Genomic DNA, 115343 nt, shown 5'->3' with positions numbered 1-115343 from the left:
TCGACCGCCGATTTGCCGGTGCCTTTGGCGGTGGCGCTGACTACCGAACCGAGTTGCATGCCCGGCGGCAGTTTGTCGAGGGTGACTTTGACTTGCACGGTACCGGACTGCGCAGACACCGCTGGGGTGATTTCGCGCACGGTGCCGGTGGTTTTGATGTTGGGGTTGTCGAGCAGGCTGACCACAATCGAGCGATCTGACGGCCGCTCGGCCAGCAGCGATTCGTACACGTTGAACACCGCATCACGGTCGCCGTCACGGGCCAGACTGAAAATCGGTGCGGTGGCCTGTACCACCTGGCCGACCTCGGCCTGACGCTCGGTGATGATCCCTGGGGCATCGGCAATCAGCGAGGTGTAGCTGAGCTGATCCTTAGCATTGGCCAGTTGCGCCTGAGCGGCGCTCAATGCGCTTTGGCTACTGCGCAACGCCGCCTGGGCGGAATCGTATTCGCTCTGGCTGGTGTAACCCTTAGGCAACAGTTTTTGCTGGCGCACGAATGCCGCCGCAGTCTGCTTGACCCGCGCCTGTTCGGCGACGACTTGAGCTTGAGCCGAGTCGACGTTGGTCTGCAAATCCTTGGGATCGAGTTTGGCCAGCACTTGCCTGGCCGTGACACGGTCACCGACATCGACCATGCGCTGAATGATCTTGCCGCCGACGCGGAACGACAATTCCGTCTGCACGCGGGCCTGCACGTCACCGGTGAGGGTCACGGCAGCCGCGTAATCCGCGGGCTTGACCTCTTGCACAAAGACCCGTGGCAGGTACTCCTGCGGGGCTTTTTCCTCGCCACAGGCGGCGAGCAAAGTGAACAGGCCCAGCATGACCACTGTTTTCAATCCGGGACTCGCCATGCAGACTCCTTCCTTTGTACGAACGTGCAAGTGACGATACGACTGTGAGCTTAGAACAGGGTTCAACGTTCGCTCGCGCGATCAGCACATTTCCCCTGTAGGCGCTGTCGCTGGCTGCGATCTTTGCTTTTAAAGCTCAAGATCAAAAGATCGCAGCCTGCGGCAGCTCCTACAATGGTCGCCTCAAGAGAAGGATTTTCATGCTCAAGACCCTCGCGGTGGCCAATTACCGCTCGATCAATAAATTGGTAATCCCGTTGGGCCGGCTGAACCTGATCACCGGCCCCAACGGCAGCGGCAAGTCCAACCTCTATCGGGCACTGCGTCTGCTGGCGGAGACCGCACAGGGCGGCGTGGTCAATGCGCTGGCCCGTGAGGGCGGGCTGGACTCGACCTTCTGGGCCGGGCCGGAAACCATCAGTCGACGCATGCGCAACGGTGAGGTGGCGATCGAGCCGACGGTGCGCCAGGGTGTGAAGCGTTTGCGCCTGGGGTTTGCCGGGGAGGATTTCAGTTATTCGATCAGCCTGGGGTTGCCCGACTCCAACGGCCATTTCATGTTGCCCGAGCACGCACAGCCGATACCCTCGCTTTTCAGCCTTGATCCGCAAGTCAAACGCGAATGCATCTGGGCCGGGCCGCTCTATCGCCCGGCCAGCCTGCTGGTGGATCGCGACGGGCCGATGATCCGCGCTCGCGCCGAGCGTAAATGGGATGTGCTGGCGCAACACACGCCGAACTTTGACAGCCTGTTCGATCAGGTCGGCAGCTTGCGCAGTTCACCGGAAGTGTTTCAGATGCGCGAATTCATCCGCCGCTGGCGCTTCTACGATCACTTTCGCAGCGACGCCGACGCCCCGGTGCGCCAGCCGCAGCTGGGCACGCGCACACCAGTGTTGCATCACGATGGGCGGGATCTGGCGGCAGCGTTGCAAACCATCATTGAAATCGGTGACCCCGAAGCGTTGCATACGGCGATCAGCGATGCGTTCCCGGGCGCACGACTGCGCATCGAACCGCAATCCGGCGGACGCTTTGCCATCGAGTTTTATCAGGAAGGTTTGCTGCGACCGCTTTCGGCGGCAGAGCTGTCGGATGGCACGTTGCGCTATCTGCTGCTGATCGCCGCACTGCTGACGCCACGACCGCCGTCGCTGATGGTGCTGAACGAACCGGAAACCAGTCTGCACCCGGATCTGTTACCGGCATTGGCGCGGTTGATCATTCGCGCCTCGCAGGAGTGTCAGGTGTGGGTGGTGTCCCATGCGCGGCGGTTGATTTCGGCATTGCAGGAGGATCCGGAGTGCAATTGCATCGTGCTGGAGAAAACGCTGGGGCAGACCGGGATTGTCGGGCAGCGGGTGCTGGATGAGCCGGCGTGGAATTGGCCTGACTGAGTGAGGCGTCCGGCCAAAAGCCCCTCACCCTAACCCTCTCCCGGGGGGAGAGGGGACTGATTGGGGGATGCCTCAGAGATACGCCGACCTGATCATGCTGTACCGGATCCATAATCGACTCGGTATTTCAGGTCGATGTTCGACGCAAGACAACTCGGTCGGCCCCCTCTCCCTCCGGGAGAGGGCTGGGGTGAGGGGAAAGTCTCACCGCCGATCTACCAGGCACTCACCCCTGCCACTTCCCACCCTCAACAATCACGCTCTCAGGCTGGGTGTCATCACTCAATTCTTTACGCACATATTGGTCGTACAGTTTGAGCAGATATTTCTCTTCACCCAGTTTGGCCAATTCGGTATTCACCCAGTCACGCAACTCGATGTTGCCCTTCTTCACCGCCGGCGCAATCGGCGCTTCGGCCCCGAGCTTTTCCTCCAGCACGCGATAGCCGGGGTTCTGCTTGGCCCAGCTGAACAGCACCAGATTGTCCTGCGCATAGGCGTCGCCACGGCCATTGGCCAGGGCTTGCAGCGACTCGGAGTTTTTCTCGAACTTCAGCAGCTTCCAGTCCGGGTGATTCTTGGTCAGCCAGATATCCGCCGTCGTACCCGTGGTAACGATGGTGGTGCGAGTCGCCAGGTCATCGAGGTTTTTCACTGAGCTGTTCTGCGGCACCAATGCCTGCACCGCTACCTTGAGGTTCGGGTTGGTGAATTCCACCGCTTCCTTGCGCTCCGGAGTGACAGTCATGTTGGCGAGGATCAGGTCGACCTTGTCGCTTTGCAGGAACGGAATGCGGCTCGCCGGTTCCACCGCGACGAACTCGACCTTGTTCTCGTCGCCGAGCAGATCCTTGGCAAATCGGCGGCCGATGTCGGTATCAAAACCCACATAACGCCCGGCCTCATCTACGAAGCCGAACGGCGGCTTGTCGGTAAAGACGCCGACGATCAATTTGTCGCGGGCTTTGATTTTGTCCAGATAACCGGCCGGCGCGGTGCTTTCGCTGGCGACTTTGGGCTTTGGCGGTTCTTCGGTTTTATTGCAGCCGGCGAGCAATGCGAGGCTGAGGAGAGGCAGTAAAAAAGCGGCAGTTTTCATAGCAGTTCCAGTTCCTTTGTCGGATTCGTTTTGGGCAGTGTTGCAACGAAGGAGAACTTCTCCAGGAACTGCTGCGCGCGTGCGGTTTGCGGGTTCGTAAAGAAAATCTCGGGCGGGGTCTGTTCAAGGATGCGCCCGGCATCCATGAACACGATGCGGTCGGCCACCGCGCGGGCGAAGGCCATTTCATGGGTGACGATCAACAGGGTCATGCCCTCGCGGGCCAGGCCCTGAATCACTTGCAGCACCTCCTTGACCATCTCTGGATCGAGTGCGGCGGTGACCTCGTCGAAGAGCATCACCCGTGGGTTCATGCACAGCGAACGGATGATGGCGATGCGTTGTTGCTGGCCACCGGAGAGCTGTCTTGGATAAGCATCACGCTTGTCCGCCAGACCGACGCGATCAAGCAAGGCTTCGGCTTGTTGCTGCGCTTCACGGCGCTGACGCTTCTGCACTTTGAGCGGGCCGAGCAGCACGTTGTCGAGCACGCTCATGTGCGGGAACAGGTGATAACTCTGGAACACCATGCCGATCTGCTGACGCACTTCGCGCCAGTCGGTGGTCTTGTCCAGCAGTTCGCGCCCGGCAAATTTCAGGCTGCCGCTGTGAGCGCTTTCCAGACCGTTGAGGCAACGCAGCAAAGTGCTTTTGCCGCAACCGCTGGGGCCGAGGATGACGATCACTTCGCCTGACTGCACGTGCAGGTCGACGCCGTTGAGCACCTGTTGCTCGCCGTAGAATTTGTTGAAACCGTGAAACTCGATCAATGCACTCATGCTTGCGTCCAGCGCCGCTCCAGCACGCGTGAGGCGGCCGAGAGCGGGTAGCAGATGAAAAAGAAAAACAGGAACAGCGCGCCGTAGATCAGCACCGATTCGTAGGTGCGCTCGATGATCTGCTGGCCGACCTTGATCACGTCGACCACGCCGATCAGCACCGCCAGCGAACTGGTCTTGATGATTCGCGTGTAGACGTTGATGGTCGGCGGCGTCATGCGTTTCAGCGCTTGCGGCAGCAGCACGTAACCGAAGAGCTGCGGGGCGCTCAAGCCAATCGACAACCCCGCCTCACGCTGCCCGCGCGGCAACGAATGCAATGCGCCGCGCGCCACTTCACCCACTTCGCTGGCGCCCCACAGCGACAACACCAGCACCGCGCACCAGAAGCTCGGCAGGCTCACGCCAAAGAAAATCGGCAGACCAAAAAACAGCAAGTACAGCCAGACCAGCACCGGAATCGCCCGGAACAGCTCCAGATACACCCGCAGAATCGCGTTCAGCCACGTCACATTGAGTGTGCGCAATACGCCGTAGAGCACACCGCCAACGGTGCTGATAGCGATACTCAAGAAAGAGATCGACAAGGTTTGCCCGGCGCCTTTTGCCAGTTGCGGCAACGACACCCAGAGCAATTCAAGACCCGAACTGGCCATGCTGGAGCCTCCTTTCCAGACGGCTGAGCAACAGCGACAGCGGCAAAAACAGCAGCACGCAAATCAGTGTCAGCACGGCGAGCATTTCGTAGGTTTTGTAGTAGAGCGCGATATAGCTCTTGGTGGTGTAGAGGATTTCCGGCACCGCCACCGCCGAGACGATCGTGGTTTCCTTCAGCAGGAAAATGAAATTGGCGAACAGCGACGGCAGGCTGAGGATCCCCGCTTGCGGCAGGATCACGTAGCGCAACAACTGGCCGTGGGAAAGGCCGATGGAGCGGCCCGATTCCAGTTGCGCCTGCGGCACCGCATCGACGCCCGCACGCAGCACTTCGGTGAGATAGGCGCCACCGAGGAAGGTCATGGTGATGATCGCGGCGGTGAAGCCGGAGACTTTGATCCCCAGCGCCGGCAAGGCGAAATAAACGAAGAACAACTGGATCAGCAACGGCGTGTTGCGCGCCAGCTCCACATACAGGCCGACGGCGCGCTGCAAGTAAGGCGTGCGGAACACCAGAATCGTCGCATTGAGCAGCGCCACCAGCAGCGAGGTGCCAATGGCGATCAAACCGACCTGCAGCGTCACGCCCACGGCTTTGAGAAACGCCGGCAGGGTGCTGAGCATAAAAGCGTAATCGAAGGTCATGAAACGTCCTGTACGCCGCTCGGTAAGCGACGGTGGTGCAGTCCATGGACAGCGGATAACTGCCCGGCAGGAAGCGACTTTATAGGTATAAAAACGAGAATTTAAATACCGTTAAAGCATATTGATATCACCCAAAAAACTATCCTGTGGGTTTGCCGGGAAGGAATAAGAAGGCTATTTTTCCTTTCGCTGTAGGAAGGATCTTTTTTTCATGAAAGCCCTCCAAGGACGAACAGCTTTTGGCCAGACTCCCCCGGCCGAACCATTACAAGGAAGAGAACATGGACGTAAAAGTGCCGCAGCGACTGGATCCGCAGGACATTGTGAAATTGCTTATGGCGTTGCGCCGCGCGTTGAAAGCGCAAACGGCCTGAGCCGTTAACCTGCTCATTCCCACGCTCTGCGTGGGAACGATCATGAATCGAGCACACACAAAAACGCCGATGACTATCACTAGCCATCGGCGTTTTTACATCTTGAAGGGTTCACTCAAGCGTCAGATCAGAACGCCGGCAGTACCGCGCCGTTGTACTTCTTCTCGATGAACGCTTTGACTTCCGGGCTGGTCAGGGCTTTGGCCAGTTTCTGGATGGCGTCGCTGTTCTTGTTGTCCTCACGGGCAACGAGGAAGTTCACGTAAGGCGAATCAGCACCTTCGATCACCAGCGCATCCTTGGTCGGGTTCAAACCGGCTTCCAGCGCGTAGTTGGTGTTGATCATGTCCAGATCAACTTCCTTCAGAACGCGTGGCAGCAGAGCCGATTCAAGTTCCTTGAACTTGAAGTTGTGCGGGTTCTTGGCGATGTCTTTCGGCGTTGCCAGGGCGTTTTTCGGGTCTTTCAACTCGATCAGACCAGCCTTCTGCAGCAGGATCAGAGCGCGGCCGCTGTTGCTGCCTTCGTTCGGGATGGCGATGGTTGCGCCGTCCGGCAGTTCAGCCAGCGTCTTGTACTTGCTCGAGTAGCCACCGAACGGTTCAACGTGTACGCCTTGCACAGTCACCAGGTACTTGGACTTGTCGTCCTTGTATTTGCCCTGGTTGAAGCTGTTCAGGTACGGCAGGGTCTGGAAGTAGTTGGCATCCAGACGCTTTTCGCCCACCTGTACGTTCGGCTGCACGTAGTCGGTGAAGACTTTGATTTGCAGATCCACGCCTTCTTTGGCGAGGGTCGGCTTGATCAGCTCAAGAATTTCAGCGTGCGGCACCGGGGTCGCCGCGACGACAAGTTTCTCGCCGGCCTGGGCCAGGGAAGCCGTCAGAGCAGCCGCCAATGCGGTAAACAACAGAACCTTTTTCATGCAGTGTCCTTATCGAAAATCACGGTCGCTGATGGCGACGGCATCTAATACGTGTGCCAGTGAAGTGATATCGCTGGCGTAAGGCGGACAATACCGGGATTTTTTATTCCCGGACAATAACGTTTATTCAGCTTCATATTCCATTTTGTTCATGTTGAACGAAATGGTTACAAACGCTCGCTCAAACTAATCAGCAACTCTTTCAACGCCTTACGTTCGCCAACGCTGCCACCGATGTTGATTTGCGTAACCAGCCGTTCGATTTGAACCTGCGGGCCAGACGCGTCGGGCAGGTTCAGGTGCTCCGGCAAGATCTCGTCGCCGGTGCTCACCAGCAAGGCAAAGTGAATGACGTTTTCCAGCTCACGGGTGTTGCCCGGCCAGCTATGTTGCTCCAACAGATGCTGCGCCGCCTCACTGATCAGCGGCACCGGCAGGTCCAGACGCTGGCTGTAGATGCCGAGGAAATACTCGGCCAGCGAGAGGATGTCGCCGATTCGCGCGCGCAGCGCCGGCAACTCCAGTTGCCCTTCACTGAGGTAATGGTAGAGCCGCTCGTGGAATTTCCCGGCGTCCACCGCTTGCGCCAGATCAATGCTGGTCGCCGCCACCAGCCGCACATCCACCGGGCTCGGCTGAGGCGCACCGACGCGGGTGACTTCGTGGTTTTCCAGCGCCGCGAGCAATTTGATCTGGATCGGCAGCGGCAGGTCGCCGATTTCATCAAGGTATAAGGTGCCGCCATTGGCCGAGCCGAACCAGCCCGCACGACTGCTGGCCGAACCGCTGTAACTGCCGGCGGCATAACCGAACAGCTCGGCATCGGCGTAGGTCGGGCTGATCGCGCCGCAATTGACGGAAACGAACAGACCACTGCGATCACTGGCGCGGTGTATGTGCCGGGCGAGCAGTTCCTTACCGGTGCCGGTCTCGCCGCGAATCAACACCGAAATCGAGCGTGGCGCCAGTTGCTCAAGCTCTTCGCGCAACTGGCGCGAACGCGGATCGACGAACACCAGCGCTTTGGCGCGAATGCTCAGGGGGCTTTTTTCCGCATCGGGAAAGGTCAGCAACGGCTGACCGAAAGTATCGAAACTCATGGCAGACTCCCGCCCACAACCGCCGGCAGACGGGGGCGCTTAAAGAAACAGGAAAATCAGGCGCGACGTCGAGCGTTATGTTCCATGCGGTTTTGCAGGCGATAGAGATAGGCAAAACCCTGCTCCCAACGCTGATGCCCGGACTTCACATTGATGTGTCCGGCACCGGCCAGAATCCCCGCCTCTGCGCCCCAGTTACGCGCCAGCTCCAGAGCACGCGGCGCGCTGACGGCGGCGTCGTTGTCGGAGCTGACGACCTGGCTGGGGAACGGCAAAAGATCGCTCGGGATCGGCGCGAAATTGCGCAGCGCCGGCGCGCAGGTCGGGCGCTCGACATCCGCTGGCGCGACCAGCAAGGCACCGCGTACCTGACGCAGGTATTGCAGCGGCGCGGTCGCCGCCCAATGGGCAACGGTGACGCAGCCCAGGCTGTGCGCGATGAGGATGACCGGGGTGCTGTCGGCGGCAATCGCCTCGGCCAGCGCGGCGACCCAGTCTTCACGGCGCGGGGTCAGCCAGTCGGCCTGTTCCACCCGCGCACTGTTCGGCAGGCTGTTCTGCCAGTGGGTTTGCCAATGATCTTCTGGCGATCCTTGCCAGCCCGGCACAATCAGGTAGCGAATTGATTCGTTGCGCATGGGGAGCTCTCCTGCGTGTCTGTTCCTGGTCGAGTATAGGGAGGGGATTTATATTCGTTAAGGAATAAGAAGCTATTTATTAAGACCTGAAAGGCATATTAATGTTTTGTGTAGGGGGGAATGGAGGAAAAAAATCGGAGATAAAAAAAGGGCCGCACCCTGCCAAGGAGACGGCCCCGGAAAATCGAAAATTCTTCTACCGCGCCGTGATCACCGACAACTTGGTAATCCCCGCCCGCTCAATCGAGGCCATGGCCCGCGCCACTTCCCCGTAATTCACTCCGTCATCCGCCTGCAACTGCACGCGCACTTCCGGGTCTTTGGCCTTGGCCGACTTGAGGTTGAACTCCAGCAAGTCCGGCTTAATCTCGTCCTTGTTGATAAACAGTTTGCCGGCGCCGTCGATGCTCACCACCAGCGGGTCTTTCTGTTCAACCGGCGCGACCGCTTCGGTCTTCGGCAGGTTGATCGGTATCGCGTTGGTCAGCAGTGGCGCGGTGACGATAAACACCACCAGCAGTACCAGCATTACGTCCACCAGCGGCGTCACGTTGATCTCGCTGAGTACCTCATCACTGTCTTGCGTGGAGAAGGCCATATCAGGACGCCTCCTTCACTTTTGCTGTATCCCCGTGCGTGGCAACCTTGTGCGCCGTCGGGTGGATCAGCACGCGGAATGCACTCTTCTGCGCCAGGCTGTAGAAGTCGTGGGCGAAGTCATCCAGATCGGCAGCAGTCAGTTTCAAACGCCGCAAAAAGTAGTTGTAAACCAGCACTGCCGGGACTGCGACGGCGATCCCCACACCCGTTGCAACCAACGCCGCACCGATCGGACCCGCCACTGTTTCCAGGCTCGCCGAGCCAGCCGCGCTGATGCCTTTCAACGCCTCCATGATTCCCCACACCGTGCCGAACAAACCAATGAACGGCGACGTACTACCAATACTCGCGACCACCGCCAGACCGGTCTCCAGCGAACGTCGTTCGCGGACGATCTGCTGACGCAGCGCTCGCTCCAGACGATCCTGATGGTTGATCGCATGGCTCAAATCATTGGCCTGCGGCGCCTCGCCCACCTGAATCGCCGCGTAACCGGCCTGTGCCACCCGCGCGGCGGCGCCGGGTTGGGTTTCGCTCAACTCGGCGGCGGCATCCAGACTCGACGCCGCCCAGAAGCGTTTGTGAAATTTGCGATCCTGCGCTTTCAGACGGCCGAACTGCACAGCCTTTAGCAGCGCCAGCCCCCAAGTCGCGACGGAAAAAACCACCAGCAGCCAGATCACCGCGCTTTCGATGGATTCCAGTGGAGATGCCAGTAACGTCATGATGTGTTCCCTCGTGTAAACATTTCGCGCGAATTAGGTTTCGGTTTAATGAATCTTGAAATCAATGGGCACGCTGACCCAGCCGTCCTGGGCGACATCACCCTGCTTGGCCGGAACAAAACTCCAACGCTTGACCGCGTTTAATGCGGCGTCGTCGAGTTGCTGCCGGCCACTGCTTTGCTGAATCTGGATCTCACCCGGTTTACCGCTCGCCAGCACATGCACGCGCAGCAACACCGTGCCTTCCCAACCGCGTCGCTGAGCCAGCGACGGATATTCCGGCGCCGGGTTCTTCAGGTATGCGGCGTTGGCCGAGGCCGGCGTTACCGGCGCCGGCGCGGGTGGTGCAGGTGGCGCCGGGGCAGCGGCTGGAGCTGTCGGTTGTGGCGGTGCGGGTGGCTGTTGAACGGCTTTGGGGGCCGGTTTCTCGACTGGTTTCACCACGGGTTTCGGTTTGGGTTTCGGGATCGGTTTCGGTGGCGGGGGTTTTACCGCCAGTTCGTCCTCCACCGGCGGCGGCTCGACTACAGGCGCGGGAGGTGGCGGCTCGACCACCGGAGGCGCTGGCGGTGCCGGGCGCGAAAACTCGATGGTCATCGGTGGAATTTCCGGCGGCACAATCGGCAGCGCCGGGGTTGGATGCTGATTGATCCAGTAGATCACCGCGCCGTGCACCACCAAGGCCAGCACACCGAGCAGGATCGTTTCGCGCCGGCTCAGAATGCCTTTGGGCGCACGCTGCAAACGCAGCTGCCCCAACGGCACGCGATGGAGCCGGCCAAGATCGACCAATTCGCCACTCGGCGTCTGACGCCACAGCAATTCCTGTGCGCTGGCGGCGGTCTGGACATTGCCCATTGATACACTCCCTGCGGTCTTTTTTACGTTCTCTGCAAAAACTGCCGATTCACCGTTTGTTGAATCCCCCACGGCGAATCGCTGGGTGAATCATTGGGCTAGACGCTTATCTCCGAAAGTAATCTTTAACGTTATGGATAGGCGTTTATGGAATATTAGTTCTGATAAATTCCGCCAAAGCCACGCGCCACAAGGGCTGTAGAGATGGACTGAAAAACACATGCTTTTCAGGCATTGAAAGTATTCACACAGCGCATTGATTTCGCCTGTCGGGGCAGCATCACGCAGCCCCTTGAAGGATCAATCAGAAGTCGTAGCGACCGGTGACGCCGAGGGTGCGCGGTGTGCCGAGCAGGCCTTCATAACCGCCGTTGCCGCCGGTCCACAGGGTCGTGTAGTAGGTTTTGTCGAAGGCGTTTTTCAGCCACAGCGAGACGTCCCACTGACCCTGATTGAAATCGCCGCGAAGGCCGGTGGAGAAGTTGACCACCGCGTAACTCGGGATCTGGCCGTAGTCGGAGTCCTCGACCGTGCCCACCGCTTTTGAGCGGAACGCATAGCTGGCGGTGACGTAGGGTTCGAAGCCGTTATCCAGATTCCATTTGTATTCGCCGTTGGCGTTGCCGATCCATTTCGAGGCGCCGACCACTTGATGGCCGCTGAGGTCGCAAGAGGCCGGCGCGCCCGGCGCCTGGCTGACTTCCGGAGGGCACGGAGCATCTTTGTACGAGAGGTAGCTGACGTCGTTATAGGAGCCGTTGATGTTCAGGGTCAGTCCACGTAGCGGGATCACCGTGCTTTCGAACTCGACGCCGCGCGAACGCACGGAACCGGCGTTGGTCAGGTATTGCACACGGTTTTCGGCGTCGTAAGCGTTGGTCTGGTAGGCGTTGACCTGCGTCCAGAACACATTGGCGTTGAGTTGCAGCCGGTGATCCCACAGCGTGCTTTTGAAACCGAGTTCGGCGTTGTTGGCGCGCTCGGTGCCGATCAGCAACGAGTCGGCGCCGGCCACCGGAGCCGAACCCACCGCAAGGTTGACCCCGCCGGACTTCTCGCCGTGGGACAGCGTGGCATAGGTGAGTACGTCATCGGTGATGCGGTAGCTAAGGTTGAGCAGCCCGGACGGGCTGGAGCTGTACTGGTTCAAGTCGCCGGAATCGTAGGCGCCCGCCCGCCCGCGTCGCGCCGTTGCGGCAGCACCGATGACCGTCGCGCCACCGACCGGGGCATTGCGCGTGACCCAGGCGCTTTTTTCTTCATAGGTGCCGCGCACCCCGGCGGTGAAATCCAGGCGCTCGGTGAGGTGCCATGTGCCTTGGGCGAACAGGGCAAAACTGTCGGTCTTGATGTGGCCGTTACCGACGCTGGTCACATTGGCCAAAGCACCGGCCGGCGTGCCGTTCCAGATATCCGCTTGCGGGCCGTAATAAGCGAAGGACTTGTTGTCCAGATTGTTGCCGAAATAGTACGCACCCACGACGTAATCAAAGAACTCGCCCTTGGGCGAGGCCAGACGAAATTCCTGCGAATACTGTTTGTCTTCCACCGACACCCCGGCGTTGTAGCTCGCCGGCACATTCAGACCATCGTCGTTTTTCGGGGTGAAATTCCAGAAACGATAGGAACTGACCGAGGTCAGGGTGAAGTCGCTCGGCAGCGTCCAATTGGCCTCAACCGACGTGCCGCCCTGATGCACGGTGACGTGCTGGTCGTTGTCCAGATTGACCTTGCGGTGCGAGCCATTGACCAGCGTCGCGCCGGCCGCATTGGCTCGTGACTCGTAGAGATTAACGCCGTTGATGGTCGGCCCGGTGTTGTACAGCACGCGAGTGCCGGCGCTGGAGTCCTCTTCGTTGTAGTCGCCAATCCAGCGTAAATTGAAGTCTTCGTTGGGCTTGAACAGCAGTTGCGCACGGAAGCCGTCGCGTGAACCGCCGTTGAGATCATGGCCGTCGTATTCGTTTTTGATGTCGCCATCGCTGCGCGTGCGATAGGCCGAAAAACGTCCGGCGAGTTGGTCGTTGAGCGGCCCGGAAATCGTGCCCTTGGTCTGGAAATAACCGTCCTCGCCGACCGAGGTTTCGATACTGCGCTCTGGCGTGAAGGTCGGCGCGCGGGTATTGATGTTGATCACCCCGGCCGTGGTGTTTTTACCGAACAGCGTGCCTTGCGGCCCTCGCAAAACCTCAAGCTGTTCGATGTCCATCAGATCGAAAACCGCCATCCCCGGGCGGCCCAGATAGACGTTGTCGATGTACAGACCGACGCTGCCTTCCAGGCCATCGCTGGCCGGGTTGTTGCCCAATCCGCGAATCGACACGCTGGACTGGCGCGCATGCATGTAGGCGACGTTGACGCTGGGCACCAGTTGCTGCAAATCCTGAATCCGGTAGACCCGTTGCGTCTCCAGGTTCTGCCCGCTGACCACGCTCATCGGCGTCGGCACATCCTGCGAACTTTCTTCGCGGCGGCGGGTGGTGACGGTCACCGTTTCCAGTTGTGAGCTGTTAGCCACAGGTTTGTCTGCTGGAACCGGCGCCGGGGTTTCGGTATCGGCGGCGTAGCTGTGAGTCCAACTGGCGCTCCCCGCCAGCAGCAGGGCCAGAGGCAGGCGTTTGAGCCGTCGTGGTGTGAGGGGTGACGCAAGGTTCAACGGACTCATGGCGCGGCTCCTGGTCAAAAAACACACAGACATCTTCAGCACTGCATATTCTTTTAAGTTATTTATTTATGTTTTTACAAAGATTTACTGCATAAGAGATTGCCTTTATAAGGAGTCGACCTAATGCATATCCAATGCATTTCCCGGATATTTTTTATGTGAAAAATGCATATCGACTTGCGTCAACTTCGTCACTTCATCGCCCTGGCTGAACAACGCAGCTTCGTCGCCGGCGCGCAGGCGGTGAACCTGTCGCAGTCGGCGTTCAGTCGCAGCATTCAGGCGCTGGAGCACAGCGTTGGCTGTCAGTTGGTCGATCGCGGGCGCAAGGAATTGCCACCGACCAAACAAGGCCAGGTACTGCTCGAACATGCGCGGCGGCTGGTCAGCGGTGCGCAGCAGATGGCCAACGAGATCAGCCAGTTCAATGGCCTTGAGGCGGGGGAGTTACGTTTCGGTTGTGGCCCTGCGCCAGCGGCGGGATTGGTCCCGCGGGCGATCGGCAGTTTCATCGGGCGTTACCCGAAAGCGCGGGTGCAGTTTCAGGTCGATGACTGGCAGAGCTTGAGCAAGCGCCTGCTCAGTGAGGAGTTCGAATTCTTTGTCGCTGACACGCGGCACTTCGAGGCTGATCCGGATTACCTGACGCATCGGCTGCGCCCGCGCAAATGGCATTTCTGCTGCCGCGCCGGGCATCCGCTGAGCGGTTTTGATCGGGTCTCGGCCGAGCAATTGATGAGCTACCCGCTGGCGGTGAGCATCCGTCCGCCGAACCTGCGCAAGGTCATCGTCGACCTCAGCGGCCGGCCGGATTTCACGCCGAATGTGGAGTGTGAAAACAGTTCCAGCCTGTTGAGTGTGGTGCTGCGTTCGGACGCAATCGGGATTGTCGGCGCGTATTCCGATGCGCAGCATCAGGCCAAGGGAGATCTGGTGTGTTTAAAGATCGAAGGTCTGGCCGATGATCTGGAAGAGTTGTACACCCGCTATGGGATTGTCAGTCGGGCGGGGTATCGGCTGTCGCCGCTGGCTGAGGCGATGATTGAGCAGATCAAGGCAATTGATGCGGTGGATGAAGAGGTGTGTTCACTGGATGGGCTCGCTGTCTGATCGGTCGCCGATGCATCCACTGCATAAAACCCATTCCCCAAATGCACTTGCCGAACACCCCCATCCAAAGCGAAAACCCTCGCCTGTCTCTCTGACCGGTGAACCCCATGTCCCTGCCTGAAAAACCCGTGCGCAACGTGCTGTACATCATGTGCGACCAACTGCGCCGCGATTACCTGTCCTGCTACGGCCACCCGCATTTGCACACGCCGAACATCGATCGCCTGGCCGAAGCCGGGGTGCGTTTCAGCCGCGCTTACACACAAGGCACGATCTGCGGCCCGTCGCGGATGTCGGCCTACACCGGCCGCTATGTCAGCAGCCATCAAGTGGCTTGGAACGCCGTGCCGCTGCCGCTGGAAGAGCTGACCATCGGCGATTACCTGCGCCCCCACGGCATTCGTACTGCGCTGGTCGGCAAGACCCACGCCACAGCTAATGTCGACGCCCTGCAGCGACTGGCGATCAACCCCGCAAGCGCACAGGCCGAAGTGCTCAACGAGGTCGGCTTCGAACCGTACTTTCGCCACGACGGGATCTTCCCCGATGACCCGCTGTTCGACGACAAACGCGAATCCGCGCCCTACACCCATTACCTGCGCGAGCAGGGCTTCGACGGGCGAAATCCCTGGCACGACTGGGCCAACGCTGCCGAAGGCGAGAACGGCGAAATCCTCAGCGGCTGGAAAATGCGTAATGCACATTTGCCAGCACGAATTCCCGAGCAACACTCAGAGACTGTCTACACTACAAATCGAGCCATCGACTTCATCGTCGAGCAAGGTGAGAAACCATGGTGTTTGCACCTCTCGTACATCAAACCGCACTGGCCCTATATCGTACCGGCACCATACCACGCCTTGTACAGTACGAAATCGATTCTCGAACCGGTCCGCGCGACGCCCTCCGAAGCCAGTAAACACCCCGTATACGCTGCCTTTCGCCAGCATGAAGAAAGCCTCAACTTCTCCCGCGATTCAGTACGATTGAATGTAATCCCGACCTACATGGGCCTGATCAAGCAAGTGGATGATCAGCTCGGACGGCTGTTCGATTTTCTGCAAAGTAATGGCCGCTGGGATGACACGCTGATCGTGTTCACCAGTGATCACGGCGACTTTCTGGGCGATCACTGGCTGGGCGAGAAGGAGTTTTTGCTTGAGCAAGCGGTGGGCGTGCCGCTGATCGTGCGTGATCCTCGGGCGGCAGCGGATGTCACTCGCGGAACAGTCGATGATCGACTGGCGGAAACCATCGACGCGTTGCCGACGTTTCTTCAGGCGTTGGGACTGCCGCAGGCGGAACATCGACTGGAGGGCCGCTCGCTGATACCGCTTTTACACGGCGAGAATCCGGATTGGCGCCGCTATGCAATCAGCGAATATGACTACGCGTTTCAAGCGCCGGCGCGGGAGCGACTGGGTCAACCGATTGACCGTTGCCGCATGACCATGGTGCGTAGCGAGCGCTGGAAATACCTGGCGTACGACGGCTTCAGGCCACAGCTGTTTGATCTGCTGAATGATCCGCAGGAATTGCGTGATTTGGGTGAAGACCCGGCTTACGCGGCGGTGCGCGAGGAGCATGCGGGGTATTTGTTCGAGTGGGTGCGGGGGTTGAAGCGGAGGACGACGATCAGCCATCAGGAGATTGATTGGCGTGGGCAGCGGTTTCGCTACGGAGAGCCGGAAACCGAGAAGGTTGTTCAGATTGGTGTCTGGTAGCGGGAAGAACCCCTCACCCTAACCCTCTCCCGGAGGGAGAGGGGACTGAATGGGGGATATTTCAGAGGTACACCGACCTGATCGTGCTTCACCGAATCCATAATCGATAAGGTCTTTCAGGTCGATGCATAACGCGAGACAACTCGGTCGGCTCCCTCTCCCTCTGGGAGAGGGCTGGGGTGAGGGGCTTTTGATCTTCAGTCACGACCTTTGATCGTCTGACTACGCTGCCCCGAAGCCCCCACAGGCACTTCCCCCTTCAACGTCACCCGACGCACCACCCGATCCTGGGTGCCGTAATCATCAATCGCGTAATGCTGGGTCGAGCGGTTATCCCAGATCGCCACATCACCAGCCTTCCAGCGCCAGCGCACGGTGTTTTCCTGACGAATCACATGGCTCTGCAACAGCCCGAACAGATGCGCCGAATCCGCTTGCGAATAACCCTTGATGCGTTTGACGAAATGCCCCAGCAGCAAGCTCTTCTCGCCGCTGATCGGGTGGACGCGCACCACGGGGTGCTCAGTCTCGTAAACGGTCGACGTGAAGATTTTGCGATAGCGCTCAAGCTTCTCCGCCGAGACGTCCGGCTTGGCGCTGGCGTAGTCGTATTCGTTGCTGTGCACGGCGACCAGTTTGTCGGCCAGTTCACGCAGTTCGGACGGCAGTTCGTTGTAGGCGGTGGCGGTGTTGGCCCACAGGGTGTCGCCGCCGAACGCCGGAGCGACTACCGAGCGCAGGATCGAGGCTTTCGGGTAGGCATCGACGAAAGTCACGTCGGTGTGCCACGAGTTGGCGCGCTGACCCTCGGCACCGTCCAGTTCCAGCAGATAACGAGTGCCCTCACGCGACGGCACGGTCGGATGCGCCACCGGCTCACCGAGCAAATGGGCGAAGGCTTCCTGACGCTGATCGTCGAGTTGGGTCTGCTCGCGGAAGAACACGACCTTGTAGTCAATCAGTGCCTGTTGAATGGCTTCAACGGTGGCGGCGTCCAGCTCACCAGACAAGTGCACGCCACGAATCTCGGCGCCGATACGACCGGCCACCGGATGAATTTCCAGCGCGTGGACAGCGGGTTTTACAGCGAGTGCGGCATTGCTCATGGGTAGACCCTCATCGACTGCTTGCGGTTGGACGGCAGCGAAACATCGCTCTATCTATATTCCTTTTACATCTAATAGATATTCATATGCTTCGTTGACGGAATAAGAGCTTGCATTTAAAACCTCTAGCAACCCTCGTCGCAAATGCCTTTGAGCTATTTTTAGGATGCCGGAAAAGCATATGGATCTTCGCCAGTTGCGCTACTTCATCGCCCTCAATGAACATCGCAGTTTTGTCCGCGCGGCGGACGCGATGGGCATCACCCAACCGGCGTTCAGTCGCAGCATTCAAGGGCTGGAGCAAGAGCTCGGCTGCGTGCTGGTGGATCGCGGCAACAAGGATTTGCGCCCCACGCCCGAGGGCCAGGTGGTGCTGCAACACGCCCTGACGCTGGTGCAGGGCGCGGCGTTGCTGAGCGCCGAAGTGACGCAGATGACCAAGCTCGATGCCGGCGAAGTTCACTTCGGCTGCGGGCCGGCGCCCGCGGTGAAACTGGTGCCAGACGCGGTGGCGCAGTTCATCAACGCGCATCCGAAAGTACGCACCTGCTTTCAGGTGGATAACTGGGAAAAACTCAGCCGCGCCCTGAGCCGCGAGGAGATCGAATTCTTCATTGCCGACATCCGCCATTTCGAGGCCGACCCGAACTTCCAGACCCAGCCACTGACGCCCAAGCGCGGGGTATTTTTCTGCCGGCCGGGGCATCCGCTTTTGGCCAAAGAAAGCCTGTCGACCAACGACATGTTCGACTATCCGCTGGCGGCCACGCTGATCCCGCCGGGCATTCGCAAACTGCTGGCGAACCTCAGCGGCCGGATCGATTTTTCACCGACCATCGAGACCGAGCATTTCCCGGCGCTGGTGAAAGTGGTGCTGCAATCGAATGCGATCGGCATCGGCACGGAAGAGGCGTTCTGCGAGGACATCGCCCAGGGTTCGCTGGTGCTGCTGCACTGGCGCAATCTGCCGCAGAACCTGGAGAGCATGAATGCGCGGTGCGGCATTGTCAGTCGTACCGGGTTTCGGCTGTCGCCGGCGGCGCGGGCGATGATCGAAACGTTGGTGGCGGTGGACAAGCAGAAAGTCAGCGTCGCTGTTTAGGGCCCTTTCGCGAGCAGGCTCGCTCCCACAGTGATTCGGTGGCGAATGCAGAATTGGTATTCACCCAAGATCCCTGTGGGAGCGAGCCTGCTCGCGAAGAGGCCTGACCAGACACCAGAGTTTTAGAGCTTGGCTGCAGCGAGTTCAGGCGCCACCCAATCGCTGACCTTGAACGGCTTGCGAATCAGCCGTTGCTGCGCTGCCAGATCCACCTTGTCCTGCAAGCTGCCAAGGAACACCGGGTCCAGCGTCGACGGAAATATATCGCTCAACTTCTGATCCTGCAGATCCTGGGTCAGGATCAACGGCGGATAACTCGCCAGACCCGACACCAATTGCACGTAAGCGTCCTTGTTGCTGTCCTGAGTCAGCCACTCCACCGCTTGCTGCTGAGCCTTGAGCAGTTTCGCCACGGCCTCCGGGTGGGCATCGACGAATTTGCCTGTCCCGACCAGCACCGACTGCACACTCCCCGCGCCACCGAGATCCTTGGTGTTCAGCGGCAGTTCGGCCAAGCCTTTGGCTTGCAGAGCGGCCAAGCCTGAACTGCCCCACGACGCATCAATCTGCTTCGCTGCCAGCGCCGCGACCGCCGCACTGAAATCAAGGTTGATGACCTTCAGGTCTTTTTCGCTCAGGCCTTGGCTGGCCAACGCCGCATCGAATGACAACTGCGTCGCTGTACCACGAAAGATCGCCACGCGCTTGCCCTTGAGATCCTGCAGGGTCTTGATCCCCGAACCCGGCACCACGCCCAGATACTGCTTCACGCCACGAGCGCTGGCGCTGAGCAACCGCGTATCGAGGCCATTGGACTTGCCGATGATTGCCGCCAGATCGCCCAGATACGCCAGATCGACCTGACCATTGGCGAACGCCTCGTTGATCACCGGCCCCGCCCCCTTGAAAAAGCTCCACTGAATCTTGATGCCCTGCTCGGCGAAGGCCTTTTCGAAGATTTGCTGATCGCGCAGCACATCGACCACACCGCCGCCACTGTGCTGGGTGCCCGCACTCAGATCGGGCACAGCGATCCTGATTTCCTTGAGGTCGTCGGCGTGGGCGGTAAACGCCAGAAAACCCGCCAGCGCCGGAGCGAAAAACAGACTGATGACACGTTTGAAGGGAAGGTTCATGGGTGCGGCTCCTTGATCACGACGGGCGTTGAGGAGCCGAAAGTAGGCTGAAGGAGCACCTTCGCTTAAATACTATAAATTCACATTTTTATAGCTTTTCGCGCTAAGCAAGCAGCGATAAGGCCTGCAGCGGCGTATGCATTGACAGCATCGAAAATATTCTTCGAATGCATTGGATGCGTGTGGGCCAGAAGCCTTAAATGGTCTGGCTTATCTCCCAATAGCATTGATTTGAATTTTGTTAGATCAATTTTGCATACAGGTCTGTCTGCAACCCGACAACGGAGGTCACCCCATGGCCCGTGATTCCTTGCTCAGCCTGCCGCTGCCGGCGCCACCGCTCAAAACGCGCCGCACGGGGCCAAGCCTCAATCAACGCCTGTTGCCGTGGCTGCTGCCGCTCAGTCTGTTCGCGCTGTGGTGGCTGGCCGCGCGCAACCAATGGATGAGCGAACAGATTCTGCCGGCGCCGTCATTGGTGTGGAACAGCGCGGTCGAACTGTCTCAGGGCGAGTTGTGGGGTCATCTGTGGATCAGTCTGCAACGGCTGTTCTGGGGACTGCTCGCCGGGATTTCGGCGGGCGCCGTGCTCGGTGCCGCGCTGGGCTTCAGCCGTCGCCTCGAACGTTTGATCTTCCCTACTTTCGCCGGTCTCGCGCAGGTGCCGACGCTGGCGTGGATTCCCCTGTTCATGGTGTTTTTCGGCATAGGCGAAGTACTGAAACTGGTGGTGCTGATCAAAGCCATCGTGGTTCCGGTGACGCTGCACACCTTGGTCGGCGTACGCGATGCCCAACCGAAACTGCGCGAAGCCGCCGCCGTGCTGCGCCTGCCGTCGCTTTTGCTGATCCGTCGTCTGGTCCTGCCCGCCGCCCTTCCCGCGTTCATGGCCGGTGTGCGCCTGGCGCTGGCCGCCGGTTGGACATCGTTGCTGGCGGTTGAACTGCTGGCCTCCAGTGAAGGCATCGGGTACCTGATGGTCTGGGCGCGCCAGCTGTTCATGCTCGACATCGTTTTCGTCTGCATCGTGGTCATCGGCTTAATCGGCATGGCGATGGATCGCGGCATCGGTCTGCTGGACAAAAAACTGCTGCACTGGCCACACCCGGCCACCGCCGAAATTCGTCGCGGCCCACGCTATGAAGGCTGGCAGCGGGTGCAACCGTGGCTGCTACCGCTGGGCTTGTTCGCGCTGTGGCAATTGGCGAGCGATCAGCAGTGGGTCGACGCGAACATTCTGGTGAGCCCGCTGGCCGTATTGAGTACAACATGGGACGGCTTGCTCGATGGCACGCTGATCAGCGGCATGGGACTCAGCCTGGGCCGCACCCTCGGTGGTTTGCTGTTGGGCGGTGGGCTCGGTTTTGCCCTGGGCTTGCTGTTGGGCCTGTCGCACATCAGCGAACGCCTGCTCGGCCCGACGCTCGCATCGATCCGCCAGATCGCGATTTTCGCCTGGGTGCCGCTGCTCACCGCGTGGTTCGGTCTGGGCGAATTGGCCAAGTGGGTGTTCGTCGCCCTCGCCGCATTCTTTCCGCTGTTTATCGCCACCCAACGCAGCGTCACCAACCTCTCGCCGCAACTCAATGAAGCGGCGCAAGTACTGCGCCTGAACCTTGGCCAGCGTTTGCGTCGACTGGTGCTTCCGGGCGCCGCACCGGGGATCTTCGCCGGGCTTCGCCTGAGCCTGATCTACGCCTGGCTCGGCACCATCGGCGCCGAATATTTCATGCCATCCAACGGCGGCATCGGCAGCCAGATGATCGGCGCGCAACAACTGCTGCGCATGGACCTGATCATGGCCGGCATGCTCCTCGTCGGCCTGACCGGCGCCCTGCTCAACCTCATTGGCCAACGCCTGGAAATTCGCGCGACCCGCTGGAGACACGCATGAACGCACCGATTGTCAGCTTCAACCATGTAGGCAAATCCTTCGACGTCGACGGTTTCGAACTGGAGGCGATTCGCGAATTCAACCTGGACATCGCCGAGGGCGAATTCGTCGCCATCGTCGGCTCCAGCGGCTGTGGCAAATCCACGTTGCTGCGCTTGCTGGTGGGCCTCGATACGCAATTTCGCGGGCAGATCACCGTCGATGGCAAAGCCGTCAGCGGCATCGGTGGCGAGCGCGGCATTGTCTTTCAGGAACACCGTTTGTTCCCGTGGCTGACGGTGGCCGACAACATCGGCCTCGGCTTGGTCAACGAACCGCTGAGCGCTGCGCAAAAGCAGCAACGTATCAACGATTTCATCGATCTGGTCGGCCTGCGCGACTTCACTCGCGCCTATCCGCACCAGCTCTCCGGCGGCATGGCGCAGCGCGTGGCGATCGCTCGCGGTTTGGTCGCCAGCCCACGCATTCTGTTGCTCGACGAGCCTTTCGGAGCCCTCGACGCACTGACCCGTCAACAGATGCAGGACGAACTGTTGGCGATCCGCAACCGAGCAAAAATCACCACGATCCTCGTCACCCACGACGTCGAAGAAGCGATCTTCCTGGCCGATCGTGTGGTGGTGATGGAGCCGCGCCCGGGGCGGATCAAGCAAGTAGTCGACGTCGCCCTGCCCCATCCGCGTCAGCGCAGCAGTTTCGACTTCCATCAGTTGCGCGAAGAGCTGCTCCACGAGCTGACCAGCGACGATCATTACCAACCGACCCCGCCAGCACAGATCCGCGATCTGCCGCTGTCGTTCATTGCCTGCTGAACAGGAGTTTTCGATGCCGCAACGTCCCAATTTTCTGGTGATTCTGGCCGATGATCTCGGCTTCTCCGACCTCGGTGCGTTCGGCGGTGAAATCGCCACGCCGCACCTTGATGCCCTGGCCAACAACGGCCTGCGCCTGACCGATTTCCACACCGCGCCAACCTGCTCGCCGACCCGTTCGATGCTGCTGACAGGCACCGATCACCACATCGCCGGCATTGGCACCATGGCCGAAGCACTGACGCCGGACCTGATCGGCAAACCGGGTTATGAGGGCTACCTCAACGACCGCGTCGTCGCGCTGCCCGAACTGCTCCGGGAGGCTGGTTATCAGACATTGATGAGCGGCAAATGGCACCTGGGCCTGACCGCTGAACTGGCGCCACATGCACGCGGTTTCGAGCGTTCGTTCTCGCTGTTGCCGGGCGCGGCCAACCATTACGGTTTCGAGCCGACCTACGATGAACACACGCCCGGCCTGCTGAAGTCCACCCCGGCGCTGTACATCGAGGAAGACACGTTCGTCGACGAACTGCCCAAGGATTTCTACTCGTCCGATGCCTTCGGGGACAAGTTGCTGCAATACCTCAAGGAGCGCGATCAGACCCGCCCGTTCTTCGCTTACTTGCCGTTTTCCGCACCGCACTGGCCGTTGCAGGCGCCAGCCGACATTGTCGAGAAATACCGCGGCCGCTACGACGCCGGCCCGGAAGTCTTGCGCCTCGAACGCCTGGAAAAACTCAAGGCACTGGGGCTGATCGAGCCAGACGTCGAGCCGCATCCACTGATCGAGTTGACCGCGCAGTGGGACGCCCTAAGCGTCGAGCAAAAGCAGATTTCCGCGCGGGCAATGGAGGTCTACGCGGCGATGGTTGAGCGCATGGACTGGAACATCGGCCGAGTCGTCGATTACCTGCGCCAGCAAGGGCAACTCGACAACACGTTCATCCTGTTCATGTCCGACAACGGTGCCGAAGGCGCGCTGCTTGAAGCGTTTCCGAAATTCGGCCCGGAGTTGATGACGTATCTGAATCAGCATTACGACAACAGCCTCGACAACATTGGCCGGGCCAATTCCTACGTCTGGTACGGGCCGAGCTGGGCGCAAGTCGCCACCGCGCCGTCGCGGTTGTTCAAGGCATTCACCACTGAGGGTGGGATTCGCGTCCCGGCGCTGCTGCACTATCCGCAATTGCCTTTGAAGGGGCAGATCAGCCATGGCTTCGGCACGGTGATGGACATCACCCCGACCATTCTTGATCTGGCTGGCGTGCGTCATCCGGGCAAACACTGGCGCGGCAAACCGGTCGCGCCGTTGCGCGGTAAATCGTGGCTGGGCTTTTTGTCCGGCGAAACGGCGCAGGTGCATGACGAGCACACGGTGACAGGGTGGGAATTGTTCGGGCGCCGGGCGATTCGCCAAGGGTCGTGGAAAGCGGTTTGGATCCCGGGGCCGGTGGGGCCGGCGACGTGGCAGCTTTATGATCTGGCCAGTGATCCGGGGGAGATTCATGATCTGGCGCTGAAGCAGCCTGACAAGCTCAGCACGTTGATCGGGCATTGGCAGCAGTATGTGGAAGAAACCGGGGTGATTTTGAGTGCTTCGCCGTTTCAGCCGGATTAGATGTTGCCTGACAGATTGCATTCGCGAGCAGGCTCACTCCCACATGTGGATTTGTTAACCCGATCCAATGTGGGAGCGAGCCTGCTCGCGAAGAGGACGTTGAAAATCACCCATCAAGCCCGGACTGTACGTACCCCTTCATTCGTAACCTCATCCCGTCGAACAAACCGGTTCGCCCGCCCGAACGTCCCGAAATCATTAAATCGAACCCCCATCTCCCGCATCACCCTGTGCGCCACCGGCACGGTCATCTGGCGGATGTAAAACGGCTCCTTCACCACAAAATGATGAATTCCGTGACTGCTGCCAAAGTTGAAGCAGAACGCCTGCAACGGCCACAGCCACCACGGGTTCAATACCTGACATTGCTGCAGCACATTGCCCGGCTCGACATCCCCGTAGTAATGCATGTTCGAACTGATGAAGTGCAGGCAAAACGTGCGAAACACGTTCGGGCCGATGATCACCACGGTGGAGATATCGATCACCTGCATCACCGCCAGCGTGGTCGCCGACCATTCGATCGGCGAACCCAGCAGATAGGCGATGCCATTGGCCGCATGAAAGCCCAAAAACACATACCACGCGCCCCAATGCACCAGCGCCAGCGGCGCGTAGACCTTGAACACCCGCTTGAGAATGCTCCACTTGTGCGCCCAGGTTGGCGCCCGCAGCAAACGGATGAAGGCCGACATCATGTTGTCGCCGACCATCAGCAGACGCGCAAAGCCCCATGGTTCGCCGTTGGTGATCGCGCGCTCTTCCATGTCGGCTTCAGTGCCGGAGACCTTGTGGTGATTAAGGTGCAGATGACGGCGAATCCACGGGTTGATCGTACTCGGCCGCGCCAGCCAGACCAGGCCCATCATCAGGTTGTGCGGCACGCGCTGTTTGCGGAAATACATGCTGTGAATCAGGTCGTGCTCAAGTTCATGGGTCAACGACGCGAAAAACGCGTTGAGCAGCAGGCATACCCACCAAGCCATGTGGCCAGTGATGTACAGCGCTGCCGAACCGATCATCCCGGCCAACGCGAAGGCCAGAATCCCCGCGCCTAGCGCATCCTGATGCTTGAGAATCGGGTAACGCTCACGCAGTTCGATGCCCTTGGCCAGCACCACTTCGCGAATATGCGCTGATCGCTGGGCAGCATTGTGTCGTGGGGGACTTGCAGAAGTACCGTCCATGCTTCCATCCTCTGGGTATTGATGTTCGCATCCTGCCTTGCATGGGTGCGAAATGCGGTAGCCGAGAACGCCAACCTGTTGACCGGAAGCGCCAATCAGCATGAAGGAACCGACCTCCCTCGCCAGTTGGACCCGTGCCTTGCGCAAGCAACTCGATGCGCTGGGGCTGGACAGTATTGACCTGTGCCAAAAGGCCGGGCTTGATCCACAGCTGATGGACGATCCCAACGCCCGCTATCCGCTGTCCGGCACCACGCGCCTGTGGGAGATTGCCGTGCAGGTCAGCGGCGATCCGGCAATCGGTTTGCGCGTGTCACGATTCGTCAGCCCGACTACGTTCCACGCGCTCGGTTATGCGCTGGTGGCCAGCGGCAGTTTGCGTGAGGTGTTCGAGCGCATCGTGCGTTATCACCCGGTGGTCAGCGATGCGCTGGAACTGGATCTGAGTCGCAGCGACGACCGCTATCTGTTCCGTCTGAAGATACCGTCAGGCAATCCTGCGCCAGCCTTCGAAGCGATCGATGCCTTTGCCGCGATCTACGTGCGCACCTGCCGCAATCGCCTCGGCCGTGATTACGCGCCGCTGGCGGTATACCTGCGCCGCACAGAACCTGTCGATGCGCATCAGTGGCACAAAGTCTTTCGTGCACCGGTGCATTTCGCCTCCAGCGAAGATCGCCTGGAATTCGCCATCGAGGACTTCGACAGCCACCTCGACGACGCCAACCCGGAACTGGCCGAACACAATGAGGCTGTGCTCGAACGCACCAGGGCACAGCTCAAACCGCTGACCTGGGAGCGCAAGGTGCGCGACGCCATCGAAGAACAACTGCCCGAAGGTGAGCCCAGCGCCGAACGCATAGCCCAGGCCTTGCACCTGAGCCTGCGCAGCCTGCAACGGCATCTGGCCGATGAAGGTTGTCGTTTCGATACGCTGCTCAACGAGAGCCGCGAGAACCTCGCGCTGCTGCACCTGCGCGATCCGCAGTGTTCGTTGAGTGAGGTGAGCTATTTGCTGGGCTTTGCCGACACCAGCAGCTTCAGCCGCGCGTTCAAGCGCTGGACGGGGATGACGCCGGGGCAGTTTCGCGATCAGTTGCGCTGAACGTCAGCCTTTAATCAGGCTGCGCTCCATACCGGATGACCATTGTTCGACCATTGCAGTACCCACATTGGCGAATGCAGGATGAGTGACGCTGTACTCAGACATTTCATCCATTGCCACTCGCATGCCGTCAGCAACTTGCTGCAGTAATTCATTGCAACGAGCCTCAGTCAAATTGCAGGCCGTACGACCAAATCGCATCAGCATTTTGTGCTTTGGCCAAGCTTTCGAGCCGCCTAACAGCAACGCCATACTGTCATTATTAATGTAAACCGAGGTGGTGATGATGTCGTAAGCCGGCGCAAGCCTGACTGCAGACTCCTCGCCACAATTTTCGTACAACACACCGAAATTTTTCAGATGCGCGTCGCCATTTTTCAGCCCTGCAGACAAAGCTACAATTTTGAAAAACGCTTCCAGTGCCTGATTGAGCAATGCAGGTGAAACAAACGCTTTGATCTGCCGGGCCGCACCTTCGTAAGAGCCGTCGTATTTGGCTTTCGACGGCCAGCCGTTGAGCACGCAGAAGTCTTCAAAACCGAGGTAGCCCGTAGCGCTCAAGTCAAAGCGCTCGATAACCAGAAACTTGCCATGCTCGCTGAGCTCGAACTTCGGCACTTCAAGCCCGCTGTGTTGCGCGGCACGCATGCAAAAGTATTCGTTGGTTGCCAACTGCGGATATTCATCGGCACGAAAAGCTTTGACCAAGTGGGTAGACCCTCGATGAGTCAGGCGATCAATGGCGGCCGCACTGTCACGTACCAGCACTTTGGGCTGCACACCTGATACTCCGGAATAATGACCATAGGTTTGCAACAAATCCTCGAACAGGTCTTGCGCACCATCGTGCACCAGCAGATCAGCCAGCGACGTTTCGGGTGGGCGATCCGTCGTCGATGCGCTGGCAATGGATAACCGACCGAGCTGATAGGGGCCGACAATGGCCAGCAATGCAAAATCATCGAATCCGCGAACCGCTTTACTGAAGCGCCGAACCAGTTCATCACGTAGCGCACCTTCCGGCAGATTCATCTCGAAAACCGGATGGATGCCATGCTCCCAACCATAACTTTCCAGCCGGGACGGCATTGTCAGTGACACGGCGTTTTCGGCACTGGTTTCTTCGCGGTAACTGAACACGCTATCAACTCGCGCTTGCCCGCGCCCCAGAGTGCCTGCCGCTTGCCCGCCGACACAGACGTTCAATCGATCCGTCGACTCAGTCATGGAAATTTACCTTTTGCAGCGTATCGAGTGTCGGGCGCCGGGACTGACGCGGAACCGCCATCAACTCATAGCCGAACCCGTTCAGGATCGCTTCTACTTTGCGCAATCCGATTTCGGAGACCGTGTTGTTTTCGATTCCCGAGATCGTCGCGCGACTCATACCGTATTGCTGAGCCAACGCCTGTTGAGACATGTTGTTCGCCTTGCGCAGGGCTCTAATCAATTCACCAAGCTGTTCCATTGCCATTTCCTGCATTACTTACGATGCAAATAGAATTATTTAATTAACTTTGCATCGTATTTGATGCACTCATTGAACAAGGTTAGCCTAATTCCGAGTGATCAAGAAGTAATCACTGGCTCACCACAAACCCCAGCTCAAAAACAGTGCCCGCCGCATCACTGCTCACCCGCACCTGCCCGCCATGCAGTTGCATGATCGATTGCACAATCGCCAGCCCTAATCCGCCCGAATCACCCGGCTCGGCGCGGGCCGGGTCGACGCGGTAGAAGCGGTCGAACAGTTTGCCCAGATGCTCGGCGGCAATGGCCGGGCCGTGGTTGTGTACCTGCAACCAGCAAACGCCCGGCTCATCGCAGCGACGCAGGCAGATCGAGGTGCCTGGATCGGCATGCCGCACCGCGTTGGCGAGCAGATTGCCGAGGGCACGTTGCAGCAGTTGCTGGTCGGCGCGGAGCTCGCCGTGCAACTGGTTTTGCAGACGCAGGTCGCGGTCGTCGGCCAGCGCTTCGAAGTAATCACAGAGTTCGCCACCCACTTCCTGCAGATCCAGGCTGCGCAGGTCGAGCGCACGCTCGGCCTGTTCGGCGCGGGCGAGGAACATCAGATTTTCCGCCATGCGCTTGAGTCGCTCGAACTCTTCCATGTTCGACGCCAGCACTTCCTGATATTCCGCCGTGCTGCGCGGGTGATTGAGTGCCTGGCCGTTGCTGGCGAGCAAGGTGTGCAGCGGCGTGCGGATCTCGTGAGCGAGGTCGGCAGAGAACTGCGACAGGCGCTGCACGCTGTCCTCCAGACGCGCCAGCATGCCGTTCAAGGCTTGCACCGGTTCGAGCAATTCGGCGGGTGTATTAGTGGCGGGCAAACGCTGATCGAGACTGCGCAGATCGATGCCGCGCACCGCTTCGCTTAACTGGCGCAACGGTTGCAGACCACGGCGCAGCAACAGCAACCCCAACGCAAAAGCGAGCAGCGCGCCGAGCCCGATCGCCAGGTACAGCCGCATGCGATAACTGGCGAGCATCTGCTCGCGTTCGCTCAACACCTTGCCGGCGATCACGGTCAGCGACTCGCCGCTCGGCCCTTGGGCTTCGCCGGACAACAAGGCCACCTCTGCACCGTCCGGCGCCTGCCAGGTCAGCACGTCACGGCGCTGCGGCGCTTGATCGCGAGGGATGGCGTTGAGCGCCGGTAATTCGCGCTGGCGCGGGTTGATGCTGATCACGCTGGAGCCGTCGGCGCGTCGCACCAGCAACAGGCTGTCGAGATTGCCCAGCATGTTCTGGTACAGCCGTGGCCGCGCCTGCAAGGCGTCGAGGCTGTCGCTGTCGGCGAGCAAGGCGCGTACCTGCTCCAGTCGACCGAGCAAGGCCAGATCGTCGCGCCATGCGATTTCCGCAGCGAGCGAGCGGTAAAGGAACACGCCGATCGCGCTCAGTACCAAGGCGCAGACGACGGCGAACGCCAGCGCCAGGCGCCAGGCGATCGACCTAGAGCGCATCGTCAGGCGCTTCCAGTTGATAACCGACGCCGCGCACGGTGTGGATAAGTTTCGGCATGTACGGATCGTCAACCTTGGAGCGCAAACGACGCACCGCGACTTCGACCATGTTGGTGTCGCTGTCGAAATTCAGGTTCCACACTTGCGAGGCAATCAGCGTGCGCGACAACACTTCGCCCTGACGACTGGCGAGCAAATGCAGCAGCGCGAATTCCTTGTTGGTCAAGGAAATGCGCTGGCCGCCACGACTGACCCGGCGGCGCAGCACGTCGATTTCCAGATCGGCGATGCTGTACGACTCGGCCTCTCGCATCGGCCCGCGCCGCAGCAATGTGCGCACGCGCGCGAGCAATTCGGCGAAGGCGAAGGGTTTGAGCAAGTAATCGTCGGCGCCCAGTTCGAGGCCGCGCACGCGGTCTTCGATGGCGTCCTTGGCGGTCAGGAACAGCACCGGCGTGGCGCCGCGCTGGCGGATCAGTTGCAGCAATTGCCAGCCGTTGAGGCCCGGCAACATCACGTCGAGGATGATCAGGTCGTATTCCTGCTGCTCGATGAAATAGCGCCCGTCGAGGCCATTGAGCGCCACATCCACGGCGAATCCGGACTCGCCCAGCCCTTTGGCAAGGAAATTGGCGGTTTTGGCTTCATCTTCTACGACCAGCAAACGCATGGCACACCTCGATTGATCAGGCACACAGGCTAGGCGCCTTCGGCGGCGTTGCCCATTACAAACTTGTAATCCGACTGACGAGGTTCTGACGAAGTCCGGCGGCTAAGGTGGCGACCTTCGCTTTCGGAGCCTGCTCATGACCGTCAAATACCTTGTTGCCAGCTTGGCCATCGGCCTCAGCGCCGGCGTTTTCGCCGCCCCTGAACTGCCGCGCCACGCTGATCTCGACCTGAAAACCGCACGCCTGCTGGCCGATAGCGCAATGGGCAATTGCACTGGCACGGTGTCGGTGCTCGACCGTGGCGGCAACTTGCTGGTGACGATGCGTGGCGACGGTGTCGGCCCGCACAACACCGCTGCCAGCCAGCGCAAGGCCTACACGGCGCTGTCGACGAAAACCCCAACCCGCTTGTTCGCCGAGCGCGCTCGCAGCAACCCGGAAACCGCCAACCTCAACACCCTCGACGAATTGCTGCTGCTTGGCGGCGGCATTCCGCTGTTCGCTGGCAATGAATTGGTCGGCGCCATGGGCGTGGCCGGTTCCGGTGGCGGCGAGCAAGACGAAACCTGTGCCACCCGCGCCGCCGACAAGGCCGGCCTGTCCATCACCCGTTCCCAATAAGGAGTTTCATCATGACGACCCTGCGCATGACCTTCGCCGCACTCGGCCTGAGTGCTTTCTCAAGCCTGGCCCTGGCCGCCGGCAACCCGCTGAGCGTCCACGTGCTCAACCTGGAAAATGGCCTGCCTTCGCCGGGCGTCAACGTGACGCTGGAAAAACACGTCGGCCAGAACTGGCAGCCGTTGGCCGAAGGCACCACCAACGAACAAGGGCGCATCGCCGAACTGTTCCCGGCCAAACAGCCGTTCGAAGCAGGTGAATACCGGGTGGTGTTCAAGACCGGTGAATACTTCAAAAAGACCCAACACGAAACGTTCTTTCCGGAGATTCCGGTGATTTTCGAAGTGAAACAGACGGATCAGCACTATCACATCCCGTTGCTGCTGAGCCCATATGGCTTCTCGACCTATCGCGGTTCCTGAGCCACACACCTTGTCCGTGTAAGAGTGAGCTCTGTGGTGAGGGGATTTATCCCCGACCGACTGCGTAGCAGTCGCCGAACTTTTCATTGCAGGTTTGGGGGCGGCTGCGCCACCCATCGGGGATAAATCCCCTCACCACAAAGGCTCACTCCTACATTGATCGATGTGAATTATTAGATTGTGGCCAGCGCACGTAATCGCACCGCATCAAGAATTTCGATCTCACCGTAAGCCAAGCCAATAATCCCCTGCCCCTGCAACTCCTTGAGAATCTGATTGGTGGTTTGCCGTGACAGCGACAGCATCGACGCCAACTGCTCCTGCGGCAGTTGCAGCACCCGACGGGGCGCATCAATCTCGCCATAGCCCTCGGCGATCATCAGCAAGCGATGCGCCAGCCGCGCCGGCGCTGGCAGCAGACTCAACTGTTCGAGATTGATAAACGTCAGGCGCAGCTTATGGCTCATCAACAGCGCCAGGTGCCGCCAGTACACCGGTTGCTCGTCGAGCAATTTCAGCATTGTATTCTGCGGAATATTCAGCAACGTGCACGGCCCGACGGCAAAGGCGTCATGGGTGCGTGGCTGACCGTCGAACAGACAAATTTCGCCGAACCAGTGCGGCGCCTCCACCAGACTCAACAACGCTTCCTTGCCCTGCTCACTCACCGCGCTGATACGCACGGCGCCATCGAGCACGGCGTACAAACCGCACGGTGGATCGCCACGCTGAAACAGGCGCTGCCCCGCCGTCAGCCGCCGCTCCCGGGCCGCCGCCAGCAGACTATCCTGAAAGGACGCAGGCAAATGACTGAACCACTGCCCGGTCAGCAGCCGTGAACGCATATCCATGAAAACTCCTGATTGTCGGCTGCCTGACAGAACGAACGCTCAACCCGGGGCATGCTGCAATCACCCTACAGGAGGAACAACAATGAAAAGCCTCGTCGATCACTTGAGTCAATACGCCGCCTACCACCGTGACCCGCGCAACATTGCCAGCCACTTTATCGGCATTCCGCTGATTGTGGTGGCGGTGGCGGTTTTGCTGTCGCGTCCGGAATGGTCGTTGGGCGGGTTGTGGATTTCACCGGCCGTGATCGTGGCGCTCGCTTCGGCGTGGTTTTACCTGCGCCTGGAAGTGAAGCTCGGTGTGCTGATGACAGTGCTGATGGGGCTTTCGGTGTGGGCCGGGCATGTTCTGGCGCAGCAGAGCACCATGGTCTGGCTGAGCAGTGGTCTGGCAATGTTTGTGATTGGCTGGGTGATTCAGTTTGTCGGGCACCACTATGAAGGGCGCAAACCGGCGTTTGTCGATGATGTGAGCGGGCTGATTGTCGGGCCGCTGTTTGTTGTGGCCGAGTTGGCGTTCCTGCTCGGGATGCGCCAGCAGTTGAAAGAGCAGATCGAGTCTCGGGCGGGGGCGGTGCGGGTCAATCCGAATCGGGCCGCTGTCTAGATAGCTTTCGCGAGCAGGCTCGCTCCCACACGGAAATGCATTCCAAATGTGGGAGCGAGCCTGCTCGCGAAGCTTTTGATCTTAAATGCTGGCGACTTTCTGCCAGACCTTTGGCTTGAAGAACAGGGTCTCACCCTTGGCCAGGCCCGTCAGGCTGTCGTGATCCTTCACCACTTCGGCCTCGATCAAATCAGTCTGCCCTTCCACCTTCAACGTCACCCGCGTGGTCGCGCCCAGCGGCCGGATATCGCGGACTTCGGCGGCATGGTGATCCTCCAGCTCATGCCGCGACAGCGACACTTCATGCGGACGGAACAGCACGTGTTTGTCATCGCCCAGGTGCAGACGGTTCGAATCACCGAGGAAGTGATAAACGAAATCACTGGCCGGGTTTTCGTAGACGTCGCCCGGTGAGCCGATCTGCTCGATCACACCTTTGTTCATCACCACGATACGGTCGGCAACTTCCATCGCTTCTTCCTGGTCGTGGGTCACGAAAACCGAGGTCAGGTTGATGTCTTCGTGCAGCCGCGCGAGCCAGCGGCGCAGTTCTTTACGCACCTTGGCGTCGAGGGCGCCGAAGGGTTCGTCGAGCAACAGCACTTTCGGCTCCACCGCCAAGGCACGAGCCAGCGCGATCCGCTGACGCTGACCACCGGACAGTTGCTCCGGGTAACGATCCGACAGCCAGTCCAGTTGCACCATGTTCAGCAGTTCATGAACCTTGGTTGCGATCTGGCTTTCAGTCGGGCGCTGGTTTTTCGGTTTCATGCGCAGGCCGAACGCGACGTTGTCAAACACCGTCATGTGCCGGAACAAGGCGTAGTGCTGGAACACGAAGCCGACGTTGCGATCCCGCACGTCGTGGCCGGACACGTCTTCACCGTGAAACACGATGTTGCCCTGATCCGGGGTTTCCAGACCGGCAATAATGCGCAGCAAGGTGGTTTTGCCGCAGCCCGACGGGCCGAGCAGCGCGACCAGCTCACCGCTGTGGATGTCCAGGCTGATGTTGTCCAGCGCCTTGAACGCATTGAAATTCTTGCTGACGTTACGCACTTCGATCGACATGAATTATTCCTCCGCGGCGCTGGCGCGCAGGCGGTTGATACGGTTTTCGCTCCACTGCTTGGCCAGCAGGATAAAGAGCGCCAGGATCAGCAACAGGCTCGCCACGGCGAACGCGGCCACGTGGTTGTATTCGTTGTAGAGGATCTCGACGTGCAGCGGCAAGGTGTTGGTCACCCCGCGAATGTGCCCGGAAACCACCGACACCGCACCGAACTCACCCATGGCCCGCGCGGTACACAGCACCACGCCATAGATCAGGCCCCACTTGATGTTGGGGACGGTGACGTACCAGAACATCTGCCAGCCATTGGCGCCGAGCAGACGCGCGGCTTCCTCTTCCTGAGTGCCTTGCTCCTGCATCAGCGGGATCAGTTCACGGGCCACGAACGGCACGGTGACGAAAATCGTCGCCAGCACGATGCCCGGCAGCGCAAAGACGATCTGAATGTCGTGATCCTGCAACCACGGCCCGAACAGACCCTGAGCGCCGAACATCAGCACGTAGACCAGACCTGCGATCACCGGCGACACCGAAAACGGCAAGTCGATCAGCGTCACCAGCATGCTCTTGCCGCGGAACGAGTATTTGCTCACGCACCACGCGGCGCTGACGCCGAACACCAGGTTCAGCGGCACCGAAATCAGCACGGCGAACACGGTGAGCTTCAGTGCCGAAAGAGCATCCGGTTCAAAGATCGCGGTAAAGAACGCGCCGAGACCGTTCTTCAAGCCCTGCGACACCACGATGAACAGCGGCAGCAGCAAAAACAGGAAAAAGATCAGCCAGCCGAGACCGATCAGAATGCGCCGCGACGTGGCACTGCCGCGGCGCGCAGCGTTGGCCGAGGAAGCGGCCGCAATAGACGATTGGGACATGTTCGCGCCTCCTTATGGGGTTTCGATGCGCCGCTGCAGCAAGTTGATCAGCAGCAACAGGACGAAGGAAACCACCAGCATCAACACGCCGATGGCAGTGGCGCCGGTGTAATCATATTGGTCAAGTTTGACCATGATCAGCAGCGGCAGAATCTCGGTTTTCATCGGCATGTTGCCGGCGATGAAAATCACCGAACCGTACTCGCCAACACCACGAGCAAACGCCAGGGCAAAACCGGTCAGCCACGCGGGCAGCAGCGCCGGCACCAGAATGTGGCGGAACACTTGCCACGGTTTGGCACCGAGGCAGGCGGCGGCTTCTTCGACTTCACGGGGGATATCGGCCAGCACCGGTTGCACCGTGCGTACCACGAACGGCAGGGTCACGAAGGTCAGTGCGAGGGTGATACCCAACGGGGTGTAGGCGATCTTGAAGCCGAGGTCGGCGGCAAACTGGCCGACCAGGCCGGCCGGCGCGTACAGCGCGGTCAGCGCGATACCGGCCACTGCCGTCGGCAGGGCGAACGGCAGATCGATCATCGCGTCGATGACCTTGCGCCCCGGGAAGGTGTAGCGCACCAGCACCCAGGCCAACAGTGTGCCGATGATGCCGTTGATGATCGCGGCACACAGCGCGGTGCCGAAGCTCAGCTTCAGTGCAGCCAGTACGCGCGGCGCAGAGATGATCGTCCAGAACTGATCCCAGGTGAGCTGCGAGGCGTGAATGAACATCGCCGCCAGCGGGATTAGCACAATCAGGCTGAGGTACACCAAGGTGTAACCCAGCGTCAGCCCGAAGCCGGGTATGACGGGGGAGATACGACGCGACATAAAAGTCCCTGGTTAAAAAACGCGCGAAGCCCCGAAGGTAAATCCGGGGCTTGTTTATGGCTATGAAAACTTACTGCGCCTGATAGATCTGGTCGAACACGCCACCGTCATTGAAGAATTTCGGTTGCGCGGTTTTCCAGCCGCCGAAGTCCTTGTCGATGGTCACCAGTTCCAGTTTCGGGAACTGCTGGGCGTATTTGGCGGCCACGTCCTTGTCACGCGGACGGTAGAAATTCTTCGCCGCGATTTCCTGACCGGCCGGGCTGTAGAGATGCTTTAGATAGGCTTCGGCGATCTGCTCGTTACCCTTCTTCGCTGCGTTCTTGTCGACCACGGCCACCGGTGGTTCGGCGAGGATCGACAGTGAAGGCACGACGATGTCGAACTTGTCCGCGCCGCCATCTTCTTTCAGCGCCAGGAATGCTTCGTTCTCCCAAGCCAGCAACACGTCACCCTGACCGTTGTTGACGAAGGTGATGGTCGAGCCGCGAGCGCCGGTGTCGAGAATCGGCACGTGCTTGAACAGCGTCTGCACGTACTCTTTGGCTTTTTCTTCGCTGCCGCCGTTGGCTTTCAGGCCGTAGGCCCAAGCGGCGAGGAAGTTCCAGCGCGCACCGCCGGAGGTTTTCGGGTTCGGCGTGATCACCGAGACGTCGTTCTTGACCAGATCGCCCCAATCCTTGATGCCTTTCGGGTTGCCCTTGCGCACCAGGAACACAATGGTCGAGGTGTACGGCGTGCTCGCTTCCGGCAGACGCTTCTGCCAGTCGGCCGGCAGGGTCTTGCCGAGTTTGGCGATTTCGTCGATGTCACCGGCCAGGGCCAGGGTCACCACGTCGGCACGCAGGCCATCGATCACCGCACGGCCCTGCTTGCCCGAGCCGCCATGGGACTGCTGGATTTTCACGGTGTCGCCGGCATGGTCCTTCTGCCAGAACTTGATGAATTCGGCGTTGTAGTCCTGATACAGCTCGCGCGTCGGGTCATACGACACGTTGAGCAGCTCGTAATCCTTGGCAACCGCGGAACCGGCAAACACAGCGCTGGCCAGGGCGGCCAAAGCGTAACGGCGAATCGACGACATGGTGAAAGCTCCTGGAATTCTGGGTGGTGGCTTTTTCTTATGTACTGCTGGAATCGGGTCCCGCTGAAAGATCGCCGCCTTCGCCAGCTCGTGCACACAGCCCCCTGTAGGAGCTGCCGAAGGCTCGGGCCGCGATCGGACGATCTTTTTAGCTCGGCTTGTTGCCCGGCTGCTGCAAACGGAATTTCTCTTTGCGTTCGATCTGGACGACTTGAGCGTTGTGCACAGTGATCTCCACCGCGCCGAACCGCAGATCGCGCAGGGCACTCTGGATTTCACGCAAGATGGTGGCTTCGTCCTGACCGTCAACGCTGCGAAGGGATGCGCTCATGGTGCTGCTCCTTTGAATGGGATTTGCCTGGCAGTGGGCGGCACTGCGTTCGGCGTGGGAGCAATATAAGAGAGGCATAGATATTCTTAAAAAGACTATTTAAGAATGTTTATATAACTAGAAAACATTATGAGAGAGGGCAAGGGTCTGCACGGTGTTCATCGCGTTTGAAACCTGCATGAAACCTAGTGGTGAGGGGATTTATCCCCGATGGACTGCGCAGCAGTCCCATTTTTTGGGATCGCTGCGCGACCCATCGGGGATAAATCCCCTCGCCACAATAATTTCCTTCAGCCACAGAGGGGTTCAGCCAATCACCGGGGCGCGTGCCCAATCTATATCCAACGCCGACACCGGCCGCCCAAACCAGTAGCCCTGCCCCAAATCGCATTCCTGTCCCAACAAAAATGCCGCCTGCTCAGCCTGCTCGATCCCCTCGGCATGCACCTGCATGCCCATGCTCTTGGCCAGCGCGATGATCACCCGGACAATTGCAGCGTCATCCTCGTCCCAAGGCAATCCGGCGACGAAACCCTGATCGATCTTGAGCTTCTGCACTGGCAAGCGCTTGAGTCGCAGCAACGACGAATACCCCGTGCCGAAATCATCGATGGCCAGACGAATGCCCAATTCGCGCAAGCGATGCATCTGCTCAAGCGCCACTTCCGGATCGTCCATCACCGCGCTTTCGGTCACTTCCAGTTCGAGATACGCCGGATCCAGCCCGGTATCGCGCAGCACCTGTGCCACCTGCTGATACAGCTCGCGCCGGGCGAAAAGCCGCGACGACACATTCACCGCGACAAACGCCAGTACCACCCCGGCCTGCTGCCATTGGCACATCTGCCGACACGCCTGCTGCATCACCCAAGCGTCGATTTCGGCGATCAACCCGGTGCGTTCGGCAATTGGAATGAATTCCGCCGGCGACACCAGACCGCGCTGTGGATGCTGCCAGCGCACCAACGCTTCAACACCGATCAGGCGACCGGTGTTGAGGTCATGCACCGGTTGGTAGAAAACCCGCAGTTCCTGCTGCTCCAGCGCTCGGCGCAATTCGAAGGCAATCTCAACCCGCTGTTGGGCATGGGCGGTGAGTTCTTCGGTGTATAGCGCGTAACCGTTACGCCCGCTGCCCTTGGCCTTGAACAATGCCGCATCGGCATTACGCAACAGTTGATCGGCACTCAACGCATCACTGGGAAACAGGCTGATGCCGATGCTGGCATTGATGAACAGTTCGTGGCCGTCGATGCAAAACGACTCCTTGAGCGCGTCGAGAATGCGCTGGCCCAGCGCCGCTGCCTGACCGGGCTGTGGACAACTTTCCGCCAGCACCGCGAACTCGTCGCCGCCGAGTCGCGCCAGCGTGATGCCGGTGCCGAACAGCACCTGCAAACGCGCCGCCACAGCTTTGAGCAAGCGGTCGCCGACGTTATGCCCGAGGCTATCGTTGATCATCTTGAAGTGATCCAGATCGAGCAACAGCAGCGCACAGCCACGCTTATGGGTCTGCGCCGAAGCCAGTGCCTGCTCGGCGCGGTCGCCGAACAGCAGGCGATTGGGCAGGTCGGTCAGCGGATCGTGGTGGGCAAGGTGCTTGAGTTCGTGCTCGGAATGCTTGATCGCACTGATGTCGGAAAACACCGCGACGTAATGACTGACCTGGCTCTTTTGATCATCGTGGATGACGCGGATGGTTTGCCACTGCGGATAGATTTCGCCGCTTTTGCGACGGTTCCAGATCTCGCCACTCCACTCGCCCTGGCTTTCCAGCGTCGCGAACATCGCCTGATAGAAACCCGGCGGATGGTGGCCTGACTTGAACAGACTGGGTTGCTGGCCGAGGACTTCATCGCGCTGATAACCGGTGATCTCGATGAACGCGCGGTTGACGTGCACGATCAGGCCCCGGCGGTCAGTGACCAACACGCCTTCGCGGGTGCAGTCGAACACCGCAGCCGCTTGACGCAAGCGTTCGCGATCAGCGTGACGCTCACGCAGACGCGCACCAATGCCGAGAAATTCGCATAACCGCGCCCGCGCCAGGAAGATCAGCCCGGCGCTGAACGCCGCAAAGACATAACCGTTGATCAGTTGCCATCGCGCCAGATCAACGGAGTTATCGAAGAAACTGTTTAATAAATAACCAGTACCTTGCAGCCAGACCGCCGCAAGTACGAGATAGAGCAGCGATGCACGCAAGGCATCGCGATAAGTGGCATACATTCGGCCGTCCATGTCCCTACAAAAAGGTTGGAATTATAGGTCAAGAAACATCCAGCGACTCTTATCTGAAAGGGCGACTGGTTTTATCTGTGTGCTTGGTGATAATGCAACGGCTGTTTTTATCTTTATCGAGGGCCCTATAGCCTATGTGGTACGAAGGTTTTCTTGGCTTGTCGGCCTGGTCACTGGTCGCAGTCACCCTGCTGATGACCCATGTGACAATTGTCGCCGTCACGGTCTATCTGCACCGTTACTCGGCCCATCGCTCACTGGAGCTGAATGCTGGCCTGAAACACTTTTTCCGCTTCTGGCTGTGGTTGACCACGGCGCAGAACACCCGCGAGTGGACCGCCATCCACCGTAAACACCATGCCAAATGCGAAACCGAAGATGACCCGCACAGTCCGGTCGTCAAGGGTTTGTCCACCGTTCTGCGCAAAGGCGCCGAACTGTATCGCGCCGAGGCCGAAAACCCGGAAACCCTGCGCATCTACGGCAAGAATTGCCCGGAAGACTGGATCGAGCGCAACGTCTACAGCCGCTATCCGCTGCTGGGCGTGGCGATCATGGGCGTTATCGACCTGCTGCTGTTCGGCACCATCGGCATCACCATCTGGGCGATCCAGATGATGTGGATCCCGGTATGGGCTGCCGGCGTGGTCAATGGTCTGGGCCATGCCATCGGTTACCGCAATTTCGAATGCCGTGACGCGGCGACCAATCTGGTGCCGTGGGGCATCCTGATCGGCGGCGAAGAACTGCATAACAACCATCACACCTACCCTAACTCGGCCAAGCTGTCGGTGAAGAAGTGGGAGTTCGACCTCGGTTGGGCGTGGATCAAAGTCTTCAGCTTCCTGCGTCTGGCCAAGGTGCAACGTGTAGCGCCGATTGCCCATCGCGTCGAAGGCAAGGGCAATCTGGACATGGACACCGCCATGGCGATCCTCAACAACCGCTTCCAGATCATGGCCCAATACCGCAAGTTGGTCATCGGCCCGCTGGTCAAGCAGGAACTGGCCAAGGTGGATCATTCGGTGCGTCACCAGTTCCACCGGGCCAAACGCCTGTTGTCGCGGGAAACCAGCCTGTTGGAAGATCGTCATCACGCACGCATCCAGAACATGCTCGAGCACAGCCAGTCGTTGAAAGTAATTTACGAAAAACGCCTGGCCCTGCAGCAGATCTGGGTCAAGACCAGCGCAAATGGCCACGACATGCTCGCCGCCATCAAAGAATGGATTCACGAGGCCGAAGCCAGTGGCATCCAGTCCCTGCGCGAATTTGCCGACCAGTTGAAAACCTACTCGCTGCGTCCTGCGGCAGTCTGAGACCGTTGATCGGTGCGCCCGAACTCCCGGGCGCACCCTTCGGAACTTCACCCTAAATCCCCTATCTCAAAGACTTCGCCATTCCGGCGGGTTTAGGCGTGGCCGTTGTTGTCGACACGGCACGCTCTCTGAGATCTGTGCCGATGGTCAATAACAACCAAAAAGACTCATCCCTCCCGCAGTGGCCCGAGGCCGCGCAAACCTTGATGGCGCTGATGCACGCCCAAGGCGAAGTCGCCCGCCTCAGTGAGCGCGAACAACTGTTCAGCTCGCTTCTGGTCAGCGTCAACGCCGTGCTATGGGCCTTCAACTGGGAAACCCGTCAGGTGCTGTACGTCAGCCCGGCCTATGAGCGGATTTTCGGCCGCTCAGCGGGGCTCTTGCTCGCCGACTACAACCAGTGGCGCGACAGCATCTACCCTGATGATCTGGACTACGCCGAACGCAGCCTCGCCGAAGTGCTGCACCAAGGCGCCGTGGAAGATCGCGAGTACCGCATCATCGCCGCCGACGGCCAGGTGCGCTGGCTCAGCGACAAATGCTTTATCAATCGTCAGGACGAACCCGGGCAACCGGTGATTATCGTCGGCATTGCCGAGGACATCACCGACAAAAAGCAGATGGAAACCGAACTGCAACGCCTGGCCACCACCGACGTGCTGACTCAAAGCAGCAACCGCCGACACTTCTTCGAATGCGCCCATCACGAATTCGAACAGGCACGCCTGCAAGGCGCGCAGCTGGCCTTTCTGCTGCTGGATATCGATGACTTCAAAGTGATCAACGACAGTTACGGTCATCCGCAGGGCGACAACGTGTTGCAACAGATCGCCGAGTGCGGCCGTGGCTCGCTACGCCGGGGAGATCTTTTCGGGCGCATTGGTGGCGAAGAGTTTGCGGCGGTGTTTCCCGGTTGCGCGCCAGACATGGCCATGCAGGTAGCCGAGCGGCTACAACAGCAGATTCAGCGTTTGAACTTCAGCCATGAAGGCCAGACCTTTGGCATCACCGTGAGCCAGGGCCTGACCAGTCTCACGGTAGAGGACGAGAGCCTCGACAGCCTGTTCGCCCGCGCGGATGCGGCGATGTATGAAGCCAAGCGCCAGGGCAAGAACCGGATCATCTCAGCCTGACCCCCCACACATAACCCATGTAGGAGCTGCGGCACGCTGCGATCTTTTGATCTTGCTTCTAAAAAACAGGATCAAAAGATCGCAGCGTGCCGCAGCTCCTACAGGATTGGAGTTTGTCGAGGCACGTTACTTACGCATCCGCATCAACTCCGGCAACCCGATCTTGAGCAATCGCGCCGTGCGACTCTTCGCCAGTTCCTCAACGCCCTCATGCTCAGTCAGGCGAGCCATTTGCGCCGCCATGTTCATCACCAGCGCCTCACGGGAATACACTCCGCCACCGAGCTGGTAGACCGAGGCAATCAACTCGCGCAGCTCCAGCGGCAGCCGCCAGCGAGTGCGTAGCGCCGAACCGTAAGCCGCGCCGAATTCGGCTAACGCGTCGCCGACTTCCTCCCACTCATCCAACTCACCGCCCGCCTGCTTCCACTCCTGCAAACAGCGCAGCAGCGCGAGATCGCCCAAGCAATGCAGCATGCCTGCGCAATAGCAGCGCTCCTGATCCAGATCGAGCAGACGCGCCAAGGTGCGCGCGTACTCGGCGGTGTGCAGCGACAACCCCCAATAGCGCTCGGCGTAATCCGCCAGACACGGATCACTGAGCTTGGCGCTGCGCTTGAGCGCCAGACCGAGAATCAGATTCATGCTCTGCCCAGTGCCAAGCCGATGCAGCGCCTGCGCGAGCGTCTGCACCGCCGTGCCATGGTGTTGCGCGGCACTGTTGGCGGCGGCGATCAACACGGCGGTGATCTGCGGATCGGTTTTTATCTCATCTTCCAGCAGCTTCAGATCAAGGCCGTTGGGATTCAGGCTGCGTTTGACCGCCACCTGCACATCGGTCATCAATGGCGCGCCGTCAGCCAGCTCGCGGCGTCGCTCAAGGAACACCGACAAGGTCATGCCTGGCGCCAATGTCGGCACTTCACAGAACACCTCTTCACCGGCATTGAGCAGCAAACCCTGCAAACGCTCGGTCAGGCTCTCCATGTTCAACGGCTTGGCGAGGTAGGCGGTGGGCGCCAGCGGCAGGGCTTCGCGCACGCTGGCGCTATCGGTACGGCTGCTCATCAGAATGAACGGCAGCGGCGGATTGCGTTTGCGCTGACGCACGCTACGCAGCACGTTCAGCCCATCGGTGCCGGGCAATTCCCAATCAACAATGGCCAGGTCATAGGGCACGTCACGCAGCATGTCCAGGGCCTGCTGGCCATCGGCACACAGATCCACTCGAGCGTCGCAACGCACGTTCAGCAATACTTGTTTGAGCAGGTCACGAGACCATGGGTCGGCCTCGGCAATCAGCACTCGGGGTACGGCGGGTAAAACAACGGCAGTCATGCGCGCTCTCCCTTGCAATGCTTGAACCTTAGCCAATGCTGGCGATTCGATACAGCACTAAACCTGTGGATGTGATTCAGGAGGCGGAAAAAAACCCGCCGAAGCGGGTTTTTTGTCTATCCGATCACACGGTGCCGGGCCTTACAGCTCCGAGAAGCACTCCTCGATGATCGCCAGACCTTTGTCCAGTTGCTCGTCCGGCGAGGTCAGCGGTACGAGTACGCGCAGAACGTTGCCGTAGGTGCCGCAGGACAGCAGGATCAGGCCCTTGTCACGAGCCTTGGCCACAACGGACGCCACAGCGGCAGCATTCGGTTTGTGGCTGTCGCCGTTTTCGAACAACTCGACGGCAATCATCGCGCCCAGGGCACGGACTTCGCCGATCACCGGGTACTTGGCCTGGATGGCTTTGAGGCCAGTGACCAGACGCTCGCCAACAGCCTTGCAGCGGTCCAGCAGTTGTTCTTCTTCGAACACTTCCATCACGGCCAGGGCCGCGGCGCAAGCGATAGGGCTACCGGCGTAGGTGCCGCCCAGGCCGCCTGGAGCGATGGCGTCCATGTACTCGGCCTTGCCGCACACACCGGCCAGCGGGAAGCCGCCAGCGATGGATTTGGCGAAAGTGGTCAGGTCGGCAGCAACGCCCATCTGTTCCATGGCGAAGAACGTACCGGTACGGCCAGCGCCGGTCTGTACTTCGTCAGCGATCAGCAGGATGCCGTGCTGGTCGCACAGGGCACGCAGACGCTTCATGAACTCCTTCGGCGCGACGTAGAAACCACCTTCACCCTGTACAGGCTCGATGATGATCGCAGCGATGTCTTTCGGCTCGGCGTCGTTCTTGAAGATGCGTTCGATGGAAGCGATCGAATCGTCGATGCTCACGCCGTGCAGTTCGTTCGGGTACAGCGCGCGGAAGATGCCGCCTGGCATCAGGCCCATGCCGGCCGAGTAAGGCACGACTTTACCGGTCAGACCCAGGGTCATCATGGTGCGACCGTGGTAAGCGCCAGTGAACGCGATCACGCCGGCACGGCCAGTGGCGGCACGGGCGATTTTCACGGCGTTTTCCACGGCTTCGGAACCGGTGGTGACCAGCAGGGTTTTCTTGGCGAAATCACCTGGCACCTTGGCGTTGATTTTTTCGCACAGCTCAACGTAAGGCTCGTAAGCCAGCACCTGGAAGCAGGTGTGGGTCAGCTTGTTCAGCTGTTCGGTCACGGCAGCGATGATTTTCGGGTGCACATGGCCGGTGTTCAGCACAGCGATACCGCCGGCGAAGTCGATGAATTCACGACCTTCAACGTCCGTTACGGTCGCGTTCTTCGCGGATTCGGCGAAGATCGGGTGAATCTGGCCAACACCACGGGGTACAGCAGCGGTACGGCGGGCCATCAGTTCAGCGTTAGTCTTGCTCATTACAGTCCTCATTCGCCGCTCATCGGGCGGCGTGGTTCAAGGATTAAGCGGGAGGAAGCGACGGTGGCAGCATGCGATGATCGACTGCCACGGCGTTCCCGGCCGCAGAGAAAATTCCGGTTTAAAACGACGCAAAGGGACAGCGCTCTCGTGCCCTTTGCGTTTGCAGCGATCCCTTTCTCGGCTTAGATGCCCAGGCAGAGGTATTTGATTTCCAGGTAATCTTCGATGCCGTACTTGGAGCCTTCACGGCCCAGGCCCGAAGCCTTGATGCCGCCGAATGGCGCGACTTCGTTGGAGATCAGACCGGTGTTGACGCCGACCATGCCGTATTCCAGGGCTTCGGCCACACGGAACACACGGCCCAGGTCACGAGCGTAGAAGTACGAGGCCAGACCGAACTCGGTGTCGTTGGACATCGCGATCACTTCGGCTTCGTCTTTGAAACGGAACAGCGGCGCCAGCGGGCCGAAGGTTTCTTCCTTGGCCACGGCTGCGTTTTTCGGCACGTTGGTCAGGATGGTCGGCTCGAAGAAGTTGCCTTCCATCGGCTTGCCACCGGCCAGTACGGTGGCGCCTTTGGCGACAGCGTCAGCGATGTGTTCTTGCACCTTGGCAACGGCTTTTTCGTCGATCAGCGGGCCAGTGGTGGTGCCGTCTTCCAGACCGTTGCCGATCTTCAGCTTGGCCACTGCCACTTTCAGCTTCTCGGCGAACGCATCGTAGACCGAATCCTGAATGTACAGACGGTTGGCGCAGACACAGGTCTGGCCGTTGTTGCGGTACTTGGAAATGATCGCGCCTTCGACGGCCTTATCCAGATCTGCGTCGTCGAACACGATGAACGGCGCGTTGCCGCCCAGTTCCAGCGAGACTTTCTTGATGTCCTTGGCGCATTCCGCCATCAGTTGACGACCGATTTCGGTCGAGCCGGTGAAGGACAGCTTGCGCACGATCGGGTTGCTGGTCAGCTCGCTGCCGATGTCGCCGGCGCTGCCGGAAACAACGCTGAACACGCCCGCAGGAATGCCGGCACGCTGGGCCAGTTCAGCCAACGCGAATGCGGAGAATGGAGTTTGCGAAGCAGGCTTGAGCACCATGGTGCAACCGGCAGCCAGCGCCGGGCCGGCCTTACGGGTGATCATCGCTGCCGGGAAGTTCCACGGGGTAATCGCCGCGGTCACGCCGATCGGTTGCTTGATCACGATCAGGCGTTTGTCCGGCTGGTGGCCCGGAATCACGTCACCGTAGATGCGCTTGGCTTCTTCGGCGAACCACTCGATGAACGAAGCGGCGTAAACGATTTCGCCCTTGGCTTCGGCCAGCGGCTTGCCCTGTTCGAGCGTCATCAGGCGAGCGAGGTCGTCCTGGTTCTCGATCATCAATTCGAACCAGCGACGCAGCTTGCCGGCACGCTCTTTGGCGGTCAGTGCACGCCAGGCCGGCAGCGCTTTATCAGCGGCTTCAATGGCACGGCGGGTTTCGGCAGCGCCCATCTTCGGCACGGTGCCGAGGATTTCGCCAGTGGCCGGGTTATTGACCTTGATCGTCTGACCGTTGTCCGCATCGACCCAAGCGCCATCAATGAAGGCTTGCTGGCGGAACAACAGGGTGTCTTTAAGCTGCATGTCGGCTTTCCTTAACAGCACCGCGGCCTGCGCGGAGCAAATTATGATTGTAGAAAGGCGCCTCGCAAGGCTGCCGTCAGGGAAATCAGTGACCGGGTGAGGCGCATAAGATAGTGCACGACTCGAAACACCTGCGCTTCAACACCCCATCAACGAGCGTTTGAAATCTCAAACGGATCGTAGGAGCAAAGGGGTTAAAGGACAATAGGGCGTTCGAAAAAAAGAACAAAAACGGCGTGTTTGTGGAAATTTTCAGATCAACGAGCAAAAAGCTCCAGCCGCAGCAAAACCATAGATCAGCCCCGCGAAAGCGCCAAGCGAGGGTTTTGCAGGACGTTACCGCTTTAAGGAATGCAGCGGATTTATCCCGACACGCGCACTGACAATACGCCCCAAAACCCAGCATGGACGCCCCGAGCCGACCTAGGTATGATGTCGCCCGCTGCACCAGTAGCTCAGCTGGATAGAGTACTGCCCTCCGAAGGCAGGGGTCGTGGGTTCGAATCCCGCCTGGTGCACCACTGATTTAAACGAAAAAGCCCCGGACTGTGATGGTCCGGGGCTTTTTTGTGGGCGTTGGTTTTCAGCCTGATCTGGCTAGCGATCCGGGGTGTGGGGATCGAGTACTCGAGCGATGTCTCGCGCGCTATGCAGAACCCTCTCTATCTGAACATCTCTCTCAACAAGTGAGTAAAAAATCAGGTAGCGACCGTGGGCGATCATTTTCAGCCCCCTGGCACACTCCTCTCGGGAAATTCCTTGATTCGGTTGGCTGGTCAACTGATCACAGCGCACACGCAACTCACCAACGAAGGTCCGAGCACGTCCAGGGTTGTCACGAGCGATAAAGCGGGCGATCTGTTGCAGATCCTCTCGAGCCATTGCGGAAAATAACAACCGCGTCATAAGCGATTTTGCTCAGCTTCGATGTCATCTATAAGCGCATCAATCTCAGCAAAAACGGTGTCGGCTGCGACCGCCGGACGAGGATCGTTACGACTTGCAGCGATTGCCTCGCGCAATTCAGCCGCTCGCAAGCGATCCAGCAACTCCTGATAAGTGGCATGGGCCAAGAGATAGGCAGCTGGGCGATTATGGTTGAGAACAGCGATGGGCTCCGAACCGGCAAGCTCGATCACAGTACTGGGGCTGCGTTTCAGTTCAGTAATGCTTACTGAACGACTAGCCAGCAGGTGCTCCATGACGCCTCCAAAAGTACGAAAAATAGTACCTTATAGTGCCCCTTTTCAGCACGGAGGGTCAACGAACAGATAAATGGACAATGGCAGTTGGAAACTTCAGGGGGAGGAAATGATTTTTTAAAGGGAATTCCTCAAACAGCTTCACTCCGTCGTCCAATCAAACTCATCGTAATCCTCATCCTCGTCGTCTTCCCCCTCAACCCCCTCTTCAAAGACGCCGTCTTCCTCAAGCACATCCTCTTCCTGCTGACTCAGCAGAAATTCCTTACGCGCTTCAGTAATCGCGCGGCGCATCTCTTCGCCCTTTTGCGGACAATTGAGGAGTTGGGCGATGCGGTCGATTTTTGGTGCCACGGTGTTCTCCAGCGATTCAGCTATGGCCCGATAGTGCGCGTTTTTGCGGGGCAATGCCAAATGGCTGGGCGAACAGGCGGTCAGTTCTGCTGGATTTTTTCCAGTCGGGCGTCGAGGTCGGCGTTGGGGTAGCGTTTGTGCAGGTTGTTGAACAGGGTGTCGGCCGCTTTTGATTCGCCGGATTCGCGCAGGCGCAGGACTTCGCGCAGTTGTTCGTCGAGGCCGTTGGCCGGGGCGGCGGCGCGTTTGCTGGTTTTGGCTTCGTCGGCGCTGAACGCTTCGCCTTGCATCGGCGCGGCCATTTCTGCCATCGGCGCGGGAGCGGACAATGCTTCGGGCGCTTGTTTACGCGCCATTGATGCGGCGGGTTTGGCGGCCGGGGCGAAGTCAAATTGCGGCTGCGGTTCGGGGGCGCGTTGCACCAGTGAGAGCATCAGTGCGACGCCGACGAGGCTGGCGAACGCGACTTGCCAGCGCGGTTTGCGGCAAGCATCCAGCCAGCGTTGCCACAGGCTTGGTTTCGGCGCGGGAGTTTCGCGGTGGGCAGCATTGAGGATGAACGCATCAAGGTGCGCCGGCGGTTCAACGTTGTGCTGTTCGCGCACATGCTTAATGACCGGATCTTCGGGTGTCTGGCGGGCGTCAGTCATGTCAGTACCTCCTCGGCCAGCAGCCGACGCAGTTTTTGCTGGGCATAGCGCAAGCGGCTTTTGACGGTTTCCAGCGGTGTTTCGGTGAGGCTGGCGATTTGTGCCAGGTCGAGGTCGCCGTGGGCGCGCAGCAGGAACACTTCGCGCTGGTCGGCCGGCAGGGTTTGCAGTGCGTTTTCCAGGCGCTGGCTGTCGCGGCTGAGGCTCAGCAGTTGTTCCGGATCACTCGCCTCATCGCTGACCGCGTGCGCCTGTTCGTCGTAGCTGTCGTGCAGCGGTTGATGGGCGCCGTGCTTGCGCCAGTGGTCGACCAGGCGATTGCGGGCAATCTGGAACAACCAGGTACGAAAGGTCGCTCGTCCTTGTGGCTGACTGGTGCTGCGGATCAGGCTCAGCCAGGTTTCCTGAAAGACTTCGTCGGCCAGTTCCGGTTTGCCGCTCAAACCGAGCAGAAATCGATAAAGGCCCTGACGATGACGGGCATACAAGATCTCGAACGCCGCGCCGTCGCCCTCGCGATAACGCGCCAGCAGCGTTTCATCGCTGCTGGCGGCCGGGCTGTCTGGCGAAGCAAACAGCTGACTGATGAAGCCTTTCAGACGACTCACTATTCAATCCGTCGCTCAGTGGGCAGCGTATTCGATGCAGTTGAAGTGCGCAGGCTCTGCGTCAGTTCGACCAGTTGCACGAACTCGTTGCGCAGGCCAAAACGATCATCGCCCCGCGCGCCGCGCGCCAGCGCTTCGGTGTCTTTCAAGCTGAAGTCGCCAGTGTAGCGAGCGTCCTTGAGTTGCTGGGAAAACGCTGCAACGGCGGCGGCAAAGCGCAGGTCTTCGCTGGCCGGTGCGACCTGATTGGCAATCGGCCGCTCGATCAGCCGACTTTTCCCACCTTCGGGCTGTTGATATCGCACACGCAGCATCGCCAATTCCCCGTTCTTCTCGGCAACAGCCACACTCGATTTGCCGTAGCGCAGTGGTTCCAGCCAGCCCTTCTCGCCTGTCGGAACAATTTCATACAGCGCGGTCACCGTGTGTCCTGCACCGATTTCGCCGGCATCGACTTTGTCATTGCTGAAGTCCTCACGCTTGAGCGCACGGTTTTCGTAGCCGAGCAGGCGGTATTCGCTGACCTGCGCCGGGTTGAATTCCACCTGCAGTTTGACGTTTTTCGCCACCACGGCAAGGGTCGAACCGAGTTGATCGACCAGCACTTTGCGCGCCTCGCGCAGGTTGTCGATGTAGGCGTAGTTGCCATCGCCTGCATCGGCCAGTTGTTCCATCAAGTGTTCATTGTAGTTATCCACACCAAAACCCAGGGTGGTCAGGGAAATACCGGTTTTACGTTTATCCACAGCCATTTGTTTAAGGCTGCCAAAGTCGCTGACGCCGACGTTGAAGTCGCCGTCGGTGGCCAGCAGGATACGGTTGATGCCTTTGGGAATGAACGCTTGTTGTGCCATTTGATAGGCCAGTTCGATGCCCGATGCGCCAGCGGTCGAGCCACCCGCCGTTAACTGCTCGATGGCGGTACGAATCTTGGCTTTTTCCCGTCCGGAAGTCGGCTCCAGCACCACTCGGGATTCACCGGCATACACCACCAGCGACACACGATCCTGCTCGCGCAATTGATCGACCAGCAGTTTCAGTGTGCTTTTGACCATCGGCAGGCCTTCGCGGCGATCCATTGAGCCGGACACGTCCACCAGAAACACCAGATTGGCCGGGGCCAGTTCTGCCACGGCGCGGTCGGAGGCCTTGATACCGATGCGCAGCAATCGGGTGTGCGGATTCCACGGTGAAGCCGCCAGTTCGGTGGTCACGCCAAACGGCGAGCCATCGTTGGGCAATGCGTAGTCGTAGGGAAAGTAATTGACCATTTCCTCAAGTCGCACCGCGCCTTCCGGCGGCAGGCGTCCCTGATTAAGCAGGCGACGAACGTTGGCGTAGGCGCCGGTGTCGACGTCGGCGCTGAAGGTCGAGACCGGGCTTTCGGAGACGCTGTGGATGGGGTTGTCGGCCAGCTTCTGATACTGCTCACGCTGCTCGTCGCGATAGCCTTGTGGATAACTTTCCCGCGCGGGCATCGCAGCGAAACTGGCGATCGGTGCCGGGCGAACACTGCGCTTGGCCATCGCACTGTCGGCCAGCACAGCTTCATGCTGCACCATCGTTTCAGGCTGAGCCGGCGCGGCAACGGATTCCGGATTGGACGAAACACCACAACCGGCGATGGCCAACAGCACGCCGACCGCAACAGGTCGCAGAAAAGGCAGTGAACGGGACATGGGGGCTGACCTCGGGATGAAATTGATCATTCATCCACTGAGACGGGCAGCCCTTTCAGTTCGGGTTAAACGCGACTGAAAAAATTTTCAGCGGTGATAACGCCGCACCGCACTGCTGTTGCGCAGCACATGGCCTTTGATTTTTTCCATCAGCTCGGCGCGGGTCAGACCGGCCGGCAGTGCGTCCGGGGCCAGGTCGAGGGCGTAGATCTGGATGATGTAGTGGTGCGCGCTATCTCCCACCGGTGGGCACGGGCCCATATAGTGAGTGTTGCCTTTGCTGTTGGTGCCGCCGACGCCTTCGAACGCGGATTTGGCACCGACACCGGCCGCAATCTGGTGAGTCGTGGCTTTGATGCCGTAGTGAATCCAGTGATCGACGCCCAAGCCTTTCTGGCCGTCCGGGTCGTGCATGACGATCGCGTAGCTTTGTGTACCGGCAGGGCCGGCGTTCCAGCTCAGCGCCGGCGACTGGTTCTTGCCGCCGCAACCGGCTGCATCGCTGGCCGCTGCCGAGGTGAACAGACGGTTATCGGACACACCAGGGATGCTGAGGGTGAAGCGCTCCTGGGCCTGCGCCGGAAACTGCACGCAAAGGGCGACGGCAACGGCCGCCAGCCAAGGGTTGAGAGAGGTCAATCGGGTCATTCCGGGAGCACCTTGTGCAGTGGGGCCGTCGTCGGCCTGCAAACTATAGCTGTACCGTTCGTGCCGTGGCAGTGGCAAATGGCAAATGGCAAATGGCTGAACCTCGCACACTTGCGCAAACTCGTAAGAGAAATGCCCGCGAGGAAGTCGAACATGTCCCTGCACCGTGTCGCCCGTTTCGCCGATGTCCCGCAAGACCGTGGCCTGGAAGTCAAAATCGGCGATTTGAAGATCGTTGTGCTGCGCGCCGCCGGCCAATTACGTGCGTTTCAGGGCGAATGCCCACATGCCGGCGCGCCATTGGCGGACGGCGCGTTGTGTCATGGTCGGCTGATCTGCCCATGGCACAAGGCTGCTTTCCGTATTGAAGACGGCGCCTTATGCGAACCGCCTGCCCTCGACAGCCTCAAGCGGTATCCGTTGGAGCTACGCGGCGAAGAGGTTTGGGTCGATGACCAGCCGATCGCCGATCCGCACACGCCACCGGCAGACGATTCACGCACGTTCGTGATTGTCGGCGCCGGTGCGGCGGGCACTGCATGCGCGGCGGCGCTGCGGGAAAAGGGATTTGGCGGGCGCATAAAGATGATCGACCGCGAAGCAGACGCCGGTTACGACCGCACAGTGCTGAGCAAATTTGTCCTCGCAGGCGAAATGTCGCCGGAAGAAACCCCGCCGCTGCGCGATGAAGATTTTTACAAAGAGCAGCGTATCGAGCGCATTCAAGGCGAAATCACTTCGCTCGACGCCCCAGCGAAAACCCTTCACCTGAACGATGGCCAAACCGTGAATTACGACGCCGCAGTGCTGGCCACGGGCGGTGAACCCAATCCGTTGGAGTTGCCCGGCGCGGATCTGCCGCAGGTGTTCCTCCTGCGCTTAAAAGCCCATGCCGAACAGATCATGCACGCGGCCCAACCCGATCAACGTGCGGTGATCATCGGCGACAGTTTCATCGCCCTCGAATGCGCCTCGGCGCTGCGCCAGCAGGGTCTCGATGTCACGGTACTCGCCCGCCACGCGATTCCTTTCGCCGCCCAGTTTGGCGAAGCCGTGGGCAAAGCCATCCGTGCGCTGCACGAAGAAAACGGGGTGAAGTTCATCACCGAGCATGAGGCCGTGGAGATCACCGGTCACGACAAAGTCGAGGCGGTTTTGCTCGACAACGGCTTGCGGATTGCAGCGGATCTGGTGCTGGCCGGCGTCGGCGTGCACCCGGCCACCGAGGCTTTCACGGTATTACCACGGGAGAAAGACCATTCACTGCGGGTCGACGGCGGCATGCGCGTATCGGAAGGTCTGTGGGCGATTGGCGATATCGCTACGTTCCCGCTCAACGGCCAGCCACAGCGCATCGAACATTGGCGCCTAGCCCAGCAACACGCGCGAATCGCCGCTGCCAACATGCTTGGCGGCGACGAGCACTATCTGGATGTGCCGTTTTTCTGGACGTGGCACTTCGGCAAGAACTACGACTACCTCGGCCACGCCGAGGATTGGGATGAAGTCGAGTTCATGGGCGAGCCCGAACAGCCGCCCTTCCTCGGGCTGTTCGGTCAGAACGGTGTTGTGGTGGCCGCTGTGGCTTGCGAAGAGGAGCGCGCCATGGCGCTGCTGGCCGAGCGAATGAAACAGCCGCTGTCGATCACAGAGGCCTGGCAGTTGATTTGCGAAGTCAGGTCATCCGGTTGACCGGCTCACGATTGTCGTCGTCTTCGGCATGCAAAAAGATCACTCTCGGGTGTTCAAGCGGTGCCAGCGGCGGCGGCAATTCGGCCTGCTGCACCGGCCAGAAATGCGTCACCACATGGCTGATGTCGCCTTCCTGATCGTTGTGAATGGTCATCACCCCCGGGGTGCGCAGCTTTTGCAAGCGGTCGTCGCACAGCTTGAAACTCTTGCTCAGCCCCTCATCGTCGACCACCGGCGCCGGCAGTCGGCGCTGGGCGAAGCTGCGGCTTTTGCGGTGCTGATAACGCGCCCAAGTAATGAGGATCACCGCGTTCACCACCGCCACCCACAGATAAATCTGCAAGGTGCCGAGCGCATCAAACGCCGAGCTATCAATCCGCGGCCCACCTTCGTGGGTTTCGATCAATGGCCACAGGCCTTGCACCAATAGATACAGCAGGCCAACCCAAGCGATAACGGTGAAGATCACATCGATCACGACCAGAAACGGCCGTTGGCGAGTCCGGATGATTTTCATTTGATGACCTCCTCTTCGTCGTCCCCGATCGGCTTGATACCACGGTCAGGGCTGACCCAGCGCGCACGCTTCTGATGTTGGCCAAACAGCACCTTGGGAAAACTGACCAGCGTGGTCAGCAGGCTGACAAACCAGAACGCAATCGGATACCAGACCACCCAGAACATGGTCTTGCCCAACCCCGGCTCGTAGCGCCGGTCAATGATGATGCTGACGGCAAACTGCACCAGGCAGACAAAGGCCAGCAGCAAACCGGTAAACGCCGGCGGCATCAGGTGATCCACCGCGATGGCTTCCGGCATGACCACGAACTTGCCGACGCCCCAGAAGATCACCGACAACAGGAAAGTGAACGCCCAACCGGTGGACAGGCAGTATTCGAACAGCAACGGCCACAGGTAACGATGGCGGTACTGCCAGATGCCACGAATGTTCTTGAACAACACCTCGGCGCCGCCCTGAGCCCAACGCAAGCGCTGCTTCCACAGACCGCCGAGGGTTTCCGGCATCAGAATCCAGCACAGCGCGCGTGGCTCATAGAAGATGCTCCAGTGATCGAGTTGCAGCTTCCAGCTGATGTCGATGTCTTCAGTGATCATGTCCGGGCTCCAGTAGCCGACCCGGTGCAGTGCCGTGCGACGGAACGCGACGATCACGCCCGACACCGTGAAGATCCGCCCGAACACTCGTTGTGTGCGTTTGATCAAACCGATGATCGACGAGAACTCCCCGACCTGCACCCGCCCGACCAGCGTGGAGCGTGTGCGAATCCGTGGATTGCCGGTCACTGCGCCCAACCGCGCGTTATCCAGCATCGGCGCGACCAGATAGGCTGCGGTGTTCGGCGCCAGCAGCGCGTCACCATCGATGCACACCAGATACTCACTGCGCGCCGCGATCGCACCCATGCGCAGGGCGACGGCCTTGCCCTGGTTTTCCGCCAGGTGCAGCACCCGCAGCCGTGGGTCTTCCTTGGCGATCCTGTCCAGCACTTCGGCGGTGTTGTCCTTGGAGCCGTCGTTGATCGCGATGACTTCGATGTTCGGGTAGTGCTGGGCCAGCGCCGCGTGAATCGTGTCGGCAGCGTTGTCGCCTTCGTTGTAGCAAGGGATCAGGATCGAGATCAGCGGTTCGCCCGCCAGCGGCGGCGGCAGGGTGTCGTCCTTCCACGGCCAGTGGCGTTCCCAGTGCAGCCAGAAATACAGGCCACCGGCAATCCACAACCCCGACATGAACAACGGGTAGAAGAACACGAAGTCCATCAGGAACTGGCCGGTGACGAGGAAAATCAGTCCCAGCGGCACGCCGAGGACGAGCGCCAGAACAAGCAGGGCTAACAGTCTATCCAGCATGTTATGGGTTCCATTTATTGGAGAGCGCAGGCCGGACGGTTTTCAGGTCCGGCAGGTTGTCGAGGAAGTTGTCCGGGTAGTAACCGAAACTGGTCGCCCCCTGGCGCTTGAGACGGCCCATCCAGTCGGCAAGTTGTTTGCCATCGATGTCGGCCTGTTCTTTTTTGGTCCAGTCGCGCGCCTGCAATTCGAACACGGTGCGATTCAGCGCTCCGGGACGCTTTCTGACGGTTTCCACCAACGACTCCAGCCACGGCCCGGACTCTGCCTGGGTCTGTTTTTCCATCAGCGGCATCGCCATCGGCGCCGTCCAGTCGTAGATCGCGAGGAAGTCGTCGAGGTTCTGTGCGTACCATTCTTCGCTGTGTGGATTGAGCATCGGCTCGGCGAAGATGTTGCGCGCGGTCAGCACCTGCGGGCCGCGAATGGCGCGAACCTTGGCCGTCAGCTCATTGGTGAAGTCGATCAGGTAGCAGCTCTTGAATCGGGTCCAACGCTGCATGGCAGCCGGGTCATCGCGCAACGCCGCGATCGAGCCCGGCAAGCCGCTGGCTGCATAGGCTTTGAGCGCCGCCGGGCTGGCATCTTCGAAGTCCGAGAGCAACGCGTCGTCGTGGTAGAGAATGCCGTTGACCGAGGTCAGGCGCGCCACGTCTTCGTAGATTTCACCGATGATCCGTCGCACTTCAGGATCGAACGGCGACAAGCGTTGGTACTGATCCGGATCCACCGAGGTGATGCCGGTTTTCGGGTCCCAACGGGTCACGCGCGGCAGCTTCGAGTCGAGGCCGAAACTCAGCACCGGCATCCACGCGAAGACCTTCACGTTAGCGCGGGTACGTAGTTGCCAGGCGACGCGGTTAAAAATATCCGCACGCACCGGCAAGTGGCGGTTGGGGAAGTACAGCGAATGCACCAGGCCATCGCCCTTGGGATCGGCGAAGGCTTGCAGGAACACCGTGTTGGCGCCCAAGTCAGCGATGCGCTGCACCAGTTTGCCGAGATTAATGTCCTGCTGCGCCGGATCCGGGTCGTAGACGTTGTCCAGATCGACATGCACCACGCGCATGACGAAATCCGACTGCACGTCGACGATACTGTTGGCGAAACGCGCGCCGTCAGGATCCGAGGCGACGAGAAAGCGCGGGCTGCTCATCAGGTTGTCGAGGGCGTCGAGACCGTCTTCGAGGGTCAGGGCCATTTCGTAGCCTTCCTCGCCTACCACGGTCAGCGAAGTACCATCCGCCGCGCCGTATGGCCAGACCCACACGCGCGGTTTCTTACCGGTGACTTTGCGAATTTTTTCCGAAATGTTGTTCACGTCAGTGCGGATCCGCGCCTGGAAATCGGCCTCGGATTCATAGCGTTTGGTCACTGGGTCATAACGCCGGGTGGCAGCTGCAGGCTGCAGGTTGCCCTGCGGGTTAGCCAAAATACCTTTGTGGTTGGCGTCGGTGTGGGCAGCGATTTCCACCAGCCCGGAGCGTGAGATTTCGCGAATCTGATCCCAGGTCAGGAAGTCGGAACGCGGGCGCGGAGCACCGGCGAAATCCACTGGCTGGTTCAGCGGCGTGTCGATCCAGCTGCCGACCGGCGCCAGCAGCGCGTGCCAGTTATAGGCACGCAGCACCGGCAACACACGGGTGTAGAAGCTTGAGTAACCGTCGTCAAAACTGAGCAGGATCGCCTTCGCTGGCAGCTCCGGCCCGCCCTTGCGTGCGGCCATGATCTGATCGACCGTCACCGGTTTGTAGCCGTTTTCCCGCAGCCACGCGAGCTGCTCGATCAGGCGCTCGGTACGCACCGCCACCACAGCCTGATCGGGGTCGCGATCTTCGACATCGTGATAGGCGATGCCCAACACATGATTTTTCGGCCACGGTTTTTCACTGGCCGCCACCGGGCGCTCCGATGGCGGGGTGAATGCAGGGGCTTGTTGGGCGCAAGCGCTGGCCAGCAGCACCCCCAGCAAAAGGATGAAACGCGAAATCAAAGGCATCTTCAAACTCTTCTAGAAGCGGAAAGTGAGGTCGACGAGCAGACGCAGATCGGTCTCCCGATCACCGTCGTAGGGCCGGTTGATCACACTGAACAAACCGCCCACCTCGAACACGTCGTTCCAGGCATAACGTTGGCCATAACCGATCAGCGCCATGCCGCCAGTGCCGTGATCACGCTGGCTGTACGTCCCCGCGCCGGCCTGGAATTGCTGGCTCCAAGAGGTTTCATAGCGGTGATAGAGCACGTGATTGACGTTGACCAGTGGCATGACGCTGAAGTCCGACTTCGGATTGAAGTACGGCACATCATCGGATTTGGAGTTGTGGCTGGTGCCGACTTCCAGTCCCGCATCGACCTGCACGTTCGGCGCGCTGTAGACGCCCTCGCGTCCGGTGAGCAAGGCTTCGACACGGTTGTTGCCGTCGCTGAAGTGCGACGGGCTCACCGACAGCCGCCACTCGCGGCTTTCGTTGGCGCGCCAGCGAATGAAACCGCTGCCGCCATTGGCCTTGATATCGCTGTTGAGCGCGCGCAACGGCGTCTCGGCCGACAGGTATTCGAGGCTGCCGCCGTACTGCCAGTGGTCATTGATGTCGCGGGCGATCGCCAGACGTGCGCCCTGTTTGTCGCCGAAGCCGTAGGAATGGTTGGAGACTTCGGCTTCAAGCGTCATGTCGCGGGTGCGACGTTCCAGACCGACGCGCTGGAAACGGTGGTGGCCGGTGCCTTCGGCGAAGTCGCCAGTGGCATAACCGGCGCCGGCGAACACGCGCCAGTCTTCATCGATGGGCGGACTGTACAGGGTGGTCTGAATACCGAAATCGCGACTCCCGCTGACCGCTCCGGCGTCGCCACTGCCACCGCCGTTGGCCTTGCCGCCGTAGGCTTCGACGCGCAGTTCGGACATGTCGTGGACTTCACGCTCGCGCGCCGCGCGCTGAACCTGACGGTTGTCCGGATATCGCGCCACCACGTCGTCGGTGAGTGCATCCATCTGCCGCCATTCCTGCAACGTCATGGCTGTGCGCGCTTGAGCGACTTCCAGGCCCATGTCGCGGGGCACCATGCTCTCGGTTTCCTTGAGCTGATTCTCGGCGCGGCGCGGCCAGTTGCGAGCCAGGTACAGATCGGCCTGTGCCAGACGCAGGCCGGTGTTGCCCGGCGCCTGTTCGACCAGCGTCTGTAAACGCTCCTCCCCGTGTGGCAGGTCGGAACCGTAGGTGCCGGCCTGTGCCGCGAGTTGTTGGGCGTCCATCCACTCATCGTTGGGATTGCCGATGGGGAGGCCTTTGAGTTCGATGCGCGGGCGCTGGGACTTGGCTGCATCCTCGGCGACTTTGCGCGCTTCGTCGGCGCGGTCGCTTTCAAGCAGCGAGTAATACAGCGCTGTTGTGTCTTCCAGACGATCGCTGGCATCGGCGTCCGGAGCTGCCAGCACCTGACGGTAGAGGTCGGTGGCGAGTTCCGGCTGACGTTGATCGAGATAAGACGCCGCCACCCAACGCAGGGCGTAGGTCGGGATCTTCACGCCTTCGCCTTGCAGCTTCTGATATTCGCTGATGACATCACCGGTGCGCGCCCGGGCCTTGAGCGCACCCATGCGGTCGATGCGCCAGCGGATCACGTCATCGTGAGCGGTGGCGTCGGGCGTCCAGGTGGCGAGCAGTTTGTCGTAATCGGCCAACGCGCGGTCGGCGATCACATAGCGTTCTTGTTCGCTGCGGGTAGCGAGTTCGGCGAGGCGCACGCGCTCGGCAGCCAGATCGCCTTCGAGGCGGCGCAGGGTGACCGGATCGATCAGGCCCGGACGCTGATTGGCCAGACGCAGCGCCGGTTCCGGCAGACGCGCCTTTTGCAGCGCGACCACGTATTCGCGGGCGACTTCAGGTTTGCTGCCGGCGCGGATAAAGGCCTGATCGTATTCGAACAGGGCGTCGTACTGCTTGCCTGCACGGCTCAGCGCGTAGCCGAGCGCCAAACGACGGGAAGGATCATCGGGTTTGGCTGCCACCAGCGCTTTGGCGCGGGTGACCGCTTCGTCGGGTTTGCCGGCGTCAGCCTGCGTCAGAGCCAGTCCCAGTTGCAGGTCTGCGTTATCCGGCTCCAGCGCCAGCGCCTTGTTGTAAACCTGAGTCGCCTGATCCCAACGTTTGAGGTTGCGATAGGCACGAGCGGTGGCGGTCAGCGCCTGAACCGGCAGCACTCGGTCACGGCCCTGGGTTTCATAAACCTTGACCACTTCGGCGTCGAGTCCGGCCCAACTGGCGATTTGCAGGTGATCGCTGATCTGCCCGGTAGTCGCCTGACCCGGCGGCACCTGGCGCAGCACATTCAGCGCAGGCGTGGTTTGCCCGGCACGGGCATCCCGCACCATCTGATCGTAGGGTGTGTCGGCAAACGCCAAGGCCGGCCAGAGCAATTGGCTGCACAGCGCGACTCGAAACAAAGGGCGTAAACCACGATGTAATACAGGACCATCAATACGCGGCATTCGTCAGCATCCTTACATGGCTAGCCGGGTCGTAATGCCCTCCTTGCCCATTCGTAACGGGGCCGAGCCAGGAACGCTCAGCCAAGCTTAGTCAGGCAGTTTGCATGCAAGCGAGGACCGAAATTCAGAACACAATAATTGTTCAGAATCGGCCGGCGGCTCGGCCGCGACACCGAAAAGCCGAACGCCAGACAGCAAAACGCCCGGCGTCTGTGGGTACAGAGGCCGGGCGTTTCTATTAAGAGCGCAGTATTACTGCACTTGCGTGACGCCCGCGAACTTGCTCATCAGGAAGCCGACGAACTGCTCGACGGTCATCTTCTGGCCGTTGAATTCCACCTGATTGGCGGCGTAATGCAGCTTGGTCACAACGTTGGTGCCCTCTACGATCGCCAACTGCGAGCCGACCGCCATCCCGGAGAACATGTCGGCCGCGCCGGTAGCCCCATCGACGATGGCTTTGGCATCAGTCTGACCATCGAGTTGCGCCTGCACGCTGAGCAGATCAATCAGCATCGGCTTGGACACGGTGATATTGAGATCAAGCAACGCGATCAGTTGTTTGCCCAGTTGATCCGGCGGCAGATCCATCGATTGCGGCTTGGTCAGGTCGATCACCAGATTCGCGCGGCTCTCACCGTTGGCGGTTTTCAGCGACAGATTCTCCAGCGCCACTTGCGGGCCAGCGGCCAGCAGTTTTTGCAGATCGGCTTTGACCTGCGCCGACTCGGCTTCGGTCAGGTTCAGCTCCGGTGCCGGCAGGCCGGCTGCCGTGGCTTCGGCGGCGGCTTTTTCGTATGGCTGCAGTTTGGTCTGGTAGATCTGCATCAGTGACATCGTCGACGGAATGTCGAGGTTTTTCAGGCTCATGGCCATGCTGGCCGAACCGATTTTCTTGTCGTTGAGCGTTACTTCACCCACCGTGTAGTCAGCACGGCCGGACGCATTGCTGCCGTTTTCTTCGGTGAGGTTCTTCATTTCGAAGTTCTTCACGCCGAGCACCGATTGCTTGGTGCCGAAGGTGGTTTTGCTGTTGGACAGCTCCAGGGTGTTGTTGCCGGTGTAGTAGCCGTAGCTGCTCTTGGTGAGGTTGCTCGCCAGGGTCAGACCGTTGAGTTCAATCTGCACCGGCGCCTGATCTTCAGCCACAGTCACCAGTTTCAGGCTGTCCATGTAGCCATCAGCCTTGACCTTCTGTGCCTGGGCGCTGGCGGAGATGTTCAGGGTCAGGCCGGAAAACTTCAGGCTCGACTGCTCATCCAGCGCGGTTTCCAGTGGCAGCAGGTCGACGGTGCTGGTGGTGGACTCGTCGTAGCCGATGTTGGTTACGCCTTTGAGCGGGTCAGCGCCCTTGGTGGCGGCGAACCATTTTTCGGTGGCCGGATTCTTTTCCAGCTGGTAGTTGCTGGTGGCCATGACCGGCAGCCATTTCAGCGACACCAGACGCGAGAACGGCAGCGGGCCGTGCTCGATGTGGTCGACGAACAGCAGCTCGACCGGCGCATCGCCAAACATCTCGCCTTCACCCTTGAGGCGATAGTGCGCGGTGCTGGTGAAGGTATGGCGCTCCAGCGACACCAGTTCCAGCGACGCGGTGCCGTTGGAACCGGCCATGGCGGTTTGCAGTTCTTTGTTGGCGTTAGAGACGGCGTTGTTCAATACGCCTTCGATCTTGGTCCCGGTGTACCAGGCCCCGCCTGCGCTGATCGCGCCGATGGCAACAACAATTCCGAGTAGCACGCCTGCTGATTTATTCATGAATGACCTGATCGATTTCCGTGGCTGAAAGTGTGGTCGTCTTCCCTGAACCCGTGACCGGGTTGCGGCTCGACTCCGCTGAATTTAGCGGTGGAGATTAGCACTGGGCGCGGGAGACGGCCCAATGTTTAAAGGTGAAAGAGTGTCTATGGGGAGTGTGGACAGTCGACAGGTCGGGAGAGTTTCAGTGTTTTTCAGTCCGCCTTCGCGAGCAGGCTCGCTCCCACAAGGACAATACTGTACCTGTGGGAGCGAGCCTGCTCGCGAAGGGGCCAGATGATTCAGCCAAAAATCATGAATACTGAACCTCGATCTCATCGAGTTGATGATCAAAGCTCTTCAGCCGCGCCGTCCAGGTATACACCAGCACCTCGAAATCCCGATCAATCACCGCCCCGCCCGGCCCATCGGCGCGTGGGTCGCAGAAATCCAGTTGATAGCGTTCGCGGGCCATGGCCGTGGCGACGTCGGACAATTCCCGGGCATTGTTCAGCCAGTGCCAACCTTCGCTGTCGATCTGCTTGTCGAGCTCCAGACACTGCTTCTTCAGCGCTTCGAGGCTTTTTTCCAGCGGCGTGCCGGTGAGTTCGCCCATGACTTCGGCGAAAGTCCGGCCGGGCTGCCAGTAGCTGCCCCAGAAATATCGGTCGAACACGGTTTCGACCTTGCGCAGAGCAACTTTGGTGTCCCAGATCAGCACCAGGGTCTTGCCCTGTTCAAGTTGTCGCTTCTTCACCCGCTGAACCTGGAGCGATGCCCAAGCCACCACCACGATTGCCATGACCGCAATCAGCGCGACGGCGCTGTCGAGGAAAACCATGGCCTTGTCGATCTGGTGGGCCAGCATGATGCCGTAAAAATAGGTGGCCGAGAGCAGCACCAACGCTACGAGGGCGCACCAGAAGCCGAGAGCGTAAGGGTTTTTCATTATTGGTTTCCCCTAGACCAGCGCTAGCAATGTGCGCTGAAGGGGCGCTTTGCACGGGGCGCCCCTTCAACACTTCAAAGCATAGCTATGGCCTCAGGGTTTGCTCGGGCTTGAAGCTTGCGTTCGTCCGCTTTCCCAGCCGCCGCCCAAAGCGAGGAACAAATCGATCTGGCTCATGGCGACTTGCGTGTTGGCGGCGGCCAGCTGCGCCGTGACATCGGTGTAGGTGCGGGTTGCTTGCAGGTCGGCGAGGAACGACTCGCGCCCGGCCTGGAAGAAGCGGTGCGTCTGGTCTGCGGCGAGTTTCGCCGACTGCTCGGCGTCGGCCAGGGCATCGCGGCGTTGCAGTAACGCGCTGTACTGGGCCAGACCGGTCTGTGTTTCGCGAATGGCGTTGAGCACCACGCCGTCGAAATGCGCCAGTGCGCCTTGGGTCGACGCTTCAGCTTCGCGGATTCGCGCGCGGGCGCCGTTGGTCGGGACTTTCCAGCTCAGCGAGGGGCCGAAACCCCAGCGGTTGGTCGATGGATCACCCAAGTCGTCAATAAGACCGACGGTGCCGATGGTCGCGCCGATGCTGATGTCTGGATACAACTCGCCGGTGGCGACGCCGATGCCCGCAGTCGAAGCGGCCAGTCGACGTTCGGCCTGGCGAATATCCGGGCGACGCTTGAGCAACGCGGCGCCGTCACCGACCGGCACCAATTGGGCGATTTTCGGCAACTCGGCGCAGGTCGCCGTGCCGGCAGGCAACTGATCGACCGGTTTGGCCAGCAGCATCGACAGGCGAAACAGCCCGGCCTGACGCGCCGCTTCATAGCGCGGCAGCTCGGCGCGCAGGGATTTGAATTGGGTTTGCGAGCGAGTGACCTGGGTTTCATCACCACGCCCGGCGTCACGCAAGCGCTGAGTCAGCGTGGTGCTTTGTGATTGCAGGTCGAGGGAATGTTGGGCAATTTCCCGTTCTTCATTAGCCGCGCAAACCTGGGTGTAGGCGCGAACTACGTCGGCCACCAAGGTGATGCGTGCAGTGTCAGCCGCCGCTTGAGTCGCATCGGCGTTAGCCTTCGCGCCTTCGATACCGCGTTGCAGAGTGCCCCACAGATCGAACTGATAAGAAGCGCTGATGCCAATATCGCCGACGTTGTCGACCGGGACTTTTTCCGGCAGCAAAAACGCCTGACCGGATTCCTGCAAACGCTGGGCGCCCATCTTCACGCCGGCGCTCCAGCCACCGGCCGCCTCGGCCTCATCGACTTGCGCGCGAGCCCGCGCAAGGTTCGCTGCCGCCACGCGCAGATCAGTGTTGGAGGCCATGGCCTGCTGCACCAGTTGATCCAGTCGCGGATCCTTGTACAACCGCCACCAGTCCGCCGGAACCGGCGCCGACACCACCGGTTTGCCCGCTACGGCCAGTTCGCCCTGAAAGTCCTTGCGCTGAATCGCCGCGTCATCGGGCACCTGATAGTCCGGCCCGACCATCTGACAGGCCGAGAGCATCACACCCAACCCGGCGATCATCAGGGCCTTGTTCATTGCGCGGGCTCCTGCTTTTGATCGTCGATGATCGAGACGGTGGCGGTACGCCCGGCAATCATGCGGAAGTCCGCCGGCACATCATCAAAGGCAATGCGCACCGGAATCCGCTGCGCCAGCCGCACCCAACTGAACGCCGGGTTGACGTTGGGCAACAGGTTGCTGCCGCTGGTGCGGTCGCGGTCCTCGATGCCGGCGACGATGCTTTCGACATGCCCACGCAGCTTGGCGCGATCGCCGACCACGCGGATATCCACCGATTGGCCGACATGAATGCCGTCGAGTTTGGTTTCTTCAAAATAGCCGTCGATGTGGAAGGAATTGCTGTCGACCACCGACAACACCGGGCGCCCGGCGGTGACGAACTCCTGCGTACGCGGCGCGCGGTCGTTGACGTAACCGTCCACCGGGCTGCGGATCACCGAGCGATCAAGGTTGAGTTGGGCGCTGTCCACCGTGACCATGGCTTCGGCCAATGCCGATTGTGCGCGGGCCACTTTCGATTGGCTTTCTTCAAGCTGTTCGGCCGGCACCAGATTGCCCAGGCCACGGTTACGCTTGGCTTCACGCTGGGCCTGCGCCAGGGTTTCTTCGCGATCGGCAACGGCGGCTTTAGCCTGACGCAGGGCCAGTTTGAAACGGTCCTGGTCGATGCTGAACAGCACCTGGCCACGCTTGATCAACTGGTTGTCCTTCACCTCGACCTGCTGGATCAGCCCGGACACGTCCGGCGCGATCTGGATGATGTCGGCACGGATGTGGCCGTCACGGGTCCAGGGGGCGAACATGTAATACATCACCATGCGCCAGACGAGGACAACGGCAAAAGTCACGATCAGCAGGGTGAGTACCACGCGACCGATAGTCAAAAACGGTTTTTTCATGTCATCAGGTATCGACTGAGTGAGTCCACGCCGTACAAAAGCACGGCATAGAGCGCCACGTTGAACAATGCCCGGTGCCAGACCAGACGGTAAAAGTGCAGCCGCGTGAGCACGCTGTGCACCAGCAGAAACAGCACATAAGTGATGCCCATCAACACCAGCAGGGTCGGCAGGAAAATGCCGCTGATGTCCAGATCACCGATCATAGGGGCGCTCCATCGGGCAGCGGTTCTTCGGGCTCGGCGCTGGAAACGAATTCGACGCCCGGCAGCAACGCCAGACGCAAACCGCTCAAGGCGTGCAACAGATGTAGTCGGGTTTCTTCGTCGCCATGGCCATTGAGCGCGCGGCGGGTGCGGTCCAGAGTCATCAACAAACCGCTCGGCGCTGGCAGGCGTTCGCCAGCCTTGAGGCAGGCGCGGAAATACTCGCCGACTTCGGCGACCACTTGCTGCAACAGCGTCTTCGGCACGCCGTTCACGCGTGGGGTATAGGCGAGCAAATCAAGCAGGTTCAGGCCCACGCGCACTTCGCGCATGGCGATGCCGGTGTCCTGGCCGGTCAGGGCCAGACGCGGAAGATGCTGCATCAGGCGATCGAGCAGTTGCACGCCCAATTGCCGGTGTTCGGCCAGATTCGCCGGTTCGGTCATGTCGACGATGTCTTTCCAACTGAACCGGGTCAGGCGCTTGGCCGCCAGCTCGGCGCCGAACGGACGCGCCACCAGCGTCCAGATAAACGCGAACAACAGCCCCATCGGCCCCGCCAGGTTGGAGTTCACGAAGGCGAAAAAGTCCGCGTCATACGCGCCCTGAATGCTGATGAACGACGAGGTGTTGACCAGCGTCAGGAGCATGCCAAGGTAGAAGCGAGGCTGCACCGTCAGCGTGCCGACGCAGATGAACGGGATGGCAAACGCCAGAACCAGCATCGGGAAGTCATGCAGGTTCGGCAGAATCAGAAACAGATAGAGACTGGCGAACAGCACCGACATGCCCGTCCAGAAAAAGAACCGGTAAATCTGCGGCGCCGGGTCGTCCATCGAGGCGAAGAAGCTGCACGCGACCGCCGCCAGAATCACCGCACTGCCGCCGTCCGGCCAGCCGAGCAGAATCCACAGCACCGAGGCGACGATGATCGCCAGAATGGTCGAGGCCACCGAGTACATCATCAACCCACGGTCGAGAAACGGCGTCAGCCGACCAAGACGCCAGTGGCGATACACCGCGCGCCAGCTGTCCTGCCGCTCGCAGAGAATCGCGTCCTGCAAACTGCGGCAGTCTTGCCACAAATCGATGAATTCGCCGAGACGGTACAAGGCGTTGGAGAACAACAATTGCTTGCGATCTTCCAGCGCTTGCGCGCTCGGTTGCAGGGCTTCGAGTTGGTCTTTCAGCGCTTGCCAGCGGTCGAGATCGGCATCCTGATGGCTGAGCCATTCACGGGTCGCGGCCAGCAGCGGCGCGAATTTTGCCACCAGTTCCGGCGCGCGCCGTTCGAGGGCGTAGAGCGAATCTTCCAGCGCATCGATCACTGGCAGCAGATGAATCATCCGTCCGCGCAACTCCTTGGTGTTACGCACGGTTTGCGGCCGAGAGCCTTCGTGGGGCAATTGGCCGATCATCAATTCGAGGCTGTTGAAACTGGCGACCATGGCCATGCGCAGGGCGGTGACTTCTTCGGGCTGCACGTCACGGCTGAGAAACTTCAGGCTGTAAGTCGAAGCATCGGTGAACCACTTGCTCACGGCATCGTTGAACACCGGCGCCAGGCGACGCGGCCAGAACATCGCACCGACCACGGCGGCGACGGCGATGCCGAGGAAAATCTCTTCGGTGCGCGCTTCCGCGACGTCCCACACCGCCAGCGGGTTATCCACCACCGGTAAGGCGATCAGCGGCAAGGTATATCCGGCGAGCATCAACGCGTAACTGTTGGCCGTGCGCAGATGCAGGGACAGGAACAGCAGAATCCCCGTCCACAACGCGATCACCACCACCAGCACATAAGGGCTCTGCACAAACATCGGCACGAAAAAAACCGCCGCTGCGGCACCGAGAAAAGTGCCGACGGCGCGGTACAACGCCTTGGAACTGGTCGGCCCGAGAAACGGGCTGGAGACGATGTACACCGTGGCCATCGCCCAATACGGACGTGGCATTTGCATAAGCATGGCGATGTACAACGCGATCATCGACGCTGCAAAAGTACGAACCCCGTAGAACCAGTCCCGGGCCGGCGGAATGCCAGTGAAAAAACCGTTCAAGAATTAACCACCAACGGCGGATTGGCCGCCTCAAAAGCTCTGAGTACCCGAAGCGTAGCCTCCAGATCGCTCTGATCGATCCCTTCGAGCACTTCGTGACGCAAGCGCACCAGTTCGATTTCCACTGCCTGCACCAGTTCACGGCCGGTGTCGGTCAGGCTCAGGCATTTGGCGCGCCGATCCTGTGCATCTTCAGTGCGGCAGACATACCCGGCATGGCACAACTGATCGAGCAGACGCACCAGCGACGGACTCTCCATCCCGGCCGCCTGCGCCACCTGCACCTGACGCACGCCCTCACCCAACCGGCCGATCATCAACAACGGCACGGCGCAGGCTTCGGAGATTCCGTAATTGACCAGCGTGGTCTGGCAGATCTTCCGCCAATGCCTGGCGGCCACCACCATGGCACTGCTGATGTTCATCTGGAGAGCGTCGAGGGTATCGGGCACGAGAAAATGCACACTGTTAGTTTGCTAACTATCAATATCGCATTGGAGGGGAAAATCAGTCAAGTTTTGAAACAAATTGCCCCGTTGGTCGCAAGTAGTGACTGAAAGTTCCTAAATTCATACCAACGTTGTATATACCTCGTTAGTACCAAGCCTCTTATGGAGTCCAGAGATGTCCAAACAAGCCGTTTTCACAATGAAGCTCGAGCCCGAGCTGCGCGACCAGTTCATGGCAGAGGCGGAGGCGTCGCATAGACCTGCATCGCAGATCATGCGCGAAATGATGCGTCAGTTTGTTCGGTCTCAACAGGAAGCCCGCGAGTACGAGACCTTTTTACAACGCAAGGTCGACCTCTCGAGAGACGAAATGGCAGCGGGTGACGGCCTGTCCAACGAGGAAGTTGAAGCACAATTCGCCGCCAGGCGCAGGCTAGTAGAAAATCAAGGATGAAGATTATCTGGACTAAAAAAGCTGTGCAGGATCGTGAAAATATTTGGGACTATCTCCACGCCGCAAATCCACAAGCGGCCCTCGAAATGGATCGCCGCTTCACTGAAGCGGCTTTCCGAATATCCCAAAACCCCAATATCGGCCCGGTCGGCATCATTGCCGGCACTCGCGAAATAATTCCCCACCCCAGTTATCGTCTTGTCTATCAGCCAGATCGAGATGCAATCTGGATAATGGCGCTGGTTCATACAGCGCGGGCCTGGCCCTTTTCAACGTAGTGGTTAACCCGCCCGCCCCTTACGCAACAACACATCCAACTGATCCACCACCTCCGCCCAATCGGCATCACCCAGAATCTCGTCGCGCAAAAAACCTGCCTGACTCTTGCTCCAGAAAAACGCATCCGCCAGGTGCAGTTCGGGTTTGAGTGGGGAGTGTGTGGCGATGAATTGCTCGATGCCGGTGGGGTCGTTGTCCAGGCCGAGTTGTTTGAACAGGGATGGGAGGCTGTGGGTTGGGTTTTCCATGGATGAACTCCTTCAGACACGTGGGGCCTGGAAAATGATTCGCGAGCAGGCTCTCTCCCACAGATTGAACGCAATCCCCCTGTGGGAGCGAGCCTGCTCGCGAAGGCGGCAGCGAAACTAATGACTCAACTCCCGCACCTCAGCATGCGGCACCATTTTCAGAAACTCCGGCACGCTCATGTGCAGCAGATAGGCGTGGTTGCCGGCTTCCAGATAAATATCCTTCTGCCGAGTCAGCAGCGGGTCGATGACCATGTCCAACCCATAGGAATCCCCCAGCGGCGGCACCGCGCCGCGCTCGCAGTCGTCGAAGATGTGCGCCAGATTGCTCTCGCGGGTGATCTGCCATTCGCCGCCACTGCGCACCTTGGTCAAATCAAGATGACTGCTGGCCGGCAGCACCGCCATCAGGTAATGCCCGCGGTGGTCGTCGAGGATCACCGATTTCGCCACGCGCTCGGCGGGCACCCCGGAAACCCTTGCGGTTTCGAGGCTGCTGGACGAATGCCGGTGGGCGACGATGTCATATTCGCAATGCGCCCGGGTCAGGCTGCTTTGCACCTTTTTGGCCATACGCATGATGCACCTCGGTGTTGCGCTGAACGCTGTTGCCGTGTCTTTGAGTCTAGTTCGGCACACCGCTGGCGCAGGGAAATCCGCCCACTGGACACATCAGCGCATTGATCAACATTCAGCCAGCGTGAGGCTCATATCAGTCAACGACAGCGGGGGGGGGGGTAAAGCCATCATTGCTCTGAAATGTAATGTTTCAAAACCAACTGATCTCACGCAAACGCCACCAGCCTGTTACATGAACGTAGTCCTGATGTTTTTTCCTACATAGATGCAGGAAACGCCTTTCTCCGGAAATGAAATGAGCGACAAACAGAGGCGTGCTACGTCTCAGACGTAACAACTGCTAATACAGAAGCTCTCGAATGACTTGACCATTAACCAGGAGAACCAACAAAACTGACCAACCGGCGCTGGTGAAATCCCGACTGAGTAAGATGACGTTCATATGATGGATTGACCCACATGGCGTACTCAATCTAGGATTGCCTTACTCAACCCCGTACGTAGCGATTCAGTTCGCTGGCAGTTGGGGATGAAAAAACCGGCCCAGGCCGGTTTTTTCGTTTCTGAGGAATATCTTTGTGCGCACTGCGTTCTTTGTCGATGGCTATAACCTTTTCTACGGATTGCTTGCTGGCACGCCTTATAAATGGCTGAACTTGAAGAGCCTGCTTACGCACATCGCACACGTTGAAAATCCGCATAGTTCAGTCATTTCGATTGATTACTTCACCTCTCCCATCAAGCCCCAACTGGCGACGCGCGGGCGAGTATCAAAGGAAGCTCAAGATACGTATGTAAGAGCTTTACGAGCTACCAGCGTCGCCGTGCATTTTGGTCGCCATCAATTGGAGCCTGCAAAAGCACCAAGGTTTGTTGATCGGAATACGCAGGCGTCGCGCCAAGACAAAGTCGATATCTGGAAACTGGAAGAAAAAGAAACCGACGTTCATATCGCAATCAGTATGTATCGCACCGCAAGCCAACAACGTGCGCTCTATGCTGACCAGCGTATTGAACAAATTGTCCTGGTGACTGGCGACACTGATATGACACCGGTCTTGAAAGCATTACGTGAGGACTTTCCCGATATCACCATTGGGGTCGTACTTCCTCATCGCGCTGGATCCAGCCGCCCACCTCCCGGTTCTCTGAAAGATCACTCGCATTGGTTACGACGGCTCATCACCACTGAAGAGTTACTACTGCACCAATTCCCAGACCGGGTGCCCACCCACAAAAAACCCGCGATCAAGCCGGATTATTGGTAACAACTTCTGCCGGATACACCGACTCCCATCCCCCACCCAACGCCCGGTACAACCCGACCATCGCCAGCGAAACCCCGGTGGAGCTTTCCACCCACTGCTCCTGAGTCGCGAGCAACGCGCTCTGCACGGTGAGCACGTTGACGAAGTCGACCACGCCTTCGACGTATTGCTGTTGCGCGGTGCGCAGGGCGATCTGGTTCTGGCGCACGGCTTCGGCGAGTCTGTCGCGGCGACGCTGGCTGGCGTTGTAGGCGGTCAGTTGATCGTCGATCTCGTGCCAGGCGCGCAGTACGGTTTGCTGGTAGCCGATGGCCGCTTCCTGTTGCTGGGCTTCGCGCAGGTGCAACATGCCGCGCAGGCGGCCGCCGTCGAACAGCGGCAGGCTGAATTGCGGGCCGATGCCGAACGCGCGCGAGCCCCACGAACCGAAGTCACTCAACTGCATCGCTTGCGAGCCGAGGTTGCCGGACAGGGTGATGCGCGGATAGAAATCGCCCTTGGCCACGCCGATGTTGGCGGTGGCCGCATGCAGCCGCGCTTCGGCCTGACGGATGTCCGGACGGCGCTCGGCCAGTTGCGACGGCAAGCCGATGGCGACCGTGAGCGGCGACTGCGGCACCGCCGCGTCTGTGGATAACGCCTTGGCCAGGGCTTGCGGCGGCTCACCCATCAATAAGCTGATGGCGTTGATCAGTTGCGATTGACGCTGTTCCAGCGCCGGCAGGCGCGATTCGATGGCCGCAACTTGCGCGGCGGCTTCGGCGACGTCCAGATCCGTCGCCACGCCATCATTCAGACGCAGCTGTGAGAGCTTCAGACTGTGGCGGGCAACGTCGAGATTTTGCTCGGTGACGGCGCGGGTGTTCTGCACGCCGCGCAACTGAATGTAGTTCTGCGCAGTGTCGGCGAGGACGGCGAGCAGCACTCCGCGACGGTCGTTTTCGGCAACTTCGAGGTTGGCATCGGCAGCTTCGGTTTCGCGGCGCACGCGGCCCCAGAAATCCAGCTCCCACGAGGCCGAGAAACCGGCGTCCCACAGATTGAACGCGGAATCGCCGTTGTGCCCGGACGGATCGTTCAAGCCCTCGCCACTGTTGCGCTTGCGTGCGTAACTGCCGGTGGCGGCGGTGTTGGGGTAGCGATCAGCGGTGATTACCTGACGCGCGGCGCGGCTTTGTTGCAGGCGGCTGCTGGCCAGTTGCAGGTCGAGGTTGCTGCGCACGGCACGTTGAGTCAGGGCCGAGAGTTGTGGGTCGTTGAAGACTTCCCACCAGCGTTCGTTCAGCGGTTCGCTGACGACTCGGCTGGGGGCGGATTTGGCGGGTTTTGCCCAGTCGGCGATTTGCGTGGCTTCAGGCTTTTGGAAGTCAGGGCCGACGGTGCAGGCGCTGAGACTTACCGCGAGCAGGGCACCCAAAGCGAGTTGCTGCCAGCGGCCTCTTCGCGAGCAGGCTCGCTCCCACATTTTGGAATGCGTTTCTCCTGTGGGAGCGAGCCTGCTCGCGAAGGCGTCAGTTCGTTCAAAGAAGCTCATCGCTGAGTCACCTCGCGCACCGATTTCGCCGAGCTACGCGTATCGATACTCGCCTCGACCGACATCCCCACCCGCAACCGCTCGGCCAGTGGCTGCCCAGGCTCCAGCACAATCTTCACCGGAATCCGCTGCACCACTTTGGTGAAGTTGCCGGTGGCGTTATCCGGCTTCACCGCCGCGAAGGTCACGCCGGTCGCTGGCGCAATACTCTCGACGCGGCCGCTCAGTGCCTCGCCACCAAGGCTATCGACGCGCACTTGCACTTGCTGGCCCGGTTGCACGTCCGTCAATTGCGTCTCCTGAAAGTTGGCAACCACATAGGCCTGCTGCAACGGCACCACCGCCAGCAGCTTGCTGCCCGGCGTCACATAGGCGCCAACGCGCACGGCACGCTCGCCGACCATGCCGTCCTGCGGCGCGGTGATGCGCGTGTAGGAGAGTTCGAAACTGGCGATTTCCAGCGCCGCCTGTGCATGTTTCAACGTACCTTCAGCGGCATTACGCTGGGCGGTGAGGATTTCAACCTGCTTGCGCTCGGCCGCCAGTTTCGCGCTCGCCGTGTCCAGCCGCGCGGAGGCCTGATCGATACGCGTACGGGCCTGCTGCGCGTTCTGTACTGTACCGGCACCCACGCCGGCGAGGTGGTTGTAGCGATTCAATTCCTGCTGGGCAAACGCCATTTCAGCCTTGGCCGAGACCACCGAGGCCTGCGCCTGAGCGATCACCGAGGTCTGGCGTTCGAGCGTGGCTTTGGCGTTCTGCAACTGCGCGCGCGCGACCAGGGTTTGCGCATCCGCGGCCTCAGCGGCGGCACGCAAATCACGATCATCGATCAACGCCAGCAACTGCCCGGCCTGTACCCGTTGGTTGTCTTCTACCAACACTTCCTTGATGAAACCGGCCACGCGCGGCACAACTAAAGTGAAATCAGCGGAGACGAAAGCGTCATTGGTATTTTGCTGGGTACGTTTGCCAAAAAGGCCGGGCACCGCCAGATACAACAGCACGCCCACCGCCAGCGCAGCGGCGACGGCCACCGCGAGTTTTTGCTTTGCTTGAGTCGTCATAAAAACCTTCATTTTCAGTACAGCAATCAGGTCGGCGCGCGTGGCGGGAAGATCCGCGTCGGCAGCCAGAAAATCAGCAGGATCAGCGCCACTGCAACGCCGGCCATGCACACATAGAGATCAGAAGAAGTCAGCACCACGGCCTGTTCATGCAGGCGATGGGCAAGGCCCGGATCGCTGCGGTCGGCCAACGGTGAGTTGCCGAGGCTGTCGACCAGCATGGTCGAGTGAAAATGCAGACGCGCCGTGGTCAGCGCCTCAAGCACCCCGGTGGCGACCACCGCCGCCAGACCTTTCACGGTGTTGAACCAGGCCGAGGCAAACGGCCCGTCCGTTGGCTGGATGCTGCCGGTGGAGAGCATCAACAGCGGCAGTACCGACATCGGTTGACCGAAGATCTGCAGCCATTGCAGGACGTAGAAGTTGTCGCGAATCCATTCCGAGGTCAGCAGCGAGCCACCGAGGCAGGACAGCACCAGCATGCTCAAACCCGTCCCGAGCACCCAGCGGCAATCGACCCAGCGCAGGTTGCACAGCGCCGCCACCAGCGGCAGCGCGATCAACTGCGGCAACGCAGCGATCAGCATGATCGGCGCGGTCTGCACCGGGCGATAACCCTGCACTTGCGCCAGATAGCTCGACGGAATCAACACCACCGCTTGCAGCACCACCAACACGCCGGCCAGGGTCATCAGCGCGAACGCCAGGTTACGGATGCCGAGCATCTGCAACTTGAAAAACGGAATCGGCTGCGACCACTCGTTGATCAGGAACGCCACCAGCAGCAGCGACCCCGAGCCGAGCAGTGCGCAGATCAGATCCGACTCGAACCAGTCCAGCCGATTACCCTGCAACAGGCCGATCACCAGCATGCAGATCGCCGGAAAACCCAGCAGCAGGCCTTTCCAGTTGAACGTCTTGAGGCGCTCCAGCCGCAGCGGGTCCTGCGGGATACCGTAACCGACCATGACCATGGCGATCAGGCACGGCACGATGATTTGCCAGAACGTCCATTGCCAGCCGACGTATTCGGTCCACAACCCCGCCAGCGGCGTGCCAAGGCCGGGGCCGAAGGTGGCCGTCAGCGCGTAACCGGCCAAGCCATAAAGTTTGAAGTTAGGCGGCAGGAAGCGCAGGGCGACGGTCATCAGCATCGGCGGCAACGCGCCGCCAGCCAGACCTTGCAGGGTGCGCATCAGCAGCAGGCTTTCGTAGTTCGGGGCAAAGGGGCACAGCACGCCGAGCAAGGTGAACAGGCTGATCGCGCAGAGGGTGAAGCGGCGCAGCGAGAACGTCACCGAGCACCACGGCGCGAACGCCATGGCCGCGACCGAGGTGGCGGTGTAACTGGCGACGAGCCAGGTACCTTCGTCGTAACCAATGTTCAGCGCGCCGCGAATGTCGGCCAGGGCGACCTTGGTCACCATCTCGTTGAGGCCCGACACCAGCACCGCGACCAGCACGCCGACCAGGCCGATGATGATCCGCGCCCCGAATGCCGGTGGCGCGGCCGCCGTCGCCGGGCTGGTCGCGGCCATTGGCGCCGGGACCGTCAGGGATGTCATGAATGCAAACTCCGGAGGGAAAAATACCGGAGCATCTTAGTCGGGCTTAGTGCTGACGAAAATTGACTTATTGGCAGGGTATAAGTGTGTCAAACACAACGATTAACCCTGTAGGAATGAGCCTGCTCGCGATGGCATCGTTTCAGTCGATATCTACGTTGACTGATACACCGCTATCGCGAGCAGGCTCACTCCTACAGGGGTTTGTGTCGATTGTGGGATTAGGGTTGCGCGGCGAGCCAGGTCTCATCGCAGCAAGTCTTGAGGGTTTCACGCAACCAACGGTGCGCCGGGTCCTTGTCGAAGCGCGGATGCCAGGCCTGGGTCAGCATCAGGGTCGGCAACGGAATCGGCAGGTTGAAGGAGCGCAGCTTCAAGCCCAACCGCCGCACGCTCAACAGCGCTTCCTTGGGCACCGGCAGGATCAGGTCGGAATCCGGCAGAGCAAACATCGCCGCATGAAAACTCGGCGCAATCACTGCCACTCGCCGCTCCAGCCCAAGCGCATTCAGAGCCGTATCGATCGGCCCACGCGCAATGCCACGCCGCGACATGCTGATGTGGGAGAAACCGGCATAACGCTCGGCAGTGATTTCGCCGTCGAGCAGCGGATGATCCTCGCGCACCAGGCCGACGAAATGCGTGGAAAACAGGTTCTGCACTTTTACTTCCGGGGTCACCGGGCGGGTGTTGCTGACGCTCAGGTCGATCCGGCCTTCTCGCAGCGCTTCATCGTCGCCATCGCCTTCCGGGACGAAGCGCAGTTCACAGTGCGGCGCCTGCTGGTCGAGGGTATCGAACAGTTTGCCGCCGTACACGCCGATGAAAAAGTCATTGGCGCGAATGCTGAAGCGCCGACGCAAACTGCCCAGTTCCACAGTGTCCGCCGAACGGAACAACAGCGCGGCCTGCTCGACCACATCACGCACCTGTTCACGCAACTCCAATGCTTTGGGTGTCGGCACCAGGCCCCGGCCGGCGCGCACCAGAATCGGATCGCCGATGGCTTCGCGAATGCGCGTCAGGGTTCGGCTCATGGCTGCCGGGCTGAGGTTCATTCGCCGCGCGGCGCCCACCACGCTGCCCTCGTCGAGCAAGGCGTCGAGGGCGACCAGAAGGTTCATGTCCGGGAGTTGCATGCTGAGCACTCATGGCTGATCTGGATTGATCTGCACGCAATGCTAGCAAACATTCAGCTAATGAGGCGGTGGCCGGACCGACGCTTTCGCGAGCAGGCTCGCTCCCACATGGGAATGCATTTCAAATGTGGGAGCGAGCCTGCTCGCGACAAATCAGCGCTGCATCCCCCACCGCTTGACGGTCACCCGTTCCAGCGTGTCGAACACAAGGTTCTCCACCAGCAACCCGATCAGGATCACCACCGCCAACCCGGCGAACACTTTGTCGGTGTACAGCTCATTGCGATTCTGAAAGATGTACCAGCCCAGCCCGCCCTTGCCGCTGGTCGCACCGAACACCAACTCAGCGGCGATCAACGTACGCCAGGCAAACGCCCAGCCAATCTTCAGCCCGGCGAGAATCGACGGCAGCGCCGCCGGGATCAGGATAAACAGTACAAAACGCATGCCCTTCAAACCGTAATTTCGCCCGGCCATGCGCAGGGTTTCCGAAACACCGAGAAAACCCGCGTAAGTGTTCAGCGCCAGCGCCCACAACACCGAATGCACCAGCACAAAAATAAGGCTGTTCTGCCCCAGCCCAAACCACAGCAAGGCCAGCGGCAGAAGGGCAATCGCCGGCAGCGGATTGAACATCGAGGTCAACGTGCTCAACAGATCGCGACCAAACTGCGTCGACACCGCCAACGTGGTCAGGGCAAACGCCAGGACAATGCCAATCAGATACCCCTTGAGCAGCACCACCAGCGATATCCACACCTTGCCCAGCAATTCGCCGCTGAGCAGACCGTCGTAAAGCGCATGGCTGGTCTGCACAAAACTGGGCAGCAGCAGATCGTTGTTCTGCACCCGGGCGACGATTTCCCACAGCACCGCGAGCAAAATCAGGATCAGGCTTTTACGCAGCCAGCCCTGTTGCCACAAGCGTTGACCGATAGGTAATTCGCGCTCGACCGGTACGCTGGTCAGCGGCTGCAGCACGGTTTCGAATTCATGTCTTACAGATGATGATTGGCTCATCGGGCAATCCTCCAGGCCGCTCAATAAGCGATGCGAATGTCGTTGAAGTCATGGTCGAGCTCGGTTTCCGGCGACTGGCCTTCATCGAACAACAGCCGATGAATGCGCCGTGCCGACTCCTGAAACGCCACACCGCCAAGGCTTCGCAGGTTGTATTGATGGCTATGGGCTTCCGCCCTCACCCGCCCCGGATGCGGCGACAGCAACAGGATGCGATTGCCGACCACCAGCGCCTCTTCGATCGAGTGCGTGACAAACAACAGGGTGAAGCGCACTTCTTCCCAGAGCAGCAGCAACTCCTCCTGCATCTTGCGTCGGGTCAGCGCATCGAGTGCGGCAAACGGCTCGTCCATCAGCAGGATTTTTGGCTGCATCGCCAGCGCCCGGGCAATCGCCACACGCGCCTTCATGCCGCCGGAAAGCGTGTGCGGATAAGCATCGGCAAACGCCGCCAATCCGACCTTTTCCAGATAGTGCAGCGCACGCTCTTCAGCTTGTTTTTTCTTCAGCGTGCGCGAAGCGAGCAGTGGAAACATCACATTCTGTTTGACGGTTTTCCACGGCGGCAGTTGATCGAATTCCTGAAAAACTACTATCCGGTCAGGCCCCGGCGCATCAACGCGCTGGCCTTGCAGGCGGATCTCGCCTTCGCAAGGCTGGATGAACCCCGCGACGGCTTTGAGCAAGGTGGATTTACCGCAGCCGGATGGGCCGAGCAGCACGAAGCGATCCTGTTGATCGACTTCAAAACTAACCTGGTGAGTCGCTCGGACGACGCGTTGCGGCGTGCGGTATTCCAGGCTGACCTGGTCGACCGCCAACAGCGCTTGCGCCGTGGCGACCGGGTTGCTGGCCGCGTGGCCTTGCAAAGGGGCATTCATCTTGGTCAGCTCCCTTGCAGCGGTTTGGCGTCCTGGAAGAAGTAGTCCTTCCACGATTCAGGCTTGTTCTTGATCGCGCCGACGCGGTAGAGGAATTCGGCCAGTGGGTAGGTATTTTTCGGCGTGACGCTGAATTCGAACTGCGGGTTGTCGATGATTTTCAGCAAGGCGGCGCGGTCGATCTTGGCTTTGGTCACGCGGATGTAAGTGTCGGCCGCCGCGCCTTTATCGTTCTGGGCGAATTGCGCAGCTTCGGTCAGCGCTTCGACGAAGGCTTTGTAAGTCTTCGGGTTCTCGTTGCGGAATTTCTCGGTGGCGAACAGCACCGTAGGCGAGTTCGGGCCGAGCACGTCGTAGGAATTGAGCACGACATGCACGTTGGGGTTTTCCAGCGCCTGATCCTGGAACGGCGGGTTGGAGAAATGCCCGGTCAGCTCGGTGCCGCCGGCAATCAGTGCAGCGGTGGCGTCCGGGTGCGGAACGGCGATGGTGTATTTGTCGAGACGATTGAATTCTTTGTCGCCCCACTGCTTGGCGGCCGCGTATTGCAGGAAGCGCGACTGCACGGAGACGCCCACCGCCGGTACCGCAATGCGATCCTTCTCGGTGAAATCAGCAATGGTCTTGACCTTGGGATTGTTGCTCACCAAGTAGTACGGAAAGTTGCCCAGCGAGGCCACGGCTTTGACGTTCTGCTTGCCGTGGGTGCGATCCCAGATGGTCAGCAGCGGGCCGACGCCAGCGCCGGCAATATCGATGGAGCCTGAAAGCAGCGCGTCGTTGACCGCCGCGCCACCGGACAACTGCGTCCAGTCGACCTTGATGTCGAGGCCTTCCTGCTTGCCGTACTTCTCGATCAGGCCCTGATCGCGCACCACGTTGAGCAATAAATAGACGATGCCGAACTGCTCGGCGATGCGGATTTCACCTTCGGCGTGAGCCACGGTCGGCGCCACCAGGCTGCCAGCAATCAGACTGAAACCGAGGCCGATGGCCGCGGCCAGCGGCGCAAATGGAAGACGTTTGGACATGATCGAATCTCCGGCAAATCAGAAAGGCGCGTCGCCCTGAATGGTCGTGCGATACAGCTTGCGGCGCAGGTGCGCAGGGCAACCGGCGGCGAGATGGATCAGGGAACGGTTGTCCCAGAACACCATGTCGTGGGGCTGCCATTGGTGGCGGTAGATGTTTTGCGGCAGCACGCTGTGGGCGTAGAGCTCGGCGAGCAGTTGTTTGCTCTCGTCGTGCGGCAGGCCAACGATGCGTGTGGTGAAGCCTTCACTGACGAACAACGCCTTGCGGCCGTTTTCCGGATGGGTGCGGACGATCGGATGGACCACTTCCGCGACCTGAGCCAGTTGCTCCGGGGTCAGAGTCGGGCGCCAGTTGCCTTCGAATTTGGTTTCGCTGTAACGCGCGGTGTAGGAGTGCGCAGCCGAGCGGCCCTCCACCGCTTTGCGCAGCGCCTCGGGCAGGCTGTCCCAGGCTTTGTGCATGTCGGCAAACAAAGTGTCGCCACCCTCCGACGGCAACTCCTGCGCGTGCAACATCGAGCCGAGGCTCGGCAGCTCTTTATAGGAAAGGTCGGAGTGCCAGAACTTGCCGGCATCGCCCAGACCGATGTTCTGGCCGTTCTCGACGATGTTGGAAACGATGAGGATTTCCGGGTGGTTGGCCAGCAGGAACTGCTTGAGCACGTGGATCTGCAACACGCCGAAGCGGCGGCTGAAGTCGATCTGCTGTTGTGGGGTGATGCGCTGCTCGCGGAACACCACGACGTGGTGATCGAGGTGCGCGCGGTGAATGCGCGAGAAGTCCTGGTCGTTGACCGGACGGGTCAGGTCGAGGCCGATGATCTCGGCGCCGACGGCACCGCTGAACGGGCGAATTTCGAAGGTTTGCGGCGCGGCGGTCGCGGCGCTTGGGGTGGCAGTGGCTGCGGACATCTTTCAATCTCCCACGCACGGCGCGCTCATGGGCGCGCGCGTCGATCAGAAACTCACGCTGGATTGCGTGTTGGTTCAGGTCGTGCGGCGCGCCGATTGGTCGGCAGGTACGCAGGGGAGTGACTTTATAGCTATAAGAATTGGAAATTAAATACCGTTAGCGAATAACGATATGGCGAATGGTGAGGAATGGACGGGATGGTGAGTGACGATTTGTGTCACTTATTGGCGAAATGTGGTGATTTCAATGACGCCATCGCTGGCAAGCCAGCTCCCACAGGGTTCTCGGTTGGAACACGATTATGTGTTCAACATCGGGACCTGTGGGAGCTGGCTTGCCAGCGATGAGGCCAGTTAGGCCAATGAAGATCTACCGCTCGTGCAACGCCTCGGCCCGCGCCCGAATGATCGGCTTGAGCAGATAACTCAACACCGACTTCTTGCCGGTGATGATATCCACCGACGCCACCATCCCTGGAATGATCAGCAACGGCTTCTCATCGGTGCCCAAGTGGCTGCGTTCGGTGCGCACTTTGATGATGTAGTAGGTGGTTTTCTTGTCTTCGTCGGTGATGGTGTCGGCGCCGATCTGCTCCAACTGGGCTTTCAGCCCGCCGTAGATGGTGTAGTCATACGCGGTGAATTTCACGATCGCTTCCTGCCCCGGATGCAGGAACGCGATGTCCTGCGGGCGGATCTTGGCTTCGACCAGCAAGGTGTCGTCCAGCGGCACGATTTCTACCATGTCGCTGCCCGGCTGGATCACGCCGCCGATGGTATTGACCAGCAACTTGTTGACGATGCCGCGTACCGGCGAGGTGACCAGCGTACGGCTGACCCGGTCTTCCAGCGCTTTGCCGGTGGCCTGGGCCTTGTTCAGGTCGGTGCGGGCTTCGTTGAGCTGGGTCAGCGCTTCGCTGCGGAATTTGCCGCGAGTCTCGTCGATCTTGCGCTGTACTTCCTTGATCGCCGATTCAGCGCGGGGAATAGCCAGAGTCGTGGCGTCGAGCTGACCACGGGTTTCCACTTCGGCACGCTTGAGACGCAGCACTTCTACTGGGGATACCGCGCCCTGCGCCACCAGTGGCTCGGACATGTTGATTTCCTGCCGTTGCAGGCCAAGTTGCTGGCGATATTGCGCCTGCTTGGAGCTGAATTCGCGCAGCTCTTGCTGGCGCTGGATCAACTGCTCCTGCAACCCGCCGATCTCGTCGTGCAATTGCTGGCGGCGGCTGATGTACAGGGATTCTTCGCTCTTGGCCTGACCCGGCACCGCTTTGACTACGTCTTCCGGGAAATTCAACGGACGGTCATCGACTTCGGCGCTAAGGCGCTCCACGCGCAGCAACATCGACTGCCGATCCGCTTCGGTTTCGCCGACGTTGGAGGCAAATCGTGTGTCGTCCAGACGAATCAGCGGCGCGCCGGCCTCGACGATCTGGCCTTCCTTGACGAACAGTTCGGCGACGATCCCGCCCTCAAGGTTCTGGATTTTCTGGATCTTGGACGAAGGAATGGCCTTGCCGTCGCCCTTGGTCACTTCGTCGATCACGGCGAAATTGGCCCAGAGCATCAGAAAGACGAAGAAGCCGATGATCGCCCAGATGGTCAGGCGAACGACGCGCGGGGCGTCTTCGATCAGCGCCTTGTTGACCTCCGGCAGCGGCTGGCCCTGCAACGAAGCGGAGCCTTTGAAGTAACGACGGATCGAATCCTTGACACCCGACTTAAGCAACACTGATCTGCCCCTTCTTCAACGCTTCCATCACGGCGGCTTTCGGGCCATCGGCGAGAATCTGTCCACGGTCGATCACCAGCAGGCGATCCACCAGCGACAGCAGTGATGCCCGGTGTGTCACCAGCACCACGGTCTTGTTTTCAATCACCGCCGCGAGACGTTGCTTGAGGCGTTCTTCACCGGTGTTGTCCATGGCGCTGGTCGGCTCATCCATCAACAGAATCGGCGGATTGAGCAACAATGCCCGGGCCAGGGCGACGTTCTGGCGTTGGCCGCCCGACAGGTTCTGCCCGCGCTCGCCGACTTGCAGTTCATACCCTTGCGGATGCAGACGGGCGAATTCGTGAACGCCGGCCAGTTCAGCGGCTTGCAGTACCAGCTCGTCTTCTACATAGCGCGCGCCGGAGACAAGGTTGTCGCGCAGGGTGCCGGCGAGCAACTGGATGTCCTGCGGCACGTAGCCGATGTTGTAGCGCAGTTCGCTGACGTCGATCTGGCGAATATCCACGCCGTCGACCAGCAACGCGCCGTCGTCCGGCTGATACAAGCCCACCAACAGTTTCGCCAGCGAACTCTTGCCCGAACCGCTGCGGCCGATGATGCCGATCTTCTCGCCGGGACGAATCACCAGATTGATGTTCTTCAACGCCGGGTTCTGTTGTTCCGGGTAGGTGAAGTTGAGTTGACGGCATTCGATGGCGCCTTGCAGAACCTTGCGGCTCAGTGGGCGCTCTTCGAAGTTGCGTTCTTGCGGCAGCTCCATCATCTGGTCGACCGAGGTCATGGTCACCCGAGCTTGTTGATATCGGGTCAGCAGACCGGATAGCGAGGCCAGCGGGCTCAGTGCGCGGCCGCTGAGCATGTAGCAGGCAATCAGGCCGCCCATGCTCAGATGACCGTCGATGATCTGATAGACGCCGAAGACAATCATGATCACCCCGGCCAGTTGCTGGATCAGCAGGGTGATGTTCATCGCCAGACCGGACAGCATTTTCACCCGCAGCTCCAAGCGGCTGAGGGTGCCGATGGTTTGTTCCCACTGGTATTGGCGTTCGCTTTCGGCGTTGTTGACCTTCACCGCGTCGAGGCCGGCGAGGGTTTCGATCAGGCTCGATTGACGCTCGGCGCCGAGGGCCATGGTTCGTTCCATGGTCGCCACCAACGGCTTCTGCAACGCATAACCGATCAGCAGAGCGATCGGGAACGCCAGCACCGGAATCCACACCAGATGCCCGCCAAGAATGGCGATGACGATGAAGATCAGGATGGTGAACGGCAAATCGATCAGGCTGGTCAGGGTCAGCGAAGCGAGGAAGTCACGCAGGCTCTGAAACTCGTGGATGTTCTGGGCGAAGCTGCCGACCCGCGCCGGGCGGTATTTCATGGCCATGCCGACGATGCGTTCGAACAGCGTCGCAGAGATGATCAGGTCGGTTTTCTTGCCGGCCAGATCCAGGCACAGGCTGCGCAGGCTTTTGAGGATCAGGTCGAAGATGTAGGCGCCGGTGATGCCCAGCGCCAGCACCCAGAGGGTCGCTTCGGCCTGGTTTGGCACTACGCGGTCGTAGACGTTCATCACGAACAGCGGCGCGGCCATGGCAATGATGTTGATCAGGAAACTGGCGGCGATGGCGTCGGCGTAAAGCCAGCGCGAACGCTTGAGGGTGTCGCGGAACCACGAGCGGGCGCGTGGAATCAGCGTGCCGTGGTTGACGTCGAATTTGTGTTGCGGCTGGGCGAAGAAGACTTTGCCGGTGTAGTCATCGGCAAGCAGTTCGCGGCTGACCACCGATTCGCCGCCATCGCTTTCGCTGAGCAGCACCCGGGCCTGGTTTTCATCCTGCCAGCCAAGCAGTACGGCACTGCGGCCGTCCTTGAGCAGCAACAACGCCGGCATGGCGATCGCCGGAATCTCTTCCAGCTTGCGTTGCAGCACCCGACCTTGCAGGCCGGCGCGAGCCGCCGCGCGGGGCAGCAACTCGACACTCAGACGTTGTTTGGGCAGCGGCAGGCCGGTGGTCAGCATCGCGGCGCTGGCGGGTTTCTGGTGCAGCATGCAAAGGGCTAGCAGACCGTCCAGTAACGGATCGTCGTGCAACGCGCGTGGATCATGACTGAGATGAACTCGACTGACTTCTGATTCCACGCTCGACACTCTTTGGCAATTGAAAAGGGATAACTCAATTCATCCCAGGCAACTGGACCTTGGGCTTCACGTCGTTCTGCACAACGGATGCCAACGGTGCGACCACTCCCTGGCTTCTGAGCAACTCGCCCATGGTCGCCTTGATTCGGTATTGAGTAAATAACTGAATGTTTTTGATTTCAGCCAGACGCCGCGAAGCGGTGAACAACTCGTTTTCGCTGTCGAGCAAGTCGAGCAAGGTACGTTCGCCGAGGCTGAACTGACGCTGGTAGGCGGTACGCACCGAGGTGCTGTGATCGACGTATTGCTGAGCGATTGGCACCTGGGCGTTAGCGTTGTTCAGGGCGTTCCAGGCCAGGCCCAGCTCTTCATTCAACTGACGCAGGGCGTTGTTGCGGATGTCCAGCGCCTGGTTTGACAGGTACGACTTGGATTCCAGATCAGCTTTGTTGCTACCGCCCGAATACAGGTTGAAGCGCATGCGCAACATGGCCTGCCATTCGTTGCTGTGGCCGTTCTGGCCGTCGAGATCGTTGTCGGCGGTGCGGCCCAGTTCGGCGTCGAAGCGTGGGTAGAACGTCGACTTGGCGGTTTGGTATTGCTTCTCTGCAGCAGCGATGTCGGACTCGGCCGAGCGCAGGATCGGGCTGTTTTCCAGCATTTGCGCGCGCGCTTCGTTGAGGTTGGCCGGCATCATCGCCATGAACGGCGCCGGACGCTCCAATTGATCAGGCATCTGGCCGACGGCGCTGAGGAAGTTGGTCTCGGAGTCGGCGAGGTTGGTCTGCTCGGTGATCAGGTTGTTGCGGGCCTGAGCCATCCGCGCTTCGGCCTGATCGAGGTCGGCGCCACTGCCCACGCCACGCTGGGTACGCAGCTGAATCTGGTCATAAATGCGCTGGTGGCTCTTGAGGTTTTCTTCAGCCAGTCGCACGAATTCGCGGCGGGTCAGCACATCCAGATAAACCTGGGCCACGGTTAACGCCGTGCGCTCCGAGGTGCCCAGCAGCGAGTAAGCGCGGGAGTTAACGTTGGCTTGTTGACGCCCGACTTCACTGGAGGTCGCAAAACCGTCAAAGACCATTTGCGAAAGACGTAAACTTGACTCGCTGCGGTTCAGGGTTTCCCAATGATTGCCGCCACCGTTGGCGCGGGTGGTTACGCTGTCGGTGCCTTCACGGCCATAACCGCCCAGCAGATCGACCTTGGGCAGGTATCCCCCCTTTGCTGCCTTTAATTGATAATCCGCAGCTAAACGACTGTTGACCCCTGCCTGGATTTCCGGATGGACATCCAATGCCTGTTGCATGGCTTCTGGTAAGGATTGTGCTTGTGCGAAAGACGCGGCGAGAGCGAAGGGTAGAGCCTTGAACAAATGCGAACGCATGGTAACGATTTCCCAGAACTACTTGTCTTGAATCACAGCTAAACGTGCTGCTGCGTCGGATGATTGGCAACCGGATTGACCGTATGTCGGAAAGTTCGAAACAGGAACTGGATCACACGCAAAAGGACAGGTCGCCGCGGAAATATCAATGTGACATTAGTGGGGCGATTGTTTAGGATGGCACCCATAAGGTCAATAGTTTGGCATAAAGTTAATCGCGAAATAATATAGCCAAATTATTGACGAACGTATGCGTCAAAACTTGTTTAGCAAATTTTTAAAGTACGTCCAGACTGAATCGGCATCCATGCCATCAGGTCCATGGAAGTCAACTGAACGTGACACCCCGGAGAGTCTTCAATGAGCAGTGTTGTTGCCATCGTCAAAAGCATTGTCGGTCAGGTATTCGTGGTGTCCCCAGAGGGCGTACGTCGCGTACTCGTTGAAGGCGACCGACTGTTTGTCGGCGATCAGATCGACACCGGTCTGTCGGGCGCCGTGTCGCTGGAACTGGCTGATGGCCGCACCCTGGATCTGGGCCGTGAAACCCAGTGGAGCGCCAACGCGCCCGACTCCAGCACTGACCTGGCCGAAGCCACCGCGCAGGCGGCGCCGTCGGTAGAAGAACTGCAGCAAGCCATCGCTGCGGGCGTCGACCCGACTACCGCACTTGAAGCCACCGCTGCCGGCGCAACCGCCGCAGGTACGGGCGGCGCGGCGGGTGGCGGTCACAGCTTTGTGATGCTCGATGCCACGGCGGGCCGCGTTGATCCGACCATTGGCTTCCCTACGGCGGGCATCAACGCTGCGGGCCAAATTGCGCAAGACATCACTGGCGGCCAGACCACCGACACCACCAACGCCCTGCGTGAGTCGACCCTGAGCCTCAGCGCCACGCCGACCATTACCGAAGCCGGCGGCGTGCTGGTCTACACCGCGACCCTGACCCAAGCGCCGCTGACCGACCTGACCATCACCCTGTCCAACGGCGCGGTGATCCTGATCCCGGCCGGTTCCACCACCGGCACCGTCAACGTGCCATTGGCGCCGAACGACACCGTTTATAACGACCCGACCCAGATCGACGTGACCGTCACCGGCACCACTGGCGGCAACGGCATCACTGTGACCCCGCCAACCACCCCGGCCACGACTCAGGTCACCGACACCCTCGACACCACCACCGTCACCCTGACGGCCGGCCCGAGCGTTACCGAAGGCGGGCAGATCACCTACACAGCAACCCTGACCAACCCGGCGCAAACCCCGGTGACCGTCACCCTGTCGAACGGCTCGACCATTACCATCGGCGCCGGCCAGACCACCGGCACCGTCAACGTGCCGACCCCGGCCAACGACGTCTATAACAACGGCAGCACCGTCACCACCACCATCACTGGTGCCACGGGCGGTAACTTCGAGAACCTGGTGCCGAACCCGACACCGGCGGTGACCACCATCACCGACTCGATCGATAACACCGGCCTGACCCTGACCGCCACCGGCAGCGTCGTCGAAGGCGGCCAGATCACCTACACCGCGACCCTGACCAACCCGGCGCAAACCCCGGTCACCGTCACCCTGTCGAACGGTTCGACCATCACCATTGGCGCGGGCCAGACTACCGGCACCGTCAACGTGCCGACCGCGCCAAACGACGTCTACAACAATGGCGGCACCGTCAGCACGACGATTACCGGCGCCACAGGTGGCAACTTCGAAAACCTGGTGCCGAACACCACGCCAGCGACCACCACCGTTACCGATTCGATCGACACCACCAGCGTCAGCCTCACCGCGACCGGCACCGTCGTCGAAGGTGGCCAGATCACCTACACCGCAACCCTGACCAACGCTGCGCAAACGCCGGTCACCATTACCCTGTCGAACGGCTCGACCATCACCATTGAAGCTGGCAAAACCAGCGGCAGCGTCAACGTGCCGACTGCGGCCAACGACGTCTACAACAATGGCAGCACCGTCAGCACCACCATCACCGGCGCTACCGGTGGCAACTTTGAAAATCTGGTGCCGAACCCGACGCCAGCGACCACCACCATTACCGACTCGGTCGACACCACTAATCTGTCGCTGAGCGCGACCGGTTCTGTGGCTGAAGGCGGTTCGATCGTTTACACCGCGACCCTGACCAACGCCGCGCAAACCCCGGTGACCGTGACCCTGAGCAATGGCTCGGTGATCACCATTGAAGCGGGCAAGACCACCGGCACCGTGACCGTTCCGGCGCCAGCCGATGACGTCTATAAAGACGCCGGCAAAGTTGAAGTGACGATCAAGGACGCCACCGGCGGCAACTTCGAGAACCTCGTTCCGAGCACCACCCCGGCCGTAACCGAAGTGACCGACACCATCGACACTTCGACCGTCAAACTGAGCGCCGATACGTCGGTGGCTGAAGGCGGCACCGTCACTTACACCGCCACCGTTGGCGCGCCAGTGACCGGTTCGCCGGTCGTGGTGACGCTGGCCAATGGTCAAAGCATCACCATCGAAGTCGGTAAAACCACCGGCACCGTGACCTTCACCGCGCCAAACGATGCGTTGACCGGTAATGCACCGCTGAGCAACTCGATCACTGGCGTGTCTGGCGGCAACTACGAAGATCTCGTGGCCGACAAGACCCCGGTTTCGACCACCGTCACCGATACCGTCGACACCACCAATCTGTCCCTGAGCGCGACTGGTTCCGTGGCTGAAGGCGGTTCGATCGTTTACACCGCGACGTTGACCAACGCTGCCGGTTCGCCGGTTACCGTGACGCTGAGCAACGGCTCGGTGATCACCATCGTAGCGGGCAAAACCACGGGCACCGTGACCGTTCCGGCGCCGGCCGATGACGTCTATAAAGACGCCGGCAAAGTAGAAGTGACCATCGACAAGGCCACCGGCGGCAACTTCGAGAACCTGGTGCCGAGCACCACGCCTGCCGTGACCGAAGTGACCGATACCATCGACACTTCGACCGTCAAACTGACTGCAGACACCTCGGTTGCTGAAGGCGGCACAGTCACCTACACCGCCACCGTTGGCGCGCCGGTTACCGGTTCGCCGGTTGTGGTGACCTTGGCCAACGGCCAGAACATCATCATCGAAGTGGGTAAAACCACCGGCACCGTGACCTTCACTGCGCCGAATGATGCGCTGGTTGGCCAGGCTCCAGTGACCAATGCAATCACCAACGTGACGGGCGGCAATTACGAGAATCTCGTTGCCGACAAGACGCCAGTCAGCACCACGGTGACTGACACCACCGACACCACCAATCTGTCGCTGAGCGCTACCGGCTCAGTGGTGGAAGGTGGCCAGATTACTTACACCGCGACCTTGACCAACGCCGCTGGTTCGCCAGTCACCGTGACCCTGAGCAACGGCTCAGTCATCACCATCGAGGCGGGCAAAACCACCGGCACCGTGACCGTTCCGGCACCTGCCGATGACGTCTATAAAGACGCCGGCAAAGTCGAAGTCACCATCAAGGACGCCACCGGCGGCAACTTCGAGAATCTGGTGCCAAGCACCGTTCCAGCCGTTACCGAAGTCACCGACACCGTTGACACCACCAGCGTAAAACTGACCGCCACCGAGTCGGTCGCTGAAGGTGGCACCGTCACCTATACTGCCACTGTGGGCGCGCCAGTGACCGGTTCGCCAGTGACTGTCACCCTGGCCAACGGTCAGAACATCACCATCGAAGTCGGCAAAACCACAGGCACCGTCACCACCACCGCACCGAACGATGCGCTGACTGGCCAAGCCCCACTGACCAACTCGATCACCAACGTCAGCGGCGGTAACTACGAAAACCTCGTGGCCGACAAGACGCCGGTTTCGACCACCGTCACCGACACCGTCGACACCACCAATCTGTCCCTCAGCGCGACCGGCTCCGTGGACGAGGGTGGCTCGATCGTCTACACCGCGACGCTGACCAACGCCGCTGGCTCGCCGGTGACCGTGACCTTGAGCAACGGCTCGGTCATCACCATCGAAGCGGGCAAAACCACTGGCACCGTGACCGTTCCGGCGCCTGCCGATGACGTCTACAAAGACGCCGGCAAAGTCGAAGTGACCATCAAGGACGCCACGGGCGGCAACTTCGAGAATCTGGTGCCAAGCACCGTTCCGGCCGTCACCGACGTCACAGACACCATCGACACCTCGACGGTAAAACTGAGCGCTACCGAAACTGCCGCTGAAGGTGGCACCGTCACCTACACCGCGACTGTTGGCGCGCCGGTGACCGGTTCACCCGTCGTGGTGACCCTGGCCAACGGTCAGAACATCACCATCGAAGTCGGCAAGACCTCCGGCACCGTCACCACCACTGCACCGAACGACGTATTGGCCGGTCATGCACCGCTGACCAACTCGATCACCAACGTCAGCGGCGGCAACTACGAAAACCTCGTGGCCGACAAAACCCCGGTCAGCACCACCGTCACCGACACCGTCGACACCACCACCGTTTCGCTGACCGCCACCGGCAACGTCAACGAAGGCGGGCAGATCGTCTACACCGCTACGCTGACCAACCCGGCCGGCACCCCGGTGACCGTGACCCTGAGCAACGGCTCGACCATCACCATCGAAGCTGGCAAGACTACCGGCACCGTAACCGTTCCGGCGCCAGCCGATGACGTCTACAAAGATGCCGGCAAAGTCGAAGTGACGATCAAAGAGACCACGGGCGGCAATTTCGAAAACCTGGTGGCCAATCCGACGCCAGCGGTGACCAACGTCGCCGACACCGTCAACACCACGCACCTCACCCTCAGCGCTGAAAGCTATGTGCTCGAAGGCACGTCGATTACCTACACCGCGACCCTGACCAACGCCGCGCAAACCCCGGTGACCGTCAACCTGAGCAATGGCCAGACCATCACCATCGAGGCTGGTAAAACCAGCGGTTCGGTGACCATCGCGGCGCCGAGCGATGACGTCTACAAAGACGTCAGCAAGCTCACCGTGACCATGACCGATGCCACTGGCGGCAACTTCGAGAAGCTCGACGTCAGCAAGACCCCGGTCAGCACCACCGTCAATGACACCGTCGACAAGACCACATTGACCCTGAGCGCCAGCGACACCGTCAGCGAAGGTGGCCAGATTACCTACACCGCGACCCTGAGCAATCCGGCCGGCACCGCCATGACCGTGACCCTGGCCAACGGCGCGGTGATCAACATCGCTGCCGGCGCCACTAGCGGCTCGGTGAACTTCGCAGCGCCGGCGAACACCCCGTACATCGACGGCGGCAAGGTGCAGACCGCGATTGCCAGCCACAGCGGCGGCAACTTCGAGCAGGTCGATGCCAACCGCTCGGCGGTGGTTACCACCGTCACCGACACGGTCGACACCACCAATATCAGCCTGAGCGCCACCGGTTCGGTCGCCGAGGGCGGTTCGATTATCTACACCGCGACCCTGACCAATGCCGCCGGCACGGCCATGACCGTGACCCTGAGCAACGGCGCGGTGATCAACATCGCCAAAGGCGCGACTACCGGCACCGCCACCGTCGCGGCCCCGGCCGATGACGTGTACAAGGACGCCGGCAAAGTCGACGCCAGCATCACCAAGACTACCGGTGGCAACTTCGAAAACCTGGTCGTCGACAAGACACCAGCGGTGACCAACGTCACCGACACCATCGACAACAGCACCGTCTCGCTGACCGCCACCGCCGGAACCGTTGAAGGTGGCGTGGTGGTTTACACCGCGTCCGTGACTGCTCCGGTGACCGGTTCGCCGGTTGTCGTGACCCTGTCCAACGGCCAGACCATCACTATCCCGGTCGGCGCCAGCAGCGGCAGCGTCAACTTCACTGCGCCGAACGATGCATTGGCCGGCGGCAACACGCTGAGCGTGAAGATCGACAACGCCAGCGGCGGCAATTACGAGAATCTGGTTGCCGACAAGACCCCGGCCGTGACCTCGGTGACCGACACCGTCGACACCACTAACCTGTCGCTGAGTGCGACCGGCTCCGTGGCCGAGGGCGGTTCGATTGTTTACACCGCGACACTGACCAACCCGGCCGGCACGCCGGTAACCGTGACGCTTTCGAACGGCTCGGTGATCACCATCGAGGCGGGTAAAACCACTGGCACCGTGACTGTTCCTGCGCCTGCCGATGACGTCTATAAAGACGCCGGCAAAGTCGAAGTCACCATCAAAGAAGCTACTGGCGGCAATTTCGAGAATCTGGTTCCAAGCACCACGCCAGCCGTGACCAACGTCACTGACACCATCGACACCTCGACCGTCAAACTGACCGCTACCGAGTCTGCGGCGGAAGGTGGCACCGTCACTTACACCGCGACTGTCGGCGCGCCAGTCACCGGTTCGCCGGTTGTCGTGACCCTGGCCAACGGTCAGAACATCACCATCGAAGTCGGCAAAACCACGGGCACCGTGACCTTCACGGCGCCGAACGATGCATTGACCGGCAATGCGCCGCTGACCAACGCGATCACCGGCGTGAGTGGCGGCAACTACGAAAACCTCGTGGCCGACAAAACCCCGGTCAGCACCACCGTGACCGACACCACCGACACCACTAACCTGTCGCTCAGCGCTACCGGTTCGGTGAATGAAGGCGGCCAGATCACCTACACCGCGACCCTCACCAACGCTGCCGGCACGCCAGTGACCGTGACGCTGAGCAACGGCGCCGTGATCACCATCGAGGCCGGTAAAACTACCGGCACCGTGACTGTTGCTGCGCCAGCCGATGACGTCTACAAAGATGCCGGTAAAGTCGAAGCGACTATTTCCACTGCTACCGGCGGCAACTTCGAGAATCTGGTGCCGAGCACTGTGCCGGCGGTGACCACCGTCAACGACACCATCGACACCTCCACCGTATCGCTGACCGCCACCACGAACGTCGCCGAAGGCGAAACCGTGGTCTACACCGCGACCGTGACCGCGCCAGTGACCGGCTCGCCAGTCGTGGTGACGCTGTCCAACGGCCAGACCATCACCATCGCGGTCGGCGAAACCAGTGGCACCGTGAACTTCGTCGCGCCGAACAGCCCACTGGCGGGCGGCAGCTCCCTGAGCGTGACCATCGACGGCGCCACTGGCGGCAACTACGAAAAACTGGCGGTCGACGGCAAGTCCGCCGACACCACCGTGTCGGACACCACCGACACCACCAACCTGAACCTGACCGCGACCGACTCGGTGGCTGAAGGCGGTTCGATCGTTTACACCGCAACGCTGACCAACCCGGCAGGCACGCCGGTAACCGTGACGCTTTCCAATGGCGCCGTGATCACCATCGAGGCCGGTAAAACCACTGGCACCGTGACAGTTCCTGCGCCAACCGATGACGTCTACAAAGACGCCGGCAAGGTCGAGGCGACCATTTCCACGGCAACCGGTGGCAACTTCGAGAATTTGGTGCCGAGCACTGTTCCAGCCGTCACCAACGTCACCGACACCATCGACACCACCACCGTCAAACTGACTGCGACCGAGTCGGCGGCTGAGGGTGGCGCTGTCACCTACACCGCGACTGTTGGCGCGCCGGTAACGGGCTCTCCGGTTGTCGTTACCCTGGCCAATGGTCAGAACATCACCATCGAAGTGGGTAAAACCACAGGCACCGTGACCTTCACCGCGCCGAACGACGCGCTGACTGGCCAAGCGCCGATCACCAACTCGATTACCGGCGTGACTGGCGGCAACTACGAAAACCTCGTTGCCGACAAAACACCGGTTTCGACCACTGTCACCGACACCGTCGACACGACTAACCTGTCGCTGAGTGCGACCGGCTCCGTGGCCGAGGGTGGCCAGATCACTTACACCGCGACCCTGACCAACGCCGCTGGTTCGCCAGTGACCGTGACGCTGTCGAACGGCGCCGTGATCACCATCGAAGCGGGTAAAACCACTGGCACAGTGACCGTTCCTGCGCCTGCCGATGACGTCTACAAAGACGCCGGTACCGTACAGGCAACTATCACCAACGCCACGGGCGGCAACTTCGAGAACCTGGTGCCGAGCACTGTTCCAGCCGTCACCAACGTCTCCGACACCATCGATACGTCGACGGTCAAACTGACGGCCGATACGTCAGTGGCTGAAGGCGGTACTGTCACTTACACCGCGACGGTTGGCGCGCCAGTCACCGGTTCGCCGGTTGTTGTGACCTTGGCAAATGGTCAGAACATCACCATCGAAGTGGGTAAAACCACCGGCACCGTGACCACCACTGCACCGAACGATGCACTGACCGGTCAGGCGCCGCTGACCAACTCGATCACCGGTGTAACCGGCGGCAATTACGAGAATCTGGTGGCCGACAAGACCCCGATTTCGACCACGGTCACCGATACCGTCGAAACCACCAACCTGTCGCTCAGCGCAACTGGTACCGTGGCCGAGGGTGGTTCGATTGTTTACACCGCAACCCTGACCAACGCGGCCGGCTCGCCAGTCACCGTGACCCTGTCCAACGGCGCCGTGATCACCATTGAGGCCGGTAAAACCACCGGCACGGTGACTGTTCCTGCGCCAGCCGACGACGTTTACAAAGACGCCGGCAAAGTCGAAGCAACCATTTCGACCGCGACCGGTGGCAACTTCGAAAACCTGGTGCCGAGTACCGTACCGGCAGTGACCAACGTCACCGACACCATCGACACCACCACCGTCAAACTGACAGCGACAGAGTCGACTGCTGAGGGTGGCAACGTCACCTACACCGCGACTGTCGGCGCGCCAGTCACTGGCTCGCCGGTCGTCGTAACCCTGGCCAACGGTCAGACGATCACCATTGGCGTTGGCCAGACCACCGGTACTGCGACCACCACGGCTCCAAACGACGCATTGACGGGCCACGCTCCGCTAACCAACTCGATCACTGACGTAACAGGTGGCAACTTCGAGAACCTGGTGGCCGACAAGACCCCGGTTTCGACCAATGTCACCGACACTGTCGACACCACCAATCTCTCGCTGAGCGCGACCGGTACCGTAGCCGAAGGCGGTTCGATTGTTTACACCGCAACCTTGACCAACGCCGCTGGCTCGCCAGTCACCGTGACCCTGTCCAACGGCGCTGTGATCACCATCGACGCCGGTAAAACCACCGGCACCGTGACCGTTCCGGCACCGGCTGACGACGTCTACAAAGACGCCAGTACCGTACAGGCGACGATCAGCAACGCCACCGGTGGCAACTTCGAAAACCTCGTGCCAAGCACGACGCCAGCCGTGACCAGCGTTACCGATACCATCGACACCACCACCGTGAAACTGACGGCAACGGCTACTGCGGCAGAGGGCGGCAACGTCGTCTACACCGCCACGGTCGGTGCTCCAGTGACTGGCTCGCCAGTTGTGGTAACGCTGGCCAACGGTCAGACCATCACCATTGGTGTCGGCCAGACCACTGGAACCGCGACCACCACCGCACCAAACGATGCGTTGACCGGTCATGCTCCACTGACCAACGCGATCACCAACGTGACTGGCGGCAACTACGAAAACCTCGTGGCCGACAAAACGCCGGTTTCGACCACCGTCACCGACACCGTCGACACCACCAACCTGTCTCTGAGTGCTACAAATTCGGTTGCAGAGGGTGGCCAGATCACCTACACCGCGACTCTGACCAACGCCGCTGGCTCGCCAGTGACCGTGACCCTGAGCAACGGCTCGGTGATCACTATCGAAGCGGGTAAAACCACCGGCACCGTGACCGTTCCAGCGCCAACCGACGACGTCTACAAAGACGCTGGCACCGTTCAGGCCACGATCACCACCTCCACGGGTGGCAACTTCGAAAACCTGGTGCCGAGCACGACGCCGGCGGTGACCAGCGTTACCGATACCATCGACACCACCACCGTGAAACTGACGGCAACGGCTACTGCGGCAGAGGGCGGCAACGTCGTCTACACCGCAACCGTCGGTGCGCCAGTAACAGGTTCGCCTGTCGTCGTGACTCTGGCCAATGGTCAGAACATCACCATCGAAGTGGGCAAAACCACTGGTACCATCACCACGACTGCACCGAACGATGCGTTGACTGGCCACACTCCACTGACCAACTCGATCACCAACGTGACCGGCGGCAATTACGAGAATCTCGTCGCCGACAAGACTCCGGTCAGCACCACCGTGACTGACACCGTCGACACCACCAATCTGTCGCTCAGCGCTACAGGCTCCGTGGCCGAGGGTGGCTCGATTGTTTATACAGCGACGCTGACCAACGCTGCTGGCTCGCCAGTGACCGTCACCCTGTCGAACGGCGCTGTGATTACCATCGACGCCGGTAAAACCACTGGCACCGTGACTGTTCCTGCTCCATCGGATGACGTCTACAAAGACGCCGGTACCGTTCAGGCAACGATCAGCACCGCCACCGGCGGCAACTTCGAAAACCTCGTGCCAAGCACGACGCCGGCCGTGACCAGCGTTACCGATACCATCGACACCACCACCGTGAAACTAACGGCAACGGCTACTGCGGCAGAGGGCGGCAACGTCGTCTACACCGCCACGGTCGGTGCTCCAGTGACTGGCTCGCCAGTTGTGGTAACGCTGGCCAATGGTCAAACCATCACCATCGGTGTAGGCCAGACCACAGGCACCGCGACCACTACCGCACCAAACGATGCGTTGACCGGCCATGCGCCGCTGACCAATTCGATCACCAACGTGACCGGCGGCAACTACGAAAACCTCGTGGCCGACAAAACCCCGGTCAGCACTAACGTGACCGACACCGTCGACACCACCAATCTGTCGCTGAGCGCGACCGGTTCTGTGGCCGAGGGTGGTTCGATTGTTTACACAGCGACGCTGACCAACGCTGCTGGTTCGCCGGTGACAGTAACGCTGTCGAACGGCGCTGTGATTACCATCGACGCCGGTAAAACCACTGGCACCGTGACCGTTCCAGCACCAACTGACGACGTTTACAAAGACGCCAGCACCGTGCAGGCCACGATCAGCACCGCCACCGGCGGCAACTTCGAAAACCTCGTGCCAAGCACGACGCCGGCCGTGACCAGCGTCACCGACACCATCGACACCACGTCAGTGAAACTGAGCGCAACCGCCACTGCGGCAGAAGGCGGTAACGTCGTCTACATCGCGACCGTGGGCGCGCCAGTGACTGGCTCGCCTGTCGTCGTGACCCTGGCCAATGGTCAGCAGATCACTATCGACATCGGCAAGACCACTGGCACCGTGACCACCACCGCACCGAACGATGCGTTGACTGGCCACACTCCACTGACCAACTCGATCACCAATGTCAGCGGCGGCAACTACGAGAATCTTGTTGCCGACAAGACTCCGGTTTCGACTACCGTCACCGACACAGTCGACACCACCAACCTGTCGCTCAGCGCGACCGGCACCGTGGCCGAAGGTGGACAGATCACCTACACCGCGACCCTGACCAACGCTGCTGGCTCGCCAGTGACCGTGACGCTGTCGAACGGCTCGGTGATCACAATCGAAGCGGGCAAAACCACTGGCACCGTGACCGTTCCAGCACCAACTGACGACGTTTACAAAGACGCCGGCACCGTGCAGGCCACGATCAGCACCGCCACCGGTGGCAACTTCGAAAACCTCGTGCCGAGCACGACGCCAGCCGTGACCAGCGTCACCGATACCATCGACACCACCACCGTCAGACTGACCGCAACCGGTACAACGGCCGAGGGTGGCACTGTCACTTACACCGCCACTGTGGGCGCTCCAGTCACCGGCTCGCCAGTCACCGTGACCCTGGCCAACGGTCAGAACATCACTATCGAAGTCGGCAAAACCACTGGCACCGTGACCACCACCGCACCGAACGATGCGCTGACCGGCCACGCGCCGCTGACCAACTCGATCACCAACGTGACTGGCGGTAACTACGAGAATCTCGTCGCCGACAAGACTCCGGTCAGCACCACCGTGACCGATACCGTCGACACCACCAACCTGACGCTGAGCGCCACGGGCACTGTGGCCGAAGGTGGCCAGATCACCTATACCGCGACCCTGACCAACGCTGCTGGTTCGCCAGTGACCGTGACGCTGTCGAACGGCTCGGTGATCACCATCGAAGCGGGCAAAACCACGGGCACCGTGACCGTCCCGGCTCCGGCTGACGACGTCTACAAAGACGCCGGCACCGTGCAGGCGAGCATCACCGGCACCAGCGGCGGCGGCTTTGAAAACCTGGTAACCAGCAACACACCAGCCGTGACCAGCGTCACCGACACCGTCGACACCACCACGGTCAGCATCACCGGCAGCACTTCGGTGACCGAAGGCCAGACCGCCAGCTACACCGTCAGCCTGAACCACCCGGCGCAAACCGAAGTGACCCTGAAAATCGTCTACAGCGGTACCGCTGCCGACGGTTCGGACTTCACTGGCGTGTACACCGTGAAAATCCCGGCAGGCGCCAGCAGCGCGCAGTTCAACGTCGCGACCATCAATGACAAGATCACCGAAGGTACCGAGAACTTCGTGGTCAAGATCGACTCGGCCACCGGTGGCAACTTCGAGAACCTCGCAGTCAGCGGCACCAATGGCAGCGTCAGCACCTCGATCATCGACAACGATGCGCCACCGGTCATCGATCTGGACGCCAACAACTCCAGCGGTGCAACCGGTGCCGACTACAAGGTGACCTTCACCGAAAACACTCCGGGCGCGGGTGTGTCGATTGCCGACACCGATATCAGAATCACCGACCCGGACAGCACCATGCTGACTGGCGCGACTGTGGTGCTGACCAATCGTCAGGACGGCGATGCGCTGAACCTGGGCAACAGCGTCAATGGCATTACCATCAATGCCAACAGCACCAACGGCACGGTGACCCTGACCCTGTCGGGCAACGCGACACTGGCCGACTACATGCAGGCCATCAAGAACATCAGCTTCACCAACAGCAGTGAAGACCCGAGCACTGTGCCGCGGATCATCACCGTGACCGTGACTGACGGTGGTAACTACTCCAACACCGCGACCACCACGGTCAACGTGGTGGCAGTCAACGACGCGCCAGTCGCAGCGCCAGTCAACGTCACCGGCACCGAAGACACCCCGCTGATCCTCGGCTGGTCGACCTTTGGTGTGACCGACGTCGACAGCCCGGCCAGCAGCCTCGGGGTGAAAATCACCCAGCTGCCGGGCGAAGGCAAACTGCAGTACCTGGACGGTTCGACCTGGAAAGACGTCGCCAACAACCAGACCTTCAGCAAGGCTGACATCGACGCCGGCAAACTGCGCTTCATGCCGGATGCCAACGAGTCGGGCGTGAACGGTTACGGCGGCACCGGCCTGGGCAACAACCAGGCTGACTACGCGCAGATCAAGTTCCAGCCAACCGACGGCCAACTGCTGGGCAACACCGGCACCGTGAAGATCGACATCACGCCAGTGGCGGATGCCCCGACCGTGAGCGTGGCCGACAACAGCGTGAAGTCCACCGGGCTGATCAAGGAAGTCTGGACCGGTCTGTCGGGTCTGGGCACCAACGGCAACGGCGCGGATTCGACCACGCTGAAAAACGTCATCGACGGCGCCGGCACACCGAACTCCAGCGGCACCGTGAACAACGTGCAGTCGGACGGCAGCGTGACCGCCGGTACCGCCTCGAAAACGTCGGGCCTGATCTATCTGGAAGCCGGCAAGACCTACACCTTCAGCGGTGTCGGCGATGACAGCTTGCTGGTCACCATCGGCGGCAAGAACGTGGCCTCGATCACGTGGGGCGCGGGCGGTAACCTCAATGGTTCGTTCACTCCGACCACCAGCGGCTACTACACCCTGGACATCTACCACCACAACCAGAGCGGCCCGGGCAGCTACGACGTCAACCTGTCGATCAACGGCGGCGCAGCAGTCGACCTGAGCAGCGCCGGCGTGCCGATCTACACCGGCGTGAAGGATCTGGTGAATGCCGGTGTGACTGTCTCCGATCTGCACGGCACTAACGGCGAAGGCTATTACGACGGCTACAAGCTCAACACTGGCGCCGAAGGCACCACGGTGAAACTGTCGGCAGTCTCCACCGCGCTGACTGACACCGACGGCTCGGAAACCCTGAGCGTGAAGATCAGCGGCGCGCCGGTCGGTTCGGTGCTGAGCGACGGCGCAGGCCACAGCTTCACCGTCACCGCGAGCAATGGCGAAGCCAACGTCACCGGCTGGAACCTCGGCAGCCTGACCGTGACCCCGCCGACCTACTACAACGGCCAGTTCAATCTGACCGTCACCTCGACTTCCACCGAAGCGGTGGGCGGCTCGGCGAGCAGCACAGCGACCATTCCGGTCACCGTGGTGCCGGCGGTCTACAACGCCGTGACCGCGACTTCAGGTGACGACACCGTCACCGGGACTGACGGCAACGACATCGTCGTGGCTGACATCGGCGGTCTGACCGTAGTGCCTGGCACCAACTACAACATCGCGTTCATGGTCGACAGCTCGGGCAGCATGAGCACTTCGTCGCTCAACGCCGCGAAGGACTCGCTGACTTCGGTGTTCAACACCCTCAAGCAAAGCCTGGGCGGCAGCAACTCGGGCACGGTGAACATCTTCCTGGTGGACTTCGATACCCAGGTCAAACAGTCGGTGTCGGTGAACCTCAACGACCCCAACGCCCTGACCAAACTCAAGGCAGTGCTGGACTCGATGACGTCCGGCGGTGGCACAAACTACGAGGACGTGTTCAAGACCACGGCCAACTTCTTCCAGAGCGCTGAAGCGGTGGCCAACACCGGTGCGAAGAACCTCACGTACTTCATTACCGATGGTCAGCCGACCTACTACCAGAGCAGCGAGTCGACCAACCCGTACCTGTACGGCAACAAAACCCTCGACAGCCTGATCACCACCAGCAACTACAAGTTGGGCACAGCCGTCAGTCTGTATCCAGACAGCACGCACCAGATCGATATCAGTGCGACGGGTTCCGTGACGGTCTGGAGCAAGTCGGGCAGCAACTGGTCGTACCAGACCTTCGGCACACTGCACGCTCAGGGCGACGGCACCTACGAGTTCTCCAACCTCTCGGGTACCGGCAGCAGCACCACTACGGCCACCACCGACAACTCGACGAGCAGCTTCGCATTGCTCAGCGGTCTGTCGAACGTTGAAGCCATCGGCCTCAACAGCGGCGTCAGCCTCAACGACCTGAAACCGTACGATTCGGACAAGACGCCGCAGACCAACATCGATCCGAAAGATCTGGCCAATTCGATCATCGGCCACACCGAAGCGACGATGCCGGGCAACGACACCGTCAGCGGTGGCGACGGCAACGACATCCTGTTTGGCGATCTGGTGAGCTTCAACGGCATTGCCGGTGAGGGTTATCAGGCGATGCAGGCGTTCGTGGCCAAGGAAACCGGCGTCGACGTCAGCAAAGTCACCACCAGCAACGTGCACCAGTACGTCACCGAGCACTATCAGGCGTTCGATGTGTCCGGTGCGCATGACGGCAACGACACCCTGCTGGGCGGCGCGGGCAATGACATCCTGTTCGGCTCGGGCGGCAACGACCTGCTCGACGGCGGCAAAGGCAATGACATCCTGCTCGGCGGCACCGGCAACGACACATTGATCGGCGGCCAGGGCAACGACATCCTGATCGGTGGTTCGGGTGGTGACACCTTTGTCTGGAAATCGGGCGACACCGGCACTGATGTGATCAAGGACTTCAAGGCTGCCGAAGGTGACCGTATCGACCTGCGTGATCTGTTGCAGGGCGAAACCGGCAGCACCATCGACAACTTCCTGAAGATCACCACGGTCGATGGCGTGTCGTCGCTGCAAGTCAGCTCGGGCGGCAAGTTCAACTCGGCCGACGCCGCTGCTGCAACACCGGACGTGACGATCAAACTGGAAGGCAACAACTGGTCGAGCGCCAACATTCACAACCTGATTGCCGGCAGCGACCCGACCATCAAGGTCGACCACAACAACAGCTGATCCGTGAACAACGGCCGCCCTTATGGGGCGGCCGTCACGTTTGCGCCCGGCGAAACGGTGACGATTTCATCGCCGCACCGCATACTTGCGCGCAGTTGGCTATGCTGCTGACAGCATGACGCTGGTTCATTTCCGAGGGATGCTCAATGTTTTACGTGCAACGCGATGCGCAAGGCCAGTTGATTCGCGTGGAAGCCGCGGCGTACGCCGAGGCCACGGAAACGCTGCCGGCCGATCACCATGAAATCCAGGCGTGGTACGCCAACGAAGCCGTGGAAAACAGCCTCAAACAGCTCAAGCAGAGCGACTTTGAAATGATTCGGGTACTCGACGACCTGATTCAGGTGCTGACCCAGAAAGGCGTGATCCGCGTCACCGACCTGCCACCAGCGGCGCAGGCCAAATTGATGGATCGGACCCAGGCGCGGGAAGCGTTGGGCGGGTTGAGCCAGCTCATTGATGAAGATGAAGGCGGCTTGATCTGACCCGGGACCTTGGGTGACTGGACTGACCCTTTCGCGAGCAGGCTCGCTCCCACATTGGAATGCATTTCAAATGTGGGAGCGAGCCTGCTCGCGAAGGCGGCATCACTGACACCACCGCACTAAAAGATTACTTCCAGGGCTTGGGCTCACCGAACAACTGTCCCTGAACCCCATACAGGCCCATCTCGCGAATCACCGACAACTCCCCTTCCGTTTCGACCCGTTCGGCAATCAACGGCAGATCAATGCTGTGCGCCGCACGCTGGATCGCTTCGATGAACAGACGCTTGTCGCTCTCCTGATCAATCGCGCGAATGTAGCTGCCATCGATCTTCAAGTACGCCAGCCCCAGCCGCGCCAGGTTGCCGATCATGCTGAAGCGCCCGCCGAAGCGCTGCAGGCTCAGCGAGAAACCAAGTTCACGCAGACGCCGGGTCAACTGCTCCAGCACCGCTTGTTCCGGCAATTGCTCTTCGCCGATTTCCAGGGTCAGGCGTTCGCCGAGATTGGAATGCGCACGCAGGATCTCGATTACTTTATTCAGTGCCTGCGGATCGGCCAGGGTTGCCGAGGACAGGTTCAGCGCCAGCGAATCTTCATGTTCTTTCATCTGCTCCAGCACGCGTTCGAGCATCAAGCGATCCAGTCGCGCGGTCCAGCCAAAGCGTTCCAGCCACGGCAGGAAACGCCCGGCGGGAATGGTCTGGCCCTGATCATCGAGCAAGCGCGACAACACCTTGTAATGCAGCACCAGTTGCGTGTCCTGAGCGGCCACCACCGGCTGGAAATACAGTTCAAAACGCTGCTGACTCAACGCCTGATCGAGCAAGCGATGCCAGGCGTGGTGATCGTCGCCGACATCCGCCGTGAGGCTTTGATCAATGCACGCCCAATTCTGCTCGCCCTGCCCTTCAGCTTGCGCCAGCGCCTGATCGCCGAGCGTCAGCACCGCTTGCGGCGAGTCGCCGTGAACGAATGGCGCCAGGCCGATAGAGGCCACCGCCGGCACATCTGTCGCGCCCGTGGCGTGCAGACTGCTCAGCGCACTGTCGAGGTTCTGCGCCAGTTGCAGCGCTTCCTCGCGCACCAGCCCGGGCGCCAGCACGGCGAATTCACCGCCGCGAATACGGGTGACGAGGTTCTGGGTTTCCGGGTACTTCGCGCACTCGCGGGACAGTTGCTCGCCGACCGCTTTCAGCAGTTCGTCGGTGCGCTGACCGCCAAGCCGCTGGTTGAGCCCGGCCAGATCCTTGACCCGCAACAGCAGCAGGTAACCGGAACTGGCCTGCTCCGGATTGCTCACCCGATTGTTCAGCTGCATTTCGAAATAGCGCCGGTTGGCCAAACCGGTGAGGTTGTCCTGATAGGATTCGGCGCGCAGTTTTTCACTGCGCTCGGCCTGCTCCTGAAACAGCGCCTTGAGCTTCTCGACCATCTGATTCATGGCCAGCACCACACGCCGCAACTCCGGCGTGCGCGGCAGCTCCGGCAGGCTGAGAAATTCGCGACGGGCGATGGCGTGGGACTGCTTGACCATGTAATCCAGCGGCTTCAACTGCCGGCGCAGCAGCAACGCACCGAGTACGGCACTCAGCGCGCCGCAGATCAGCAACCAGCCAAGGCTGCCCAGCGCGCTCTGCCACAATTTGGCCACGGCAAACATCGGGTGGCTGACCACCTCGACCCGCGCCGCCTGTTCCCAGCCACGGCTGACCAGCGCATCGCCACCAGCCGGTTCCAGACCGATCAGGTTGACGAACCAGTCCGGCACATTAGTGACCGCCGGAATGCCACTGCGCTCGACGATGGTCTGGTCGGTCTTCAGATCGACCACGCGGATGCTCGCGTAATAACCACTGTCAAAAATCGAACTGACCAGCAGCTCGACCATCGCCGGGTCGTCGATATTCGGCGTCAGCGACAACGCCAGCGCCGTGGCGGCGTCCTGGGCGTGGGAGCGCAACTGATTGACGTACTGGGTGCGCGAGCTCTCCAGACTGACCATGAAGCTGCCGGTGAAGGCGACCACCAGGAACAGACAGATAGCGATCAACAGCTGTTTGAACAAAGACATCTGAGCGCGTGCTCCTAGTTAATCGACTCGACCGGAAAACCTTCGGCCTGCATTTTTTTCAACACATCCTGCCAGCGCGACAGGCGTTTAGTGTCTCCGACCTTTTTGTTGCCTTTGGCACCCGGCAGATACAGACCTTCTGCATTGAAAGAGTAGACCGGCAGCAAATCGGTTCGCTGGGCCGCCGGCTGGATCGGATCGATCAGACTGTCGAGCACCAATGGCATGGCATCGGGAGTGGCATAGTACGTCAGCACCATGTGCGCGCGGTTCTGGCGCAGGGCCTTGACGTAGGTGATGCGCAGCTTGTCACTGGATACCCCGAGATGGCGCAGGCTGAAATACTTGGCGATCGCATAGTCTTCGCAGTCGCCGGCACCTTTCCACAAGGCTTCGATAGGGGTTTCCCAATAGTCGACCTCGTGCCACAGGTCGATATCCTCGACGTAACGCACCTGCTTGTTGAAAAACAGGTTAACCACTTTGAGCTTTTCCATCTCGCCGACCTGTTTCTGCGTGGCCAGCAGATTTTGCCACGCATCGATTCGCTGCTGCCCGGCGCCCAGTGGTCCATAAAGTGCTGTAGCTTTGCGACTGATCGCGGAAAAATCCCAATCGGCATGCAGACCGCCCAGCATGACGCCGGCCAGCAACAGTGCGCAGCCTAGCCAGCGCAGAGTCCGGGGGATCGCGAAACATACCGCCACAGCAGGTTTCCAGAAGGCAGGAAGGAAAGCGTTTGATGGTGAAGCTTAGCCCGGTAAAAAACAATGGCACCATGAGATCATCGCGACCGCGCTAAACTGATGAAGGCACTGAACCGTTACACGGTTTGACAACCTGTAGAGCAATCACTAGTGTCCTTTGGATCCAAATCAAGCCGACATACAGGGTGCGTAGTCGTGACACAGAAGCCCAAACCGCTGCACAGCATCAAAGTCGACGGGCCGATTCCCGCACACTTGGCTCGGTCCGTCATCGAAGAAACCTTGCGCGCCGCCATCCTTGATGGGCGTTTGCCATGCGGCACAGCGTTGCGCCAGCAGGATCTGGCCGATCTGTTCGGGGTCAGTCGCATGCCCGTGCGCGAAGCCTTGCGCCAGCTCGAAGCGCAGGAATTGTTAAGCGTCACCACGCACAAAGGCGCCGTGGTTGCGCCGCTGATCCAGGGCGATGCCACGGAAACCTACGAGTTGCGGATCCTGCTAGAGTCCGAAGCCATGCGTCAGTCCATTCCGCGACTGACCGCTGCCGATCACGCACAGGCAGCGAGTTATATCGAAGAGCTCGAGGCCCAACACGATTACACGGAAATCGGCCGGCTAAACCGCTTGTTCCACATGGCGCTGTACAAAAAGGCACCCAACCAGCGTCTGCTGCGGCTGGTCGAAGAGGGTCTCAACGAGGAGGAGCGTTTCCTGCGCTTCAATCTCGAAGCCATGGGCCTGGGCAAGCTGTCCCAAGAGGACCACCGCGCGATGCTGCAAGCGGTCATCGAGCGTGATGTCGAACACTCGATCACATTGCTCGAACAACACCTCAACCGCGGCGTTGAGGTCATCACCCGCTATCTCGCCAGCCCTGCCGCCCAAAGCCGCAAAGCCGCGCGCTGAAACTTCCACGCCGGGATCAGACCACTGCGTCCGCCCGGCGAATAACCCACTTACAAATCCCCCGTTCCCCGGCCACGAATCCACTGGCATATCCACATCTTCGCTCTAACCTCCCTGCGCCAATCAGCCCGATATTTGCACCCTTCTCGGTGATGAATCGGTAATAGCCGTGGCGGCCATTTACCCTCACTCTTGAACGGCCAAACCAATAAAGAACGGGCGACGCACCGCACCGTCGGCGCAGTCCCCGCAACAGGAACCTACGGAAGGAGCCTTGTCACGGGAAAAGGAAAGAATCGGCGTCGTTCCGGGCCAACTTTCATCCCCTCAAATAACTTCATTCTCTTTATTAAAAAGCTGCTTCGAGTGAGGCATTCACTCTGTTTATTCGATTTTGGTCTTTATTGACTGAAAGGAGCAACTTCGCCCCAATAAAACTTATTCAAATAGTTTTATCGGTGACTCTCATACTTGAAAAACACACAACTAAAAATAATTGAAAATATACTTGTTAAGTTGTTTTGCGATGTATTAGCTTTTCTCCGAGCCGGCGTACCACGCCTGGTTCATCAAGACACTCGATCAAGGCCATACCGGCCAAGGCATCAAGCCAACAGCACTTTCACGGCACTAATAGCAAAATTTTCATCGACTCGAATGAGGCTTTAGCTCGACCAAAAAACATACACGCCGTTGTTATCCGTTATTGCGCAATTGAATGAGCGACTCCCACTATTCCAACAACTGTGAGGCCAACCAAGATGCCAACTAAAGAACAACTCGCCCTGAAAAAATCCGAACTCAGCATTCACCCGATCTTCGCTGAAATCGATTCCTTGGCGGTTTTGCGCCGTTTCATGGAAACCCATGTGTTTGCCGTCTGGGATTTCATGTCGCTGACCAAACGCTTGCAACAGGAACTGACCTGTACTCGTCTGCCCTGGTTGCCGCCGCGTGATCCGCATGCCGCCCGCCTGATCAACGAGATTGTCCTCGGTGAGGAATCCGACAACCGTTTGAGCCACGGTCATTACAGCCATTTCGAGCTGTACCTGGATGCGATGCGCGAAGTCGGTGCGAGCACCTCGGCCGTGGAACGCTTCGTCGCGCTGCAACAGGAAGGCGTGAGCTATGACGTGGCACTGCAAAGCGTCGAGGTCGATCCTGCCGCCGCGCAGTTTGTCCGCGACACTCTGCGCATTGCCCTGCATGCACCGGGGCACAGCGTGGCCGCTGCGTTTCTGCATGGCCGCGAAAGTGTGATCCCGACCATGTTCCAGCGAATTCTGGACGACTGGGGCATCGGCATCGAACAGGCGCCGACCTTTCGCTACTACCTGGAGCGGCACATCGAGGTCGACTCCGAGGATCACGGCCCGGCGGCTGAACACTTGCTTGAGCGTCTGGTCGATGGCGACCCGCAGCGCGAAGCCGAGGTCTACGCCAGCGCCATCGCCGCCGTCGAAAGCCGCATCGCCCTGTGGGACGGCCTGCGCGTGAGCATGCGCGAACCCTTGACGGAGGTAGCCCAATGAACGCCGCCGACTATCAATCGTTCGCCGATGCCTGGGAAAGTCGCGCGACTATCCGCACTCGCCCGCGCCGCGTGCTGGAAAACGACGAGTGCCTGATCTATCCGCTCAGTCGACAACCGCTGGTGCTCAGCGAAACCTTTCTGCGCGACTGCCCCGAGCAGCGTGATTTCGCTCTGGTGCAGACGCTGTACAAGTTCATCAACGATGTGGTGATTTTCGAGACCGAAATCGTCGACAAAACCGCGCGCAGCATCGCCAAGAACCGCTTCGCCGTCGCGTTTCCTTTCGCTTGCCGTTATGACGCGATGACCGTCGTGGTCGATGAGGATTACCACGCCCTGGTGGCGATGGATTTCATGCAGCAAACGGTGGCCATGACCGGCATCGCGCCGATTCAGCTACCCGACGAAATCGAGCTGAGCCGAGCGATTCCCACGGCCGTGGCACTGGCGCCGGAACACCTGCGCAGCGCTGTGGAGCTGATTTGCGTGGCCATCGCCGAGAACACCGTGACCGGCGACGTCGCAGCGTTCGCCCGGGACGATACGGTCAAGCCATCGATCAAGGGCCTGATGGCCGACCACCTGCTCGACGAGGGCCGCCACTCCAGTTTCTGGGCGCGGATGGTGCGCATCTATTGGCACACCGCCAGCGACGCAGATCGCGCCACCATCGCGCAGATCCTGCCGGTGTTCATCGGCCATTACCTGACCAACGACATCCAGAAAGCCTTCGACCTGCGACTGATCGATGCCCTCCCGGTCAACGAAGCCACACGGCGTTCGCTCCGGGACGAAATCGCCGGCCTGGCCTTCCCGATCAATCGCCATCACCCGTTGGTGGGCAACATCGTCAAGTTCTTCCACAACAGCTCGCTGCTCGACACGCCATGCGTGCAGCACGCCCTGCGCGACTACCTGGTTTGAGGAGGCCGACATGAAACGTCTCGACATTTTGCTGATGGGCGCCAGCCAGGCCATGACCGACCTGGCGCAGGAACTTGAACAACACGGGCATACATTGACGCGCAGTGGCGCGGCGAAATCGACGATGGATTTGATCATCGACGATGGCTTCATTGCCGCCGGCGATTTCTGCGCAATCCCACACCTGCATCTGCGTTTAGGTATCGGTGCGCAGAGCGTTGCAGGTTTGCCGACACTCGATCTGCTGTGTTTCCTCGGCTCGTCGCTGATCAGCCGAGTGCCCATTGGCGATGAGCCGTCCGGCAACGGTCAGGCACTGCGACAAAGGGTGCTGACGCAGCTGGTGGACGAGGTTTCATTGCTGGTCAGCCGCTACTCCCGCGACACGGACTACTTCCAACAGGCCGCTACGGTGACTGCGCCGGATTTCGAACGGATGGAAAACCTGCTGTACCTCGACAGCCTGGCCTACGTCCATCGCCTCAACGCCACGGCGAATCCGGCGCTGCTGCAACAGGCACAAATCCCGCTGATCGAGCGCTTGCAACAGAGCCTGATCAATCACCCCGAGCGACCAGCGCTGCACCTCGCCGAACAGACGATCAGCTATCGCCAGTTACACGCCCATAGCCGGGCGATTCAACAGCGTTTGCAGCCCCTGCTCGACCAGCATCCACAACCGTGGGTGGTCGGCATCTGCCTGCCGAAAAGCCCTGCGCTGTTCGCCTCGATTCTGGCGATTCTCGGCAGCGGCGCGGTGTACTTGCCACTGGAGCCGAGCCATCCCTTGCAGCGCCAGCAATACATCCTGGAGAACGCCGGCGCCTTGCTGTTGCTGCATGACGGTGAACATCCGCTGAGCGAGAGGATGCCGGGGCTGAATGTCAGCCGTATCGACAGCCTCCACGCCGACCTTTCGCAACCGTTGATGCGCCAGCGCCCCGAACTCGATGCGCCGTGCATGGCGCTCTACACCTCGGGCACCACCGGACACCCGAAGGGTGTGCTGCTCAGTCAAGCGAACCTCGCGCACTTCACTGCGTGGTACGCCGACTACACGCAAATGCAGGCCGAGAGTCGGGTTTTGCAGTTCTCTTCGCTGAGTTTCGACTCGTCGCTGATCGACATCTTCCCGACCCTGCTCATGGGCGCCGAACTGGTGGTGCCCGATGACACGCAACGGCGCGATCCGCTGCAACTGGTCGCACTGATCCGCCGCCGACAATTGACCCACGCCTTCCTGCCGCCAGCACTGTTGAGCATCCTGCCGCTGGAGCAACTGCAAGGCGTGCAACAGGTGATGACCGGCGGTGATGTCTGCGAGCCATTCGTCATCGAGCAACTCACGCGTCAGGGCAAACTGCACAACCTCTACGGTCCCACCGAAGCCACGGTGCTGATCACCGCCCGGCAACTCAAACCCGGCGACAGCAACCGCACCCTCGGCGCGCCGATCGCCAACAGCCAGGTGCTGATTCTCGATGATGATCTGCAACCGGTGATCGAGCAGACCGTGGGCGAACTTTTCATCGTCGGCCCCGGTGTCTGCCTCGGTTACCTGAACAATCCGCAGCAGACCGCCGAGCGCTATCTGACCTTGGAGCTACCGGACGGCCAGCAGTTGCGCGCTTACCGCAGCGGCGACATGGCCAAGTGGGGCGAGCACGGCATCGAGCTGTGCGGCCGGCGCGACAATCAGGTGAAGATCCGCGGTTTCCGGGTCGAGCCGGAAGAGATCGAGCGCTGTCTGCGCGAGAGCCAGTTGTACCGACAAATCGCTGTGGTGATCGACAGTCAGCGGCGGATTCTGGCGTTCCTCGCCCTGCCTCAATCAGACGACGCTCGCGATGCCCTGAAGGCCCACGCGCAGCAATTTCTGCCGGACTACATGCAGCCGGTGGCGTGGACCGAACTGCCGAACATGCCGTTCGCCAGCAATGGCAAGGTCGACCGCAAAGCGCTGCTGGAACTGCCGGTGAACGTGCAGGACAGCGGCCCGAAATGCCTGCCGGCCAATGAAGACGAAGCACTGCTGCTGGAGATCTGGGCCGAGTTGCTGGAATTGCCGACCAGCGACATTTCCACCGACGAGAGTTTCTTCAATCTCGGTGGCCATTCGATTCTGTTGTCGCGGATGTTGCTGCGCTTGCGTGAAGAATTCGGCCGCAGCATCTCGATCAATCGCTTCATCGAACTGCCGACTCTCATCAAACTCGCCACGCTGGTGCGCGGCACCGATGACAGCGCCGTGCTCAGCGCCCAGGCCATGGCCGATGCTGAGCGGGCGCTGGATATCGAACCGCTGCCGATAAGCCGTATGGGCGATGTGCACAAGGTGATCGTCACCGGTGCCAACAGTTTTGTCGGTGTGCATATCGTCGAGGCGCTGCTCGGTTGGGGCGCCAGCGAAGTGGCCTGCCTGGTGCGCGACGGTGCCGAACAAACAGCGGCGCAGCGCTTTGCTCAGGCACTGCGCGAGAACCGCCTCGAGCATCTGGACCTGAGTCGGGTGCGGGTTTACGCGGCGGATATTGCGCGTCCGCAATTGGGCCTGAGCGACGTGGATTATCAGCGGCTGGATCAACAGTTCGGCGCACTGGTGCACAACGCTGCCAACGTCAATCACGTGCTCGATTACGAGTCACTGGCGGCGGACAACGTCGAGCCGATTTTCGAACTGCTGCGCCTCTGCGAAGGGCGCAGCAAAAAGGTCTTCAATTTCGTCTCGACGCTATCGGCTTCAAGCACGGTCGATGACGCGGGCCGGGTGCTGGAACTGCCCGCCGCGCCTACGCCGCCGATCTACATTCGCAACGGCTACAACCTGTCGAAATGGGTCGGTGAACGCATCCTTGAACGGGCGCGAACGCTTGGGGTACGAGTCAATCTGTACCGCCCCGGCAACATCAGTTTCAACAGCCTCAGTGGCGTCTGCCAGCCACATAAAAACCGCTTGATGCTGATGCTCAAAGGCTCGATCCAGCTCGGGCAGGTGCCGGCCTTCGCGCTGAACTTCGACCTGATGCCGGTGGACTTTCTCGCCCGCTTCATAGCCTTCCACGCCAGCCGTTATTCGGCGCAACGCGCAGTGTTCAACCTGCACAACCCCGAGCCATTGAGCTGGGACGCCTACGTCGCCTCGTTTCGCGATACCGGCAGCGAGTTCTCGCTGGTCAGCGTCGCCGACTGGCAGCAGCAACTGGGGCGAGTCGATGCCGACAACGCGCTGTTCGGCGTGCTCGGTTTCTACCTCAACGGCTTCGAGGAAGACATCGGCGACATCTCCCTGATCGGCCACGCCAACGCCGAGGCCGGCATCCAGCAGATGGGCGCGCACTACCCGGAAAAATCCCCGGCGCTGCTGCGTCGTGGCTGCGATTACCTGAAAGAAATCAACTTCATCTAGTTCATCAAAAAGGAGCAACACCATGAGCACTCTGCAACCCGACACCCTGATCAAGAACCCTCACGGCTGCCACGTTGTGTCTTCGGTAGAAGTGCCGACAGACGCCGCGCAAGTCTGGGCAGTGGTCGGCAACTTCGGCGGTTTCGATCAATTCATCCCGGCGCTGTCGCACATTGAATTGACCGGCGAGGGCGTGTCCTCGCTGCGCAAGAAATGCTTCAAGGACGGCAACGTGGTGGTCGAGCAACTCAACTCCCGCGATGAACAGGCGCGGAGCATGACCTGGACAACGATCTACAACACCTTGGGCGTGGCCAATCTGTGGGCGGCGATGAATGTGGAGCCGTTGGGTGCGGGGAAGTCGCGGGCGACCTGGACGATCATTGCCGAGCCTGCCAGCGGTGGGGCCGAGGCGCTGCCGGGGTTCAAGGATTTTGTGCAGGGGTTTGCCGATGATGCGATGGGGAATGTTTTGAAGCTGTTTGTTTAATGCTTTGGTTTGGCGGTGACTGAGCTACCGTTATCGCTGGCAAGCCAGCTCCCACAGAGTCCAAGTCGTTCACACATTTCGTGTTCGCCAAGAATCCTGTGGGAGCGGGCTTGCCCGCGATGAACGATAACGCGGTCTGACTTCAGGTCAGATTTTGAAACTGTCGACCAACTGCTTCAGGCGGTTGGCCTGCTGCGACAACGCATCACAATCCTTCAACGTTTCGTTGAGGTTGGCCACGCTTTGCTGGTTCAACAGGTTGATCTGGTTAACGTCGACGTTGAGGGTTTCCACCACCGCGGTCTGCTCTTCAGTGGCGGCCGCTACCGACTGGTTCATACCGTCGATTTCGCCAATGCGCTGGGTCACGCTGACCAGACGCAGACCGGCCTGGTTGGCCACTTCAACGCTCTGCTCGCTGGACGCCTGACTGGCGTTCATGGTGGTCACCGCTTCACGCGAACCGACCTGCAACGAAGTGATCATCTTGTGGATCTCTTCCGCCGACTCCTGGGTGCGATGGGCAAGGTTACGCACCTCGTCCGCCACCACCGCAAAGCCACGCCCGGCTTCACCGGCACGTGCCGCTTCGATGGCCGCGTTGAGCGCCAACAGGTTGGTCTGCTGCGAGATGCCTTTGATCACATCGAGGATGTGTCCGATGTTGTCGGTGCTGGCATTCAGGGTTTCGATCTGGGTGCACGACAGGCTGATCTTCTGCGACAACTCGGTCATTGCCAGTATGGTTTGCTCAACCACTTGGCGACCGTCATCGGCCTGCTCGCTCGCGCCGCTGGCGTGCTGCGAAGCATCGGCGGCGTTGCGGGCGATTTCCTGAGTGGCGGCGCCCAGTTCGTTGATCGCCGCGGCCACGCTGTTGGTGCGCGCACTCTGTTCGTCCGAACCGACGATGGAAGCGTTGGACGACGCCATCACCCGTTGCGACAGGTCATGAACCTGACGGGTTGCCGAAGACACTTCAGAAATCGACGCGTGAATCCGTTCAACGAATTGGTTGAACGAGCTGCCCAGTTCGCCGAATTCGTCTTTGCTTTCTACGACCAGACGACGAGTCAGATCGCCCTCGCCCTGAGCGATGTCCTGCATCGCGCGGCCCATGGTGGTCAGCGGACGCATCAACACGTTGATCAACAGGCTCAACAGCAGCGCAATTGCGCCCACCGCAACGAACATGGCAATCAGCGCCGAAGTACGGAACTGGCTGAGTGCGGCGTAGGCTTTATCGCGATCGATCGACAGACCGATGTACCACTGAGCATTCGGCAAATCGCTGACCGGGGTGAACGACAGGATGCGTTCCTGGCCGTTGAGCAGCACGTTCTGGTTGCCCTTCTCGATGCGTACGCTGGAGTTCGGATAGATGTCCTTCAGGTTCTTCATCACCTGATCTTTGTCCGGGCTGACGATCACCTGACCATCGGCACTAACCAGGAACGCATGGCCGAGGCCACCGAAGTCCACCGAGTTGATGATCTTTACCAGGGTTTCCAGGCTCAGGTCACCACCGACCACACCGAGCAGTTCGCCGTTCTTCTTCACCGGCATGGCGATGGTCACCACCAGGCCACCGACCGCCGCCATGTACGGCGGCGTCAGCATGGTTTTGTCGGCGATTACCGCCTGCTTGTACCAAGGACGCTGACGTGGGTCATAGCCGTCCGGCATCTTCGCGTCAGGGCGCTGGGTGAATACACCGTTGGCCTGGCCGACGTAGGTGAACTGGAAGTTCGAGGTGAAGGCCGGTTGATCAACCAGGCCCGGGAAATCGGCATCCTTGCCCTGATGGGCAACGTTCTGCGCAAGGTTTTCCAACACCAGAATCCGCCCGCTCATCCAGTTCTGCACGCTGCTGGCGGTCAGATCACCGGCCTGCTGCACGGAGGATTGGAGGTTCTGGCGAATGGTGTTTCGCTGCAGATAGTCGTTGTAGAGCGTGAATAAAGCGAAAGCCAGGACCACGACGCCCGAGGCGGCCAACAGGATTTTATGGCTGAACTTGAGATTCATTTCATGGGACTTCTTATGCAAAAGTGGGGATGCGTTCCGGGATGCAACATTCCATGTACAGCGCAGGCAGCGTTCTTCTGGCTGCTCTGATTTGGTGCACGCATGTCTCACCAGTCTGTCGGCACGAGTCGGAGAAATCTTAGCGCTGTGCGGAAAATGGATGGTATTTGCGGAAGATTCCCGCCGAACGGCGTGCTAGAGCGTTCGCCGCGTGGTTTTTTTGACTGATGCCTGGGCGCCAGTTGCATATTCTGTAAGCTTTAAGGGCAGTCTGACCATCGAGTCCTGAGTGGCGCCCTACGCGAGTCTGAATTTTTGCTACATGCGCGAAGCGCAACGTCGCAGCAACAGCCCAACAGCCTGCTATCAGTTCCAAGCGAATGCGTTGTGCATAAAAAAGCCAGCCCTTGAAGTTCAGGGGCTGGCTTTGTCATATCTGGGAGCAGATTTTCATGCTTGTATTCGATCATTGGTATCAGCGGACAAGTAATGTTCGCAAACTTGGATGTTTTGATTGAGGACTATCAGGGATTGGCGTCTACATCTGGTGTGCCGTATCAGCAAGGCTCGCAAAGCTGTTTGATCGTCTACTTTTAGCAAGCCTGTAAACGAGAAAACCCCTGTCTGCGTTAGCAGACAGGGGTCTCGGAATTCAATCTTGACGATGACCTACTCTCACATGGGGAAACCCCACACTACCATCGGCGATGCATCGTTTCACTGCTGAGTTCGGGATGGGATCAGGTGGTTCCAACGCTCTATGGTCGTCAAGAAATTCTGTATCTGGCCCGTCAACACGGTAACGAGCCAGCAAAAATCGGTACTTCTACTAAAACAAAACCCCAATTGCTTTCGCAATTGGGGTTTCGGAATTTAATCTTGACGATGACCTACTCTCACATGGGGAAACCCCACACTACCATCGGCGATGCATCGTTTCACTGCTGAGTTCGGGATGGGATCAGGTGGTTCCAACGCTCTATGGTCGTCAAGAAATTCGGGTACTGAGTCGTGACCGGTTGGCCTCGCTTCAGCAAATTGGGTATGTGACAGCTGTCGGTGTTTTGTGAACATCGAACTTTCGGTTCGTTTCGTCTTCACACACCGCAATCTGGCCTTTCGACGCAAATTGCTTGGGTGTTATATGGTCAAGCCTCACGGGCAATTAGTATTGGTTAGCTCAACGCCTCACAGCGCTTACACACCCAACCTATCAACGTCGTAGTCTTCGACGGCCCTTCAGGGAACTCAAGGTTCCAGTGAGATCTCATCTTGAGGCAAGTTTCCCGCTTAGATGCTTTCAGCGGTTATCTTTCCCGAACATAGCTACCCGGCAATGCCACTGGCGTGACAACCGGAACACCAGAGGTTCGTCCACTCCGGTCCTCTCGTACTAGGAGCAGCCCCTCTCAAATCTCAAACGTCCACGGCAGATAGGGACCGAACTGTCTCACGACGTTCTAAACCCAGCTCGCGTACCACTTTAAATGGCGAACAGCCATACCCTTGGGACCGGCTTCAGCCCCAGGATGTGATGAGCCGACATCGAGGTGCCAAACACCGCCGTCGATATGAACTCTTGGGCGGTATCAGCCTGTTATCCCCGGAGTACCTTTTATCCGTTGAGCGATGGCCCTTCCATACAGAACCACCGGATCACTAAGACCTACTTTCGTACCTGCTCGACGTGTCTGTCTCGCAGTCAAGCGCGCTTTTGCCTTTATACTCTACGACCGATTTCCGACCGGTCTGAGCGCACCTTCGTACTCCTCCGTTACTCTTTAGGAGGAGACCGCCCCAGTCAAACTACCCACCATACACTGTCCTCGATCCGGATAACGGACCTGAGTTAGAACCTCAAAGTTGCCAGGGTGGTATTTCAAGGTTGGCTCCACGCGAACTGGCGTCCACGCTTCAAAGCCTCCCACCTATCCTACACAAGCAAATTCAAAGTCCAGTGCAAAGCTATAGTAAAGGTTCACGGGGTCTTTCCGTCTAGCCGCGGATACACTGCATCTTCACAGCGATTTCAATTTCACTGAGTCTCGGGTGGAGACAGCGCCGCCATCGTTACGCCATTCGTGCAGGTCGGAACTTACCCGACAAGGAATTTCGCTACCTTAGGACCGTTATAGTTACGGCCGCCGTTTACCGGGGCTTCGATCAAGAGCTTCGCGTTAGCTAACCCCATCAATTAACCTTCCGGCACCGGGCAGGCGTCACACCCTATACGTCCACTTTCGTGTTTGCAGAGTGCTGTGTTTTTAATAAACAGTCGCAGCGGCCTGGTATCTTCGACCGGCATGAGCTTACGGAGCAAGTCCTTCACCCTCACCGGCGCACCTTCTCCCGAAGTTACGGTGCCATTTTGCCTAGTTCCTTCACCCGAGTTCTCTCAAGCGCCTTGGTATTCTCTACCCAACCACCTGTGTCGGTTTGGGGTACGGTTCCTGGTTACCTGAAGCTTAGAAGCTTTTCTTGGAAGCATGGCATCAACCACTTCGTCATCTAAAAGATGACTCGTCATCAGCTCTCGGCCTTAGAATCCCGGATTTACCTAAGATTCCAGCCTACCACCTTAAACTTGGACAACCAACGCCAAGCTGGCCTAGCCTTCTCCGTCCCTCCATCGCAATAACCAGAAGTACAGGAATATTAACCTGTTTTCCATCGACTACGCTTTTCAGCCTCGCCTTAGGGACCGACTAACCCTGCGTCGATTAACGTTGCGCAGGAAACCTTGGTCTTTCGGCGTGGGTGTTTTTCACACCCATTGTCGTTACTCATGTCAGCATTCGCACTTCTGATACCTCCAGCAAGCTTCTCAACTCACCTTCACAGGCTTACAGAACGCTCCTCTACCGCATCATCCTAAGATGATACCCGTAGCTTCGGTGTATGGTTTGAGCCCCGTTACATCTTCCGCGCAGGCCGACTCGACTAGTGAGCTATTACGCTTTCTTTAAAGGGTGGCTGCTTCTAAGCCAACCTCCTAG

At 60.0% G+C, this 115343-nt stretch carries 87 protein-coding genes, 1 tRNA gene and 3 rRNA genes (2 of these 91 running past the window's edge); 25 read left to right on the top strand and 66 right to left on the bottom strand.

Going from position 1 to position 115343, the window contains the following annotated elements; genetic code table 11:
- Nucleotides 1-857: the 5' portion of an efflux RND transporter periplasmic adaptor subunit gene (locus ACA043_RS01080; protein ID WP_497658458.1), read on the bottom strand. The gene continues 247 nt to the left of window position 1, outside the view; the window shows 857 of its 1104 coding nt (coding positions 1-857); its start codon is at nucleotides 855-857; the stop codon falls past the left edge of the window.
- A gap of 200 nt (nucleotides 858-1057) precedes the next feature.
- Between ACA043_RS01080 and ACA043_RS01075 the strand changes: the two genes are divergently transcribed.
- Nucleotides 1058-2254 carry an AAA family ATPase gene (locus tag ACA043_RS01075; RefSeq protein ID WP_497615940.1) on the top strand — a complete coding sequence of 399 codons (1197 nt, stop codon included), beginning with the start codon at nucleotides 1058-1060 and terminating at the stop codon, nucleotides 2252-2254.
- 226 nt (nucleotides 2255-2480) lie between these two features.
- Here ACA043_RS01075 and ACA043_RS01070 read toward each other — a convergent pair whose 3' ends face one another.
- From ACA043_RS01070 to ACA043_RS01020, 11 genes are all read right to left on the bottom strand, one after another.
- Nucleotides 2481-3353: a transporter substrate-binding domain-containing protein gene (locus ACA043_RS01070; protein WP_497658457.1), complete on the bottom strand. Its 873-nt coding sequence runs from the start codon at nucleotides 3351-3353 to the stop codon at nucleotides 2481-2483.
- Complete coding sequence (locus ACA043_RS01065; RefSeq protein ID WP_497658456.1) at nucleotides 3350-4132, bottom strand: amino acid ABC transporter ATP-binding protein; 783 nt, start codon at nucleotides 4130-4132, stop codon at nucleotides 3350-3352. Before ACA043_RS01065 ends, ACA043_RS01070 begins: the two co-directional genes overlap by 4 nt.
- A complete protein-coding gene (locus tag ACA043_RS01060; RefSeq protein ID WP_187679366.1) occupies nucleotides 4129-4788 on the bottom strand; it encodes an amino acid ABC transporter permease in 660 nt (219 codons plus the stop codon). The genes ACA043_RS01065 and ACA043_RS01060 overlap by 4 nt, the downstream gene beginning before the upstream one ends.
- Entirely contained in the window at nucleotides 4769-5434 is a 666-nt protein-coding gene (locus tag ACA043_RS01055) for an amino acid ABC transporter permease (protein WP_497658455.1), read from the bottom strand. The genes ACA043_RS01060 and ACA043_RS01055 overlap by 20 nt, the downstream gene beginning before the upstream one ends.
- Nucleotides 5435-5935: 501 nt before the next feature.
- Complete coding sequence (locus tag ACA043_RS01050) at nucleotides 5936-6733, bottom strand: MetQ/NlpA family ABC transporter substrate-binding protein (RefSeq protein WP_401264768.1); 798 nt, start codon at nucleotides 6731-6733, stop codon at nucleotides 5936-5938.
- 167 nt (nucleotides 6734-6900) lie between these two features.
- Nucleotides 6901-7833: a sigma 54-interacting transcriptional regulator gene (locus tag ACA043_RS01045; RefSeq protein WP_187679363.1), complete on the bottom strand. Its 933-nt coding sequence runs from the start codon at nucleotides 7831-7833 to the stop codon at nucleotides 6901-6903.
- A 56-nt stretch (nucleotides 7834-7889) separates the two neighbouring features.
- Nucleotides 7890-8471, bottom strand: coding sequence for an alpha/beta hydrolase (locus ACA043_RS01040; protein ID WP_187679362.1), 582 nt, complete (start codon nucleotides 8469-8471; stop codon nucleotides 7890-7892).
- A gap of 196 nt (nucleotides 8472-8667) precedes the next feature.
- Complete coding sequence (locus ACA043_RS01035) at nucleotides 8668-9069, bottom strand: ExbD/TolR family protein (protein WP_145254769.1); 402 nt, start codon at nucleotides 9067-9069, stop codon at nucleotides 8668-8670.
- Nucleotide 9070: 1 nt separating this feature from the next.
- Nucleotides 9071-9796 (bottom strand): MotA/TolQ/ExbB proton channel family protein, encoded by a 726-nt coding sequence (locus ACA043_RS01030; protein WP_489879635.1) that lies wholly within the window; start codon nucleotides 9794-9796, stop codon nucleotides 9071-9073.
- Nucleotides 9797-9841: 45 nt separating this feature from the next.
- Nucleotides 9842-10654 (bottom strand): energy transducer TonB, encoded by an 813-nt coding sequence (locus ACA043_RS01025; RefSeq protein ID WP_497658454.1) that lies wholly within the window; start codon nucleotides 10652-10654, stop codon nucleotides 9842-9844.
- Between the two features lie 304 nt (nucleotides 10655-10958).
- Entirely contained in the window at nucleotides 10959-13319 is a 2361-nt protein-coding gene (locus ACA043_RS01020) for a TonB-dependent receptor (RefSeq protein ID WP_497658453.1), read from the bottom strand.
- Nucleotides 13320-13484: 165 nt separating this feature from the next.
- Here ACA043_RS01020 and ACA043_RS01015 point away from each other — a divergent pair, with 165 nt between their 5' ends.
- Entirely contained in the window at nucleotides 13485-14429 is a 945-nt protein-coding gene (locus tag ACA043_RS01015) for a LysR family transcriptional regulator (RefSeq protein WP_497658452.1), read from the top strand.
- A gap of 107 nt (nucleotides 14430-14536) precedes the next feature.
- Complete coding sequence (locus ACA043_RS01010) at nucleotides 14537-16153, top strand: alkaline phosphatase family protein (RefSeq protein WP_497658451.1); 1617 nt, start codon at nucleotides 14537-14539, stop codon at nucleotides 16151-16153.
- Between the two features lie 197 nt (nucleotides 16154-16350).
- Here the strand turns inward: ACA043_RS01010 and ACA043_RS01005 are convergent, their stop codons facing one another.
- Nucleotides 16351-17259, bottom strand: coding sequence for a TauD/TfdA dioxygenase family protein (locus ACA043_RS01005; RefSeq protein ID WP_187679356.1), 909 nt, complete (start codon nucleotides 17257-17259; stop codon nucleotides 16351-16353).
- Between the two features lie 181 nt (nucleotides 17260-17440).
- Between ACA043_RS01005 and ACA043_RS01000 the strand changes: the two genes are divergently transcribed.
- Nucleotides 17441-18361 carry a LysR family transcriptional regulator gene (locus tag ACA043_RS01000; RefSeq protein WP_489879630.1) on the top strand — a complete coding sequence of 307 codons (921 nt, stop codon included), beginning with the start codon at nucleotides 17441-17443 and terminating at the stop codon, nucleotides 18359-18361.
- Between the two features lie 122 nt (nucleotides 18362-18483).
- On the opposite strand, the gene ACA043_RS00995 is transcribed toward ACA043_RS01000, so the two are convergent.
- Nucleotides 18484-19497, bottom strand: a complete 1014-nt coding sequence (locus tag ACA043_RS00995; RefSeq protein ID WP_497658450.1) for an ABC transporter substrate-binding protein — start codon at nucleotides 19495-19497, stop codon at nucleotides 18484-18486.
- A 295-nt stretch (nucleotides 19498-19792) separates the two neighbouring features.
- Between ACA043_RS00995 and ACA043_RS00990 the strand changes: the two genes are divergently transcribed.
- The 3 genes from ACA043_RS00990 to ACA043_RS00980 are packed head-to-tail and all read left to right on the top strand — an operon-like array spanning nucleotide 19793 to nucleotide 23827.
- Nucleotides 19793-21391 carry an ABC transporter permease gene (locus ACA043_RS00990; protein WP_187679353.1) on the top strand — a complete coding sequence of 533 codons (1599 nt, stop codon included), beginning with the start codon at nucleotides 19793-19795 and terminating at the stop codon, nucleotides 21389-21391.
- Nucleotides 21388-22203 (top strand): ABC transporter ATP-binding protein, encoded by an 816-nt coding sequence (locus ACA043_RS00985; protein WP_497658449.1) that lies wholly within the window; start codon nucleotides 21388-21390, stop codon nucleotides 22201-22203. The genes ACA043_RS00990 and ACA043_RS00985 overlap by 4 nt, the downstream gene beginning before the upstream one ends.
- Nucleotides 22204-22216: 13 nt before the next feature.
- Nucleotides 22217-23827 (top strand): arylsulfatase, encoded by a 1611-nt coding sequence (locus tag ACA043_RS00980; protein ID WP_497658448.1) that lies wholly within the window; start codon nucleotides 22217-22219, stop codon nucleotides 23825-23827.
- 113 nt (nucleotides 23828-23940) lie between these two features.
- On the opposite strand, the gene ACA043_RS00975 is transcribed toward ACA043_RS00980, so the two are convergent.
- Nucleotides 23941-25014, bottom strand: a complete 1074-nt coding sequence (locus ACA043_RS00975) for a fatty acid desaturase (protein WP_497658447.1) — start codon at nucleotides 25012-25014, stop codon at nucleotides 23941-23943.
- Between the two features lie 100 nt (nucleotides 25015-25114).
- On the opposite strand from ACA043_RS00975, the gene ACA043_RS00970 reads away from it, so the two are divergent.
- A complete protein-coding gene (locus ACA043_RS00970; protein WP_497658446.1) occupies nucleotides 25115-26119 on the top strand; it encodes an AraC family transcriptional regulator in 1005 nt (334 codons plus the stop codon).
- A 3-nt stretch (nucleotides 26120-26122) separates the two neighbouring features.
- Here the strand turns inward: ACA043_RS00970 and ACA043_RS00965 are convergent, their stop codons facing one another.
- From ACA043_RS00965 to ACA043_RS00950, 4 genes are all read right to left on the bottom strand, one after another.
- Entirely contained in the window at nucleotides 26123-27346 is a 1224-nt protein-coding gene (locus tag ACA043_RS00965; RefSeq protein WP_489879625.1) for a type II toxin-antitoxin system HipA family toxin, read from the bottom strand.
- Complete coding sequence (locus ACA043_RS00960) at nucleotides 27339-27587, bottom strand: helix-turn-helix domain-containing protein (RefSeq protein ID WP_187679347.1); 249 nt, start codon at nucleotides 27585-27587, stop codon at nucleotides 27339-27341. Before ACA043_RS00960 ends, ACA043_RS00965 begins: the two co-directional genes overlap by 8 nt.
- 112 nt (nucleotides 27588-27699) lie before the next feature.
- The gene (locus ACA043_RS00955; RefSeq protein ID WP_497658445.1) at nucleotides 27700-29088 is read right to left on the bottom strand and encodes a heavy metal sensor histidine kinase; all 1389 of its coding nucleotides are present in this window, start codon (nucleotides 29086-29088) and stop codon (nucleotides 27700-27702) included.
- Complete coding sequence (locus ACA043_RS00950; protein ID WP_095191643.1) at nucleotides 29078-29758, bottom strand: heavy metal response regulator transcription factor; 681 nt, start codon at nucleotides 29756-29758, stop codon at nucleotides 29078-29080. Before ACA043_RS00950 ends, ACA043_RS00955 begins: the two co-directional genes overlap by 11 nt.
- A gap of 136 nt (nucleotides 29759-29894) precedes the next feature.
- On the opposite strand from ACA043_RS00950, the gene ACA043_RS00945 reads away from it, so the two are divergent.
- Both ACA043_RS00945 and uraH read left to right on the top strand, forming a co-directional pair.
- Nucleotides 29895-30380 (top strand): GlcG/HbpS family heme-binding protein, encoded by a 486-nt coding sequence (locus tag ACA043_RS00945; RefSeq protein ID WP_497658444.1) that lies wholly within the window; start codon nucleotides 29895-29897, stop codon nucleotides 30378-30380.
- Between the two features lie 11 nt (nucleotides 30381-30391).
- Nucleotides 30392-30802 carry a hydroxyisourate hydrolase gene (uraH, locus tag ACA043_RS00940; protein ID WP_401264726.1) on the top strand — a complete coding sequence of 137 codons (411 nt, stop codon included), beginning with the start codon at nucleotides 30392-30394 and terminating at the stop codon, nucleotides 30800-30802.
- Between the two features lie 173 nt (nucleotides 30803-30975).
- Here the strand turns inward: uraH and ACA043_RS00935 are convergent, their stop codons facing one another.
- Nucleotides 30976-31653 (bottom strand): Crp/Fnr family transcriptional regulator, encoded by a 678-nt coding sequence (locus ACA043_RS00935; protein WP_187681339.1) that lies wholly within the window; start codon nucleotides 31651-31653, stop codon nucleotides 30976-30978.
- A gap of 82 nt (nucleotides 31654-31735) precedes the next feature.
- On the opposite strand from ACA043_RS00935, the gene ACA043_RS00930 reads away from it, so the two are divergent.
- Nucleotides 31736-32260, top strand: coding sequence for an Mpo1 family 2-hydroxy fatty acid dioxygenase (locus tag ACA043_RS00930; RefSeq protein WP_497615908.1), 525 nt, complete (start codon nucleotides 31736-31738; stop codon nucleotides 32258-32260).
- 81 nt (nucleotides 32261-32341) lie between these two features.
- Here ACA043_RS00930 and ACA043_RS00925 read toward each other — a convergent pair whose 3' ends face one another.
- The 6 genes from ACA043_RS00925 to dibA form a co-directional block, all read right to left on the bottom strand.
- Nucleotides 32342-33331 carry a sulfate/molybdate ABC transporter ATP-binding protein gene (locus ACA043_RS00925; protein ID WP_497658443.1) on the bottom strand — a complete coding sequence of 330 codons (990 nt, stop codon included), beginning with the start codon at nucleotides 33329-33331 and terminating at the stop codon, nucleotides 32342-32344.
- Nucleotides 33332-33334: 3 nt separating this feature from the next.
- A complete protein-coding gene (cysW, locus tag ACA043_RS00920) occupies nucleotides 33335-34207 on the bottom strand; it encodes a sulfate ABC transporter permease subunit CysW (RefSeq protein WP_305440789.1) in 873 nt (290 codons plus the stop codon).
- Nucleotides 34208-34219: 12 nt separating this feature from the next.
- Nucleotides 34220-35038: a sulfate ABC transporter permease subunit CysT gene (gene cysT / locus ACA043_RS00915; RefSeq protein ID WP_095191636.1), complete on the bottom strand. Its 819-nt coding sequence runs from the start codon at nucleotides 35036-35038 to the stop codon at nucleotides 34220-34222.
- A 70-nt stretch (nucleotides 35039-35108) separates the two neighbouring features.
- Nucleotides 35109-36122 carry a sulfate ABC transporter substrate-binding protein gene (locus ACA043_RS00910; protein WP_401264719.1) on the bottom strand — a complete coding sequence of 338 codons (1014 nt, stop codon included), beginning with the start codon at nucleotides 36120-36122 and terminating at the stop codon, nucleotides 35109-35111.
- A 148-nt stretch (nucleotides 36123-36270) separates the two neighbouring features.
- Nucleotides 36271-36453, bottom strand: a complete 183-nt coding sequence (gene oscA / locus ACA043_RS00905) for a sulfur starvation response protein OscA (protein ID WP_022643503.1) — start codon at nucleotides 36451-36453, stop codon at nucleotides 36271-36273.
- Between the two features lie 306 nt (nucleotides 36454-36759).
- Complete coding sequence (gene dibA / locus ACA043_RS00900; RefSeq protein WP_497658442.1) at nucleotides 36760-38682, bottom strand: phosphodiesterase DibA; 1923 nt, start codon at nucleotides 38680-38682, stop codon at nucleotides 36760-36762.
- 146 nt (nucleotides 38683-38828) lie between these two features.
- Between dibA and desA the strand changes: the two genes are divergently transcribed.
- On the top strand, nucleotides 38829-40013 hold the full coding sequence (desA, locus tag ACA043_RS00895) for a delta-9 fatty acid desaturase DesA (RefSeq protein ID WP_401264713.1): 1185 nt from the start codon (nucleotides 38829-38831) through the stop codon (nucleotides 40011-40013).
- A gap of 143 nt (nucleotides 40014-40156) precedes the next feature.
- A complete protein-coding gene (locus ACA043_RS00890) occupies nucleotides 40157-41146 on the top strand; it encodes a GGDEF domain-containing protein (protein ID WP_401264711.1) in 990 nt (329 codons plus the stop codon).
- Between the two features lie 126 nt (nucleotides 41147-41272).
- On the opposite strand, the gene ACA043_RS00885 is transcribed toward ACA043_RS00890, so the two are convergent.
- The 3 genes from ACA043_RS00885 to gabD form a co-directional block, all read right to left on the bottom strand.
- Entirely contained in the window at nucleotides 41273-42484 is a 1212-nt protein-coding gene (locus ACA043_RS00885; RefSeq protein ID WP_489879619.1) for an HDOD domain-containing protein, read from the bottom strand.
- A 141-nt stretch (nucleotides 42485-42625) separates the two neighbouring features.
- Complete coding sequence (gabT, locus tag ACA043_RS00880) at nucleotides 42626-43903, bottom strand: 4-aminobutyrate--2-oxoglutarate transaminase (protein ID WP_007917687.1); 1278 nt, start codon at nucleotides 43901-43903, stop codon at nucleotides 42626-42628.
- A 185-nt stretch (nucleotides 43904-44088) separates the two neighbouring features.
- Nucleotides 44089-45531 carry an NADP-dependent succinate-semialdehyde dehydrogenase gene (gene gabD, locus ACA043_RS00875; protein WP_401264704.1) on the bottom strand — a complete coding sequence of 481 codons (1443 nt, stop codon included), beginning with the start codon at nucleotides 45529-45531 and terminating at the stop codon, nucleotides 44089-44091.
- Nucleotides 45532-45975: 444 nt separating this feature from the next.
- Between gabD and ACA043_RS00870 the strand changes: the two genes are divergently transcribed.
- Nucleotides 45976-46052: transfer RNA gene (locus ACA043_RS00870), tRNA-Arg, on the top strand.
- 76 nt (nucleotides 46053-46128) lie between these two features.
- Here the strand turns inward: ACA043_RS00870 and ACA043_RS00865 are convergent.
- The 7 genes from ACA043_RS00865 to ACA043_RS00835 all read right to left on the bottom strand — a co-directional run bounded on the left by ACA043_RS00865 (nucleotide 46129) and on the right by ACA043_RS00835 (nucleotide 50672).
- Entirely contained in the window at nucleotides 46129-46413 is a 285-nt protein-coding gene (locus ACA043_RS00865) for a type II toxin-antitoxin system RelE/ParE family toxin (RefSeq protein ID WP_401264846.1), read from the bottom strand.
- A gap of 20 nt (nucleotides 46414-46433) precedes the next feature.
- Nucleotides 46434-46733: a type II toxin-antitoxin system Phd/YefM family antitoxin gene (locus ACA043_RS00860; RefSeq protein WP_187680290.1), complete on the bottom strand. Its 300-nt coding sequence runs from the start codon at nucleotides 46731-46733 to the stop codon at nucleotides 46434-46436.
- Nucleotides 46734-46874: 141 nt separating this feature from the next.
- A complete protein-coding gene (locus ACA043_RS00855) occupies nucleotides 46875-47147 on the bottom strand; it encodes a hypothetical protein (RefSeq protein ID WP_497658441.1) in 273 nt (90 codons plus the stop codon).
- 20 nt (nucleotides 47148-47167) lie between these two features.
- Entirely contained in the window at nucleotides 47168-47737 is a 570-nt protein-coding gene (locus ACA043_RS00850) for a hypothetical protein (protein ID WP_497658440.1), read from the bottom strand.
- The gene (locus tag ACA043_RS00845; RefSeq protein WP_497659613.1) at nucleotides 47734-48315 is read right to left on the bottom strand and encodes an RNA polymerase sigma factor; all 582 of its coding nucleotides are present in this window, start codon (nucleotides 48313-48315) and stop codon (nucleotides 47734-47736) included. Before ACA043_RS00845 ends, ACA043_RS00850 begins: the two co-directional genes overlap by 4 nt.
- A 29-nt stretch (nucleotides 48316-48344) precedes the next feature.
- A complete protein-coding gene (locus tag ACA043_RS00840; RefSeq protein WP_497658439.1) occupies nucleotides 48345-50024 on the bottom strand; it encodes a vWA domain-containing protein in 1680 nt (559 codons plus the stop codon).
- An 87-nt stretch (nucleotides 50025-50111) separates the two neighbouring features.
- Nucleotides 50112-50672 carry a YbhB/YbcL family Raf kinase inhibitor-like protein gene (locus tag ACA043_RS00835; protein WP_497658438.1) on the bottom strand — a complete coding sequence of 187 codons (561 nt, stop codon included), beginning with the start codon at nucleotides 50670-50672 and terminating at the stop codon, nucleotides 50112-50114.
- A 153-nt stretch (nucleotides 50673-50825) separates the two neighbouring features.
- On the opposite strand from ACA043_RS00835, the gene ACA043_RS00830 reads away from it, so the two are divergent.
- Nucleotides 50826-52364 (top strand): FAD-dependent oxidoreductase, encoded by a 1539-nt coding sequence (locus ACA043_RS00830; RefSeq protein ID WP_497658437.1) that lies wholly within the window; start codon nucleotides 50826-50828, stop codon nucleotides 52362-52364.
- Here ACA043_RS00830 and pgaD read toward each other — a convergent pair.
- The 11 genes from pgaD to ACA043_RS00775 form a co-directional block, all read right to left on the bottom strand.
- Complete coding sequence (gene pgaD, locus ACA043_RS00825; protein WP_489879615.1) at nucleotides 52348-52881, bottom strand: poly-beta-1,6-N-acetyl-D-glucosamine biosynthesis protein PgaD; 534 nt, start codon at nucleotides 52879-52881, stop codon at nucleotides 52348-52350. The genes ACA043_RS00830 and pgaD overlap by 17 nt on opposite strands.
- Nucleotides 52878-54233 (bottom strand): poly-beta-1,6-N-acetyl-D-glucosamine synthase, encoded by a 1356-nt coding sequence (pgaC, locus tag ACA043_RS00820; RefSeq protein WP_187680298.1) that lies wholly within the window; start codon nucleotides 54231-54233, stop codon nucleotides 52878-52880. The genes pgaD and pgaC overlap by 4 nt, the downstream gene beginning before the upstream one ends.
- 1 nt (nucleotide 54234) lies before the next feature.
- Entirely contained in the window at nucleotides 54235-56232 is a 1998-nt protein-coding gene (gene pgaB, locus ACA043_RS00815) for a poly-beta-1,6-N-acetyl-D-glucosamine N-deacetylase PgaB (protein ID WP_497658436.1), read from the bottom strand.
- Nucleotides 56233-56244: 12 nt separating this feature from the next.
- Entirely contained in the window at nucleotides 56245-58725 is a 2481-nt protein-coding gene (pgaA, locus tag ACA043_RS00810; protein ID WP_497658435.1) for a poly-beta-1,6 N-acetyl-D-glucosamine export porin PgaA, read from the bottom strand.
- A gap of 252 nt (nucleotides 58726-58977) precedes the next feature.
- Nucleotides 58978-60483, bottom strand: a complete 1506-nt coding sequence (locus tag ACA043_RS00805; RefSeq protein ID WP_497658434.1) for a YdgA family protein — start codon at nucleotides 60481-60483, stop codon at nucleotides 58978-58980.
- Nucleotides 60484-60775: 292 nt separating this feature from the next.
- Complete coding sequence (locus tag ACA043_RS00800) at nucleotides 60776-61411, bottom strand: NADH:ubiquinone oxidoreductase subunit N (RefSeq protein ID WP_187680302.1); 636 nt, start codon at nucleotides 61409-61411, stop codon at nucleotides 60776-60778.
- Between the two features lie 93 nt (nucleotides 61412-61504).
- On the bottom strand, nucleotides 61505-62947 hold the full coding sequence (locus ACA043_RS00795) for an efflux transporter outer membrane subunit (protein ID WP_401264684.1): 1443 nt from the start codon (nucleotides 62945-62947) through the stop codon (nucleotides 61505-61507).
- Nucleotides 62944-63831, bottom strand: a complete 888-nt coding sequence (locus ACA043_RS00790; protein ID WP_401264682.1) for an efflux RND transporter periplasmic adaptor subunit — start codon at nucleotides 63829-63831, stop codon at nucleotides 62944-62946. Before ACA043_RS00790 ends, ACA043_RS00795 begins: the two co-directional genes overlap by 4 nt.
- Nucleotides 63828-64037, bottom strand: coding sequence for a DUF1656 domain-containing protein (locus ACA043_RS00785; protein WP_187680305.1), 210 nt, complete (start codon nucleotides 64035-64037; stop codon nucleotides 63828-63830). The genes ACA043_RS00790 and ACA043_RS00785 overlap by 4 nt, the downstream gene beginning before the upstream one ends.
- Nucleotides 64034-66097, bottom strand: a complete 2064-nt coding sequence (locus ACA043_RS00780) for an FUSC family protein (protein ID WP_497658433.1) — start codon at nucleotides 66095-66097, stop codon at nucleotides 64034-64036. Before ACA043_RS00780 ends, ACA043_RS00785 begins: the two co-directional genes overlap by 4 nt.
- Nucleotides 66094-66522: a MarR family winged helix-turn-helix transcriptional regulator gene (locus tag ACA043_RS00775; protein WP_187680307.1), complete on the bottom strand. Its 429-nt coding sequence runs from the start codon at nucleotides 66520-66522 to the stop codon at nucleotides 66094-66096. The genes ACA043_RS00780 and ACA043_RS00775 overlap by 4 nt, the downstream gene beginning before the upstream one ends.
- Nucleotides 66523-66721: 199 nt before the next feature.
- Here ACA043_RS00775 and ACA043_RS00770 point away from each other — a divergent pair, with 199 nt between their 5' ends.
- Together ACA043_RS00770 and ACA043_RS00765 are read left to right on the top strand one after the other, a co-directional pair.
- Nucleotides 66722-67000, top strand: coding sequence for an antitoxin of toxin-antitoxin stability system (locus ACA043_RS00770; protein WP_497658432.1), 279 nt, complete (start codon nucleotides 66722-66724; stop codon nucleotides 66998-67000).
- Nucleotides 66997-67278 (top strand): type II toxin-antitoxin system RelE/ParE family toxin, encoded by a 282-nt coding sequence (locus ACA043_RS00765; RefSeq protein WP_497658431.1) that lies wholly within the window; start codon nucleotides 66997-66999, stop codon nucleotides 67276-67278. Before ACA043_RS00770 ends, ACA043_RS00765 begins: the two co-directional genes overlap by 4 nt.
- A gap of 3 nt (nucleotides 67279-67281) precedes the next feature.
- Here ACA043_RS00765 and ACA043_RS00760 read toward each other — a convergent pair whose 3' ends face one another.
- Both ACA043_RS00760 and ACA043_RS00755 read right to left on the bottom strand, forming a co-directional pair.
- Entirely contained in the window at nucleotides 67282-67527 is a 246-nt protein-coding gene (locus ACA043_RS00760) for a DUF2789 domain-containing protein (protein ID WP_497658430.1), read from the bottom strand.
- Between the two features lie 117 nt (nucleotides 67528-67644).
- Entirely contained in the window at nucleotides 67645-68106 is a 462-nt protein-coding gene (locus ACA043_RS00755; protein WP_497658429.1) for an aminoacyl-tRNA deacylase, read from the bottom strand.
- A 578-nt stretch (nucleotides 68107-68684) separates the two neighbouring features.
- On the opposite strand from ACA043_RS00755, the gene ACA043_RS00750 reads away from it, so the two are divergent.
- Nucleotides 68685-69374, top strand: a complete 690-nt coding sequence (locus ACA043_RS00750; protein WP_497658428.1) for an NYN domain-containing protein — start codon at nucleotides 68685-68687, stop codon at nucleotides 69372-69374.
- Here the strand turns inward: ACA043_RS00750 and ACA043_RS00745 are convergent.
- The 11 genes from ACA043_RS00745 to ACA043_RS00695 all read right to left on the bottom strand — a co-directional run bounded on the left by ACA043_RS00745 (nucleotide 69355) and on the right by ACA043_RS00695 (nucleotide 83797).
- The gene (locus ACA043_RS00745) at nucleotides 69355-70908 is read right to left on the bottom strand and encodes an efflux transporter outer membrane subunit (RefSeq protein WP_497658427.1); all 1554 of its coding nucleotides are present in this window, start codon (nucleotides 70906-70908) and stop codon (nucleotides 69355-69357) included. The genes ACA043_RS00750 and ACA043_RS00745 overlap by 20 nt on opposite strands.
- The gene (locus ACA043_RS00740) at nucleotides 70905-71975 is read right to left on the bottom strand and encodes an HlyD family secretion protein (protein ID WP_489879607.1); all 1071 of its coding nucleotides are present in this window, start codon (nucleotides 71973-71975) and stop codon (nucleotides 70905-70907) included. The genes ACA043_RS00745 and ACA043_RS00740 overlap by 4 nt, the downstream gene beginning before the upstream one ends.
- 26 nt (nucleotides 71976-72001) lie before the next feature.
- Nucleotides 72002-73540 carry an MFS transporter gene (locus ACA043_RS00735; RefSeq protein ID WP_497658426.1) on the bottom strand — a complete coding sequence of 513 codons (1539 nt, stop codon included), beginning with the start codon at nucleotides 73538-73540 and terminating at the stop codon, nucleotides 72002-72004.
- A gap of 221 nt (nucleotides 73541-73761) precedes the next feature.
- Nucleotides 73762-74679: a LysR family transcriptional regulator gene (locus ACA043_RS00730; RefSeq protein WP_187680314.1), complete on the bottom strand. Its 918-nt coding sequence runs from the start codon at nucleotides 74677-74679 to the stop codon at nucleotides 73762-73764.
- A gap of 153 nt (nucleotides 74680-74832) precedes the next feature.
- The gene (locus tag ACA043_RS00725) at nucleotides 74833-75699 is read right to left on the bottom strand and encodes an ABC transporter permease (RefSeq protein ID WP_187680315.1); all 867 of its coding nucleotides are present in this window, start codon (nucleotides 75697-75699) and stop codon (nucleotides 74833-74835) included.
- Between the two features lie 20 nt (nucleotides 75700-75719).
- The gene (locus tag ACA043_RS00720; RefSeq protein ID WP_497615871.1) at nucleotides 75720-76580 is read right to left on the bottom strand and encodes an ABC transporter ATP-binding protein; all 861 of its coding nucleotides are present in this window, start codon (nucleotides 76578-76580) and stop codon (nucleotides 75720-75722) included.
- 5 nt (nucleotides 76581-76585) lie between these two features.
- Complete coding sequence (locus ACA043_RS00715; protein WP_007957722.1) at nucleotides 76586-77611, bottom strand: ABC transporter substrate-binding protein; 1026 nt, start codon at nucleotides 77609-77611, stop codon at nucleotides 76586-76588.
- 18 nt (nucleotides 77612-77629) lie between these two features.
- Nucleotides 77630-78526 (bottom strand): TauD/TfdA dioxygenase family protein, encoded by an 897-nt coding sequence (locus tag ACA043_RS00710; RefSeq protein WP_401264657.1) that lies wholly within the window; start codon nucleotides 78524-78526, stop codon nucleotides 77630-77632.
- A gap of 370 nt (nucleotides 78527-78896) precedes the next feature.
- Nucleotides 78897-80264, bottom strand: a complete 1368-nt coding sequence (locus ACA043_RS00705) for an HlyD family type I secretion periplasmic adaptor subunit (protein WP_187680319.1) — start codon at nucleotides 80262-80264, stop codon at nucleotides 78897-78899.
- Nucleotides 80254-82410: a type I secretion system permease/ATPase gene (locus tag ACA043_RS00700; RefSeq protein ID WP_187680320.1), complete on the bottom strand. Its 2157-nt coding sequence runs from the start codon at nucleotides 82408-82410 to the stop codon at nucleotides 80254-80256. Before ACA043_RS00700 ends, ACA043_RS00705 begins: the two co-directional genes overlap by 11 nt.
- Before the next feature lie 34 nt (nucleotides 82411-82444).
- Complete coding sequence (locus tag ACA043_RS00695; protein WP_187680321.1) at nucleotides 82445-83797, bottom strand: TolC family outer membrane protein; 1353 nt, start codon at nucleotides 83795-83797, stop codon at nucleotides 82445-82447.
- Between the two features lie 360 nt (nucleotides 83798-84157).
- Here ACA043_RS00695 and ACA043_RS00690 point away from each other — a divergent pair, with 360 nt between their 5' ends.
- Entirely contained in the window at nucleotides 84158-99790 is a 15633-nt protein-coding gene (locus tag ACA043_RS00690) for a LapA family giant adhesin (protein ID WP_497658425.1), read from the top strand.
- Between the two features lie 146 nt (nucleotides 99791-99936).
- Entirely contained in the window at nucleotides 99937-100275 is a 339-nt protein-coding gene (locus tag ACA043_RS00685) for a hypothetical protein (protein WP_038369138.1), read from the top strand.
- 127 nt (nucleotides 100276-100402) lie between these two features.
- Here ACA043_RS00685 and lapD read toward each other — a convergent pair whose 3' ends face one another.
- A complete protein-coding gene (gene lapD / locus ACA043_RS00680) occupies nucleotides 100403-102349 on the bottom strand; it encodes a cyclic di-GMP receptor LapD (RefSeq protein WP_497658424.1) in 1947 nt (648 codons plus the stop codon).
- Nucleotides 102350-102363: 14 nt separating this feature from the next.
- Nucleotides 102364-103056 carry a cysteine protease LapG gene (gene lapG / locus ACA043_RS00675; RefSeq protein WP_187680324.1) on the bottom strand — a complete coding sequence of 231 codons (693 nt, stop codon included), beginning with the start codon at nucleotides 103054-103056 and terminating at the stop codon, nucleotides 102364-102366.
- A 195-nt stretch (nucleotides 103057-103251) separates the two neighbouring features.
- On the opposite strand from lapG, the gene ACA043_RS00670 reads away from it, so the two are divergent.
- The 5 genes from ACA043_RS00670 to ACA043_RS00650 all read left to right on the top strand — a co-directional run bounded on the left by ACA043_RS00670 (nucleotide 103252) and on the right by ACA043_RS00650 (nucleotide 110319).
- The gene (locus ACA043_RS00670) at nucleotides 103252-103962 is read left to right on the top strand and encodes a GntR family transcriptional regulator (RefSeq protein WP_401264649.1); all 711 of its coding nucleotides are present in this window, start codon (nucleotides 103252-103254) and stop codon (nucleotides 103960-103962) included.
- Between the two features lie 761 nt (nucleotides 103963-104723).
- Nucleotides 104724-105497, top strand: coding sequence for a DUF3050 domain-containing protein (locus ACA043_RS00665; RefSeq protein WP_401264646.1), 774 nt, complete (start codon nucleotides 104724-104726; stop codon nucleotides 105495-105497).
- On the top strand, nucleotides 105494-106423 hold the full coding sequence (locus ACA043_RS00660; protein WP_497658423.1) for a diiron oxygenase: 930 nt from the start codon (nucleotides 105494-105496) through the stop codon (nucleotides 106421-106423). Before ACA043_RS00665 ends, ACA043_RS00660 begins: the two co-directional genes overlap by 4 nt.
- Nucleotides 106424-106433: 10 nt before the next feature.
- Nucleotides 106434-109829, top strand: coding sequence for an amino acid adenylation domain-containing protein (locus ACA043_RS00655; RefSeq protein WP_497658422.1), 3396 nt, complete (start codon nucleotides 106434-106436; stop codon nucleotides 109827-109829).
- Between the two features lie 22 nt (nucleotides 109830-109851).
- Nucleotides 109852-110319, top strand: a complete 468-nt coding sequence (locus ACA043_RS00650) for an SRPBCC family protein (protein WP_497615856.1) — start codon at nucleotides 109852-109854, stop codon at nucleotides 110317-110319.
- A 147-nt stretch (nucleotides 110320-110466) separates the two neighbouring features.
- Here the strand turns inward: ACA043_RS00650 and ACA043_RS00645 are convergent, their stop codons facing one another.
- From ACA043_RS00645 to ACA043_RS00630, 4 genes are all read right to left on the bottom strand, one after another.
- Nucleotides 110467-112347: a methyl-accepting chemotaxis protein gene (locus ACA043_RS00645; RefSeq protein ID WP_401264635.1), complete on the bottom strand. Its 1881-nt coding sequence runs from the start codon at nucleotides 112345-112347 to the stop codon at nucleotides 110467-110469.
- A 656-nt stretch (nucleotides 112348-113003) separates the two neighbouring features.
- A 5S ribosomal RNA gene (gene rrf, locus ACA043_RS00640) occupies nucleotides 113004-113119 on the bottom strand.
- 105 nt (nucleotides 113120-113224) lie between these two features.
- Nucleotides 113225-113340 (bottom strand): 5S ribosomal RNA (rrf, locus tag ACA043_RS00635).
- A 151-nt stretch (nucleotides 113341-113491) separates the two neighbouring features.
- Nucleotides 113492-115343, bottom strand: a 23S ribosomal RNA gene (locus tag ACA043_RS00630); it runs 1042 nt beyond the window's last position.

Source organism: Pseudomonas sp. LBUM1648, from assembly GCF_059716145.1.
This window is presented reverse-complemented; position numbering and strand designations above follow the sequence as displayed.

Bases quoted from the DNA above. Each gene is read 5' to 3' on its own strand.
- ACA043_RS00890 (WP_401264711.1), top strand. From the start codon at position 40,157: ATGGTCAATAACAACCAAAAAGACTCATCCCTCCCGCAGTGGCCCGAG.
- ACA043_RS00655 (WP_497658422.1), top strand. From the start codon at position 106,434: ATGAAACGTCTCGACATTTTGCTGATGGGCGCCAGCCAGGCCATGACC.
- gabD (WP_401264704.1), bottom strand. From the start codon at position 45,531: ATGCAGCTTAAAGACACCCTGTTGTTCCGCCAGCAAGCCTTCATTGAT.
- ACA043_RS00965 (WP_489879625.1), bottom strand. From the start codon at position 27,346: ATGACTGAGTCGACGGATCGATTGAACGTCTGTGTCGGCGGGCAAGCG.
- ACA043_RS00720 (WP_497615871.1), bottom strand. From the start codon at position 76,580: ATGAATGCCCCTTTGCAAGGCCACGCGGCCAGCAACCCGGTCGCCACG.
- ACA043_RS00710 (WP_401264657.1), bottom strand. From the start codon at position 78,526: ATGTCCGCAGCCACTGCCACCCCAAGCGCCGCGACCGCCGCGCCGCAA.
- ACA043_RS00685 (WP_038369138.1), top strand. From the start codon at position 99,937: ATGTTTTACGTGCAACGCGATGCGCAAGGCCAGTTGATTCGCGTGGAA.
- oscA (WP_022643503.1), bottom strand. From the start codon at position 36,453: ATGAGCGCATCCCTTCGCAGCGTTGACGGTCAGGACGAAGCCACCATC.
- ACA043_RS00885 (WP_489879619.1), bottom strand. From the start codon at position 42,484: ATGACTGCCGTTGTTTTACCCGCCGTACCCCGAGTGCTGATTGCCGAG.
- ACA043_RS00805 (WP_497658434.1), bottom strand. From the start codon at position 60,483: ATGAATAAATCAGCAGGCGTGCTACTCGGAATTGTTGTTGCCATCGGC.
- ACA043_RS00995 (WP_497658450.1), bottom strand. From the start codon at position 19,497: ATGAACCTTCCCTTCAAACGTGTCATCAGTCTGTTTTTCGCTCCGGCG.
- ACA043_RS00970 (WP_497658446.1), top strand. From the start codon at position 25,115: ATGAAGGAACCGACCTCCCTCGCCAGTTGGACCCGTGCCTTGCGCAAG.
- ACA043_RS01065 (WP_497658456.1), bottom strand. From the start codon at position 4,132: ATGAGTGCATTGATCGAGTTTCACGGTTTCAACAAATTCTACGGCGAG.
- ACA043_RS00645 (WP_401264635.1), bottom strand. From the start codon at position 112,347: ATGAATCTCAAGTTCAGCCATAAAATCCTGTTGGCCGCCTCGGGCGTC.
- ACA043_RS00725 (WP_187680315.1), bottom strand. From the start codon at position 75,699: ATGAGCCAATCATCATCTGTAAGACATGAATTCGAAACCGTGCTGCAG.
- desA (WP_401264713.1), top strand. From the start codon at position 38,829: ATGTGGTACGAAGGTTTTCTTGGCTTGTCGGCCTGGTCACTGGTCGCA.
- pgaD (WP_489879615.1), bottom strand. From the start codon at position 52,881: ATGAAAATCATCCGGACTCGCCAACGGCCGTTTCTGGTCGTGATCGAT.
- ACA043_RS00925 (WP_497658443.1), bottom strand. From the start codon at position 33,331: ATGTCGATCGAAGTGCGTAACGTCAGCAAGAATTTCAATGCGTTCAAG.
- ACA043_RS00930 (WP_497615908.1), top strand. From the start codon at position 31,736: ATGAAAAGCCTCGTCGATCACTTGAGTCAATACGCCGCCTACCACCGT.
- ACA043_RS00960 (WP_187679347.1), bottom strand. From the start codon at position 27,587: ATGGAACAGCTTGGTGAATTGATTAGAGCCCTGCGCAAGGCGAACAAC.
- ACA043_RS00950 (WP_095191643.1), bottom strand. From the start codon at position 29,758: ATGCGTTTGCTGGTCGTAGAAGATGAAGCCAAAACCGCCAATTTCCTT.
- ACA043_RS00985 (WP_497658449.1), top strand. From the start codon at position 21,388: ATGAACGCACCGATTGTCAGCTTCAACCATGTAGGCAAATCCTTCGAC.
- ACA043_RS01040 (WP_187679362.1), bottom strand. From the start codon at position 8,471: ATGCGCAACGAATCAATTCGCTACCTGATTGTGCCGGGCTGGCAAGGA.
- ACA043_RS00765 (WP_497658431.1), top strand. From the start codon at position 66,997: ATGAAGATTATCTGGACTAAAAAAGCTGTGCAGGATCGTGAAAATATT.
- ACA043_RS00975 (WP_497658447.1), bottom strand. From the start codon at position 25,014: ATGGACGGTACTTCTGCAAGTCCCCCACGACACAATGCTGCCCAGCGA.
- ACA043_RS01020 (WP_497658453.1), bottom strand. From the start codon at position 13,319: ATGAGTCCGTTGAACCTTGCGTCACCCCTCACACCACGACGGCTCAAA.
- ACA043_RS00945 (WP_497658444.1), top strand. From the start codon at position 29,895: ATGACCGTCAAATACCTTGTTGCCAGCTTGGCCATCGGCCTCAGCGCC.
- ACA043_RS01075 (WP_497615940.1), top strand. From the start codon at position 1,058: ATGCTCAAGACCCTCGCGGTGGCCAATTACCGCTCGATCAATAAATTG.
- ACA043_RS01000 (WP_489879630.1), top strand. From the start codon at position 17,441: ATGGATCTTCGCCAGTTGCGCTACTTCATCGCCCTCAATGAACATCGC.
- ACA043_RS00935 (WP_187681339.1), bottom strand. From the start codon at position 31,653: ATGGATATGCGTTCACGGCTGCTGACCGGGCAGTGGTTCAGTCATTTG.
- ACA043_RS00665 (WP_401264646.1), top strand. From the start codon at position 104,724: ATGCCAACTAAAGAACAACTCGCCCTGAAAAAATCCGAACTCAGCATT.
- ACA043_RS00695 (WP_187680321.1), bottom strand. From the start codon at position 83,797: ATGCGTTCGCATTTGTTCAAGGCTCTACCCTTCGCTCTCGCCGCGTCT.
- ACA043_RS00740 (WP_489879607.1), bottom strand. From the start codon at position 71,975: ATGACGACTCAAGCAAAGCAAAAACTCGCGGTGGCCGTCGCCGCTGCG.
- ACA043_RS00785 (WP_187680305.1), bottom strand. From the start codon at position 64,037: ATGATCGGTGATCTGGACATCAGCGGCATTTTCCTGCCGACCCTGCTG.
- ACA043_RS00690 (WP_497658425.1), top strand. From the start codon at position 84,158: ATGAGCAGTGTTGTTGCCATCGTCAAAAGCATTGTCGGTCAGGTATTC.
- ACA043_RS01060 (WP_187679366.1), bottom strand. From the start codon at position 4,788: ATGGCCAGTTCGGGTCTTGAATTGCTCTGGGTGTCGTTGCCGCAACTG.
- lapD (WP_497658424.1), bottom strand. From the start codon at position 102,349: ATGTCTTTGTTCAAACAGCTGTTGATCGCTATCTGTCTGTTCCTGGTG.
- ACA043_RS00795 (WP_401264684.1), bottom strand. From the start codon at position 62,947: ATGAACAAGGCCCTGATGATCGCCGGGTTGGGTGTGATGCTCTCGGCC.
- ACA043_RS00775 (WP_187680307.1), bottom strand. From the start codon at position 66,522: ATGAACATCAGCAGTGCCATGGTGGTGGCCGCCAGGCATTGGCGGAAG.
- dibA (WP_497658442.1), bottom strand. From the start codon at position 38,682: ATGTATGCCACTTATCGCGATGCCTTGCGTGCATCGCTGCTCTATCTC.
- ACA043_RS00660 (WP_497658423.1), top strand. From the start codon at position 105,494: ATGAACGCCGCCGACTATCAATCGTTCGCCGATGCCTGGGAAAGTCGC.
- ACA043_RS00755 (WP_497658429.1), bottom strand. From the start codon at position 68,106: ATGCGTATGGCCAAAAAGGTGCAAAGCAGCCTGACCCGGGCGCATTGC.
- ACA043_RS00860 (WP_187680290.1), bottom strand. From the start codon at position 46,733: ATGGAGCACCTGCTGGCTAGTCGTTCAGTAAGCATTACTGAACTGAAA.
- ACA043_RS00990 (WP_187679353.1), top strand. From the start codon at position 19,793: ATGGCCCGTGATTCCTTGCTCAGCCTGCCGCTGCCGGCGCCACCGCTC.
- ACA043_RS01045 (WP_187679363.1), bottom strand. From the start codon at position 7,833: ATGAGTTTCGATACTTTCGGTCAGCCGTTGCTGACCTTTCCCGATGCG.
- ACA043_RS00715 (WP_007957722.1), bottom strand. From the start codon at position 77,611: ATGTCCAAACGTCTTCCATTTGCGCCGCTGGCCGCGGCCATCGGCCTC.
- ACA043_RS00730 (WP_187680314.1), bottom strand. From the start codon at position 74,679: ATGCAACTCCCGGACATGAACCTTCTGGTCGCCCTCGACGCCTTGCTC.
- ACA043_RS01010 (WP_497658451.1), top strand. From the start codon at position 14,537: ATGTCCCTGCCTGAAAAACCCGTGCGCAACGTGCTGTACATCATGTGC.
- pgaC (WP_187680298.1), bottom strand. From the start codon at position 54,233: ATGCTGGATAGACTGTTAGCCCTGCTTGTTCTGGCGCTCGTCCTCGGC.
- cysW (WP_305440789.1), bottom strand. From the start codon at position 34,207: ATGTCCCAATCGTCTATTGCGGCCGCTTCCTCGGCCAACGCTGCGCGC.
- ACA043_RS00835 (WP_497658438.1), bottom strand. From the start codon at position 50,672: ATGACCCGATTGACCTCTCTCAACCCTTGGCTGGCGGCCGTTGCCGTC.
- ACA043_RS00980 (WP_497658448.1), top strand. From the start codon at position 22,217: ATGCCGCAACGTCCCAATTTTCTGGTGATTCTGGCCGATGATCTCGGC.
- ACA043_RS00745 (WP_497658427.1), bottom strand. From the start codon at position 70,908: ATGAGCTTCTTTGAACGAACTGACGCCTTCGCGAGCAGGCTCGCTCCC.
- ACA043_RS00800 (WP_187680302.1), bottom strand. From the start codon at position 61,411: ATGAAAAACCCTTACGCTCTCGGCTTCTGGTGCGCCCTCGTAGCGTTG.
- ACA043_RS01030 (WP_489879635.1), bottom strand. From the start codon at position 9,796: ATGACGTTACTGGCATCTCCACTGGAATCCATCGAAAGCGCGGTGATC.
- ACA043_RS01025 (WP_497658454.1), bottom strand. From the start codon at position 10,654: ATGGGCAATGTCCAGACCGCCGCCAGCGCACAGGAATTGCTGTGGCGT.
- ACA043_RS01070 (WP_497658457.1), bottom strand. From the start codon at position 3,353: ATGAAAACTGCCGCTTTTTTACTGCCTCTCCTCAGCCTCGCATTGCTC.
- ACA043_RS01055 (WP_497658455.1), bottom strand. From the start codon at position 5,434: ATGACCTTCGATTACGCTTTTATGCTCAGCACCCTGCCGGCGTTTCTC.
- ACA043_RS01035 (WP_145254769.1), bottom strand. From the start codon at position 9,069: ATGGCCTTCTCCACGCAAGACAGTGATGAGGTACTCAGCGAGATCAAC.
- ACA043_RS00790 (WP_401264682.1), bottom strand. From the start codon at position 63,831: ATGAAAAAACCGTTTTTGACTATCGGTCGCGTGGTACTCACCCTGCTG.
- uraH (WP_401264726.1), top strand. From the start codon at position 30,392: ATGACGACCCTGCGCATGACCTTCGCCGCACTCGGCCTGAGTGCTTTC.
- pgaA (WP_497658435.1), bottom strand. From the start codon at position 58,725: ATGCCGCGTATTGATGGTCCTGTATTACATCGTGGTTTACGCCCTTTG.
- ACA043_RS00850 (WP_497658440.1), bottom strand. From the start codon at position 47,737: ATGACTGACGCCCGCCAGACACCCGAAGATCCGGTCATTAAGCATGTG.
- ACA043_RS00650 (WP_497615856.1), top strand. From the start codon at position 109,852: ATGAGCACTCTGCAACCCGACACCCTGATCAAGAACCCTCACGGCTGC.
- ACA043_RS01005 (WP_187679356.1), bottom strand. From the start codon at position 17,259: ATGAGCAATGCCGCACTCGCTGTAAAACCCGCTGTCCACGCGCTGGAA.
- ACA043_RS00770 (WP_497658432.1), top strand. From the start codon at position 66,722: ATGTCCAAACAAGCCGTTTTCACAATGAAGCTCGAGCCCGAGCTGCGC.
- cysT (WP_095191636.1), bottom strand. From the start codon at position 35,038: ATGTCGCGTCGTATCTCCCCCGTCATACCCGGCTTCGGGCTGACGCTG.
- ACA043_RS00735 (WP_497658426.1), bottom strand. From the start codon at position 73,540: ATGACATCCCTGACGGTCCCGGCGCCAATGGCCGCGACCAGCCCGGCG.
- ACA043_RS00760 (WP_497658430.1), bottom strand. From the start codon at position 67,527: ATGGAAAACCCAACCCACAGCCTCCCATCCCTGTTCAAACAACTCGGC.
- ACA043_RS00955 (WP_497658445.1), bottom strand. From the start codon at position 29,088: ATGCGCTCTAGGTCGATCGCCTGGCGCCTGGCGCTGGCGTTCGCCGTC.
- ACA043_RS01050 (WP_401264768.1), bottom strand. From the start codon at position 6,733: ATGAAAAAGGTTCTGTTGTTTACCGCATTGGCGGCTGCTCTGACGGCT.
- ACA043_RS00830 (WP_497658437.1), top strand. From the start codon at position 50,826: ATGTCCCTGCACCGTGTCGCCCGTTTCGCCGATGTCCCGCAAGACCGT.
- ACA043_RS00840 (WP_497658439.1), bottom strand. From the start codon at position 50,024: ATGTCCCGTTCACTGCCTTTTCTGCGACCTGTTGCGGTCGGCGTGCTG.
- ACA043_RS00865 (WP_401264846.1), bottom strand. From the start codon at position 46,413: ATGGCTCGAGAGGATCTGCAACAGATCGCCCGCTTTATCGCTCGTGAC.
- ACA043_RS01015 (WP_497658452.1), top strand. From the start codon at position 13,485: ATGCATATCGACTTGCGTCAACTTCGTCACTTCATCGCCCTGGCTGAA.
- gabT (WP_007917687.1), bottom strand. From the start codon at position 43,903: ATGAGCAAGACTAACGCTGAACTGATGGCCCGCCGTACCGCTGCTGTA.
- ACA043_RS00910 (WP_401264719.1), bottom strand. From the start codon at position 36,122: ATGTCGTCGATTCGCCGTTACGCTTTGGCCGCCCTGGCCAGCGCTGTG.
- pgaB (WP_497658436.1), bottom strand. From the start codon at position 56,232: ATGCCTTTGATTTCGCGTTTCATCCTTTTGCTGGGGGTGCTGCTGGCC.